Origin of the sequence: Thermotoga sp. RQ7 (genome assembly GCF_000832145.1) — a bacterium.
GTDB classification, from domain to species: domain Bacteria; phylum Thermotogota; class Thermotogae; order Thermotogales; family Thermotogaceae; genus Thermotoga; species Thermotoga neapolitana.
Map to the genome: position 1 here is coordinate 1,659,998 of NZ_CP007633.1, position 115,343 is coordinate 1,775,340.

A 115,343-nucleotide genomic window follows, 5' to 3' on the forward strand; every position below is an offset into this window, starting at 1 on the left:
TCCGCCGAACTGCATCGTCACATGATCCAGTATGAGAAGGGGTTTTCTCGAAAGATCCGTGACCGTCATTTCTTTTCACCACCTTTGCGACGAGCAAAGAGCCACCGATAGAGGTTGTTCCAGGTGAGTTCCTCTCTTCCCATGATGCCCCTCTGCCAGAAGATCATCACGAGTATGAATATGGCAGATATCACAAGTATCCTCATTCCCTTTATACCGGGAACGTGTATCCCGAAGAACGTGAAGGGCTCTTCCAGATCTCTGAGCCATTCGAAGAGGATCGCAAAGAGTGCCGCTCCTATGAGTGATCCCGAGATGCTGCCAAGACCTCCGAGCACGATCATGATGAGGACGTAGAAGGTGAGCATGGGTCCGAGTGTGGTGATCCTGGGATCTATCGTCGTGAGCCAGTGAGCGTAGAGAGAACCGGAAACTCCTGCAAAGAACGCCCCTATGACGAAAGAGAGAAGCTGGTGTTTGAAGACGTTTATTCCCATAGCTTCTGCCGCTATGCGATCTTCCCTGACAGCCTTCAGGGCTCTACCGTAACTGCTGTTCACGAGGCTTGCCGTGAACAAAACGGTGACAAAAAGCCATCCGTAGCACCACCAGATGTTTGAGTACTCAGGAATTCCCTTCAGCCCCAGCGGGCCGTTTGTGATGCTGATGGCGTTCAGTGCAACGATCCTGATCACTTCGGCAAAACCAAGCGATGCTATGGCAAGATAATCACCGGAGAGCCTCAAAACGGGCCATCCTATGAGAAAGGCAAAGAGCGCAGCCAGAGCTCCCCCTGCTAGAGTGGCAGTGAGAAAATCCGTGTGAACGTTTGCAAGCCACGGAACGATGGGTTCTATTATGAAAGACATCGCTTTCTGTTCGGGTGAAAGCGTAAGAAGCGAGGCAGTGTAGGCACCGATCAGGATGAAACCGGCATGACCAAGCGAGAAAATACCCGTGATACCGTTTATCAGGTTCAAACTCACCGCCATGATCCCGTATATGGCGATGAGTCGCACCACCCTCAGTTTGTAGCTGTCCATGTACCTGTTGGCAAGATAGAGAAGAAAGACCATGAAGAGGACAAAGATGACCGTGAGGATGAAGTTCGTACGTGTTGACTGTCTCTTCTCCATCTCCATCACACCTTTTCCACGATTTTTTTGCCAAGAAGGCCTGACGGTTTAACGAGCAAAATGACTATCAGTATGATGAAAGCAAAAGCATCCCTGTATCCCATAACGGATGGGAAATAGGCCGCAAGGAATATCTCTATGAGTCCAAGAAGAACACCCCCGAGCACGGCTCCGGGGATCGAGCCTATTCCTCCAAAGACCGCGGCAATGAACGCTTTGAGTCCCGGCATGAATCCCATGTAGGGGTGCACGTTCGGAAATCTCATCGCCCACATGATCCCGCTCGCAGCAGCCAGGGCAGAACCGAGGGCGAAGGTGAAACCAATGACGGCGTCCACGTTGACTCCCATCAGGGATGTCGTTGGTATGTCCATGGAAATTGCCCTCATCGCCATTCCGATCTTTGTCCTGTAGACTATGAAGAAGAGCACCACCAGGATGACAGCGGTGATGAATATGACGAGGAACGTGAGAAGGGGGATTCTGGCGCCGGCAACGATCAATACCTTGTTCAGGATCGTTCTGTCTTTGAAAACGTTCAGAAACGACTTGGGAATGGCACCGAAAATCACAACGGCAAGACTCTCAAGAAAGAAGGAAACTCCAATTGCCGTGATCAGTGCGGAAATCCTCGGAGCGTTCCTCAGAGGTTTGTAAGCCACCCTGTCTATGAGAAATCCAAGAAGTGCCGCACCGAGTATCGCAACAACGGCAGAAAGAAAGGGACTCAACGAGAGAAGGGTGGCAGCGTAAAATGCAAAGTACACTCCCATCATCATCACGTCACCATGGGCGAAGTTGATGAGTCTCAGAATACCGTAGACCATCGTGTAACCTATCGCTATGAGTGCGTAAAGCCCACCGAGCATGATCCCGTTGAAGAGGTTCTGCAGGAAAAATACCACCCTTTCACCTTCCTTTCTCAACTAAATAAAGCGAAGCCCCATATCGGGGCCCCGCCTGACTGGTCTTTTGAGTAGAACTATTGAATATCGGATGGATTTATAATGGCTTCGAAGTCGAAGGTTCCGTTCTTTACCACGTTCACGACCACGGATTTGATGGCATTCCCGTTCTCATCGATGTTGATGATACCCGTTGCTCCCTCGAAGTTTCTTGTCTTTCTGATCTCTTCGGCGATCTTTTCCGTGTCGAAGCTTCCTGCCCTTTCTATCGCATCGAGAAGGACCATGTACGCATCGTATCCGAGTGCGTTGAGTGCGGCCGGATCTTTTCCGTACTTTTCTCTGTAGGTTTCAACGAACTTCTGGGCAACGGGGTTGCTCGCTGCCTTTGGATGGTAATGGGTGGTGAAGAGAAGCCCTTCCACCGCTTCTCCACCGATTTCGATGAGCTCTGGTGCATCAGCCCCGTCACCGGCGAGGATGTAACCGGTGAAACCAAGTTGTCTTGCCTGTCTTGAGATGAGGGCGATCTCCGGATAGTACCCTGTTATGTAGATCGCATCAGGATTGAACGCCATTGCAACGGAAAGCTGTGCGGAGAAGTCCTGGTCTCCGCTCTTGAAGTACACCCTTTTTACCTGTCCGCCGAGTTCGGTGAACTTGTTTATGAAGAAGTTCGTAAGACCCACGCTGTAGTCCTGTTCAACGTCTGTGAACACGACCACCCTTTTAACACCGAGGTTTTTGTAGGCAAAGACCGCCATTGCCGCTCCCTGGAACGGATCGATGAAGCACACCCTGGAGACGAACTTTCTTCCCTGTGTCACGAGTGGATTCGTGGAAGCAGGCGATATCATCGGAACCTTGTTCTCTTCTACAAGTGGTGCAATGGCAAGAGAGTGTGCACTTGCAACTTCACCGATTATGGCAAGAACTTTTTCTTTGTCTATGGCCCTTGCCGCTGCGTTGGCTGCCTCCGTCTTTTCACTTCTTGTGTCAAGAAGAACGAGTTCCACTTCTTCCCCGAGAACGGTGGGTTTCTCTTCGTGGGCAATCTGGATTCCTTCCCACACCATCCTTCCGAACGCGGAGATCCCACCCGTCATCGGAAGAATCACGCCGATCTTGACCGCAGAAAAGAGACTCACAACCATCAGAGCAAGAAGAACAGTCAAAACGGCTTTCCTCATGATCTTTCCCTCCCCTTTTGAGAATGATTTTTATAAGTATTTTACAGGCTCTCCAGAGAGCCGTCAAGAAATCTTTTTGAATCTTAATTCAAACTTTTCTGTGGGTTAATTTTCTCGTCTTCGATTTTCCTGGGCAATTTTCGATGAATTCTGTTCGTTTTTCTGTTTTGAAGATTTATGCTTCTTTTTGCATATTTTTCTCATGGTTGCTTGTATGATAGCGTTTCAGTTCCTTTTCCGATTCCAGGAAGAGTTTTTTCAATTCGGAAAAGGGAGTTTTTTCTCTCATGCGTGAGTATCTTATTTTTGCAAACTTCTCTGTGAGTTCTCTGAAGTGGTGATACCTTTTTCCTTCTATCAGTTCATATGGGGTGAGGTGGTCCTTTCCAGGGAAAAACCTTTCTCTTAAATACAGATAAGCCTCTTCTACACTGTGGATTTCTTTCCGCTCGGTCTGCTTTTCATCCTCTGGGGATTTTTCCAACTTTTCTTCCACCATCTCTTCTGTTTCCAGTTCACTGTCTGTTGATCTTGTCGTTTTCAGAAAGATCTTGAGTGCGTTATAAAGGATCAGTATTGCCATGACGAAAGTGGCAATGGTCAGAACCCATCTCACACCGTTCCACGAGGGATTTCTTTCGATCTCTACGATGGTTACAGAGGCAGACGGAGAGGAGGAGAGCATCTGACCGATCGGGGTGAGTTCCGGAACACCGATTTCGAGGTTCACGTTCTGGACCACAAGATTCACAAACAGAAAGAAAGCGTACAGAGCTACCACGAGAACGGCAAGAAAAACAAGCACATAGTGGGTAATCTTCATGTTGATACGGACTTTTTTCAGAAAGGCCAGAAAAAGAAAGATCGCACTCGCCGCGACAACCCAGAAGATGATCCCCCACAGTATTCCCATGAGTGGGTTTTCTCCCTGAAAGAACTTTTCCATCATCACAACCACGTTTCTTGTCGACTGCTGTGAAGATTCTGCAATTTCATCTACTTGTTTTCCTCCAAACGAGAGTGAAGGAAGATCGAAGGGTGGAGCAAGCATCAGAAGGGGAGAGGCCAGAGCGTACAGGTATCTTCTCTCGTAGAGAAAGTAAAGGGATATCGCTCCAGAAACAAGCGCTGGAGAGAGCGAATTCTTCCCGAAAAATACCATCATTGTAAAGAAAACAAGAAGAGACGGAACCTTCGATCTTTCGTTTTCAAAGTCAGAGAAGATCAGAAAAAGACTGGTGACAAGGGAAGAAATCATGAAATCTTTGTTCTTCAGAACGAGCCAGAAAAGAAACCCGAAGGCCGGAAGGATTATCAGATAGGTTCTGGAAAATCTTTTAAGGGCGATCACCACGGTCACACCGGAGAGTGCCCCCAGAACGAACAGGTCGAAGTGTTTCATACCGGACAGAAAGAGCACGCTTGCGAACAGCACATCAGGGAACACTGTCCAGAGCCTCCTGGAAAGTCATGTTCTCCTTTATCCCTCTCACTATCACGTGGTTTTCCTCCAGTAACTTTGCTTTCTCCAGAAGATCCTGTAGATCTCTTCGCATGAGAAGGTAACTTCTAAAAGGCTTCGTGTTCGGATCTCGCAAACCGTAGGGGATGACAAAAACGATCAGTTTTGAAACTTTTGATCTCACCCTGAGAAGAAGTGGAAGTTCCTGCATGGTCAGATGCACACAAAAGAGCAACACCGTGTCCGATGGATCGAACCTGTGGACTTCCAGAATGTCCCTCGTGTCGAGAGAAGGTGTGTCCGTTCCTTTCACGGTGGCAAGCAGTTCAAAATCTGAAACCCAGTCTTTCTCGTTGTTTTTCCACACCCTCTCACCGATCACCACCAGTTCCACGGGCGTGTGGCTTTCTTTCAACTCTTTCACAACGCTTGCAACGAGTTTCACCGCTTCTTCCTCGTAGTGCTTTCTGAGTTCTTTCCAGACCTCTCCAAGTTCTGCATTTTTGGAAAGGTTCAGATCCAGAAAGATCTTCACTTTTCCAAGAGCGGTGTGATCGTGCTCTTTCACAAGGAGTTTTCCGTACCTTGCGGAGGCCTTCCAGTGTATCCTGTTCATCGGCTCGCCGTTGTAATCTCTGAGGCCCTTCAACATCGTGTTGTCTTCCAGAAGTTTCAGTGGGCTCTTTCTGCCAGGAAGCAGTTCTTTCAGGGATTCTTTGTAAAAGGTGATGGGCAGGTATTCTGGAAAGACTATCACTTCGTCCTCCACCTCGAAGACCTTTTGAACGGAGAACATTGCGAACGTGTCCTCGAAGGTGATGGAAAAGTCTTTCAGGATCTTCTTTCCGCGCGTGCCGTAGGAGAAGATGAACGTCAGTTCTTTCGATGAAAGAGGATCCAGGATTATCCTTTCAGAATCCTTTTTGAAGAACCTGACGGGGGAGAGACTGGGCTGGAGTTTGAGGAAAAGCTTCATGTTTCCTGTGTTAATGATCTTGAAGACCATCCTGGCTTTTTCATCCACGAAAAGTCTCGTCTTTGTGATGTACCTTTCCACCTTCAACTTTGGAATGTTTCTGAGCACAAGAAAAAGATCGATCCACCTTGTGACGGCAAAGAAAACAAGAAACAGCAGAAGGTTGTTCTGTGTGAGTATCCAGGCCATCACAGAAAAGATTGTGAGGATCACAAGACCTTTTTTTCTTACCCTCATTCAACCACCTTCACATGATCGAGTATTTCTTTCACTATGTCCTCCTTCTTTTCCCTCTTGAGTCTGGATTCGGCAGACTGGATCACCCTGTGCGGAATCACGTACAGGGCTGCTTTCTTCACATCGTCTGGAAGGACAAAATCTCTTCCTTCCATGAACGCAAGGGCCATGGAAAAGTGCATGAGGGCAACGCTTCCCCTTGGACTCATACCCAGAAGAAGGCTTGGGTGGTTTCTCGTTGCGTTCGCTATATCAACGATGTATCGTTTCACGTCATCGCTGACAAAGACATTTCTCACCGCTTTCTGAAGATCAGTGAGTTCTTCAGCGTTCAGAACCGGTCCCAGGTGTTCTACGGGATGGTCCTTTTCCTGAGAGGTGAGCATCTCCATCTCTGCTTTCTCATCTGGATATCCCATCTTCACACAGGTCATGAACCTGTCCAGTTGAGCCTCGGGAAGTGGAAAGGTTCCCTCGTACTCGATGGGATTCTGTGTGGCGATGACGAAGAACCTGTCGGAGAGTCTGTGGGTGATTCCATCCACGGTTACCTGTCCCTCTGCCATCGCTTCGAGAAGGGCAGACTGGGTTCTCGGAGTTGCCCTGTTTATCTCGTCTGCCAGAAGAACATCGGTGAATATGGGTCCTTTTTTGAAAACGAAGTCCTCTTTTTTCCTGTCGTATATGTACAGCCCGGTGAGATCCGTTGGTAAAAGGTCCGGTGTGAACTGAACCCGCTTGAAATCAACCCCCAGCGATATCGCAAGGGATCTTGCGAGCATGGTCTTTCCAACACCCGGCACGTCTTCCATGAGAACATGGCCCTTCGCAAGAAGTGTTGCGACAACCGCTTTTATCGCTTCCCTCTTTCCCTTTATAACTTTTTCGACGTTCAAAATCACTTTTTCGATCTTTTCTCTCACAGAACCACCACCCGATCGGTCGTTTTATAAAGTATATCAAATAACACATCGAAGAAACGCTCCGTTTGGTGTATAATTCACCAGAAAGGATAGGCAGCAGGGGGTGGCCGTGTGAATCTGGAAAACAAGGTTTCAAAGATCGGAAAAAACATGAAATCTTCGATCATAAGGGAGATCCTGAAGTTCGCTGCTGACAAAGACGCCATTTCCTTCGGTGGAGGAGTGCCGGACCCGGAAACCTTCCCGAGGAGGGAACTTGCCGAGATCGCAAAAGAGATCATAGAAAAAGAGTACCACTACACACTCCAGTACTCGACAACAGAAGGGGACCCTCTTTTGAAGAGACAGATTCTGAAACTTCTGGAGCGAATGTACGGTATCACCGGCCTCGACGAAGACAACCTGGTGTTCACCGTGGGATCCCAACAGGCACTGGACCTCATAGGAAAGATATTCCTCGATGACGAGAGTTACTGCGTTCTGGATGATCCGGCCTACCTTGGAGCCATAAACGCTTTCAAACAGTACCTTGCGAACTTCATCGTGGTTCCACTCGAAGACAATGGAATGGATCTGAACATCCTGGAGAGAAAACTCTCAGACATGGATAAAAAGGGAAAAATAAAACAGGTGAAGTTCATATACGTTGTGTCCAACTTCCACAACCCCGCAGGTGTCACTACCTCTCTGGAAAAGAGAAAAGCGCTCGTTGAAATTGCAGAAAAATACGATCTTTTCATCGTGGAAGACGATCCTTACGGTGCCCTGAGGTACGAGGGTGAAACGATAGATCCTGTGTTCAAGATAGGAGGACCTGAGAGGGTGGTGCTCCTCAACACCTTCAGCAAGGTTCTCGCACCGGGTCTCAGGATAGGAATGGTGGCAGGAAGCAAGGAGTTCATCAGGAAGATCGTTCAGGCAAAACAATCGGCGGATCTATGCAGTCCCGCGATCACACATCGCCTCGCTGCACGTTACCTGGAAAGGTACGATCTTCTCGAACAGTTGAAACCCACCGTTGAACTCTACAGAAAGAAGAGAAAGGTGATGCTCGATGCACTCGAAGAGTACTTTTCCGACATACCCGGTGCGAAGTGGGTGAAATCTGAAGGGGGACTCTTCATCTGGATCACACTTCCGGAGGGTTTCGACACATGGGAGATGTTCGAGTACGCGAAGAAGAAGAAAGTCTTCTACGTTCCTGGAAGAGTGTTCAAGGTTCACGACGAGCCCAGTTCCTCCATGAGACTCTCTTTCTGCCTGCCACCGGATGAGAAGATAGTGGAGGGGATCAAAAGACTCAGGGAGGTAGTGCTGGAGTACGGAAAAGAGAAGCATCTTCTGTGAGGGGATGAGAGTGTGTATCTGGAAAAGCTGGCAGAGAAAGCGCATGGAAGAGGAAAAAAACTCGCCGTTGCGGCTGCAAACGACGATCACGTGATAGAGGCCGTTTTCAGAGCGTGGAAAGAAGGTATATGCGAGCCCGTTCTGTTCGGTCCAGAGGATGAGATCATGAAGATCGTGAAAGAATACGTCCCGGAGTGGGAAAGTCCCCACATCGTTGACTGCGACATGGAAGAGTCGGGGAAACTCGCTGTGGAGTCGGTTTCGAAAGGTGAGTGCGACTTTTTGATGAAGGGAAAGATAAAAACGGGGGATCTCATGAGGATCTATCTGGACGAAAAGTACGGTCTCAGAACGGGAAAAACACTCTCCATGGTGAGCGTGATGGAAATACCTGGATTCGACAGGCCCCTGATCATCTCAGATCCCGGGATGGTGATAAACCCAACTCTGGAGCAGAAAGTGAACATGATCGAACACTGCGTCCGTGTGGCGGATGTTCTGGGAATAAAGATGCCGAAGGTTGCGATAGTGGGAGCCATAGAGATTGTGAATCCGAAGATGCCCGTTACAATAGAGGCCGCTGTTCTTTCCAAAATGAACCAGAGAGGTCAGATAAAAAACTGCATCGTCGATGGACCCTTTGCCCTGGACAACGTGGTATCTGAGGAGGCGGCAAGAAGGAAGGGAATAGAAAGCCCGGTGGCAGGAAAGGCAGATATTTTGATCCTTCCAGATATAGAAGCGGCGAACATACTCTACAAGGCACTGGTCTTTCTGGCAAAGGCAAGGGCGGCATCCACCATCCTTGGAGGAAAGGTACCGGTTGTTCTCACCTCGAGGGCAGATTCAGAAGAAACGAAGTATTATTCGATTGTCCTTTCTTCCCTGTTCGCTTAAAGGACACACCGCTTCAAAACGTCCAAAAGAACAAGATTCGACAGAAAACCGTACTTTTCGTAGTTCTTCTTGAAATCCTCTTCGGTATCTTTTCCGCAGAGATCGACGATGGTCTTTATGGCGAGAAACTTCTTTTCGTTTTCATAACAGACCTTTGCCACAGCGGCAGAATCCATGTCGACGCAGAGGGCTTTCGTTTTTTCTTTTATCTTCTCTGCCTTCTCCTTTGTCGTTACAAAAGAGTCTCCGCTCGCTATCAGCCCCGTTTTGATTTCTCTGCTTGAGTAAGCTATCACTTTGTCCTCTAGATCTTCGCTTCCCGGGATCACGATTCCTTCATCACCCAGGGCAGTTTCGAAGTCGTACTCCGTGTAGGAGTCCCCAACTATCACATCACCCACTTCGACATCTTCCAGACCACCGGCGTTTCCCGTCAGAAAAACGGCGTCTATGTTGAATCTGTCCAGAAAGGCCTGTGTGACGAGGGCTGCTTCCACCTTTCCGATGAAGCCGTAACTCACGACAACCTCGTTTCTTCCGATGATTCCGCGCTGGTAGTATCTTTTCAAAAGGCGTCCTTTCTCAAGCACCTCCATCTCTTCCAGCATGGGCTCCACTTCTATCTTGAACACTCCGAGTACCAGTATCACGTTTTCACCTCCACACAAAAAAGGGGGCGTACTGCCCCCTCATTCCCTCTGCCCAAGGTATCTGTCCAGTTGGAAGATCACGGATATCTGACCGTTTGCCTTTTCAAGAAGGTCCAGAATCTCCCTCACCTGTTCTTCCTCTTCCACCTGCTCGTCGACGAACCATTTGAGGAAACTCACGGTGGCGTGGTCTTTCTCCTTCGAGGCAAGTTCCAGTATTTCGTAGATCGACTGGGTAACGAATTCCTCGTGTTTCAGAGCAGCTTCGAACGCGTCTTTTACATCATTCCACTTCGAGGGGGGTTTTTCCACCGCTTCGAGTTCTACCCTTCCACCCCTGCTGTAGATGTATTCGTAGAATTTCATTGCATGCGTGAATTCTTCCTGTGCCTGCTTCTTCATCCAGTGTGAAAAACCCTTGAAACCCTCCGCATCGAAGTAGGTTGCCATCGAAAGGTAAAGATACGACGAGTAGATTTCTCTGTTCAGTTGATCGTTCAGTGCCTTTCTCACTTTTTCTGAGATAACCATCTTTTCACCTCCCTGTATACGATTCTATCACCTGCCACATTTTTGCCATATTTTTCTGATAGTAATTACATGTGGAGGTGGAACGATGAGAGATGGATTCACTATCACAGAGATGCTGATCACAATAGCTGTTGTCCTTGCAGCAGTTCTTTTGATTCTGGGTATTGCAACGAGAATGATGATTGTTTCCACTCAGTCTCTAACCACAATTGAACTGGCTGATGAACTCTTGAAAGCGGCTATGGAGTTGAGAAAAGAGATCATAAAGGCAGGGCCAAGGGCGGATCAAGTGTCTTTTGATCCAGACGATCCTGCAAGCATCTCCTTTCGGGTGGACGTACCTTTCGGCGGTGAAAATTTTGGTTCTCAGAGTTATCTATACACCATCGTATTCAGAAGACCCAATATCGAACTTCAAATCTATCGGATGGATTCCAACAATAAATGGATCTTCGAAAAAGAAAAGCTCCTCGTGTCGGACATTTCCACCTGCACCTTCTTTGTCAACCCCGGTACGATCTCTTTCACCATAGGAAAGAAAAAGAACAACATCGAGAGAACTTATTTCATGAGTATTGCTCTTCCAAACCTGGAGTGAGGTGGTTTTCATGAGGAGTGGTTCTCTTCTTGTAACAACCGTTGTGATTTTGCTGATCGTTTCTGTTCTGGGAACGTCTGTGTTCCTCGCGTTCAAACAGTACGCTGAAAACGTACAGATGACGTCTCATAGGCTCGAAGCCACTTACAGGGCCTCCAATATTTTGAATCTGGGAATTGCCTGTTTGAAAAAATACTTCGGATTTTTAGGCATAAGCATTAGCAACTGGTCTACAGGGAATGTAACGTGGTTTGAGGACTTCAAAAAAAGGGCTTTTGCCCAGTCGGATGGTGAGGCGTGGAGAGAAACGTTTTCGTTACTTGATACAGAAAAACACTTCGATCTTTCTTCAGATAGCGATTTTTCCATGGAAGCATCGAAACTCGGTTTTTCCAATTTCGATGCTGTTGTCTTTCCTTTCAAGGATAATCCCTTCTACGCTTTGCTCGTTGTGAGAGTGCAGTTGGGAAAGGCTGTGGTTTACAAATACGCTGTTCTCTCTTCGGACTTTTTGAACAAGTACGCGTATTTCACAGAAAAGGAAACAAAGCCAGGTGGTAAAAAGATATACTTCATCACTCAGGATACCATAGATGGTCCTTTCAGATCGAACGACGTGATACATGTGGAAGGAGAGCCGTTGTTCAAGGCGAGTGTGGAGTTTAAAGGCATCGAAGTGGAAGCGGGAAATGGTCCAAGATACGAAAATCCTCCTCCAAAATACCTGACAGAAGAGGACATAGAGAAGTACAACATGAGTAAGATAAAAGACTATTACGCAAGAGAGATCGAAAAAATCGTAAAACCCGCCAGCGAAGCGGTCAACTCGGTTGAGCCGGTGGGAATAGAGCTTCCTGCAGCCAAGATAGTTGATTATGATTACGATGAAAAAGATGGATGGTGGCGGTGGAAGCGACGCTGGTGGAAGTTTTATAAAAAACAGTTAGAACCGATTTATATAATCGAATTCAACACACCAAGAGGTAACAGTGAAAACGACTATTTGATAAAAGTGAAGTACAAAGAAATATACAGAGAGTATGTGAGTAACGATATGAACGACTGGTTTTTCGTTGGAGAAAGTGAAGGAAAGGAAATACCTCTTTTCCACCTCAAGCGGGAGCCAAACAGCGATCTGTATCACCTCGTCATTCAGGGGAACGAGGCAAAGAAACTTCTTGGTCTTGACAGAAACGAGTACGATATCTATTTCAACGGTGTGATCAAAACAGACAGCGATGTTTACCTGAGGAACATGAGTGAAGGAAGAGGAAAGCCCATGTTCGTTGACGGGAAATACACCATTGTTGCTAAAAACATCTACATAGAAGATCCCATCATTTACAACGATTACAGAGAGGTTCTGGAAACGATAGCTGATCTGGAGGGAATAAAAGGAAACTCTGATCAAAAAATCGCAGAAGTTGAGATAAGACCTCTCGGTGAAAACGGTGATGTCAAAACGGAAGAATACGCAGAGATGATCAAAAATCACGAATCCGACGACTTCCTCAACCTGGTTTCATTCAACGACGTGGTGGTGAAAGAAAAAAGGAAAAATATGAAGATCTTTGCCAGTATATACGCCTTCGATGGGAGTTTCTACGTGGAAGGTTATGACCGTGGAGAACCCAAAGGTGAACTCACCATCTTTGGCTCTCTCATGCAGTATGTCAGAGGACCGGTGGGAACCTTCTGGTGGTCATGGAGTGGAAAACCTGTTGTTGCAACAGGCTACCGAAAGAACTACATATACGACTGGAGAATATTGAAAGGTATCTCAGTGTTTGGAACACCCACTATAGAAGAAGAGTCAATGATTCTCAGTATAAGAGAGGTGTATTAACGTGAAAAAAGGAAGCCTAATGATAGAAACCCTGATCAGTCTGATTTTGATCCTTCTGGTCATAGCGATCTTCATGACCATGATTTTGGTGGTGATAAAAAATACAGCAAACACAGAAAGGTCTACAAAGGCGTTTCTCCTGGTGAACTTTGCGTACGATTATCTTTCCAAATTCAGGGTGGGGCATAAAATCCTCGAGAGTGAATACAATGTGGTTGAAAACATGAACAAGGGTTTCTGGAACGATAGATGGAGTGACGGAAATCCCCCATTTCCCTACATTGAAAACCTTCAGGAGGAGAACATTGCACTTCCAACATCGAACGGAACGATAACTTATAAGAAAATCACTCTAACAATAAGAACCGATGAGCAAGACACAATAACACGTGTGGTGATAATAGGTGACTAAAGACTCGCAACCGATGGTCGATATTAAAGAGTGAGAAAAGAAGTTCTGGAGGGATCCACAATGAGAATAGACCCCACGGACGGGAAAGGAAATACTTTGCTTCATGGAGAAATAACAAAAAAGGAACTCCACGTGAATGAGCAGTCACCTTCCGTTTCCGAGATGAAAAGACAACAGGAAGAAGATGTCCAGAAAGCCATAGAAGAATTCTCAAAAAAACTGGAAAAACTGAAAAAAATCTTCAGAGGAGAAGCAGAATTCAAATACGACGACGAACTAAACATGGTTATTGTGAAGATAAAGGACACAGAAACGGGTGAACTCATCAGGCAGATTCCTCCAGAGGTGATCGTGAAACTGGCAAAGAGTATAAACGAGTTACTCGGTATCCTGATGGACGAAAGGGTGTGATACGATGGACCTGAGTAAAATAGCCAGCACCATAAACATGAGATACTATTCTCAACTTGGAGGATTCCAGGTGGGGGGAGCTGTCAGTGGACTTGATACACAGTCGATCATAGATGCCATTCTCGAGGCAGAAAGCCAGCCGCTTCAGGATCTGACAGAAAAATACGAAAAGTACGAACTCATGCAGAAAGCCTACGAAGAGGTAAAAACAAAACTGAGAGAATTCAGAGATCTGGTCTATAGTTTCAAACTCCAGAGCACGATTGTTCAGAAGACAGCCCTCTCATCGAATGAAACGTTTCTCTCTGCTGAGGCTTCCTCTGTGGCCATCACAGGTGTGTATCACGTGAGGATCGTTCAGACCGCAACGTACACCACCCTGGTAGGAATGAATGAAGTGGTACCACCACCCGATTCCACAAAGACATTTGGAGAACTCGACTACATGTACTTTCCCCAGGAAGGGACGGTGAGACTCTACAACAACGAATCTGGAAACTACCAGGACGTTCAGATTCTGTCCAGTGACACCATAGACGATATCGTGAACAAACTGAACAGCGCTCTTTCGAGCCTTGGAATCACAGGAACGGTGAGTTACGATACCGCCACGGGAAAGATCAGTATCACATCGGACAAGAACTTTGCTCTGGTAGATATCTCCGGAAACTTCACGAAGGTGTTTCATCTCGATGAGGCCAGTTTGAGCTTCGATGGAACCAGTTACTCCCTCACCAGCACGGCTTCTGTGAGTAGTCTTTCCACCGCAAAGACCCTGGTACAGATCGCCACGTACACGTCCAGAACCATCGTCAGCGGAAAGGTGAAAATAAACGGTGTGGAGATAGATGTTGACCAGAACGACACACTGTCTTCGCTGATCGAAAAGATAAACGACAGCCAGGCAGGAGTTACCGCCAGTTACGACTATCACACGAACAAACTCGTGATCGTGTCGAAAAACTCTGGCCCAGGCTCCATCACCCTGGAAGACACCGATGGAACGGGGCTCTTTTCCCTCCTTGGAATAGAAAGCCACAGTTTATACGTTGGACAGAAAGCGCACCTTCAGATAAGCACGGACGGCACAAACTGGACGGACGTTTATTCGGACACCAACGATGTGGAGTACAACGGCGTGACCTTTCACGTTTCTGGGGTGACATCCGAGACGATCACCGTTGATGTGAAAACCGACACCGATGCCATAGTTGAAAAGATCAAGGAGTTTGTGGATAAATGGAACGAAATAATGGATTATCTGAACGAAAAACTCACAGAGGAACCGGTAACCGACAAGTCCGAAGAGGAGATGACCGAGGAAGAGAAGATGAAAGGCGTTTTGAAAGGAGACGATTTCCTGGAAGGGGTTTTCACTCGTTTGCGCGGCTTCATCACTTACAGGGTTGAGGGAGAAATAAACTACCTCTGGGAACTCGGCATCACCACGGGAGACATAGGTACAGGTTACGAGAACATGATGAAGGGCCACCTCGAGCTGGACGAAGAAAAATTGAGGCAGATCATAGAGGATGATCCAAACAAGGTGTGGGAATTTTTCGGCAGCGAAAACGGTTTTGCCACAAAACTCGACGACTATCTCTGGAACCTTGTGAAGTTCAACGGCGAAATAGACCAGGTGGCAGGAATCAGTGGGAGAATAGAAAGAGAACAGCGTTTCCTCGCAATGCAAATAGCAAGCTGGATTGAAAGACTTTCAAAAAGAGAACAGGAACTCTGGAGAAAGTTCTCCGCTATGGAGGAAGTGATCTCGCAACTTCAGACCCAGGGAAGCTGGATTTCCCAGGCCTTTCAGAGTAACAACAAGTGATTTCATCCACAGATACCAACAAAACAACGGAAGACAGCCGCTTGCGGCTGTCTTTTTTTGGTTCGTTGTTTTTTCTATCTTTTCATTTTATTTTCAGCCAATTTTCATAAAAATTAGTGGTATAATACTAAAAAGATTCAAATTGTTTTAAAATTCGTAGACTATGGGAGATGGGGATTATGAGTATTTTTGTGAAAACCTTTGGTGGAACGAAAATTATCAGAAAAGACGACGTTATAAGCAACAGAGACTGGCCTTCGCAGAAAGCATTCTCACTGTTTAGATATCTGATCTTCAGAAGAAACGAGGAGGTACCTGTTGAGGAGGTCTACGACCTGTTCTGGGAGGGAATGGAAGAAAGGTTCGCAAAGACCAACCTGAACACCACGCTCCATCTGATCAGAAAAACTGTTGGTATAACGAGTGAACATCTCTTCGTCAGGGGAAACATATGCTGTTTTGCTCCTGGCGACGATATCGTTGTGGACGCAGATATCTTCGAAGAATGCCACAGAAAATTGATGGGAGAAACGTCGGTTGATGAACGAGAAAAACTCCTGAAAAAGATGTTTGAGATCTACGCGGGACCTTTTCTGATTGAAGACGCCCTTGCAGAATGGGTTCAGGAAATCAGAGATACGTACGAATCATGGTATTCAGATGTTCTGAAGGAACTTTTCGAACTGTACCTGTCGAAAAAAGACTACGAATCTGCCCTCGAGATGGTGATATCCTACGTTCAGAGAGAACCTTACGACGAGGGAATGTACTACAGGGCAGTGGAAATTCTCCTGAAGAAAGGAGACATCACAAGGGCAAAACACATGTATGACAAACTATCGAAGCATCTTGAAGAGATAGGTATCAGACCTCGTTTGAAGTTCAGCGATCTTCTTTCAACCGGGGACACAAACTTTCTGATGAACGGAAACAAAGCGGTCGTTGTCGATGAAAAGTTGTTTGAGAAGATCCTTTTCCTTGAGTCCAGGAAAAGGAAAAAAACGTTTGTTCTTCTTGAAGTGATGTTCAAACGAAAAGATGTAAATTCTGAGACGGTCGCTCAAAAAATAGCGCCGCTGTTCCGGAGGGGAGATGTGATCACCTTCTCGAACAAATCGATTCGTATTCTCGTTCACTGCCCGGAACGGCGGCGCCCAACTGTAGAAAGTCGTGTAAAGAATGTATTGGGAGAAATGGGGATAGAGAAGGATCACTACACCGTTCTTTAAAACAAAAACTTTACCCCGATGAACACCCCGTACTTTGAAAAGTCGTAAACTACCCCCAGTACGACCATCATGTGCTCGTTGATGCTGTACCCAGCACTGAGAATCAAATCCTGTGACGTTTCCTTGAGTGTCCAGTGACTCCTGAAAGATAGGCTCACAGAAAATCTGCCGAGTCTCAGATCCCCCCTACCCCACCAGAGAATTCCAGAGAACTTTGCGAGATCGAAGAGAGCGTACACTCCCGCCGACAGGGTCAGTGGTTCTACTTCCGAGTAATCGGAAAAGCCCACGCCCCACCACCTGTAGCGCCAGAAGATGGTTCCGAACCTTAACTGCTCTCCGAAGATTCTCGTCTCCAGAATAACTCCCTCCGAAGCGGACACGTCAATGTGAACGATACTTCTGATCCAGAGACTGACTCTGATGTCTGGGACTGAAGAGAGGAAAATGAAGTTCTCTTCCTTCTCTTCTTTTTCTGGCAGAAATTCTTCCAGGCCAGAGACATCTCCTGCCACGAACACCTTCTCCTTCGGTGGTTCCTCAACAACGATGGCCCTGGCAAAGACGATCATTTTTTGCTCTTTACCATCGGTTTTGAATCTGCAGTAGAAAATCGGCTGGAACTTTTCCTGGGAAAGCCACAGGGTTGTTTGAAGTTGGGAACCGTCCAGCCTCACTCCTACGTCCGAGAGAACGTTTCCCTTCTCGTCCATCTGTTTCGGTGTCAGAGAAAATGAAATCTCCTGTGTGGTGGTGGTGAGACCCTGTGTTGTGAGGATCTCTTCCCTTCCCATCTTCATCGTTGCGCTCTTTCCGAAGGTAGTGATGATCCACGGTCTGGAAAGGATTCTGTAGGAATCGTAGATCACCGGAAGTTCCACTTTTATGGAGAGAGGAAAGAGCTTCAGTTCGATCGTGCTGTCAGAGTAGGAAACTTTTTTTTCACCAGAATCATCGATGGTGACGAGAAGTTCCTTCAACAGAACGTCCTGATTCTCTGCCTCCTTCACTTCTGCGGTGATGAACTGATAAACGACCATAGAATTTGCCATCAGCGTGGTGATAGAGAATATCAAAAAGATCAACAGCCACTTCATGGTCATTCACTTCCCTGGATTTCTGCCTTGATGAATATGTAAAGTTCTTTTTCTGCTTCTTTCTTTGTGGTTCCCCCAAAGAGATACCTTATGAGGGGTATCTTGTTCAGTATGGGTATGCCAGAACTGGTCTGGGAGTCATCTTCTACAGTGGCTCCGGAGATCACAACGGTCTGACCGTTCCTCAAAAAGAGTGTTGTAGAAAGCTCGTTCTGTTTCACAGCAAAGGTTCCAAGTTTTTCTCCCGCAAAGTGACTGACTCTGGGAGAGAGGGTGAGTTCCAGTTCTTCTTCATCCATCACGCGAGGCTGAATATCGATACTCACTCCAACGTCTATGGACTCGATCCTGCTCACCGCTCCTTCGGCCTGAAGAAGAACCACCTGCCTTTCTCCCAGAAACAAAGAGGCCTTTTCTCCACTTTTCACGATGATCCATGGATCGGCCGTGATTTTCGCCTTCTGTTCTTCTTCGAGAAGCTTCAGCTGAGCTAAGATCTGTCCAAAGGCATCTGTCTGGAGGTTCAACACCCCTGTCACCAGACCAAGGGTAGCCGACCAATTCTCGTTGAACTCCTGTCCGGAGCCAAAGGAGTAATCCAGACTGTTCAATCCCAGTTCATTCGAATAATCCTTTGAAACTTCTGTGACGATCACGCTGACCTTCACCTGAGGTATCGGGATGTCTATCTTTTCAAGATCTTTTTCGAACTCCTGGATGATCTCCTCAGGCGCGGTGATGGTTATCATGTTGTTCTTTTCGTTGAATTTCACGTAATTTCTGTACAGTGGTGGTAGCAACTCTTCCGCGTCGACAGTTGTTATGTACTTCAACTTGTATGTTTTTGTCTCCACCAGGTATCTGAAAGCGGGGTTCGCTGGATCGGGCGAACCCACAAAGTAAAATCCGTCCATTTTCCTGTAGACGTAACCTCCTGGCATGAGTATCATCTTCAGTGCCTGTTCCAGAGGAACTTCGTTCAGTTCCATCGTGATGAAACCTGTTACGGTGGTATCGGCTATGATCGGAACACCGGTCTGTGCGGAGATGTCTGCCAGGGCATCCAGAATGTAGGTGTCCTGGAATATGTTGCTCACAAGAGGTTCTTCCTGTGAGAAAATCAAAATCGTTATCAGTGTGAGAGAGATGAAAAACAGTCTTCTCATTCCCCATTCCTCCCTTCTATGTGAAAGGACTTTTTCAGAACAATCGGACTTCTTCCGTAGTCACACCTTGCAAGTAGTTCGTATTCACCTTCTTCCAGAACAACAGGTATGAAGATGCTGAAGATTCTCTTTGTTCCAGGCAAAACAGGGGCAGCGGAGCTGATTTCCTCTTGGATGAGAGACTCCACTTTCTCCGGTATTATGAGCCCTTCATTCGTTACCTGCTGAGGTGTGATCCTGTTCAAACCAAACGTCACCTTGGGTACGAGGTGATAATTTCCTGTGTTCTCAAAAACGATATCCGCGTAGATTCCATCTTCCTTTATCTCATATACGATATCTGCACTAGCCTTTCTAGTGATATCTTCGTCTCTTCCTGAGAACACGAGAAGGTTCACACCCGTTTCCGTCTGAAGAGAACCACCAGCTCTGAAGAGCACATCGGCGTAGTATCCTCCCGTGAAATCCTTCGGAATTCTCACTGCGATACGCACGTTCCTTGATTGTCCGGGCCTTAAAGTGAAAGAGGAAGGGGTGAGTTTTATCCAGTCAGGTGGTGTGCCTCTTTCTTCTTCTGGAAGGAGATCACCGTAGAGGTCGTAAGCCAGCGGCAGGATCTTTCCCTTCACCTGAAGTGTCTCTTCTCCGAGATTCGATACCTTCACTATCTCAGACCTGTAGGATCCTGGAACTGCCTTTATTTCGACGTTTGCAGGGTCCACTGTGATCATCACGGGACTCGTCTCTTTTTTTTCTTCTCCTGTTTCCACCTTTTCGGTTGTGATCGTGAACGGAGTCTCTGCCACGATGGGTCTTCTTCCACCGTAATCGACAACGGCCCTTGCGATGTACTCTCCCGGTGGAAAGAATCTTCTTGTGATCGTTCTCATGTTGACGGTGCTTTCTGGAAGGATCACTCCTCTTCCACCACCGAGAGGCATTTTTGCTATCGTTCTTCCTTCTTTTGTCTTTATCGTGAGAGTTCCCTTTGTGACTATGTGAACGTTACTCCTGTTCAACACGCCGAGTGTGAAGACAAGAGCCCCGTTTCCAATCTGCATCCTTATTGAAGGAATGTCATCTGATCTTTCCACTTTGAAATAGGCTGGAAACGCCTCCACCCTCTGTCTTGTTCCAGAGAGAACAACTTCCAAAAAGCTCGCCATCCTGTACCTGAACTCGACTTCACCGTAGGCTCCCTCTTCAGCGGGTCTCTGGGTCTCCGGTGTTTGAGGTCCCTGAATCTCGAATGTGATCGCCCCGTACAGTCCTCCAGAGACACCCCTTGGTACGTTCACCGTCACGATGACCGTCTTTGTTTCTTTCGGCTGTACGGTGATGGTGTCTGGTTCAACCCGAACCCATCTTGCGATCGAATACTTCGTGCTTCCCGGCTCTCTCAGATCGTACGCTCCATCCTCAGTTTCCGTTATGTCCATCACCATCGCTTTCAGTGTGATGGATTCGAACTCACTGTCGTTCTCCAGAAAGATCTCGTAACTGAAACTGGTTCCCGGACTCACGGTTTTGCTCACCACGATGGGATCCATTCGAACAGATATTCCCTGAGCGAAAAAAACCGCACTAACAAAAACAACTATCATCAAAACTATCCTTCTCATCCCCATCACTCTCCCAAACAAAATAAAAGGCGAGGGGAGGACCCTCGCCTTCTCTTTCTGAAGAGACTTATCTTTCGCTGTTCACGTAGTTTTCCAGATCTTCCACGTAGTTTCCTTCCTCGTCGATCCACGGTTTTTGGTTCTTAAGTGTGAGTGTGATCGTGCCTGTGTCTCTGTAGGTAGATGCACTGTTACATCTCACAACGTGTATTCTGTTCCAGAGTTTGTAGGTTGCACCGTTGTGGAGAATCTCGCTGTCGGGTACCAGCAGGGTCACGTTTTCGAGATCCGGAGCGGGTGTCCATATATCTTCTGATATAGGAAGCTGAGGACCGAACGCGTATTCTACCTCGATCGTGTCGTTAACACTCGTTCCCGTTGCGTACTTCAGGTGATCAAATCCACTGAAGGTGATCTCAAGATCGCTGTTGCTATGAAGTTCTGCTGTTATACAGTTGGCGACGTAGGTTCCGGGTTTTCTCACAAACCAGGTCCACTTCGTTCCCGTAAGGTGCCATTTCACCCACTGGGCGACCTGAACTTCCAGAGTCATGGGAATTTCCCACTGGTGTCTGTTACAGTTTCCGCTCATTCCTTCACTGATTAACGCTCTTGCGTTATTTGGATCACTATCTCCGTAAGCGTAAACCGGTATTTCTTGCTGGGCGAAAAACAGAGAACCCACTATCAAAGCCAACATTATCAACAGAAGTCTTCTCATACCAATCCCCTCCTCAATTGTTCGTGATGTAACACTTTTCGACTCATCTTTCGTCGGTCACGTAATTTGTCAGATCCTGTACGTAGTTTCCTTCTTCGTCGATCCAAGGTTTCTGGTTTTGAAGCGTGAGCAAGATGTATCCGGTGTCTCTGTAGGTGGATGCACTGTTACAATTCACTACCTTGATTCTGTTCCATAGATAGAAGGTCATCCCATCGTGGAGTTCCTGGCTGTCCACCAACGTATAGGAAAGATCGTTTACATCGGGTGCTCTCACCCAGCTGTTCTGATCTGGCATACCTTCTGTTGTCATCACTGTGTAATACGCTTCGATCTCTGGATTGACACTGCTTGTTCCTGTGTAGGTTGGGTCATCAAAACCACTGAATGTTACCAGAACATCTCCGTTGCTTGCGACAGTTCCCACTATGGAGTTCGCGTAGTAGTCTCCAGGTTTTCTCACAAACCAGGTCCACTTCGTTGCGTTCAGACTCCACTCGAGCCACTGGGCAACCTGTACTTCTGTTGTGAATTCAATCTGCCACTCAGGTTTGTTACAGGATCCATCGGCCGGGTACGCACTGAACGCTCTTGCCAGGTCGTTCGTTGCTGGAAGACTGATGTACTGACCATCCTCGTACTTCCAGACCTCAAGTGGTGTCTGTGCCAGGGCGAAAGAGAACAACGCTCCCATCAAAACTAACCAGAGTAACTTTCTCATACAAACCCCTCCCTCTACTCACCTTCTGGTGAGGTATCGACGTACAGTTTAGAGTTGTTGATGGTGAAGGTTATCACACCCTCGCTGATGTAGGTATCCGCTGTGGAATCTCTTGAAACGGTTATTTTCTGCCACAGGAAGAATCTGTTTTCTACAAAGTCAAGTTCGTCGAACCATTCCGAAGGAATCTGTTCCCCCGTTCCCAGTTTCAGTTCCAGAACTTTTGAGTTGCTTGCAGGATCCGGTAGAGAGACGAAGACATGCAAATCTCTGCTTGCACTCACTTCCAGCACTTTTGAGACGTACACACCGGGCTTTTTCACAAACCAGGTGACCTTCGTTCCACTGAGATGGATCTCAACACAGTTTGATCGCCTTCCACCCCACGCAGTCTCCTCCTCGGTACCATTTCCTACCACACCGTGAAGAAGAACGTAGTATCTGGTGCTTGCTTTTCCTGATCTGCTGATACTTTTCTGGAGAAGGAAAGAGAGAGGCACTCTGTAGGTGTAGTCTTTCACAGGGGGATCGAACTCTTCCTTGAACGGAAACTGACCTGGAGACTGATTTCCTTCCGGTTCATCTGTCTGGATGTTGAGATGTGTTTCTTTCAAAAACCATCCTTCGTCCAGTTCGACCTTAACGTAGAAGAAATCAGAATCGTTCCAGATGGTGACCGTTCCCACGTCTGTGCTCTGTCCCATCCAGAAACTGAAGATCTGCTCCCCATCTCCCAGTGTGTACTCCATGTAGTAATACCATTGCGCCCTTCCCCGGAAAGACTCCGTCGCCACAACACTTCCAGCCTGCTCCGGGGTGGATGGAAAAACGAGTATGTCCTCTCGAATCTCCTTTTCCCACCTCCCGGTTTCACTGTCGTATCTGTAGGTTGTGATGGAAAAAGACAGACTGAAAAGAACAACGATGAAAACCCCCAATCCCCACTTCTTCACGGATTTCGCCCCCCTACGATTCAAACTCTACCCACTGATCTCAAATTGCGAAGAAAGGAAAGGAAAACTTCAATGAGTCTTTAATGAAAAAACAATAAAGATTGGTACACTTTGTTCGGGGGTGATGAACATGGAAGTGAAGATAGAAAAACCCACACCGGAAAAACTCAAAGAACTCGGTGTGGAAAGGTGGCCTATCTGGGAAAAGGAAGTCAGTGAGTTCGACTGGTACTACGACACGAACGAGACCTGCTACATTCTGGAAGGGAAAGTGGAGGTAACAACGGAGGACGGAAAAAAGTACGTGATCGAAAAAGGAGATCTCGTCACATTCCCTAAGGGCTTGAGGTGCAGATGGAAGGTCCTGGAGCCTGTGAGGAAACACTACAACCTGTTTTGAACTTGAAATATCCCAAAAAGTGTCGTAGAATAGTGGTGCACCACGCTAGGCGGGGGGTTGGCGGTCCCCTGTACCCGAAATCCGCCATATGCGGGGCCGAACTCCCACCCGAGGCTCTTCGGGTCGGGAAACGGTGTGGTTCGGAAGCGATGAAGGTCGGGTCCTACGCAACGGAGCCCTGTGAACCTGGTCAGGCCCGGGAGGGAGCAGCCATAAGCAGGTGTCTCCGTGTGCCGTGGGGGTGCCCGACCGGAGCTCTCCGACCACGTACGCCCCGGTCCGGGGATGTCGACGGTGGGTGCGTGGTGCATCTTTTGTTTGGCTACACCATCGTCGAGGTTCTCAGTTTGCTTTTCTGTTTCTGCACGATCGCACTGATCGGCTTTCTCTCCCTCTCTCTTGCCCTGGAGACAAAAGCCCACCTTGTGAACGATCTGGACAGAACACTCGATGAACTCTACGCTGTGGATTTCATGAGGCACGAGTACGAGGTGAAAAAGGCAGAAACACCTTCTTCCTCCGTTACTCCATCCTGTCTGAGTTTCAATGCAGATTACAAGGGAAAAAGCGGCAGGATCTCTTATGTTGTAAAATTTGATGATGGGCTGTACAAAATCATTCGAAGGGGATTGAGCGGTGAGGGAAACAACTATCTACTCGAAACGAAGAAGAAGATAGTTTTCCTTCAGGATGGAAAGGTGTTCTCCGTGAGGATAGGAGGCACAACCTACGATCTTGGGGTTTCAGAGTAGTCCTCTGTGTTTTATGAAGTAGTACACCACTATCCAGCTTCCCAGCATCACCTTCAGATACACGATCACGTTGGCTAAAACGATGAGGTTCCTTCCAGGAAGAATCAGGAAAGCAAGGAAAAGAAAGAGAGCCATGATCATCTTCTCGAGAGAGTGTACACGCATCCTTTCGAACTTCCTCTCGAAATTTTCGAACTCCTCGACCATGGCTATCAATGCAAGAGCCGTTCCACCCGCAACTCCGGCCGAGAACCCCCCACCGGGACTCACATGACCCTCGATCGCAAGGTACAGAGATCCCACCAGAAGAAAGAACGCGATGAAACGTGTGAAGATCCTGATGGAAACGTCTGATATACTCTTTATCTCTTCAGGAGCGGGAAGGTACGACATGTGAAAGGAGACTCCCAGAACCGCAAGGGAAAAGATGAGCACCTCGAACACCGTATCGTACACCCTGTTCAGAAGGTATATCTGCGTTATGGGATTTTCCACCACAGTATCTCTGAGATCTATGGGAATCTTTTCGAAACTCCCACTTGCAACCAGCACAGCCCCAAAAATCACAAGCACCGCTATCCAGACCCATCTCATCTGCTCTCCTCCCCAAAATACTTCCTCTTGAGCCTTTCTACAAATTCCTTTTCTGTTTTCAAAAAGCGTCTGAACCGGCTCTTCAGTTCCTCGTCGGCAAAGAGTATATGGTAGCTTCCTTCCTTCTGAAAGATATGGTTCAGTTCTTCTCCTCGATAGGTCCTGTCCATGTACCTCAGAAGGTCGATCTTTTCGTCTTCGAGGTAAAAGATCTTCGTTTCCAGGTATCCCTTCCTGTCTTCTCTGAAAACACCACCGCACCCGATGTCTATCCTTCCATCATTCAGTGCCTTCATCAGCTCATCGAGAGAGTCGTATTCCACGAACTCCATCCCGTAATCGTACTTTTCGCAGAAGCTCTTCACGAGTTCGTATTCGAAGCCTGTGAAAGCTTCTCCGATCTTCTCAAAGAGCAGTCTCACGGGTGTGAATCCAACTTTTATTCTGTCTCTGGATTTGAGAGCTATGAGATAAACAAGGGTTGTGAGAAGGGCCCCTAGGAGTGCCTCGGCTATGGCGACGTCTGGTGCGGCAAGAACTGTGTAAAGTAGTGTCGCCAGAACGCTGATGGCGGTCCTTCCAATGACCGAAAACATTCTCACCGGTGTGAAGATCGTGTAGAAAGAGATTGTTATCATCGAAAGGAGAACGATGTACTCTATCAAGAGGATCCCTCCGTGTACATACGCGCTATCACGTGGGAGATGAACGGTCCCCACACGAGCAGAATCACCATCATGAGGACGGTCCTTGAGACATCCTCCCAGAAGTTGAAAACCACAAAGAGCGATCCCACCGTGTCGGATATACCTATGAAGTGTATCTTCAGGTAAAAATCCCTCTTTATGAGAGCAAAGAAAGTACCAAGGCACATCAGTGCCACACCGATGTAGATCATTCCTTTCTCCCCCTCAGAAAGTATGAGAAAAGAACCACACCACTTCCACCGGCAAGCAGGTAGAAGATGGCAACATCCCGCACCTGGGAAAGTCCCGGAACAAGGTACGACAGTGCGTATATCAGAACACCCGTTTTGGTGGAAAGTGAGGAGATCCCGAGTAGTTTCTCCCACCGGTTTCTTCCCAAAACAGCCAGGATAACACTCAAAACGAGAGGAACGGTGAGTATCCAGATCATCTTCTCCCCACCCGATGAACCACTATGTACCCTTCATCGGAAACGACAACCAGCGTTTTTGGAGTGAGAGTGATCGTGAGGGTCTTTTCCAGTTCTTCCCATTCATCCTCCACCGAAACCTCGTAGGCACTTCTCTCCCTGGACGACAGCATCACCACAATCGATTCGAGGATCGCCTTCGGCATGTGGTAGATGAGTTTGAGAACAAGAACCGGAAATCTCTCAAAATGCGTGGGTCTTGTGAACAGGTAGGCAGCGAGGCTCATGAGAGCCCCAAGGACAACGGTCAGAATGGTGACTTTTTGGGAAAGAATCACAAAGAAAACTGTCCCCGTCACCACTGCAGCGAAAACAGACACATCATCACCGTCCCAAGAAGGTAGATTCCAAGCATGGAATCGAAATCCTCCAGAGGGTACCTTTCGATCCTGCACCTTCTGAAAAGAAGATGAACCAGAAGGCCTGATCCTATCAAAAGAACACTCTCAAGCGATGATTTCCAGTTTGCAAAGAAAATTCCGATCACAACGGATGAAGCGGCAAGTATTACGCTGTAGGGTTTTATCCTTCCCTGACCTGAAAAAACAAACGGCTTCATCAAAAACCGCCAGAACGTGGCGGCAGTTCCAGCGAAGGCGATCTCCATCAGAAGTTTTTCCCAGCCGTGGATTTCCAGAAGCACCATGTTCTTCGAAAAACCCGAAAACCCGGGAAAGCCCATGATCGAAAGACTGGCCAGTGCAAGCGAAAGCCACGTCCAGAAATCGAGTCTTTCCCATTCTTCTGTGTTCCTGCCGGGAAGTTCGTCTTTCAGAAGAAAGAGCCACGACTTGGAAACACCGTGTGCCAGCGAGTACACAGGAGCGGTTATGGGAGACACGAGGACTATTCCGATCTGCGAGAGCGTGCTGTAGGCAAGCGTTCTTTTGTAATCCCTGGAAAGAAAAGCAAGGACGGCTCCGGAAAGAGCCGAGAATATTGCAAAGTACTCTATCAATTCCCAGTTCACAATTTCTTCCATCCTCAAAAGGCCGTAGACCGCACTCTTTACGACCACACCAGAGAGAATGGCAGAGATCACCGTTTCGGCTTCGGAGTGAAGTTGTGGAAGCCACATACTGAACAGAAAAACTCCCGCCCTCAGAAGAAGTCCGGACGTGATCAGGGAAGCGGCAAAGGGATTTTCGGATAATCCGGATATGGAGAGGGTGCCGTTTTCTGCGTACAGAATGGCAACACCTGTGAGGTACACGTTCATACCGATCGTTCCAAGGATCAGGTATTTGAAAGCGGACCAGTATTGAACCTTCTTTCTTCCCTCCACAACCAGCAGAAAGGTGAGAAGAGATACCGCCTCGATCGTCACGTAGAGGTTGAACAGATCGGCGCTCACGAAAGTGAGATTAAGAACCCCAAGAAGGACAAGGAGAAGATTCGAAAGATTCACACTCATCTTCCTGGTGAAGACGGCAAGAAAGACCAGGGCGGTGAGCAGAAGGAAGTAATGTGATATGTGATCTAGCAGAAGGTGTACACCGAACTCCCCTGTCAGTGTGAGATCGAATCTGTAATTGCCGAAAACAACACCGAGAATGAAAAGAAAGTTGATCCACACCATCCACACCGGAGCCTTTCTTTTTAAAGAAAGAAGAACAATACCGAGTGCCACAAGAAAGAAGTTGTAGAAAAGGAAAATCACTCTTTCTCTCCCCCTTGATCTCTGTCGAGTTTCTCGGAAGAAATAGAAGAATACTTTGAAGAAATAACGCTCGCTATGGTGACGAGAAGAGCGACGGTTGCAAAACCGATCACTATCGAGGTGATGATAAGGGCCTGCGGAACGGGGTCGGCCGCACCTGGGTGAAATGGTATTGGAACGTCCTCTCCCTGCTTTCTTGACACGATCACGAAGAAACTGACAACTCCAGTTCCCATGATATCGAGTGAGATGATCTTCTTGATGAGATCCCTGTTCACAAGAACCCCCAGAAGACCTGCCAGTACCACCATCAAAGAGAGCCGTTCAAGCATCTTTCTATCACCTCTTTTCCCACAAGGAAAAGAGCATCGGCGTAGGTCAGTTCGTCGAACAGAAATTCATCTCCCACCTTCACTTTTTCTGATTCAAACCACACGAGGTAATTTTTCGGAGCAACCACATTGGTCGGGTTCAATTTCCTCATCACCTTCTTCATGACTGCCCTTCTCACCCTGTCCCCAAGGGCAGGATCCAGGGGACCTGCCACCACGTATCTTCTGAGTTCAACCGGAACGTGGTATCCTATCCTAATCACCCGAACCCCCCAACCTTCCAGAATACACACGAGGTCAGAGCAAATATCTATCGCTTCCTCCAGGTCGAGCGGACTGTATTGAGAAGCCTCCATCATTCTGTGAAGCTCCGTCCCTTCAAAGACCAGAGTGGGATGTATCCTCACCAGGTCAGCACCACACTCTATCGTTCTCAGGGCAGAAAGTATCTCGCCTTCTCTGCTGCTTTTCGGCAGTCCCACCATCAGATGCACGCTCAATCTGAACCCCATTTTCTTAATGAGTTTACAGGCCTTTTCTGCCTCATCGGGGGTGTAACCCCTCTTTGAAGCCTCCAGCACCTCGTCCGAGAAGGACTGAACTCCCACTTCGATCGTTTCGACATCGTATTTTTTCAGAATCTCGAGTTTTTCCACCGTCACCTCGTCTGGACGGGTGGAGATCCTGATCGATTTCACCACGGAAAACCTTCTGACGAAACTCAGGTACTCCTCCATCTTCTGCTCGGAAAGGCCGGTGAACGTTCCACCGTAGAATCCCAGTTCGTATTCTTTGGATGTTTTCGAATACTCCTCTATGAGTTGTGCAATGTCATCAAGAGACGGGACCTTCACCTGTCCCGTCGCTTTCACCTGGTCGCAGAAGACGCATCTTTTCCTACAGCCTGCATAAGGAAGAAACACAGGGATGATCTTCATGTTTTTTCCGCCACCAGCTTTTCGTAGGCTTTCCTTGCTGCGTCTTTCTCGGCTTCCTTCTTCGTTCTTCCCCTGCCAACGGCAAGTGTCTCATCGTTCACACGGACTTCGACAACGAACAGTTTCTCACTGCCGTTTTTCTCCGTTCTCACCAGCACGTATTCCGGTGGTGTCTTGTGTTCCCTCTGCACGATCTCCTGAAGTGCGGTCTTGTAATCGAACAGTATTTCTCCCTTCATGATCTTTTCTATGTAGGACTCGAACTCATCCTCGAAGAGATCCTTGATCTTCTGGTAGCCCTGGTCCAGATAGAGTGCGGCAAGCAATGCCTCGAAGGCATCCGCAAGGATGGAATCTCGCTCTCTTCCTCCTGTCTTCTCCTCTCCTTTTCCAAGAAACAGGTACTTTCCCAGTTCCAGCCTTCTGGAAATCCTCGCGAGGACTTCCTCACTCGCAACGGCGGACTTCACACGGGCCAGATCGCCCACTTCCGCTTCGGGATATTTCCGGTACAGAATCTCACAGACAAAAAGTTCCAGAACAGCGTCACCGAGAAATTCCAGTTTTTCGTTTGACTCTACATCTTCCCTTCCGGCCTGTTTCTGCTCGTTCGCATAGGAACTGTGACAGAGTGCACGAAAGAGAAGTTCTTCATCGTTGAAAAGAACTCCCAGTCTTTTCTGAAGTTCTTCCACTGTTCTTCTCTCACTCTCAGTCAACGAGACTCACCTCTTCCAGAAGGTCTCCTTCCAGTGAACGAAGCTGGAATTTCTTCCTCTCCGTATCGATGATACCAAATGTTGGACCGTCTTCTGATTTGGGCAGTGCGGGTGATCCAGGGTTTATCAGGAGTATTCCCCCTCTTTTCTCGACCATGGGAACGTGTGTGTGTCCGAACAGGATCACTCCACAGTCATGGGATTTCGCAAGCAAGGTAGGATCTCCTTCATCGTACTCGAACTGGTCGCCGTGGACAAGAAGGATCTTCACATCATCGAGGTACTCTATCCCTATTCGTGGCATTTCTGGTATCCCCAGAAATCGTACATCCACGTCCGCATCACAGTTTCCACGGATGTACCTGATGCGGTATTTCTTCAAAAGAGAGGCAAGCTCCTTCGGATTGTAATCGTCCGGCAGAGGATTTCTTGGCCCGTGGTAGAGAACGTCTCCAAGGTGCCATATCTCATCGAAGGCACCGGCGATTTTCAGGATCTTTTCCACGGGAGAGAAGGCCCCGTGGGTGTCCGAAACAACGAGAATTTTCAACCTCAACCCCTCCTTATGACAAGCCTTCCGGAAAAAATCGATAGGGCAAGAAAGACAGCAGTCCAGACTCCGACGTAGAATATCGAGTGTATGTCCACAGCGCGCTCCAGCTGGTAGAGCCTGAGGGTATACATGGTTTTGAACACGGGAGTGGCCATGGCGATTCGTTTCAGATACTCTGGAAGGTTGCTGATGGGAATGGCAAAACCACTCGAAAAGAGAGAAATTCCTATCACGGAAACTCCCAGAATGTTCGCAAGACTCTTGTCAGAGGATACCGCAGAGACTATGAATCCAACTGAAGTATGAAGAAGAGAGTTGAGAGCAACCAGCAAGAAAACAAGAACAAAGCTCATACTGCTTTCGGTGAGAAGTCGTGTGAGAACGTACGCTGCCAGTGAGACGGACACGCCGAGGATCGTGTAAGCAACGATCTTTCCAAGGGCATACTCCCACCAGGAAAGGTTGTAAACGAGGAACATCTCATGGAGGTTCTTCTCCCTGTCCAGAAAGGTGGATACACACGCAAGAGAAACGGTTATCAGGATCCCGGTGAAGAATATGATGAACGGTGAGACAAGATCGGAGAATCTGAGGCTGGAATCCTTCAACGCCAGCCTGGGAACGGGATAATCCGAACTGGTGAAGATGTACCTCAAAACCTTTGGATCGAAGAAGGCACTTCCCTGAAAGTCCTCAAGGACAGAATCCAAGACGTTGTAGATGGCGGCGGCCAGATGAAGGTCCACTGGACTCGGTATGAAAACCATTCGGGTCGGCCGCTTGGCATAGAGTTCCGCCGCAAACCCTTTGGGTATGATGATAACGGCGTTGAGTTTACCTTCTTTCAGGAGATCTTCGTAATCCTCTCCGACTTTGACGATGTTTTCCTGTCTCAGAATGGTACCGATGAACCTCATGACGAGGGAAGACCAGATACTGTTGTCTTCGTTGTATATTCCGAGTTTCATAGATTGAAGGTTGTATCCCTGCATGAAGAAAAGGGAGATCAGCACCACCAGCACCGGTGTGATGATGATCGTTATGAGGGACATCTTCCTCTTGAAGATTCTCTTCAGTTCTACCAGCGCCAGTTTAACCGTCAAATTTCCACCTTCTTTCGATCTCTTCCACCACCATCCTGTGTATCTCCTCCACGGTTCTGTTTCCATCGAGTATCACGATCCTCTCCGGATGCTCTTCTGCTAGAAGAAGATAACCCTTTCTCACCCGTTCCAGGAACTCTCTTTTTTCAAAGCGGTTCAGTTCTCCCTTTCTCCTGAGGGCCGTTTCCACATCTATGTCGATGTAGAAGGTCACATCGGGTATCAGTCCATCCGTTGCGAAGGCGTTCAACTTTTCCACGACTTCCTTTCCAAGACCCCTTCCGAATCCCTGGTACGCGACGCTGGAATCCACATATCGGTCGAGCACAACGAAGTACCCTCTGAAAAGGTAGTGCTTGATGTCCTCCACAAGTAGATTCCTCGAAGCAAGAAACAGAAGAAGTTCAGCCTTTGGTGTCATCTCTTCCTTCATCAGGATCTCTCTGATCTTCTCTCCTATCTTCGTTCCCCCCGGTTCCCTCCTCAGGATCACCTTCTGTTTCCTCTCCTCCAGGTACCGTACCAGCAGATTCGCCTGTGTACTCTTCCCACATCCGTCTATCCCCTCGAAACTCACGAGCATTCCTTCCCCTCCTGGTCATCAGGATGAAAGCGACAAGATTGTTGGTCACGTGGTAAAAAACGGCCGGAAACAGCGAACCACTGATAGCGACACTGTGGGCAAACACGAGGGCTACGACAAATCTGTAGATGAGGTTCACCAGAAAGAACCTCTCAAATCCAACGATCACGTTGAAAAGATGAAGAGACGAGAAGATGAATGCGTTCACCCATATGTTGTATCCGTTCAGTTTCAGAAGAACTCCCCTGAAGAAGAGTTCCTCAGAAAACGGTGATATGAAAGCCACAGAGATCATCACAGTGAACCAGTTCATGAACGAAGGAAAACCCGCTCCACCGTTTTTCATGAAGAACACGTTCACGAGAAGAAGGAGGAGAAACCAGTGAAGATCGGCAAAACTCACTTTGAAAGACGGTGTATATCGAAACGCCACACACGTTACAACGGCACCGGCCAGCCCAAGTATCGATTGAAAGAAGATGGCCCTCTCAAAGCGCCTTATTCTGAAGAGATTTATTGAGAACATGAAAAGAAGATACAGTGCAAGTGCGATGATGGAGTACAGAAAGCTCATCTGCTCACCTCACAGTAAGGTCGCTATCATGATGGCCTTTATGGTGTGTTTTCTGTTCTCCGCTTCGTCCCAGACTCTGCTCTGCTTTCCTTCTATCACCTCGTAGGTTACTTCCTGCCCTTTTACGGCGGGCAGGCAGTGCATGAAGATCGTCTCCGGTTTCCCAGTCATCTCCATGACCCTTTCGTTCACCTGATACGGTTTCAGGAGAGCGATTTTTTCCTTTTCTCTGTCTTCTTCTCCCATGGATGCCCACACGTCCGTGTAGACCACGTCCGCGTCTTTCAGGGCTTCTTCCGGGTCCGGTGTGAACGATACGCTTCCTCCTGTTTCTTTTACTATCTCTTCACACTTTTTATATATCTCCGGCCTTGGTTTCAATTCCTCTGGTCCACAGGCCACAAAGTTCATCCCCATCTTCGAGCAGGCGATCATGAGCGATGTTGCCACGTTGTTTCTGGTGTCACCCATGAAGACAACCTTTATCCCCCTGAGTCTTCCGAAGTTCTCTTCTATCGTCATCAGATCGGCAAGCGCCTGGGTGGGATGGAACTCGTCCGTGAGTCCATTGTAAACGGGCACCCCGGAGTACTTCGCCAGCGTTTCCACCGTTTCCTGTCTGTAACCCCTGAACATGATGGCGTCCACCATCCTTCCGAGGACACGGGCGGTGTCTTCGAGGGATTCCTTCGCACCGAGGTGTATGTCGTTCGGTGACAGGAAAATGGGATGTCCCCCCTCCTCCGCGAAGGCAGTTTCGAAGGCAAGTCTTGTCCTCGTGGAGCGCTTTTCGAATATCATGGCGAGTGTCATACCCCTGAACCTTTCCGTTCTCAATCTGGATCTACTTTCCCTTTTCACCTGATATGCTATATCGAGCAGATATCTGATCTCTTCAGGAGAGAAGTCGAGAAGCGTCAGAAGTGACCTTCCTTTCAAATTGAAAGGCATCCTCTACACCTCCACGATGTCCTCTATTTTTTCGCCCGTGGATATGTACTTTATCGGTTTTCCTGTTTCCTTTTCTATGAAGTTCACGAAGCGATCGAACTCTTTGCTCTCAAGCGACTTCCATCCATCGAAGGCTTCATACACGGGCTCTTTTTTATCCAGGTCCCTGAGAGAAAGCAGTTCTCTGCCGTCTTTGTATCTCACACAGACCTTCACCTTCTCAAAACCGTTCAGTACGTCCGCTTTCGTCATAACGAGCGTGTCAACACCGGCCACCTCTATGGCGTAGTTGAGGAGCGGAAGATCGAGCCAACCACATCTTCTTGGACGGCCCGTGGTGGACCCGTATTCGTGTCCGGCCTTCCTCAGCGCTTCTCCTTCCTCTCCGAAGAGTTCCGTCGGAAATGGCCCTTCTCCCACCCTCGTCGTGTACGCCTTGAAGACACCGATCGTTTCGTCTATCTTCACCGGGAAACCCATACCAGCGCTCACACCCGACGAGGAACAGTTCATGCTCGTAACGTACGGATATGTTCCCACATCAAGATCGAGAAGGACACCCTGAGTGCCTTCAAAGAGAGCGCTTTTTTCTTCGAGGATTCTCTTCATCTGGATCGAAGAAACAACAAAACCCTTTATGACGTTGTAAAAGTTCAGAAGGTCGTCCAGTACCTCTTCAACATCGAAGGTGAGGTTGTAGAGGCTTTTCAGGGAAAGGTTTTTCTCAAGGAGCGATCTGGCCTTTTTTTCATCGTGGAGTTCGGCGATTCTCACGTTTGCTCTCATGACCCTGTCGGCACATGCAGGACCAATTCCTCTTTTTGTGGTACCTATCTTCAGAACCTCGTCCACCCTCTGGTCCACTTCTTTGTGCACAGGAAGAACCACGTGCGCGTTCTCGGAGATGAAAATATCCCCTGAGTATTCAGGAAACCTTTCCTTCAGCTCGATCAGTTCCTTCGTGAAGACCTGAGGGTCCAGGAGAACACCGTTTCCTATGGCCACTCCCACGTTCCTGGTGAAGTCTGCGGATGGAAGAAGGTGGTGGACCACTTTGAACGTTCCGTAATTCACCGTGTGACCGGCGTTTGCTCCACCTGAGTACCTTACCACGATGTCGTGATACCTGGAAAGGTACGTCACGACTTTTCCCTTTCCTTCGTCTCCCCACTGAAGTCCCACAACGACACGGTTCATTCACTTCACTCCTTTTCGAAACGTTCGAAGATCCTGTCCACGTACCTCAGATAATAGGATGTGTCGAAGAGTTCTCTCAGTTCCTCTTCGGCAACGAGTTTTTTTACCTCTTCGTCCTCGAGCAGGTGTTCGAGGAAGTGTTTTTCAGATTCCCATGTTTTCAGGGCGTTTCTCTGAACGATATCGTACGCTTCCTTTCTCGTCAGGCCTTTTTCTATGAGTTTCAGAAGAACCCGCTGGGAAAACACGAGCCCTTTCGTGAGATTCAGGTTCTTTTTCATTTTTTCCTCGTTCACTCTCATGTCCCTGATCACCTTCGTTGCAGTGACTATCATGTAGTAGAGAGTTTGGGTCGCGTCCGGGAAGATGTATCTCTCAACTGAAGAGTGGGAAATGTCCCTCTCGTGCCAGAGAGCAACGTTCTCCAGGGCAGGTTCCACGAAGGCCCGCATCATCCTGGAAAGTCCCGTCAATCGTTCGCAGGTGATGGGATTCTTCTTGTGGGGCATGGCACTTGACCCTCTCTGGCCTTCTTTGAAGGGTTCTTCGACCTCGAGTACTTCTGTTCTTTGAAGGTGTCTTATCTCAACGGCGATTCTTTCGATTCCGGCTGCTATGATTCCCAGCGTGGCAAGATAATGAGCGTGTCTGTCGCGCGGGACCACCTGGGTCGAAACGGGCTCTGCCTTGAGCCCGAGGTAGGAGAGAGCCCTCTCTTCAACTTCAGGGGGCACGTTCGCATAGTTTCCAACGGCTCCGCTTATTTTTCCATAGGATACTTCTTCGATCGCCCTTTCCAGTCGAAGAACGTTTCTTTTCATCTCTGAATACCAGCCGAGCACCTTCAGTCCGAAGGAAGTAGGTTCTGCGTGTACGCCGTGCGTTCTTCCAATCGTGGGGGTGTACCTGTATCTGTTTGCTGTATTCCAGAGCACGTCGCAGAGTTTTTTCAGAGCGTCAAGCAGAATCTTTCCGGCTTCGACGAGCGCCAGAGAGTTGGCGGTGTCAAGAACGTCCGAGGAGGTGAGACCGTAGTGGAAAAACCTGGAATCTTCCCCGATCATCGTTCCGATACCTTCCACAAAGGCCACAACGTCGTGGTTCGTCCTCTCCTCTATTTTCTTGAAGAGTTCCACATCTATTCTGGCCTTATTCCTTACCCTTTCCGTCACGCCTTTCGGAATCGTTCCCAGTTCCTCGTAGGCCTTCATCACCGCCAGTTCCACTTCCAGCCACCTTCTGTACTTCGCCTCCTCCGTCCACAGCTCCTTCATTGGAGACAGGGCGTACCTCTCTACCATCTCTCTCCCTCCTGAAGACATCTCTCAGAAATATGAATGCCACGGCAGGAAAAACAAGATAAGAGGCACCGGGATATTTTACGCTTGCCACCTTCCAGAGCGATAGTGAAACGAAAAACCAGAAGACCGCCATGAAAATCACATTTGCCACTCTCTTTCTCACAAAATCAGAGACGACGAGAAAGATGAAGGACACCACAAGGTACGTCTCTGCCAGATCGTAACTCACACCTCTTACATATTCGAACGCTTCGAGTATCAAAAGGAACACAAGACTTATGTAGAAGATGTTCCTGTTTTTTTCTCTTTTGTCCGAAAGAAAAAACAGGGAGATCACAGGAACAAGGATAGAAAGCAAGAGGCTCTCCTTCCATGAAAGAACAGAAAAGATCAGAGAGAGCGCAAGTCCAAGCATCATCGTTCCCCCTTCACCAGCGTCACGACCGTCTCCACATGGTAGGTCTGAGGAAACATGTCAAAGGGTTTTACCCGTACAACGGAGTAGCCTTCATTCTGGAGGAACTGAACATCCCTCACCAGTGTGGAGGGTTCACAGGAGACGTAGACAACTCTTTCAGGAGAAAGTCTCAGAATCTCTTTCATCACATCAAGCCCTGCTCCCGATCTGGGAGGATCCAGGATCACCTTATCTGCCCTACCCTGGTAAGATTTCAGGAAATCCAGAACGTCACTTTCTATGTACTCTATGTTCCTTCGACCGTTCACGTTTGCGTTGGCCTTTCCCGCCTTCACCGCCACTCTGCTTGACTCAACGGCGATGACCCTCGCCGAAGAGTAAGATGTCCTCATCGAGAACGTTCCAATTCCTGCGTAAAGATCTAGCACCACTTCGTTTCCCTGAAGATCAAGTTCCCTGTAGACGTGGTCTATCAGTTTAGAGGTGACCGAATAGTTGCTCTGAAAGAAGGCGGTAGGTGGGATCTGGAATTTTTCCCAGTCGAACTCTTCCACGATCACTCCTTCTCCGTAGAGGGTCCTGTAGGGCCCTCTCAAAACAACGGAATCCTTCGAATTCATCACATGTATGATTGAGTGTACTTTTGGAATATCCTTCAAAATGGCCTGAACCAGGCTTTTTCCCCATGGGAAGGACTCCGTTTTGGTCACGAAGATGACCATCAACTGGTCCGTGCTGAAAGCGTATCTGATGACAACATGTTTCAGCACGCCTTTTCTCGTCAGGCGATTGTAAACCGGTATGTTCAGAACCTGAACTGCCTTTCTGACGATCTCCAGTATTTCACCGGTCCCCTCCGGAGCAACCTCACAGGATCTGATATCTATCACAAAATCAGAACCTCGCCGTTTCAGACCGAGCCTTTTTCCCTGAAGATGGAACTCCATTTTCGTTCTGTAATGAAACACAAGATCACTCGGTTCCACGTCCTCCACTTCAACGTCCAGTTTCATTCTTTCGAAGAGATCTTCAACGATTTCTTTCTTGTAGAGGAGCTGTTTTTCGTATCTGATGTCCATCCAGTGACAGCCACCACAACGACCAAAGTACCTGCAGGGAGGTTTGACCCGATCCTCCGATTCTTTTATCAGAGACACTACCTTTCCGAACGCAAAGTCCTTCTTTTCTCGGAACGTTTTGATCAATGCCTCTTCTCCAGGATATGCGCCTTCCACAAGGACGATCTTTCCATTCTGGAGGCGGGCAAGTCCGTATCCTCCGTTGACCATTTTGTCTATTCTGACGTGCTCCAGCATCTGTCACATCCTTTCTGGTGCTGAGATTCCAAGGAGTTTCAGGCCCTTTTTCAGAACGATCTTGGTCGCAAGTGCGAGATTCAACCTGGCGTTCGAAAGCGCTTTGTTTTCAGGGTCAACGATCACGTGCTTTGTGTAGAACACGTGGAAAGATTCTGAAAGCATCTGAAGGTAGTTGGTGAGTCTGTTGGGAGCAAACATCTTTGCCACTTCTTTCAAGGCGCTGCTGAACATACCGAGGTTTCTCATCAGAGTCCTCTCTTCTTCGTTTCCAAGAAGGTCAAGATCCTTTCCCTGTTCGAACTCAACACCTTTTTTCTCTGCGTTCAGGAAAAGGTTCGATATTCTCGCGTGTGCGTACTGAACGTAGTAGACGGGATTGTCCATGGTCTTCGCTTTGGCAAGGTCGATGTCGAAAACCATGTGGTTGTTCGGGTCCACCATGGCGAAGAAGTAACGTGCTGCATCCTTTCCCACTTCGTCCAGAAGTTCGTCCAGGGTGATGAACTCTCCTGCTCTTGTGGACATGCGGACGGTTTCCCCACCACGCTTCAGTGTGACGAACTGATGGAGAATGACGTTGAAGAAATCATCCGGTATGTCGAGTGCTTTCATCGCTGCTTTCATTCGCGGGATGTGTCCATGATGGTCACTTCCCCAGATGTCGTAGACCCTCTTAAACCCCCTCCTGTACTTTTTGTAATGATAGGCGATGTCCGTCATGAAGTACGTGTAAGTTCCATCGCTTCTCACAAGCACCTTGTCATCTTCTTCTACAAACTTCGATACCCTGAGCCACAGAGCACCGTCTTTTTCGTAAACCAGATCTTTTTCCTTCAGTATCCTCAGAACCTCTTCAACGGTGCCATCCTCTATGAGACTCATCTCGGAGTAATAGACATCGAACGACGATCCCATCCTCTCCAGTGTGTTCTTCATGGAGGAAAGGATTCGATCGAGTGCGGCATTTTTGAAGAACTCTTCCACCTCTTCGTTCCACACATTTTTGTATCTGTCTCCTATTTCGCTTGCCAGTTCTTTTGCTATATCCACAAGATACTCACCGCGGTAACCACCCTCCGGTATTTCCATCTTCACTCCGAAAATTTCGTTGTACCTTACCCAGAGCGACTGTGCAAGGAGTTTTATCTGTTTTCCTGCATCGTTTATGTACATCTCTCTTGTGACGTCGTAGCCGAGTTCCTTGAAAACCTCCGAAAGCACATCTCCGATCACGATTTGCCTTCCGTGTCCCACCGTGAAGGGACCCGTGGGATTTGCGCTTCCATATTCGAACTGTATCTTCAATCCCTTTCCCACGTTCTCTCTTCCGTACTCTTCTCCCTGCTCGAGGATCGTTTTCACGACTTCATGGAGAATTTCGTTCGAGAGAAAGAAGTTTATGAAGCCAGGTCCCATAACCTCTATTCTGTCGAACACACTGTCCTCGATGAGCAACCCGGCGATCTCCTGTGCGATCTCCCGTGGATTCTTCTTCAGTTGCTTTGCGAGTTTCATGGCAACGTTGGTGGAAAGATCACCGAACTCCTTCCTTGGAGGCACCTCGATTTCGAAGTCCACGGTCGTACTGTATTGCTTGGAAACAACCCTTTCGACCCTTTCACTGACCATGTTCACCAGCACATTCTGCACCTCCGCGTCTGCAGTATCTCATCCTCTGAAAAGGATGTGTTTTACCGTATCTATCCTGTGCCTTCTTTCCTTCAGGAGTTCCAGTTCAAGATCGGCTGACATCTTCACACCACCGTCCTGTCTCAGAAAGCCCGTCAGATTCGGCGTGAGGGGAATGGGAGCACTGATGTAGCTTTTTCCTTTGTAGGATCTGCCTCGAAAGGTCCCCTTTGGAGAGAGCTTTATTCCAAAGACCTCGAGGCTCTGAGATCTGGCCCACAGACCTCTCTTCTCATTCCACCAGTCCTTTTCCTCCGTTTCCAGTTCAAAATGTATGAAGGTGAACACATCTTTCTCCACAAGAGGCCTCAAACTCTTTGAAGAAAGTGTTTCCTCTTTTTTTAGAATCGCCACTCGCCAGTCGTCCAGATCAACAACGAGATGACCAATGTCGGGTGCATGACGTTGCTGGATCTCTCCGTTCTTCACCACCAGAACATCCGGGACCGATCTGAAAGTTTCCACACCGGGCGAGATCACAGGAATGTCCAGATTCTTCGATATGTACCGGAGCAGATCCACATAGAACGGTTCCAGTTTTTCAAACTTTTCGATCTTGAAGGGCAATACCCCCATCAGTAGATTTCCGGTCAATCTTGGAAACACCAGCAGATCGGCGAAGGGAAGGTCCTCACGAACGACCTCCATGAGGTTGTCGATGAATTCGTCCGCAGATCTGAAGGTCTGACTCAGAGGAAAAAGCACGCACACAACCCTCTTTACACCTTTCCTCTTTCGGTGCACCCGTGAGATCTTTCTTTTTGGGATCAGTTTCTTCTTTGCCAGACTCCATAGCAATCCTTCAAACATTCTCGGATTCTCCCAAGGCTAATCACTTCCAAACTCAAGAAAAACAGGAGCTATCCCTTCCGCCACGACACCGGTTTTGTTTTTTGTTTTCTCCAGAGGAAAGTAGACGTTGTTGTAGACCCTTCCCTGGAAGTTCAAGAGCGAGATGGAAATGAGTTCCGTTTCCTGCGTGTGCGCCCAGAATTTTGCTTTTATAAAGTTGAAATCTGCGAAATTGTGAGCCTCACTGAAACCAATGACGAGTTTTGCACCGTTTTCTTTCGCTATATAGAACGCTTCCGGATAGAGGGCGAGTTCCCCGCCCACCACAAGTGTCCTCACACCGATGTCCACGATTCCAAATTCGTAACCTTTCTTCCACTCTCTCCCGTTTCTTCCCACGATGAAGAACTTCTCAGTGCCCACAACGGAAAACGTGGCGTTGTCCGGTATCACGTCCAGCCACGACACGAAAAGATCTACAGATTCGAATTCCTCCAGAGACACCGGTGAACCCACCAGGATTTTCAATTCGATCCACCCAATTTCAAGTATAGCATCATTCTTTTGAAGCCTTTTCGAAGATGTATTCGATGGCGAATTCTTTGTCTATCTCCACCTGATCTCCCGTTTCAAGGTTCCGGAGTACAACCACACCTTTCTCCAACTCTTCATCTCCAACTATGACCACGTACTTTGCGCCGAGTCGGTCTGCGTGCTTCAACTGTCCTGATAGGTTCCTGTTCATGATATCCACATCCACGTTCAACCCTTTCTTTCTCAACTCCATGGCGAGTTTCATACCTTCTTTGAAGGCATCCTCACCTATGGTTGCAACGTAGATATAGTGAACGTTTTTCCTGGGAACCTCTATTCCTTCCGCCTTCAGGGCGAGAACAATTCTCTCTATTCCTCCGGCAAAACCCAGCGCAGGAACGGTGCCACCGCCGAGATCGGAGAACAATCCATCGTACCTACCACCGCCAGCTATAGCGTTCTGTGCGCCGAGCCCCTCGTGTCTCACTTCAAAAACAGTTCTTGTGTAGTAGTCCAGCCCTCTCACGAGCGTGTGATCTTCCACGTACTTTATTTCGAATTCGTTCAGATAGTCTTTCAGTTTTTCGTAATGTTCCCTGCACGGTTCGCAGAGGTAGTCGGTACTCTTCGGTGCGTTCAGAGCAAGTTCATGATCTATTTTGCAATCGAGCAACCTCAAGATGTTTGTCTCGTAGCGCCTTTTGCAATCGTCGCAGAGATCGTTCAGATGCTTTCCGTAGTATTCTCTCAGGGCTTCACGGTAATTTTTCCTGCACTCCGGACACCCTATGGAGTTCAGATGAATGGTGTACTTTGTGAGACCGAGCCTCTTCAGAAAGTTGTCGACCGCCAGGATCGTTTCGAGGTCTGCTCCGGGAGACTCAGATCCGAAGATCTCAAACCCCACCTGGTGGAACTGCCTCAACCTGCCGGATTGAGGTTTCTCGTAACGAAACATCGGACCTATGTAGTAGTACCTCTGCTGGAAACCCCTGTTCACGAAAGAGTTCTCGAGAAAAGCCCTCACGATGGGAGCTGTTCCTTCCGGCCTCAGTGTGATGCTTCTGCCACCCTTGTCTTCAAAGGTGTACATTTCTTTTTGAACGATGTCCGACTCTTCTCCAACGCTTCTCACGAAGAGCTCCGTCTGCTCAAAAATAGGAGTTCTGATTTCCTCCATCCCGAAACTTTCACAGACTTCTCTGAAGGTCTCCTCCACGAACCTCCAGTACCATATCTCCTCCCCGAAGACATCGTTTGTTCCTTTTATTCTCCTGTATTTCAACTGTTCTCACCTCCACTCTCCTCAAAGAGGATCTTCACATCCCTTATGATCCTTGCTATCGCGTAGAAGACCACCAGAAATTCCAGCCTGCCAAGGAACATTCCCACGGTCATGGTCCAGAGTACGCCTCTGGGAAGATCAGGTCCTGTGAGTCCCACCGAAAGTCCTACTCCGTTCATGGCAGAAGAAAACTCGAACATGGAAACAAGAGGACTGTACCCATAACTCATGAGAATCAAGGCACCGATCAGGTAGGTCAGGGCGTAAATCCCGAAGAAAACGAACATGTCTTTGATGATACCGTTGTCGATCGTTCTTCGAGATTCCCCTTTCCAGACGATGATCTTTTCCACCCGTCTCCTTGGGCCGATGAAGCCCCGTATCGACTGGTATATCATCTTCAGCATCACGAACACCCTGAACTGTTTCAATCCACCCGCTGTCGAATCCATCATACCTCCGAGCATCATAATGACCGTGAGCAGAAAGACCCCAATGGGAAACAGACCCACCCACGGTGAAAGGTCGGCGTTCGAAAACCCGGTACCCGTTATGGCAGACACCACCTGAAACACAACGTATCTCAGTGCTTTTTCTTGAAACACCTTCTTTGCCTGGGGAAGCAGAAACAATGATGTGATGACAACGGTGGAACCCATAAGCCAGGGTTCACCGTTTTTCAAAAAGGCCTTGAGGTTTCCCTTCCAGAGGGTATAGTGTATTCCAAAGCCCGTTCCTCCGAGGATCATCAGAACGATCGTTATAACCTCTATCGGTACACTGTTGTAGTAGCCTATGCTGGTGTTTCTCACAGAAAATCCCCCCGTTGCGAGGGCGGTTAGTGAGTGATTGAAGGCGTCGAACCATGGCATGCCTGCGAGATGGAGTGCCAGCATACCGGCCGCAGCGTAAGTCACGTATATGACCATTATCACCTTGGTGGACTGTGTCACGTTGGGAAGAATGTTGTCAACTCTACCCTCTGAACCGTAGAGGGAAGCCCCCAGAGGACCTATGAGGGTGGCGAGCATGATGACCGCAAATCCTGCCCCTCCGATGAATTGCATGATGCTTCTCCAGGCAAGGAAAATGTGCGGAAGACTTTCAACATCAGGGAACATGGTGAGTCCGGTTGTCGTCCAGCCGCTCGTTGCCTCAAAAACCGCCTGATGAAAGTCCAGAAAACCCGCCACAACAAAGGGTATCGCTGAGAGAATCACCGCAACCACCCACGTCGTGACGACGATGACGGCCCCTTCCTGGTATCCCACCACGTGCGTTTCTTTCAGCCTGGAGACCTTTTTGAGAAGTATTCCCAGGATAAAAGAAACGACAGAAGGTACAAGAAACGAGGTTATGTAATACCATTCGTCTGGATAGAAGAACACGAAGATCACCGGTGAAAGCAAAATAATCGGAAACCACACAAGAAGCTGGCCCACGTACCAGAAAATCACCTTCAACCTGTGCTTCGTGCTCGTCAGGATGTCTTCCAATTTCGGTCACCTTCCAAGCAGAACTTCTTCCACTTTTTCTTTGGTTTCTCTGTTCGTTATCACGTACAGTTTATCACCGGGAAGGATCTCCGTATCTCCTCTGGGAACAACAAGAACTCCCCCTCGAACGATGGCCGCCACAATGCTGCCCCTGGGCAGATTCAGGTCTTTCAACTTCTTACCAGCGACCGGGTTTTCCTCATCCACGGTCACGTTCAGAAACTCAATTCCCTGCTCCAGTGGAACAATGCTGGAAAACTCTTCGGGAAAGATCAAGGCCTCCACCGTGTTCGTTATCAACGTGGTGAGGTTCAAAACGGTTGTAATGCCCATTCTTTTGAAAATCTCTATGTTTCCGGGATCGTTCACCAGACTCACCACACGCCTTACACCGAACTCTTTCATCGCCAGCTGGGCTATGAAGAGGTTCACCTCATCCCTGGGAGTGAGGATCACCACCACATCGTTTTTCGAAGGTTCTGCGTCTCTGAGCACCTCTTTTTGACTTCCATCTCCGTGTATCACCGTTGCCTTCAACTTCTTGGCGAACTCTTCGCAGAGTTCTCTGTCCTTGTTTATCAACACCACACCGTACCTTCGGGATGTCATGGAACGCGCCAGATAGTACGCTGTCGTTTCTCCTCCTATTATGATCACCTTCAATCCTGGTCACTCCCCACAACGTATCCTTTCACTTTCTCCATCATCAGAATGGCAGGGCATATCGTGTCTATTCCGTGCTCCTCGAAGATCCTTATCTTCTCGGGATCGTAAACTCTTGCGATCACCTTCTTAACTCCGAACATGTGACGGGCGTTCATGGCAATGAAAAAGTTCGTGCTGTCGTCGTTTGTGAAGGCAAAAACCATATCCGCTTTTTCCATACCGCTCTCTTTGAGGGTTTCGTACTCCGCAGCGTCCCCAACTACAGTGAATCCTGAAAATTCAGAATTGAGCCTGTGGAAGGCATATTCGTTCCTGTCCACGACCACCACACTGTGTCCCAGCGATGAAGCAAGATTTGCTATCGATGCACCGAGTCTTCCACATCCAAAGACTACAATGTATTTACTCTTTCCCCTGGTCATGCCTGACTCCTCCAATCAATATCTGTACCTGCGATATTTTCTCATCCTTAAAATATACCCCCACAGCATCCCGTAGACAAATCCTCCTATGTGTGCCCACCAGGCTACGCCGTAAGATCCGACAAGACTGTTCATCACCTGTATGAAGAACCAGATCATGAGGTAGTAGAAGGCTGGAATCTCAACCAGCGTCAGGAAGAAGAAAAAGGGAAAGAGTGTCACAATCCGTGAGTACGGAAAAAGAACGAAATACGCTCCCATGACTCCCGAAACAGCACCGGAAGCTCCGACCATGGGTGTTGTTGAATGAAGGGTGAACACAAACTGGGTGAGGGCTGCAAACACACCGGCAGACAGATAGAAGAACAGGTATCCTACATGTCCCATCTCATCTTCCGTGTTGTCACCGAAGATCCAGAGAAACCACATGTTTCCAAGGATGTGCCAGAACCCACCGTGAAGGAACATGTGGCTTATGAATGGAAAAAGTGAAAACCCCAGAGCCTCCCGCACCCGTTCCACAGTGTACCGGGCGGGAACGAGTCCGTATCTGTACATGAAAACGAGGAGTTCTCTGTCGTTCAAAATGAGTTCATAGATAAAAACGATGACGTTCACCACGATCAATGCGATCGTAATGTAAGGCCTTTTTCTGCTTGGAAGAACATCGTAGAGGGGAAACATTCTATCACCTCAAATAGTCAGATATGTTCGATCTTTCCACAACCTCAGGAACCAGTACCGATTCCTCCCCCGTCATGATCACGACCACACCGGGACCGTGCCCTGCCGAAACACACGCAGAATGTACCACGATACCTATTGAAATCATACCCTTTCTGTACTTTCCAACTCCGTAGGAGTTGTCGTGATCCATTATCGCCACGATATCACCGAGCCTGAGATCTTCCACTCCCACCTCACGGGGATCCAGAGCCATTATATCGTAATCTGTTGAGGCACTGCTTGATGCACCGATTCCGGAACCCATCAAATGGGCGGGAACTTTCGCCACAACTGGAACATGAAGCTTTCCATCCTTTTCAACGATTCCGATCTTCTCAAAGAGATCTGGATCGATGTTCATCACTTTCACATCGGGATGATCCAGAAGTTTCATTCCCTGCCCCCACGCCTTTATCAAAACTTTGTCTCCCACCATGAGTTTTTCCAGAACCTCGTCATCGAAATGAACGATCACGTGGTTCACGCCACCGTGTTTTCCTGTTACCACCCCCCTGCTTCCCTTCGCATCCCCGGACATCACGATCACCTCGTTCCCTATACAGGGCAGTGTCATGAAGGGTATTTCTTCTTCTTTCTTTCTTGCCATCACGGAAACTCCCGGTTCCACATGATCCCCTTCCCATCCATAGGCGCTGTCTCCCACTCTCACGTTGTAGGTGATCCCCCCAAGGACTGGTATGACCTTCACCTTCCCCTCAGTCGTCACACTGTACGGTGACCTCATCCTGGCAGGTGCGATCTCTCCTGCGACCGATATGAGAACCAGTCTGTCTTTGTTCGTCCTCACGAATTTCACCTCCAGAATGTGATATCATTGAATAGAAAAGGCGTGTTAGGAGGTGACATTTTGAAATTTTACATCACCACCCCGATATATTACGTGAACTCAGAACCACATATTGGAAGTGCCTATACCACTATTGTAGCGGATATCATTGCCCGCTACAAACGATTCATGGGATACGATGTGTTCTTCCTCACCGGAACGGATGAACACGGCCAGAAAGTTCTTCAGGCAGCCCAGCAGGCGGGCAAGGACCCGCAGAAGTTCTGTGACGAACTTGCAGAAAAGTTCAAACAACTCTGGAAAGAACTCAAGATCACCAACGATCACTTCATTCGCACCACCGACGAAACCCACATGAAGACCGTTCAGGAGTTCGTTGCGAAGATGAAAGAAAACGGCGATGTGTACAAGGGAGTGTACAAGGGATGGTACTGTGTCCCCTGTGAGACTTTCTGGAACGAGGATGAGGTCGTAAAAGAAGGGGATGAGAGGCTCTGCCCTGAGTGCAGAAGGCCAGTCAAATGGGTGGAAGAGGAGAACTATTTCTTCAGGCTTTCGAAGTACAGGGATGCCCTTTTGAAACACTACGAAGAGCATCCAGATTTTGTAGAGCCAGACTTCAGAAGGAACGAAATGCTCAAGATCCTGGAAGGAGGACTAAAGGATCTCAGTATCACCAGAACCTCCTTCAAATGGGGCGTTCCGATGAAGGACGATCCAGAACACGTGATTTACGTCTGGGTGGATGCACTCATAAACTACGTCTCTGCCATAGGATACGGCTGGAATGAGGAAATGTTCAACAGATGGTGGCCAGCAGATCTGCACCTGATAGGAAAGGAAATAAACCGGTTCCATTCCATCATCTGGCCCGCCATGCTCATGTCCGTTGGACTGCCTTTGCCTGAAAAGGTCTTTGCCCATGGCTGGCTCACCGTGAACGGCCAGAAGATCAGCAAATCCCTTGGAAACGCGATAGATCCGAGGTTTTTTGTGAAGCGGTACGGAAACGACGTGGTCAGGTACTACCTGATAAGAGACATCGTGTTCGGTAAGGACGGCGATTTCTCAGAAGAAAGACTGGTTCACAGGTTGAATTCAGATCTTGCAAACGACTACGGGAATCTCCTTCACAGGATCACGGCGATGATAAACAAGTACTTCAACGGCAAACTTCCCTCTCCAGCGAATGAGGAAGGACCCGATGGCTGGCTGAAGGAGAGGTTCTTCGAAACGAAGAACGCGTACTACGATCTCATGGATTCCTACAGGCTGACGGAAGCACTCGACAGGATATGGGAGTTCATAGCGGATGCGAACAAATACTTCAACGACACAAAACCGTGGGTACTGGCAAAGGAAGGAAAATCAGAAAGACTGGGAACGGTACTCTACAACTCGCTCGAGGCTGTTTTCAAGGTGGCTCTGATGACACTACCCGTGATGCCTGACACCTCGCAGGAGGTCTTCCGCAGGGTCTCCTTCGATGAGAATCCTCACAGGAACCATCTTGAAACCTGGGGAGTTCTGAGAGCGGGAAGAAGTGTACACCACGGAGAGCCACTCTTCAGGAAAATAGACACGAAAACGTTCAAAAAGGTGGTGGAGACGGTGTCGGTTGAACAGAACCTTATCACCATAGACGATTTTGCGAAGGTGGATCTTCGCACCGCCAGGGTTCTCGAAGCCGAAAAGGTACCAAATTCCAGAAAGCTCATCAAACTGATCGTTGACCTTGGAACGGAGAAAAGACAGATCGTTGCCGGGATAGCCGAATACTACAAGCCAGAAGACCTTGTAGGGAAAACCATCATCGTCGTTGCGAACCTGAAGCCCGCAAAACTCATGGGTATAGAGTCTCAGGGAATGCTTCTTGCCGCAAAAGCGGGTGACACGTTGAGACTCTTGACTGTTGACGGGGATATCGCACCGGGTGCCAGAGTATCATAACGGAGGGATGTGAATGCCGGAGATTCTGATAAACAGACCGATCGAGGACGAACTTGTTGACTCGTATCTTCTCTACTCCATGAGCGTCATAGTGGGAAGGGCCATTCCCGATGTGAGAGATGGCCTCAAACCGGTTCAGAGGCGCATTCTGTACGGAATGTACGAACTTGGCCTCACCCACAACTCGCCGACGAAAAAGAGTGCAAGAATCGTCGGTGAAGTGATGGGTAAGTACCATCCCCACGGAGATGCTCCAGTCTACGATGCCCTCGTGAGGATGGCCCAGCCCTTCACGATGAGATATCCCCTTATAGAGGGACAGGGAAACTTCGGTTCCATCGACAGGGACCCTCCTGCCGCCATGAGGTACACAGAAGCAAGACTCACCCGACTTGCGGAGGAAATGCTTGAAGACATAGACAAGAACACGGTGAACATGGTCGACAACTTCGACGGTACCTTGAAGGAACCAGAAGTACTTCCCTCGAAGGTTCCGAACCTCATAATAAACGGCGCCTCCGGTATAGCCGTTGGAATGGCCACCAGCATACCTCCACACAACCTGTCGGAAACCGTGGACGCTCTGGTGTACCTGATAGATCATCCGGAAGCCAGCGTTGAAGAACTCATGCAGTTCATCAAGGGGCCGGACTTTCCCACGGGTGGCATCGTGGTGAACGGTTCTGAACTCAAAAACGTGTACGAAGAAGGAAGAGGAAGGATAGTAGTAAGGGGAAAAGTACACGTTGAAGAGGGAAAAAGACTGAAGAGGATCGTGATCACCGAGATCCCCTACGGCGTCAGCAAGGCGGGTCTTATAGAGCAGATAGCAAAACTCGTGAAGGACGACGACTCCCTTCCTGTGAGAAACATAAGGGATGAATCCGACAAGCGTGGGTTGAGGGTTGTCATAGAGATACCGAAGGATACCAACGAGGACATCATAATAAACAACCTTTACAAGCGAACTGCCCTCCAGGATTACTTCAACGTACAGATGCTGGTCATAGACAAAAACAAAAGACCAAGGTTGATGAATTTGAAAGGGCTGCTCGAGGCCTTTCTGGAACATCGCTTCGAAGTCATCAGAAGGAGAGCCGAGTACGAGTACGAAAAATTCACAAAACGTGCCCACGTTGTGGAAGGCTTGCTGAAAGCGGCGAGGGCAATAGGAGTGGTCGTCGATATCGTCAGAAACAGCAAAGATGTCGAATCGGCCAGAAACTCTTTGATGGAAACCCTTGAGATAAGCGAGGAACAGGCAAAAGCGATTCTTGATATGAGGCTCTCAAGACTCACCTCCCTTGAAATAGAAAATCTACAAAACGAATACTCGGACCTGGTGAAAAAGATCTCAGAGGTGAAGGAGATCCTCGAAAAGGACGAAAAAGTAAGAGAGATAATGAAAAAAGAATTTCTCTATTTGAAAGAACGATACGGTGATCCAAGAAGGACGGAGATAACGGATGAAGAACTCAGGTACGACGTGGAAGAGCTCATAGTGGAAGAGGACGTGGTGATCACCCTGAGCCACAAGGGATATCTGAAGAGCACACCACTGAACAGCTACAGATCGCAGAGGCGGGGAGGAAAAGGAATCACCGTGTCAAAACTCTCAGAAGACGACGAAGTGGAGTTCGTGGTTGTGACGAAGAACACTTCTTCGACTCTCTTCATCACCAACTTCGGAAAGGCTTACGTTTTGAAAAACTATCAGATCGAGACCACAGGACGAAACACCCGTGGAAAACACATCTCCGCTTTCCTGAATCTTGAAGACACAGAAAGGATCGTAGCACTCGTTCCTCTGAACGGTAAAGGAAAGGATCTTGTGATCGTCACAAAATCGGGAAAGATCAAAAGAACGTCCCTTGAAGAGTTCGAAAATGCAACGAGCAACCGTGGAGTCAGAGCGATCAGGATAGAGCCGGGAGACGAAATCGTGAGTGCCAGGGTGAGCACCAGTGAGAAAGAAACTCTCGTTGTTGCAACAAAACTTGGTATGATCATAAGATTTCCTGTAAGCGATGTGAGGAGGATGGGAAGAAACGCCGCTGGAGTTCAGGCCATAAAACTTCAGCCGGGAGATGAGGTTGTGAGTATGGACGTTGTTCCATCGGAAGAAGGAGAAATCCTCACGGTGACCGAGAAGGGATTCGGCAAAAGAACTCCCGTTCAGCTCTACAGGGTTCAGAAAAGGGGTGGAACGGGTCTGAGGAACATCTCCGATGTGAACAAAACAGGACACGTGGTGGCTGTGAGATACGTGAAAGGAGACGAAGAAATAGTTGTGGTCACACGAAACGGTATGATGATAAGAATGCCCGTGTCGGAGATCGGAGTCATCGGTCGTGTGACAAAGGGTGTGAAACTCATCGAACTCGGAGACGACACCATATCCAAGGTGGCGGTGGTGAAAGATTGAGAAGGCCGATAGAACACACCGCAGACGTTGCCTATGAGATCTCAGGACGGTCTTATCTGGATCTTCTCGAAGAGGCAAAGAACATCCTCCTTGAGGAGGAAGGGATCGTTTTCAGCGAGGGTGAGGAAAAGAAGAAGATCTACCCGTGTGAAGAGACAGAGGACAACTTCTTCGACACGGTGAACGACTGGATACTCGAGATCTCAAAGGGATGGGCTCCACACACCATCGAAAACAAAGAAGGTAAATTAACGGTGACGTTCAGAAAGATAAAGAAGAAGGAAGGAACGGAGATAAAGGCTCTCACCTACCACCTTCTGAAGTTCGAACGGAAAGACGGTGAGCTGAGAACGAAGGTGGTGTTCGACACTTGAAGGACCTTACCGCAAAACAAAGGAGTGTTCTGATTTTCATAGAAGAGTTCATAGAGAAAAACGGATACCCTCCCTCGGTGAGGGAAATAGCACGACGTTTCAGAATCACACCCCGGGGAGCGCAACTTCACCTTGTGGCACTGGAAAAGAAAGGCTACATCGAAAGAAAAAATGGAAAACCCCGTGCAATGAGAGTGACAAAGAGCGTGAAAAACAGAGTACCGCTGATCGGAGAGATTCGGGCTGGAGAAAAGAAAGAAGCGATCGAGTATCTGGAAGATTACATAGAAGTGCCCGGCAGTTTTCTCTCGAGCGGCTACGAGCACTTTCTTTTGAGGGTAAAGGGCGAAAGCATGATAGAAGAACACATCTGTGACGGGGATCTTGTCCTCATCAGAAGACAGGACTGGGCTCAGAACGGAGACATCGTGGCGGCGATGGTTGAGGGAGAGGTCACCCTCAAAAAGTTCTTCCAGAGAGGCGAGATGGTCGAGTTGAGGCCGGCGAACAAAGAAATGTCACCGATGTTCTTCAGAGCAGACAGGGTGAAGATACTCGGAAAAGTGGTCGGGGTGTTCAGAAAAATATGAGGGGGGAAGGACATGTTTCCTTACAAGATAGTAGAAGACGTTGTTATACTCATGCCCAACAAGGAACTCAACATAGAGAATGCACACCTGTTCAAAAAGTGGGTGTTCGACGAGTTCTTGAACAAAGGATACAACAAAATCCTTCTTGTGCTTTCCGACGTGGAGAGTATCGACAGTTTCAGTCTGGGAGTCATTGTGAACATATTGAAGAGCGTAAGCAGTGTAGGAGGCTTTTTCGCGCTGGTGTCTCCGAATGAGAGGGTGGAAAGGGTGCTTTCCATAACAAACCTGGATCGAATCGTGAAGATCTACGATACGATATCGGAGGCGCTGGAGGAGGTGCAGGGAAGGTGAAGATCGCCATAGCATCAGACCACGCTGCGTTTGAGTTGAAAGAGAAGGTGAAAAACTACCTTCTGAACAAGGGTATCGAAGTCCTGGACCATGGTACACACTCCGAAGAGTCCGTTGATTACCCGGACTATGCAAAGAAGGTTGTACAATCCGTCCTGTCAAACGAGGTGGACTACGGGATACTGCTCTGTGGGACTGGACTCGGTATGTCGATTGCCGCAAACAGATACAGAGGCATAAGGGCTGCTCTCTGTCTCTTTCCGGACATGGCAAGGCTTGCAAGGTCACACAACAACGCGAACGTGCTCGTTCTTCCCGGAAGACTGATCGGTTCAGAACTCGCTTTCTGGATAGTGGATACCTTTCTTTCAACACCCTTCGATGGAGGAAGACACGAAAGGAGAATAAGAAAGATTGATGAGGTTTAAAGAACTGGTGTTCCTTTTGAAAATAGACGAGGAGGAACTTCTGGAAAAACTTTACGAGGAAGGCTTTTTCAACTTCGCGATAGAGGAAAACAAAGAAGGAGACAGGTTGCTCAGAGTGTATCTTCGGGAAGGGGAAACTCTTCCTTCTTTTTTGAGCAACTGGAAGATCCTGGATGAGAGGTTAACGACTCCGAAGGACTGGATGGTTGAACTGGAACCGTTCGAGATCGTAGAGGACGTGGTGGTCGATCCCACAGAGAAAGTGACAAGAACGGACAAGATCGTGGTGAAACTTTCCCCGGGAGTCGCTTTCGGAACGGGACTTCATCCCACCACTCAGATGAGCGTGCTCTTTTTGAAAAAATACCTGAAAAAAGGCGACAGAGTGGTTGACGTGGGGTGTGGAACCGGAATCCTCGCCATAGTGGCAAAAAAGCTCGGAGCCTCGTACGTGCTGGCGGTGGATGTGGATGAGCAGGCGGTTGAGGTTGCAAAAGAGAACGTTCAAAAGAACAGCGTGGATGTCACTGTGAAGCGATCCGATCTTCTTTCGGAAGTTGAGGGTGTCTTCGATCTTGTTGTTTCCAACATCCTTGCGGAGATCCACCTGAGGCTTCTCGAAGACGTAAGCAGAGTTACACACGAAAAGTCCATCTTGATCCTCTCCGGCATTGTGGATACAAAAGAAGATATGGTCAGAGAAAAGGCCAGCAAGAAGGGATGGAATCTTTTGGAAAGGAAGCAGGAAAGAGAATGGGTGACCCTCGTGATGAGAAGATCGTAGAATGGCAACTTGGTAGAAAGATCACGAACATGAGACGTGTTGTCTTCCGGTGTCCTCACGGATACCCTGTCGTCATAGAGAGCTTTCCCATCAAAGACGGAAAGCCTTTTCCTACACTTTACTGGCTCACCTGCCCTCATCTGAGAAAGGAAGTCTCAAAACTCGAATCACAGGGATATGTAAAAGAGTTCGAGGAAAAACTGGAAAGAGAAGGCAAGCTTCGAGAAAAGATGAAGAAAGCTCACGTTGAGATCATAAAAAAAAGGGCAGAACTCTTGCCAGAAGATCACCCCTTCCGGGAGATTCTTTCAAAGGTTGGAACCGGTGGCATCAAAGATTTCACCAAACTGAAATGTCTCCACCTTCATCTTGCAGACTATCTGGCCGGAGTGAAAAACCCCGTAGGGGAGATGGTGTGGGATCTTGTGGAGAGAAAGTTCTGCGAAGAGAAGCTTTGCAGAGCGGGGGAGGCGAGAGAATGAGAATCATAGAGACTATCGAAGAGATGAAGAAATTCTCCGAAGAAATGAGGGAAAAGAAGAAAACAATCGGTTTCGTTCCCACAATGGGATATCTTCACGAAGGTCATCTTTCACTCGTGAGAAGAGCAAGGGCAGAGAACGACGTGGTCGTGGTGAGCATCTTCGTGAATCCCACTCAGTTTGGCCCAAACGAAGATTACGAGAGATACCCGAGGGACTTCGAGAGAGACAGGAAACTTCTTGAGAAAGAGAACGTGGACTGCGTTTTCCATCCATCCGTGGAGGAGATGTATCCACCCGACTTCTCCACGTTCGTTGAGGAGACAAAGCTTTCAAAACCGCTGTGTGGTAGATCCAGGCCCGGACACTTTCGAGGGGTGTGTACCGTGGTCACAAAGCTCTTCAACATCGTGAAACCACACAGGGCGTACTTCGGTCAAAAAGATGCACAGCAGTTCAGGGTACTCAGGAGAATGGTGAGAGATCTGAACATGGACGTTGAGATGATCGAGTGTCCCATAGTGAGAGAACCAGACGGTCTTGCGATGAGTTCAAGAAACGTCTATCTCACACCTGAAGAGAGAAAACAGGCTCTTGCCCTGTACCAGTCGTTGAAAATCGCTGAAAACCTCTTTTTGAACGGTGAGAGGGATGCTGTGAAGATAAAGGAAGCGATGATCAATCATCTGTCCAGATTCGACAGAGTGAAGATAGACTACGTGGAGATCGTCGATGAGGAAACGCTGGAGCCCGTTGAAAAGATCGATCGAAAGGTGATCGTCGCGGTCGCCGCCTGGGTGGGAAAGGCAAGACTGATAGACAACACGATACTGGGGTGATCCACAGTGAAGCGCTTTCTTGTAATATCTGACTCGCACGTTCCTGTACGAATGCCAGATCTTCCCGATGAAATCATAAACGCCCTGAAAGAATACGACGGGGTTATAGGACTTGGAGACTACGTGGACCTTGACACGGTGATCCTTCTGGAGAAATCTTCCAGAGAATTCTACGGAGTCCACGGAAACATGGACTATCCGGATGTGAAGGAGCATCTTCCGTTCTCCAAAGTGCTTCTTCTGGAAGGTGTGAACATCGGAATTTGTCATGGCTGGGGTGCTCCCTGGGATCTGAAAGACCGCCTTCTCAGGGTGTTCAACGAAAAACCAGATGTGATACTGTTTGGACACACACATGAACCCGAAGACACCACGAAAGCGGGTGTGAGGTTTTTGAACCCTGGAAGCCTCGCAGAAGGATCCTACGCTGTTTTGACTCTCGATGGAGGTGAAGTGAGATTCGAGTTGAAGAAACTGTGAGGGAGATCGTTGAAGACATAAGAGAGACAGTGAAAGATGGAAAACTCTACGTTGCCTTCTCTGGAGGGAAGGATAGCTCTCTTGTTGCGATCCTTGCGAAGATGGCCCTCGGAGAAGAGAGGGTGGAACTCGTCACCGTCGACTGGGGACCTTACACCTACGAAAAATCAAGAAAGATCGTTCGAAGTTTTGCGGAAAAGTATGGGCTGAAGCACACCTTCATCCCGTCCAACGGACTTCAGGAGAAGGTCTGGAGATACGGTCCTTCGTGTAACGCCTGTACGAGGGATGTGAAAACGCGTCTTGTGAAAGAGTACGCCGGTGGTTGCCTTGTTGCGAGCGGTGCCAACGCCTCAGATAGTTGGGGGAAAACGGGGCTGAAGGTCTTCGATGGAGTCTACTCACCCCTTTACAGGGTGGGAAAGGCCGAGATAAACGCGATGATAGATCATCTCGGAATAGAAGTGAGAAAGATAGGAGAGTCTGCAGGAAGAGAAGGCTGCAAACTGAAGCATCTTTTGAAGATGCTCATAAACCCGAACTACCATGGAAGAGCGGTTTCGGTGGCAAACGAGATCCTTCTGAACGTTCTGGAAAAACACGGTTTCGCTCCAGAACTTGCGAACGTGAAGATCATAGGACCCCTCTCCAGAAACATCGCACTGGTGAACGTCAAACCCTTTCCACCAGAAGAAATCGTTGAAGAGATCGTTGAAAAACTTTCAGAGGAGAAGACGATAGACGAGGTGGTGGTCGTTGACGGGCCAATGAGACTCTTTGTTCTTGCAAATCCTGCGATCTACAGAAACGAAGAGTCAAGAAAGTGGATAAAGGAGGGAAGGCTCCAGCCAGAGTTTGCCTTCCCCATAGAGGTGGAATGGAAAGAGTCCAGAAACAACAGGCTGAGAACCTTTCAGGTGATCGACTTCAGGAAGGAGTGAAAGAATGGCATTCAGATGCCCCCTTCTTCTCTTTCTGAGAAGGATCTTCAGGTTTAAAAGAAGACCGAAGTTCAGGGTGAAAAAGAACTGAGCACAGCGGCATTTTCCAGACCAAAGGGCAGAAGAATGTATCTGTCCGTGTGATGCTCAAAGTCTATGAAACTCCACGGTCTTCTGAACGTTTCTTCGAGCACATCGGCCTTGTGGTTTGCCTCTATCAAGTTGAAGAGTGTGTTGGTGAGAACAAGTTTCAGTTCGTTCTTTCCGTCGTGAAGGTTGTCTGTGATCTCCACCATGAACGGTTCCCAGAAGAGACTTCCCACGAATTTTTCGTTCAAAAACACCTCCACCGACGCGGCCCTCACGCTGTTCAGTTTGAGAAAGTACCTTCTTTTCGGGTCTTTTTTCATCTCGAAGGTCTTCCTCAGAGTGAAAGAGCCCACATAAAACGGGTATCCACTCCGTGTGATATCCTTGTGGTCTGGTGTTTTTGGAGCATCGATCACGTACTTTGTTTCGTCCACGTTCACAAGGGAGAATTTCCCAACAAGATAGATCGTTTCCACTTCCGTGGGTCTGTGATTTTCGGGATCTTTCACCCTCTCGTGGCAGCCTGGTCCTGTGATGTTGTTACTCTTTTTTCCTTCCAGAACGACGATGTTTTTCCCCACCTGAACAAGTTCTGTAATGTCCATCTTTCCGAAGTTCACATCCAGGAAACACTCCTCCTCGGTGAAAGTGCAACCCTTCTTTTTGAACACCGCTTCGTGGCCGTTCACCGTGATTCTGTCAAGATTCTCCGCACACTCAACAACGAGAAAGAGCTTTTCTGGTTTTTCCCTGATCTCGAACGAATACACCACTCCGAACGGTGTTCCTTCTGGCAGTCTGTAGAACTCGTACCAGATCTTCGAAACGTACTCATCCCTGAAGACCTTCCCGTCTGCTTCGAACATGTCTACCCTGTCCACAGGCAGCACGTTGAAACCGTTCATCTCTGTTTCGAACTCAGAAAACGCCATTTCAAGTTCGAATTCTCTTTTCAAAGTCACCCCCGTTGAAATCACGCTTCTTCTCTGTGACGGAATCTCTTCGTCCGTTACCCAGATCAAAAGGCTCGATGCCGGGTGCATGGTGAACTCTCTTTCGCTGAACTCCACCACAGCAAAGTCAAAGATGTCGATCGCGTAAATGTGTCTTTTTTCCTCCTTCAGATTCAACTGGCAGTGCACTTCCCGGTTGATGTCCGTGTTCGCAAGAAAGATGATGTATGAGCCGTTCTCAAGCAACCTCTTCTGTGCAATCACAGATTTTGCGTTCTTTCCGGTCTTTTTGTCTATGACCTCGACGGCAGCCACATCCCTGAGTGAATCGATAAGACCCTGAAGATCTTCAAAAACACGTGCTCTTTTGAGGAACTCCGGCTTTTCTTTTCTTCCTTCCACCCTTTCCGGGAAGAAGTTTCCATCTTTCAGGACAAGGATCTTACCACCGTTTTTTGAAAACTCGTTCAAAAGATCCACCGTTGAGCGTCTCAAGTTCAGCAGGGGAGGTACCAGAACGATATCGTACTCACAGTTTCCCACCACAAGTTTTTCTCCGCTCACCCTTCCGTGTTTCGAAAGGATCGTCTCATCGCCAAAGTGGAAATCTATTTTGTTTGAGACGAGTTCTTTCACGGTCCTGTCGAAGGATTCGTTGAGTTTGTCGATCTCGTCGTCGAACTTCGAATAAACACACCAGGCAGAGGTGATCGGATGGATCATCAGCACCTTCACTTCTCTCTTTCCCTGTGTCATCAGGTAGTTCAATCTGGCGAGGTAGTCAGAGAAGCGCTTTTCGTTCTTCCACCAGGGCTGTTGATAGAACAGGTTCGGTGGGTAGTCTCTTTTTCTTTCTCCCCTCATCGAGTAGAGGCTGAGGTGTGGATTTATGTAGGTGATCCCAAGGACAGCCTGCCAGTCTGCAATCCACTTTCTGTGGAGGAAACTCACGTGCTGACCCGTGGTTCCGAACGTTTCACAGAGCACCCATTTCTTTCCCAACTGTTCCGCCACCGATGAGACCTGCTTTATCGTGATCACCTGTTCAAGATGACGTGCGAGTTTGTCAACTCCCGGTATCTGCATGTATTCGTAGTGTGGCATCGCAGCCCCTATCCATTCGACCTGGCCCCTGAGCGTGTCTTCGGCCATGTAGTGGCCCGTCATGGAGATACCGTTTTCCTCGCACCACTTCGCATATGGTATCGTGAAATTTTCGATGAAGAGTTCAGTTGCAACATCGAAGAAGTCGTACCGCACCTTCATGTAGTCCTTCGTGTTGAAAAATAGCTCTTCAAAGTGTTCCCTGATGTCGTATCCCTTTCTTTTCAAGAACTCCTCCGGGAATCGATCCGTCCAGGGAAGGGTAGGAATTTCCGGGTAATGAACTCTCAGATAGGTGGGTTCGTCAGTGAAGATCCCAGGGATCGAAGAGCCAAAGAACTCACCACACACCTTTCTGTACTTCTCGTGGGTCGATCTGATGAAGGCTTCAGTGACCTTCTTCGAGAGAAGATCCACGTAGCAGGTCCCGTTGAACCAGGGATCTCCCAGTTTCATCGTGCGCTTCACAACGAAAAGTTCTTCATTTCCTCTTTCTATCCTTTTCAAGATCTCGTCGCCTGGTTCGATCTGCTCTTTCTTCAAAAGTACAAGAAACCTGTGGCGGTATTCATCACTTTCGAGAGGAACGATTCCACCGGCAAATCCAGAAGGCCACTTGTCCTCGTCGTAAAGCCAGGCCAGCATTCCAAGTTTTCTAGCATGCTCAGCACACCTTTTCACAAGGGCCATCCATTCATCGGAGAGGTATTCCGTCACAAGCCCCACCCTCGAGTGCATGAAGAAACCGCCGTATCCCTTTTCGCACATCTCGTCTATCTGCCTCAGGAGTTCTTCTTCGCACAGTTTGTCGTTCCAGCTCCAGAAAGGTGCGGGCCTGTACCACACTCCAGGGTTTTCCAGATCCTTCAGGTTCACACTCTCATCCCCTTGTACCTTCTCCATTCTTCGTACTTTTCGCTCCACAACTCCGGATTCTTCGGCTCGAACATTTTCAACTCAAAGGACTTTCTCACAACTTCTCTTGCCTCGTCGAGATCTTTTATCTCACCCATGGCGATGAACTGAACGAGGGCGTTTCCGATGGGCGTTGCATCCACAGGGCCTGCCACCACGATCTTTCCCGTTGCATCGGCAATGAAACTCATCAGAAGATCGTTCTTCACGGCTCCACCCACTATGTGGATCTTTTCGTACCTTCTACCGGTGAGTTCTTCGATCTGTTCCACGATCCATTTGCTGTTGAACGCAAGGGACTCGAAGATGAGGCGGGAAATTTCTCCGATTCCCCCCAGTGTTCTCTGTCCTGTCTTTTCAAGATAAGATCTGATTCTCTCCAGCATGTTCCCGGGGTGAAGAAACTCTTCTCTGTCCGGGTCGAGAAACGCCTGGAAAGAAGGTGCGTTCTCTGCCATCTCCACGATCTCTGAGTAGTTCTTTTTCCACATCCTGTTGCACTCTTCAAGAAGCCACATACCGGTTGCGTTCTTGAGAAACCTGATCTTTCCGTATCCACCTTCGTTTGTGAAGTTTCTTTCCATCGCCTCTTCCGTCAGAAGAGGTTCCTCCAGTTCCGTTCCCACAAGAAACCATGTTCCAGAACTGATGTAGATCCCTTCCTCTTCGAACGGCACGGCCACAACGGCGGATGCGGTATCGTGGCAGGTGGTGGCGATCACGTTCATTTCCCTTTTTACCCTGCATTTTCCCAGGACGGTACCCGGTGAGACCACCTCCGGGAAGATTTCAGTGGGAATGGAAAGTTTTTCGAGAAGATCGAACGCCCATCTTTTCTCCGGCACACTGTAGCACTGGGAAGTGCTTGCGATCGTGTACTCACTCACCACCTCACCGGAAAGCCAGAAGTTGAACACGTCTGGTATCATCAGGATCTTCTTTGCCACTTTCAGGAAAGGATCTTTCGAAAGAACCATCGAGTAGAGCTGATAGAGGGTGTTTATCTCCATGAACTGTATCCCCGTTCGCTCGAATATGTACTTCTTTGGGATGATATCGAAGACTTTTTCCATAACTCCCTCTGTTCTTATGTCTCTGTAATGGTACGGAAGGGAGATGAGCCTTCCCCTCTCGTCAAACAGCGCAAAGTCCACACCCCACGTGTCCACTCCCACCGACTGCGTGTCGGAGGTCTCAAGAACACTCTCTATTTCCTCATAGAATTTCGGAAGATTCCACAAAAAGTGATCTCTGTCTCTTCCCGGAAGGAAAATCCCCTCCGTTCGAAACCTCTTCAGCTCCCTCACCGTCAACTTTTCCCTCAGTTCCACCTCGTAGATCTTCCCGTTCGTTGCACCAAGATCCACGGCGAGCACCTTCACAACCATCCCTCCGGAACACCCGTTGGATCCCTTCCAAGGCTGAGCACCCTCAGAAGGATCTCTGCTGCTTTCTCCAGAATCTCAACCCTGTCGTAGGCTTCTGCTACGTCCTTTCCAAACGCTACAACTCCATGTTTGTCCCACAGGACGGCATCCTTTCCCCGAGCTTTTTCGACGGTTTTCAAACCGAGTTCCACGCTCCCTGGTTTTTCAAACTCGACAACGGAAATCCCCTGGGGAAAGAAGATGAGAACCTCAGGGTGAATCTTCATCATCTTTGGAAGAAGGTCCTGAAAGTCCTTCAAGTTCATCAGAGTGAGGAGGTTTAGCGGGTGTGTGTGAACGATCGCTCTTTTCTCTGAGTTCATCTCCTTGAACCGTGCGTGGATCATGAGATGTGTTGGAAATTCACTGGTGGGTTTTCCTTCACCGTGCAGGATTTCATAGTACCTTCCAGGAAGGATGTGAAGAAGACAGATCTTACTTTCATCTTCGAAGATCTCCCTCATTCTCGACCCTGTAGCCGTGATCAGAAGGTACATCTCAGGACCATTGTACTCGAAACCGTACGCCTCCATGGATTTCACTTCGTAACTGGTTGGTACTTCATCGATCCTGACAGAGATGTTTCCCGCGTTCGCCTCAGAAAGACCCTTTACAGCGAGCCAGTAAGCAACCTTTTGAATTTCCTTCACGATCTCCTTCATCTTCTCTCTCTCCTTCTTTTCTCCATGTAATTTCCTTCCCTGAACACCTTTATCGGATCTTCTGGAAGGTTCTTTCGTCTTCTGTACTCCCTAAGAAGTGGCCTCACATCCGTTCGGAAGGCATCCATCAGAGTCTCCTCGGCCTCCACCACATCGCACTTTTTTTGAGCTTCTCTCAATCGATTTTCGTCCACAAGAAGTGCCTTCGCAAAGAGTTCCTGGGCCATCACGACGGATTGTACCATCGCGAGGATCTTCGGCTTTGTGATGTGTGCCTGATCGAACATGAAAACCACTTTCTTTGAAAAGTCAGAAAGCTCAGGATCTCTCCAGGCAAAGACGATCTCCTTGAAGATCAAAAACACCTCATATGGGTTTATGGAAGCGATCGTGAGATCGTCGTCTGCGTACTTTCTGTTGTTCAGGTGAAATCCTCCAAGTTTTCTCTCCGAAAGCAGTGTGGCCACGATGTACTCTATGTTCGTTCCCTGAGCGTGATGTCCCAGATCGACCAGCACGAGTGCTCGCTCTCCCAGCTTTTCAGCGAGAAGATAACTCGTTCCCCAGTCCGGTATGTCCGTGTGGTAGAAGGCAGGCTCGAAGAACTTGTACTCTATGAAGAGGTACATATCCTCCGGCATGTTGTCGTAAATGTACTTCAGGGACTCTTCGAGCCTTTTCTTTCTGGAACGGAAATCGTCCTGACCTGGATAATCCGTTCCGTCTGCAAGCCACAGACTGATCACTTTTGAGCCCGTTTTCACCGCTATGTCCACACATTCCATCACGTGTGCGATCGCTTTCTTTCTGATCTTCTCGCTGGGATTGGTGAGACTTCCGTACTTGTAATCTGGATCCTGGAAGAGATTCGGGTTGATGGCCCCTATCCTCAAACCTTTTTCCTTTGCAAACTCTTTCAGTTCTTCCCAGTTTTCCACCCTGTCCCATGGAATGTGGAGGGCAACGGAAGGACAACACCCTGTGAGTTCATGAACGAGCGCAGCATCCTCTATTCGCTCGAAGACGTTGCAGGCCGCTCCTTCTTCGTGAAAGACGGCAAACCTCGTTCCTGCATCACTGAACGCCCAGGAAGGAAGTTCGAATTTCAACTCGTCCAGTTCTCTGAAGATCTCTTCCATGTTCATCCCTCCTCCCAGTAACCGATTGTTGTCATCAGGGTGTGATGTTCCTTTCCAACATCAAGTCGTGAAAGCTGCTTGACGTCCTCCCAATCCCCTAAAAGAATCAGGAGGTTTTTACCCACTCGAAGGTGGGCTTCCACGGTGACCACATGACCACCGGGCAACGAAGGTGTGAGTTGTACATCACACCCACGGGGGACGCCAACGCCCCTACTACCAGGCTCTCGCCTGTATACTTCCTTTTGATGTTCAATGCCCCCACCGCATCCCTGTGCCATTCAAAACCACAACCCAAGCACCTGAAGTTCCTCGTCGATGTTTTGTGTCTTTTGCCACAGACAGGACACGTCTGTGATGTGTAGGACTCGTCAACAAAGACCACTTCGATACCGAGTGCTTCTGCCTTGGTCTTGATGAGATCAGAAATCTTTCTGAACAGCCATTGATGGATCTTTTGATTCACTTTGGTACTGTAATCAACCCTGTCTCGTATACCTCGAAGGTCTCCTATTGCGATGGTGCCTACTCCAAGTGACAGGCACCATCCAACAAAGTGTGTTGTGTACTTGTGGAGGATGTCTTTGATCTGGTTTTGAATCTTTCCAAGAAGCCTTCTTTTTGCCCTCACAAGTTTTCTGTAGCGTCTTGAACCAACCTTTTTCCTGGACAGTTTCTTTTGAAACTCGGAAAGTTTTTTGTTTCGATAGCGAAGTTTTGAGTTCATCACCCCTCCGTTGTAGAGAACTGCTTTGTCTTCTGTTGAGGCAGTTATCGGATGAACAACTCCAAGATCGACACCGACTACTTTGTACTTGGGTTGTACTTCAAACGCAACGGTCACGTGGAAGAAGTATTTGTCTTGTCTTTTGTCGTAGACAAGTTCAACCCGTCTTATGTCCACCTCTTTCGGAAGGGTTGTTGGTATGTAGAGAGGATCGTTTCCATTTCCCATCGAAAGTCTCAACGCGCCGTCTTCAAGGAGTTTTACTGCCTGGTTTTTCCAGACAACGTTTGTGTACTTTGGTGTTCTAAAGGGTGGTCTGAGGTCTTGGTTTGTTTTACTTGCCTTGAAGTAACTCTTGAGGGCTTCAAAGTATCTTTCTACCAGGGCTTGTTTGGTTTGAGAGTGAAGGGGAATGTTTTGTGCCCATTGAGAGATGTATTTTTTTACTGTACCCTCTGAGAGCCAAACGTTTTTCTTTCTGTGGATTTTTCTGACAAGAGAGACTGTTTTGCTGTAGACTCGTCCAGCAAGTTTTGATAGCTTTTTGCATTTTGTGTAGTACTCAGATGATGCCGGGAATTTGTATGTTTTCATGTGTTTTGCCATGTTCTGCACCTCTCTTCTTGCCATTCATCACGATCCTATAAATGGGATGTGTTTTCTGGCAAGTTTTCTGTAACCACCGGGAAAGAACCATCTTTTTGCACCGTTCATTCTTCATCACCTCGTGGATATGAATTCAAACATAAATTTATCATAAATTAATCACAAAAGTCAACGATATTTGTGATAAAATCTCTCGAAGGGAAAGGAGGGTGATGATATGAAGGAGGAAAGATTGAAGGAGATTCTCGATATCGTTGACAAAAATGGTTTTGTCAGCATGAAGGATCTTCAGGAGAAACTCGGTGTTTCGATGATCACCGTGAGAAGAGATGTGGCAGAACTGGTGAAGAGGAATCTGGTGAGAAAAGTACACGGCGGTATAAGAAAGGTGAACTACTTCGAGAAGGAAACAGATTTCATGAGAAGGCTTTCGATAAACAGGGAGGCAAAAGAGAGGATCGCCCAGCTTGCGCTGGACTTTGTGGAGGACAACGACATCATCTTTCTGGACGCAAGCACCACTGCACATATCTTTGCAAGACATCTGGCTTCGTCTCAAAAATCCGTTCACGCCATCACGAACAATCTGCTCACCGCCATGGAACTTTCGAAAAACCCCGGTATAAGTGTTGTTCTGCTCACGGGAAAAGTGAACCCGGAGAACCTGGCGGTGGAAGGCTCCCTGACGATAGAGTGTGGAAAGAAGTTCTCTGTGAAAAAAGCGTTTGTTTCATGCAGAGGCGTGACCGCAGAAGAGGGAACCTACGAAATAAACACGATGGAGATGGGAATAAAGGGAATCTTCGTTGAGAAAGCAGAAGAGATTTTTGTTCTTGCCGACTTCAGCAAGATAGGAAAAAGATCACTGGCACATCTGATACCCACAGAAAGGATTGACTATCTGATCACAGAAAGAAAACCTCCTGAGAATCAGTATGAAATATTCAGGGAAAAAGGTGTGAAAATTGTCCATTGAAAGGAGGAATCCACATGCCCAACATCGTATTTGTAGGTGCAGGGAGTGTGAGGTACACGATAAAACTAGTAGGTGATCTGGCAAAGACAAAAGAGCTTTATGGGTCAAGACTGGTTTTGATGGACATCGACGAAGAGAGGCTGAAGGCAACCTTCACACTTGTGAAGAAGTACCTGAAGGAGTTGAAGGCAGAATACGAGGTGGAAGAGACGACAAGCCTTGAGAAGGCACTTGAAGGGGCAGAGTTTGTCATCAACACAGCACTCTACAGGGCACCTGGACATGAAGACGGGTACGTGCACTACGAGATCATGAGGGAAGTAGGGGAAAGACATGGTTACTACAGGGGGATAGACAGCCAGGAGCTGAACATGGTATCGGACTACTACACTTTGAGCAACTACAACCATCTGAAGATGAGCCTTGATATAGCAAAAGCTGTGGAGGAAATATCTCCGGATGCATGGATACTGCAGACGGCAAATCCCGTCTTTGAGATCACCCAACTTGTGAAGAGGCTGACGAAGGCGAAGATAGTGGGGTTCTGCCATGGATACGCACACGTGTTTCACCTTGCGAAGGTGCTTGGGGTAGAACCAGAAGAGCTCGACTGGCAGGTAGCAGGGGTGAACCATGCGATATGGCTGAACAGGTTCAGGTGGAAGGGAGAGAACTTATATCCCAGGCTGGATGAGTGGATAGAGAAGAACGCGTCGAACTGGGAGCCAAAGAGTCCATGGGACGTGGACTTTTCACCTGCTGCGATAGACATGTACAGGTTTTACGGGATGTATCCGATAGGAGACACGGTGAGGAGTGGGACGTGGAAGTACCACTACGATCTTGAGACGAAGAAGAAGTGGTTCGGAAAGTATGGGGGAATAGACAACGAGGTAGAAAGGCCGAAGTTCTACGAGAGTTTGAGAAAGCAAAGAAAGAGGCTGATGGAACTTGCGAAAGAAGTGGAGAAAGATCCGACGATAGAGCTCACGAAGGTATGGCCCGAGGTGTTTACAACAGGAAGTGAAAGTGTAGAGCAGCACATACCTTTCATCAACGCACTTGTGAACGGGAAGAAAGCAAGGCTGGTTTTGAACGTGGAGAACAGAGGGACGATAAAGGGGATACCGGACGATGTGGTTGTGGAGGTACCGGTGATAGTGGACAAGGAAGGGATACATCCGGAGAAGATAGAGCCTGATCTTACGGAGAGGATCAAGAAGTTCTATCTTCTTCCTAGGATTTTGAGGATGGAATGGGCACTTGAGGCGTTCATCAGTGGTGACAGGAGGGTTCTTGAGGAGATTCTCGTCAGAGATCCCAGAACAAAATCCTACGAACAGGTCGTCGCTGTCATCGATGATATCCTCAACCTGCCTTTTAACGAGGAAATGAAAAAGCATTATTCAGGATGAGTTTTTCCTCTCGAAAAACCCCAGCGCCCCTTTCAGCGGGGCGCTTTTTTGTTGTAAGAGGTTGTAAAAAGGAAAAAACGTGAGATAATCGAAGATAACCTCGAATAATTGATCTTAATCGATAGACATCAGAATTATTTGGTGTCAAAATCGTTTGACTTAATTGCACACTTATTGATACTATATTGATAGACTTTGGATAATTTTAGTTTGCTTTTTGTGATCTTTAGCGATATCAATTTCAAAACTGGGAGGTGGTGGTACGATGTTTAGGAAGGTCCTGTGGGGTTTTATCATGGTGATCTTTGTAGTTCAGATTCTTGCCATTGGACTCAACGAGATCGTTCCTGGAGAGTATTACAATCTCACTGATTACGAACGTCTGACGGGGAAGAAGATCACGAAATTCAACGAAGCTCCCATGTTGAAAGAGATGGTTGAGAAGGGATTGTTACCTTCTGTTGAAGAGAGATTACCGAAAAATCCTGTTGTAGTAGTCCCATACGAAAGTGTGGGAAAATATGGTGGTATTTGGAACAGAGCATGGTATGGACTTTCAGACGAGTGGAACGCGGGTCGTATTTGTTATGAATTTATGGTAATCTCAGACAAAGCAGGTAAGGAATTATTGCCTGATATTCTTGAAAGTTTGCAAGTTTCAGAAGATGGTAGAGAATACGTTATGAAAATTAGAGAAGGTTTGAAATGGTCTGATGGAGAGCCAGTAACTACAGAGGACGTGAAATTCTGGTACTACGATGTTCTTCTAAACAAAGAATTAACACCATCTGTACCTGCTGTTTTTCAACCAGGTGGAGAGATTTTCAATCTGGAAATTGTCGACGATTATACTTTCAAGGTAATTTTCAAAGAACCATATCCATTATTCTCTCTCGCACTAGCAGGAGATGGTGGAAGAGCCGGGCTTGAGTTTGTTGTTCCATCACACTACATAAAAAAATTCCATCCGAAATACATTGGTTTGGAAAAAGCCAACGAAATAGCAAAGAATAACGGATATGATATTTGGTACCGATTCGTAAAGGATAAGTGCCTCCAATCTAATTCCTGGCTTGTCAATCCCGATTTACCAGTTCTCTTCCCCTGGAAATTATCCAAGGATTCTTCAGAGAGAGCTCTCATACTCGAGAGAAATCCATTCTACTTTAAAATTGATCCCGAAGGAAATCAACTCCCTTACATTGATAGGATAGTATTTCATTATGTTGAAAATCAGCAGATGTTACTGATGAAAGCGATATCGGGAGAAATCGATATGCAAGGTAGGCATTTGACGGTTGCAGACTATTCAATTCTTGCTTCTAATAGAGAAAAGGGAGGTTACAGAATAATTCTTGCCAGACAAGCGGTAGGAAGCGTTGACACTCTCATGATAAATCAAAATTATACAGATGATCCTGTGATCGGTGAAATTCTAAGAGATGCTAGGTTCAGGCAGGCTCTGTCTCTAGCAGTAAATAGAGAAGAAATTTGGCAGTTGGTTTACCAGGGACTTGGAGAACCACGTCAGGCATCATTCGTAAAAGGTGTCAAATACTATGACCCTGAATGGGAAAAAGCTTTCGCGGAATATAATCCTGACAGAGCAAACAAACTCCTTGATGAAATGGGACTTAAATGGGATCCTTCGCACTCCTACAGACTGAGACCCGATGGTAAAAAACTTGAAATTGTTATCGAATATACAACTCCTACTCAAACAAGAGAAAAAACTATGGAGATGCTAAAGTCATATCTCGAAAAAGTTGGCATAAGTGTTGTCTTAAAACCCATTGACAGATCATTATATGTCACAAGATTGGAGGCTGGACAATTACAAATAGGCGTATGGGAATTTGACAGAAACGTGGATCCTGTTGGAGATCCTGCTCACATCCTTGGAAGTCAATGGGCACCTCTTACATGGCAATGGTACAATACTGGCAAAAAAACAGGTATGCCGCCTGAAGAGGGAACAGATTTGTGGAAACTTTTCGAAATATGGGATCAACTTGTCAAAGAAGTTGACTCAGAAAAGCGTGATGAGTTAATGAAAGAGGTAATAAATCTCCACAAGAAAAACATCTGGATGGTTGGTTTTGTAGGAGCTCTTCCACAGCCAATTGTTGTGAAGAACAGCATGAAAAATGTTCCACAAGGCTTGCTTTGGGATTTCCCGCTTATAAGAAGTCCTAAGAATCTCAGACCGGAGCAGTTCTATTTCGAGGAATAGAAGGGGGAGGGGTTCCTCCCCTTTTGTCAAACCCATCATTTTTGTAGATCTCAGCGAGTGAGGTGGCAATTATGATAATGTATATTCTAAGAAGGTTAATAAATGCCTTCATAACATTGTTGATCATCTCCATTATTTCCTTTGCTATAATTCAACTCCCTCCTGGAGATTTTCTGACATCCTATATTGCACAATTAAGAGTTTCTGGTGAGGACATTGATTTGGCTACTGTAGAAGCGTTGAGAAAACAGTATGGATTGGATAAACCTATTTATGTTCAATATTTAAAATGGATCTGGGGAATCCTGCATGGAGATTTTGGATACTCATTTTCGTGGAAAAAGCCTGTGAATGAATTACTCTGGAATAGATTAGGGATAACGGTTTTAGTAGCTGCATTATCACTTGCGTTTAGTTGGTGTTTCGGATTTATTATTGGCATGTACTCGGCGGTCCATCCTTATTCCATTGGGGATTATTTTGCAACTGTTCTTGGATACATTGGTCTAGCAGTTCCTAACTTCCTTTTAGCTCTCATTTTGTTGTGGGGAATTTACGTTCTGACAGGAGAAAATCTGAGTGGTCTGTATTCCATAAAGTATCTCAGCATTCCTATGAATTTCGAAAAATTTCTGGATATCTTAAAACACCTTTGGATACCTGTATTGGTTTTGGGAACTTCTGGCATGGCAGGGCTCATCAGGACACTGAGGGCAAACCTTCTCGATGAACTTCACAAGCCCTATGTGGAGGCAGCACTCTCCAAGGGGCTTCCTGAGAACAAAGTGTTCTGGAAGTATCCTTTGAGGATAGCGATGATACCGTTCATCAGCACAGTGGGATGGTCATTACCTTGGATCTTCTCAGGTGCTACGATAACCGCGATTGTTTTGAATCTACCCTCGGTGGGGCCATTGCTTCTTAATGCATTGAAAAATCAAGACATGTATCTTGCGGGGAGTTTGGTGATGTTTTTGAGCTTTTTCACGGTGATAGGGACACTGATCTCAGACATACTTCTTGCGTGGGTGGATCCGAGGATCAGGTTCGAGTAGGAGGGGAAGCATGAAGAAGAAAGAGAGGATGGAAGAAAAGTTCTATTACGCATCACAATGGCAGCTCATCTGGTGGAGGTTCAAAAAGCACAAACTTGCGGTGATAGGAGGAGTGGTGCTTTTAATAATCTACGTTCTTGCGATATTCTGCGAGTTTTTTGCACCGTACGATCCGAACAAGTACAACTACAGGTTTCCCTACGCACCGCCGCAGAGGATACACTTTTTCCACGAGGGAAAGTTCATAGGGCCTTTTGTGTACGGCTACACTTCCACGGTGGACCTTGAGACCCTGAGGAGGATCTACAAGGAAGATAAGAGCAAGATCTTCAGGATAAAGTTTTTTGTTCGGGGAGACGAGTACAAACTTTGGGGCATATGGAAGACGAACGTACACTTCATCGGAGTGGAAGAAGGCTACATGTTCCTTCTTGGAACAGACAGACTGGGAAGGGACATGCTCTCAAGGATCATCTACGGTGCTCGCATCTCGACATCGATTGGTCTTATAGGGGTCTTTTTGAGCTTTGTTCTTGGTATCACCATAGGGGGCATCTCAGGATACTTTGGAGGTACAGTGGACAACTTCATCCAGAGAACGATAGAGATCATAAGGAGCATTCCCACGATTCCATTGTGGTTAGCTCTAAGTGCTGCTCTTCCACAAAACTGGCCTCCACTCAGAGTTTACTTTGTCATATTGATTATTCTTTCGTTGACGGGGTGGACAGATTTGGCAAGGGTTGTGAGAAGCAGATTTTTGTCTTTGAGGGAAGAAGACTTCGTGATGGCAGCAAGGTTCATGGGGGCTTCGGAAGCAAGGATCATCTTTCGTCACATGCTTCCTTCCTTTATGAGCCATCTGATAGCGAGCATCACACTTTCCATTCCCGGGATGATACTTGGTGAGACAAGTCTCAGTTTTCTTGGACTTGGTCTGAGGCCGCCTGTGATCAGCTGGGGAGTGCTGCTTCAGGAGGCACAGAATCTGACGGTTGTTGCCCTGTATCCATGGCTTTTGATACCCGTTGTGTTTGTGATCACAACCGTTCTGTGCTTCAACTTCGTTGGGGACGGGCTCAGGGATGCAGCAGATCCGTATGCGAACATGTAGGAGGGAAGAGGATGGCACTTCTTGAGGTGAAGAACCTGAAGACCTACTTTTTTACAGACGAAGGCGTTGTGAAGGCGGTCGATGGGGTGAGTTTTGAGATAGAGGAAGGAAAGACACTGGGTGTTGTCGGTGAGAGTGGCTGTGGAAAGAGTGTGACGGCAAGGTCGATCATAAAGCTTCTTGGCACAACAGGAAGGATAGTCTCCGGAGAGATCCTCTACAACATGGACGGGAAGGTGGTGGATCTTGCGAAGTTCTCAAAGGAGGAGATCAGAAAGGTCAGGGGAAGACACATAGCGATGATCTTTCAGGAGCCGATGGCTGCCTTCTCTCCTGTCTACACGGTGGGAGACCAGATCATAGAAGGTATGGTCTATCACTTCAAGATATCAAGGGAAGAGGCAAGAGAGCGTGCGATAGAACTCTTAAGAAGAGTTGGTATTCCAAAGCCGGAGAAGATGATAGACGCCTATCCGTTCGAGTACTCGGGTGGTATGAGGCAGCGTGCGATGATTGCGATGGCCCTTTCGTGTAATCCGCGTCTTTTGATCGCAGACGAGCCGACCACGGCCCTCGATGTGACGATACAGGCTCAGGTTCTTGATCTTTTGAGGGAGCTTCAAAAAGATTACAACATGTCGATCATGATGATCACACACAACATGGGAGTCGTTGCGGAGATGTCTGATCATGTTGTGGTGATGTACCTTGGAAGGGTGGTGGAGAGTGCACCCGTTGAGGAGCTCTTTTACAATCCAAAGCATCCATACACGTCGCTTCTTTTGAGGTCCATTCCTGTTGTGGGAAAGAGGGTGGAAAGGCTCGAGGTGATAGAAGGGGATGTGCCAGATCCAAGGAACATGCCAAAAGGTTGCAGGTTCCATCCAAGGTGTCCCTACAGGATGAAGGGTCTTTGTGATGAGAAAGAGCCAGTTGAGGTTGAGGTAGGACCAGAACATAAAGTCAGTTGTTTTCTCTATGGAGGGACAGAAGATGGCGCTTCTTGAGGTGGAGAACTTGAAGAAGTACTTTCCCATTGTAAAGCGTGGCTTTAGAAGGAAGGTTGTTGGATATTTGAAGGCGGTGGATGGTATTTCTTTCCACATAGAAGAGGGGGAAACCCTCGGGCTTGTTGGAGAGAGTGGTTGTGGTAAGACCACAACGGCAAAGATCATCATGAGAGGGATCGAGCCAACAGAGGGAAAGATTATTTTGAGTATGAACGGAGAAAAGGTCGATATCACAAAGCTTTCTGAGAGAGAACTCAGGGAAAAGGGTGTAAGAAGGTTCGTTCAGATGATCTTCCAGGATCCTTATTCTTCTTTGAATCCAAGAATGACCGTGAGGGATATCATAGCAGAACCCCTTGTTGTAAACAAACTGGTGAAGTCGAAGGAGGAGATAGACCAGATCGTATCAGATCTTTTGAGGGCTGTCGGCCTGAGGCCAGAGTACATGCAAAGGTATCCCCACGCTTTCTCGGGTGGGCAGAGACAGAGAATCGCCATCGCACGTGCGATCGCTTTGAAGCCAAAGCTTGTTCTGTGTGATGAACCAACTTCCGCTCTGGATGTGTCCGTTCAGGCACAGATCATAAATCTTCTCAAGGACCTTCAGAAAGAGTACAATCTCACCTATCTGTTCATCTCACACGATCTTGGTGTGGTGGAACACATCACAAACAGGGTGGCTGTGATGTACGTGGGAAGGATCGTGGAGCTTGCAGAGACTGAAGATCTCTTTTCTTCTCCAAAGCACCCCTACACGGAGGCTCTCCTTTCTGCCGTTCCAAAGCCAGATCCAAAAAGAAAGAGAAAGAAGGTGCATCTCACAGGTGAGGTCCCAGATCCATCGAATCCACCCTCTGGTTGTTACTTCCATCCAAGGTGTCCTTATGCAAAGGCCATCTGTAAGGAAGTGTACCCAGAGCTCAGAAACGTCGGCTCTGACCAAAATCCTCACTTCGTGGCGTGTCATTTTGCTGATTCGTTGAAATTGGAAGGGGTGTGAGATTTTTTAGATTGATAAAACCAGGTTGGAAGATTCTTGACAAAACAAGTATATTTTCAAAACCTTTCTATTGCCTGGCAACATGTGATTCTATCTCTAAAATTATAGTGTTGTTATTGTAAATCCTTCGGAAGAATCTTTGATATATGAGTTTGTGGTAAATGATGAAAAAGCATCAAGAAAAAAGGTTCACGTTTGGAAATCGACGGAGGAAGAAAAATTTATGTATTCTGGAAGTATTACACCTGAGAAAGGAACTTTCATTGTGGAAATAGAACCGTTTTCCATCTATTCTATAACAACCACTACAGGTCAAAGAAAAGGAAATTTTGAACCTCCTCCTTCTTGTCATCTGGGACTACCTTATTACGAAACTTTCGACGAGTATGCGAATGGATCTCAGCCTAGATATTTTTGTGATCAAGGAGGAGCATTTGAAATATGTGAAAATGGATTTAGAGGAAAAGGATTGAGTCAGGTAATAACACGAGACATACGACCCATTGATTGGGTATATAGAAAAACACCAGATCCTTACACTATTTTCGGCGATATTGATTGGTCAAATTACAGTGTGAGTTGTTGGGTAAATCTGGAGGGGCAAAATGTGGCAACTGCTTATGCAATGGTCGGTGGAAGAGTTATTGATTCTCCATGTAATGAGAATCCTCCTGTTGGTTATTATTTGAAGATCCATGGCAATGGTTTTTGGGAACTCAAAAGATACACGACTACCTTAATTAAAGGAACAATTGAAAACTTTGATGCTACAAAATGGCATCACGTTAAGATAAGCTTCAAAGATTCAAAGATAGAAGTGTTTCTAGACAATGCAAAGTTGTGCGATTATTTCGATGAGATAGGAGGTATTTCAAGTGGGTTAGTTGTTCTGGGTAGTGGATATCACAAAGTTAGATTTGATGAGATATCAGTAGAGCCGCTGGAAGACTTTACCCCAGCGTATGCTCGAAAAATCGACGATAGAGATCCATCCATTAGATATATCGGCAAATGGAATCATATCTTTGCCTCTTACTCTGATTATAGACGTACTCTCAGCGAAACTCCCGGAAATGGATTTTCTTACTTTGAATACACCTTTGAAGGCGCGGGAATCAACATTATTGGAAATATTGTAAATAACCGGATAAAAGCAGACATTTTTCTCGATGGTGTGAAAGTGAGAAGTATAAACGTGGATGATATTGAAAATGGACCAAAAAAAAATTGTTCTGTAGAATCACCAATTTGTCATCTGGAAAACATACAATCAAATTTGTTCTGTATACTCCTTTGAAAATAGATTACATCGAAGTTCTGGAGAACCGATGATTCGTAAAATTCGGAGGTGATTAATATTATGGTAAGACCCCAGCAAAATTTCAAAAGAACGATTATGAGTCTGAGTGAAATTTGGTCCCTTGAAGTGAACGGAGAGGAAAGGCCGATAGCCGTTCCTGGAAGCTGGAACGAGCAGTATCAGGATCTGTGCTACGAAGAAGGGCCTTTCACTTACAGAACTATCCTTTACATTCCGGAAGAACTCTCCAAAAAACACGTCAGGCTCTACTTCTCCGCCGTGAACACAGATTGTGAAGTCTATCTGAACGAAGAGAAAGTGGGGGAAAACCACATCGGCTATCTTCCCTTCGAGATAGACGTGACAGGGAAGATGAAGCCAGGAAAGAACGAACTCAAAGTGGTTGTGAAGAACGAGTTGAAGGTGGGAGGCTTTCCTTCAAAGGTACCGGACAGTGGCACACACACGGTGGGATTTTTCGGAAGTTTTCCACCTGCAAATTTCGACTTCTTTCCATACGGAGGAATCATAAGACCGGTTCTTGTAGAGTTCACAGATCACTCAAGGATCCTGGATATCTGGGTGGACACAAGCAAGTCTGAACCAGAAAAGAAACTCGGAAGAGTGAGGGTGAAGGTGGAAGTCTCAGAAGAGGCGATGGGGGAAGAGATGACGATCAAACTCGGAGAGGTGAAAAAGAAACTCAAAGTGACAGACAGGTTCATCGAAGAAGAATTCATAATCGAGGATGCAAGATTCTGGTGTCCAGAAGATCCTCATCTTTACCCTCTCAGAATAGAGCTCGAAAAGGACGAGTACATTCTGGACGTTGGAATTCGAACGATCAGCTGGGACGAGAAAAGACTTTACCTGAACGGAAAACCGATCTTTTTGAAGGGTTTTGGAAAGCACGAGGAATTTCCCGTTCTGGGGCAGGGAACGTTCTATCCCATGATGGTGAAAGATTTCAACCTTTTAAAGTGGATCAACGCAAACTCCTTCAGAACATCTCACTATCCTTACAGTGAAGAGTGGCTGGACCTTGCGGATCGACTGGGAATTCTCGTGATAGATGAAGCACCCCATGTTGGTATCACAAGGTATCACTACAATCCGGAGACGCAGAAAATTGCAGAAGACAACGTGAAAAGGATGATAGACAGAGACAAAAACCATCCCAGTGTGATCATGTGGAGTGTGGCGAACGAGCCTGAATCCAACCATCCCGATGCAGAAGGTTTCTTCAAAGCTCTCTATGAGACGGCAAAGAAGATGGACAACACTCGTCCTGTTGTCATGGTGAGCATGATGGACACGCCGGACGAGAGGACAAGGGATGTGGCTTTGAAGTATTTCGACATCGTCTGTGTGAACAGGTACTACGGATGGTACATCTATCAGGGGAGGATAGACGAGGGACTGAAAGCGCTGGAAGAGGACATGGAAGAACTCTACAGAAGGCACAAAAAACCCATCTTCGTCACGGAGTTTGGAGCGGATGCGATAGCAGGTTTCCACTACGATCCACCCCAGATGTTCTCCGAAGAATACCAGGCAGAACTCGTTGAGAAAACGATAAATCTTCTCATGAAAAAAGATTACATCGTGGGGACGCATGTGTGGGCCTTTGCGGACTTTAAGACACCTCAGAACGTGAGGAGACCCATCCTGAACCACAAAGGTGTCTTCACAAGAGACAGACAGCCAAAACTGGTTGCCCATGTGTTGAGGAGGTTGTGGAGCGAAAGATAATGACGAACGTTCGCCGTTACTGGATCTTTCTTCTTCGAAAGATATGTGAAAAGCCTCTTGAACTCTGTGCATCCGATCGCTTGAAAGAGTTGATGCCCATAGAGGGAAAAAGGAGCAAGGAGAGGGAGAAATTTGCACCTCTTGAATTACTTGGTAGAATCCTCTGTGGGCTCTCTCCTTTTCTCGAGTTGAACAAAAAGGCTGTGAACACCGATCTTGAAGAGAAAAGAATAGCTTCCTGGTTATCAGAGCTGGCGATAAAATCTCTTCGTGTGGCAACCGATCTCGGTTGTAGAAGTTACATGAACTTTAGAGAGGGAAAACAACCTCTGGTCGATTCAGCCTTTCTGGTAGAGGGCATACTGAGGGCACCGAAAGCGTTGTGGGAAGATCTCGACCCTTCCACAAAGGAAAGATTGATAAAAGAATTGAAGGAAACAAGAAGGATAGAACCTTACTACTCGAACTGGCTTTTATTTTCCGCTATTATAGAAACTTTTTTCTTCTTTGTGGGTGAGGAATGGGATAGCACAAAGATCGATCTGATACTGAAGATCGTAGAAGGATGGTACAAGGGGGACGGGGTTTATGGAGACGGTCCTCACTTTAGGTGGGACTATTACAACAGTTTTGTGATACAGCCAATGCTCATAGACGTGCTGAGAATCCTTTCTGAAAGAAAATCAGAGTGGAAAGAACTGTACACGAAAGTTCTCAAACGTGCTCAAAGATACGCCCTTGTTCTTGAGCGAATGATCTCTCCTGAAGGAACGTTCCCGATCATCGGTAGATCGATAACCTATAGAACAGGTGTTTTCCATCTCTTGAGTCAGCTTTCTCTTCTTCACCTGCTTCCACCAGAGCTTAATCCTGCTCAGGTCAGATGTGCCCTCACCACCGTTCTCAGAAGAATCTTTGAACATCCCGCTACGTTCGACGAGAACGGCTGGTTGAAAATAGGTCTGGTGGGTTCTCAACCATCTCTTGGTGAAGAGTACATCACCACAGGAAGTCTCTATCTTTGTACAACCGTTTTCCTTCCTCTGGGACTTCCACCCTCTGATCCTTTTTGGAAAGATCCCTGTGAAAGCTGGACAAACAAAAAGGTATGGGAAGGAGAGGACATTCATCCAGACAAAGCTCTGGAAGATTAACACACATTAAAACCCTCTGAATAAATCCATTAATTTTCCAGTGATACCATGTCTAAAGTCCAAATGTTCCAGGGAGGAAGCGGGGTTGGATCCGAAAATAAAGAAAGCGCTGAACATATCCATTGTGGAAGGAGCACTCGCTGTTCTCATCAACCAGTTCTTCGGAGGACCTTACCTGACTGGATACTTCCTCTGGATGGGTGCTTCCAGTTTCTTCATAGGGCTCTTCGGATCTATTCCCTTTCTGGCAAATGCCCTTCAGATCGTCACAGTTTACTTCTCAAACAGGTTGAAAACCAGAAAACAACTGATAGTTCCTTTGATGTGGACTGCCAGGACTTCGATCACATTGTTTGCTCTGTTTCCTCTTATCAAACACGGACTGTTTCTGGCGTACATTCTGTACTTCTACATTCAGATCGCTGGAGCCCTTTCCGTTCCCCTGTGGCAGAGCTGGATGTCAGACCTTGTACCCAGAAACATGATAGGAAGCTATTTTGGTTTCAGGAATCTGATTCACGGACTGGTTCAGATACCTGCCATGTTCGCTGCGGGAGCGATTCTGGACTCTCTGGGAGAGAACTGGAAGGGTTTCAGTGCGCTGTTTTTCATAGCGGGATCTCTGGGATTTCTGAACGGATACTTCCTGAAAATCCAGTACGAACCCCCATACAGACCAAGAGAAGCTTCTCTTGGGTTAACTAAGGTGATTGGAATCCTGCTGAAAGAAGAGCATTACAGGAATCTTCTCCTGGGTTTTGCTCTCTGGAATTTTGCTGTCGGTGTTGGAACTGTCTACATAAACGTCATGCTCCTGAAAGAAGTCCAGTTCAGTTATCTCCAGATAAGTGTTCTGAACGCGGTGGGAATGTTCATAGGAACACTCTTTCAGCCGTTCTGGGGAAAACTGGGTGACAAATACGGTTTCCAGTACTTTTTAAAACTCTGTCTGTGGGTTCACGCAGCTGTCATCCTGCTCTGGGCACTTACTCCCAGATCCTTTCTATACGTTTTCTTCCTTCAGGTTATCATAGGTATTTTCGTGACTGCGGGGACAAGTCAGCTCATCTTCTATACCCTCATGTACAGCGTTCCTTCCTCGCTCAGTGCAGAGGCGTTTTCCGTGTTCAACAGCCTGTCCAATCTCATGCTGTTTGCGGGCTCTCTGACTTCAGGCATCCTCGTTTCCATCCTTGAAAACTTTACTCTCCCCTTTGAAATATCCGCTATAAGGCTCACAATGATCATTTCCTTTTTCCTGAGGGCTTTTGCAGCGTACAGGATTTCCAGAATGGACCTTGGAACCCCGCAGAAAGTCACCCTGGTACAGCTGGTCAGGGAGTCCTTCTTCACGGGTGTTGTTCCCTGGTTGAGGGAGAGATTGAACACCTTGAACATTTTCAAAAGGAAGCGTTGAGACATGGTAAAATACGATTGAGATCACACAACAAAGGGGGTTAGTCACATGGAAGTACTTAAGGTATCGTCGAAGTCGGATCCCAACAAGGTCGCTGGTGCCATCGCCGGTGTTGTGAGGGAACACGGAAGGGCAGAGATCCAAGCCATTGGAGCGGGTGCAGTGAACCAGGCAGTGAAGGCCATCGCCATCGCTCGGGGGTACCTCGCACCGAGTGGTATCGACCTCGTGTTCGTTCCCGCCTTCACAGATGTAGAAATCGAAAACGAAAAGAGAACCGCCATCAAGTTCATAGTCTTTCCAAAAAGCTGAAGGGGAGCAAGAGCTCCCCTTTGTTTTTCATTCCTCGAGAATTTTCTCTGCTTCTTCTCTGTAGGATTCCATAACGTATGGAATACCAGAAATTTCTGCTGCTTCCTTTGTAAGTGCGATGAGGTCTTTTCTGGAGAGGACAGACAGGCTGAACTTTCTTGCACCTGCCATGAGTTGTTGCAGACCCGTTTTGAACTTCTGAACAAACGTGTAGACGCCTATGGCACCGAGTGGAAGTTTCTTTACCTCCTCTGACCCGAATCTGTTCCTCAACTCTTCGTAAGTGATGAAGATCTCTTCCACCGTTTTTCCATACTTTGAAACCGTCTTGGGAAGTTCTCCCTTTTTGAGCCATTCTCCTATGTTCTTTCCCACCATCGCTGGTATCATCAAAGCTCTTCCCATACAAACTGCTTTCACGTAAGGAGATCCCATCATCAGTGCCTTGAGAACGGCATCTTCCGTCGAAAAACCACCGGCTATGGCAATATCGGGAACTCGAATTCCTCTCTTGCTGAGTTTTTCGGCGAACTGATAAGTCAGAGATTCAAGATAGAACGTTGGAATGCCCCACTCGTTCATCATCGGCCAGGGGCTCATACCCGTTCCACCCGGCGCACCGTCCACGGTGATCAGATCCACCTTTGCTTCGGCTCCGTATCTGAGGGCCATCGCAAGGTCCACAGCGGAGTACGCACCCGTCTTCAATGTGATCCTCTTGAAACCAAGACTTCTCAATCTCTCTACTTCCTTCAGGAAAGATTCTTTTGAAACAAAGCCAAGTCTTGAATGTCTTTCGAATTCCCTGATCTCGCCCTCTTTGAAAGCCTGCTGAACCTCAGGAAGTTCGGGATCTGGCAGGACAATGTAACCCCTTCTCTTCAACTCAAGAGCGTCCTCAAGGGACCGCACCTTTATCTCACCGCCGATGCTCTTGGCACCCTGTCCCCACTTGAGTTCTATCGTTTCAATACCGTGTTTGTTTATCACGTACTCGGCCACACCTAATCTGGTGTCCTCGACGTTCATCTGAATCAGTATTTCTCCATACTCTCCATCGTGATATCTTTTGTATATCTCTATCCTTCTGTCCAGTTCCGGAGATTTCTTCACCTTTCTGTTGCTGTCCAGTTCCAGATCCGGATCAACTCCAGCCACGTTCTCTCCGCAGACAACCGTTATCCCACTGATGGCAGCTCCCACAGCTATATGTTCCCAGTTTTTCCTGGCGATCTCTGTTGATCCGAGTGCGCCGGTGAAGATGGGTACTTTCATCTTCACTTTGATGTCCCAGCCGTACTCGGTGGTTGTATCAACGTTTGTGAACACCGCCGTATCCGGTCCCGGTTCCACACCCTCAGGAAGACCCTCTGCGCCGTGGGCGTATCCAAGTATGTTCAGGTGAGAGTAATCGACAGGATAATCTTTAACCGCCCCGGCCGTGATCTCACCGAACGGTCCCGGATAAAGCACTTCCCTTCCTCTGAACGACGCAAGCCAGATCTCACAGCCTCCTGTACAGCCATCGATACATCTGGAACATATTCCGGACACAGGAACAACATCTCTTGAACGGTTGAAAGTTCCGGTTGCCTCGTTTGCATTTGGCCTTCTCAGGTTTCCCACAACAATCCCCCCTGCATCAGGTATTTTTATGCTTATGCATGGAATATTCATAGGTTATTATATCAAAAACCAATCTGGATAGAAGAAACAAAACATGGTGTAATATTTATCTTGAGGTGGTACGAAGTGATAAGAAAGAACATCGCCGTTCTGGTGTCTGCAATAGTTTTTATCTTTGTGTTTGGGACCGTGGCGTTCCATCTAACAGAAGGATGGGATCTTTTTGACTCGTTTTTCTTCACCCTGATCACCATCTCTACGGTGGGATATTCTCTTCCAGAGAGCATCTCTCCTGTAGGAAAGGTGATTGCTTCTGTTCTCATAGGAGCTGGCGTGACGATCGTACTGTACGGATTCACCTCGATCACGTCTTTGATAATCGAAGGTCATATTGGAGAATACTTCAAAAGCAGGAGGATAAAGAAGATGATAGACAGATTGACCGATCATTTCATAGTGGTGGGGGCAGGAAGAACAGGAAGACACACAACCCTTGAGATAATGAAAGCCAGAAGACCTTTTGTCGTGATAGACGTTTCTGAAGAAGCGATCAAAAGGCTGGAAGATTTTCTTGGAAAAGAATTCCCCTACGTTGTGGGAGATGCCGTGGAAGAAGAGGTACTCATGAGGGCGGGGGTGGAAAGGGCAAAGTCCCTCATCGTCACCCTTCCAGACGACGCAAAGAACACTTTTGTTGTTCTCACCGCAAAATCCCTGAATCCCAACCTCGAGATTGTCTCGAGAGTTTCCGATATGAAAGCCCTCAGCAAGCTCGTCTACGCCGGAGCAGACAAGGTAATAGCCACCTCGGAACTTGCAGGAGTGAGGCTTGCTCAGATGGCACTCAACCCCACCACCATAAGTTTCCTGGATATTCTCTCGTTCGGTGAAGAGTCTTTCAGGATAGAAGAAGTGATGATTCCTCCTGAAAGTCCTATAGCGGGCAAGACACTCGGAGAGATAAACCTCTCAAAAAGAGCCGGTACCATCGTCATAGCGATAAGACGTGGTGGAGAGGTGATCTTCAACCCAACGGGAGAGACGAGGATACTTCCCGAAGATAGACTGATGGTGGTTGGAAAGAGCGATCACTTTGAAAAACTCCACAGGCTCATCGAGGAGGGATAGCATGGTGATCGTGTACTCCACCTTTCCAAGCGAGGAAAAAGCCCTGGAGATTGGAAAAAAACTCCTTGAAAAGAAACTGATCGCCTGTTTCAACGCGTTTGAGATAAGATCCGGATACTGGTGGAAAGATGAAATCGTTGAAGACAGAGAATGGGCTGCTTTCTTCAAGACCACCGAAGAGAACGAAAAAAAGGTTTACGAAGAACTGAAAAAACTTCACCCTTACGAAGTCCCGGCGATATTCACACTGAAGGTAGAAAACGTTCTTCCGGAGTATTTGAAATGGCTCACGGAATCTGTTCGATGATCCTCAGGACTTCTTCCACCGTCCAGGCCTGGTGGACCTCCACGATTTTTCTGTTGTCCAGGTATTTTCCCTCTATCAACACCTGAGCGATCCTGTCCGTCCATCCACCAGTTCCCCTCATCAGGATCACAGGCTTTCCAAGAGCATAGGCACCCAGTATCTCTATCGCCGTTCCTATTTCCCCACCGATCGAAACGACAACGTCCACGTTCCTCAGAAGAACGAAAGATCTCATCTGAAAATCAAGCCCCGTCTTCACAGCAACGGACAGATGAGGATTTCCTGTTTCTTCATCGGGGAGTATTCCCACCACCGTTCCGCCCGACTCTCTGGCACCCTGAGACACCAGTTCCATCACACCGTCTCTTCCACCGTTGAAGATCACAAAACCCTTTTCAGCGAGTTTCATTCCAAGGTCAAGGCAAAGTTTCCTGAGATCTGACACGGGAGGCCTGTCGATCGGTCCGGAGTATCCCACTACACCGACTCGTTTCACGATCCGAGGTACACCTCCTTCACGGTTTCGTCTTCCAGAACCTCCTCCGGTCTTCCCTCGGCAAGTATCTTTCCTTTGTAGATGACGTATATTCTGTCTGCGATCTCTGCAAGTTCGTCCACGTTGTGATCGGTGACAACCACTCCAAAATTCCTTTGTTTCAGTTCAAGGACCATCTTCTGTATTTCCTTGACGGTCTTTGGATCTATCCCACTGAAGGGCTCGTCCAGAAGCACAAAAGATGGGTTCAGACACATCATTCTTGCAAGTTCCAGTTTTCTTTTCTCACCACCGGAAAGAAAACTCGCCAGCTGGTTTTCGAGGGGTTTCAGGTGAAATTCGTGGAGGAGCTGTTCGATCTTCTCTTCCCTCTTTTCTCTGTCTTTTTCGAAAAACCGAAGTACAAGTTCTAAGTTTTCTCTGACAGTGAGTCCACCAAAAACGGACGTTTCCTGCTGAAGGTAGGTGATTCCAAGTCTTGCTCTCTTGTAGACAGGAAATCTCGTTATGTCAGTGTTCTCAAAAAAGATCTTTCCGGACGACGGAACCACCACACCGAGTATCATGTTGAAGATGGTGGTCTTCCCGGCACCGTTCGGTCCGAGAAGACCAGTAACCTCACCCTGATTGAACTCAAGATTCACCCGATCAACCACGACTCTTTTTCCAAACCTCTTTGTGAGATCCACACACCTCAAAATCATTGCTGGTTTATGTAGGCAATCACCTGTTCTGTGATGTCAAAGGCAGGATTTCCGTAAACGACAATCTCATTTGTGAGAACAAGATCGTACCCCATGACGCTCGCGTACTCCTGGATCTTCTTAACAACTTCGTTTATGATCTCCTGAAACTTTGGCTGGTACTCCGAGTTGAGAAGATTTTCGTACTCGGTCTTCTTTGTGAGGATCTCTTTTTGTTTTGCCTGGATTTCTTCCTGGGGTCTTCCTTCTTCCTGCATCTTCTTCAGTTCGTCTTCCATCTCCTTAAGTTTACTCTGGTAAAAAGAGGAATCGCGTTTGAACTTTTCGTTCAGATCCTTCCACTTTTGGTAGTTCCCGATCGCCTTTTTGACATCCACGTATGCCACTCTGAGAGAAGATCCCGTGGAACTCTGAGAAACAAGGAGTGTTGCAAGAAGAATTCCCACCAGGACAAGAGGCAAGAACAGCTTTTTCATACCTTTTCCTCCTTTCAAAATGTGATTTTTCCTCTGATTCTCTCCAGCGTTTTCTCACCGATTCCGGGAACGTTCAGAAGATCCTCGGGAGAAGAGAACGGGCCGTGTTCTTCACGATATTCGATTATGGCCCTCGCCTTCGCTTCTCCGATGTAGGGCAGTGTCTCCAGTTCCTCCAGAGACGCTGTGTTGACGTTCAATTTTGTGACTTCACTTCTGAAAGGTTGTTCAACTCCCTCGACGGTCACGTACTTTGAGATCTTCTCCAGCGTCTTTTCACCAATGCCGGAAACGTTCGTTAATTCCTCAACCGTTGAAAACTTTCCGCGTATCCTTCTGTACTCAACTATTCTCTGGGCTTTCACGGGGCCTATCCCTGGAATGCTCATAAGATCCTCAACGGACGCACTGTTCAAATCAATGGGAAAGGATGTGACCTTTTGAGGCGGAACATCTTTCTCTTCCTGGTTTCTACCTCGTTCCACGACTATTCCCAGAAGGATGAAGAACACGAGTGCCAGAAGTAGTGCTATCCTCTGGTGTTCTCGCTTGATCTTCAAGGAGAGATCAACCCCCCGGCGTATCCAGGGCTGTTTGTTCCGATCCTTTTCATGATGTCGTCCCAGTTGAGTTTTTCAAAGTACTCCAACGCAAGATTGCGGGTGGGAAACGCCCCCACCACCACGGAGTAGTACTTCTTATCCAGTTTCTGGAAGGCGTAAACGTAGGAAGGATAACCTGCCACTCTCAAATCGTAAGCGAGTTCTTTTGAAATACTCTCAGACAGCGTTGTTATCACAAAGACTCCATAAAGGGACCTCTGGGCAACCTGCGAGAAATCCTCGAACTCACCGAGGAGCACCACCGAATAGGTGTCCGTTGAAACAGGAGAAATGAGATACGGAAGACCCGACCTCCTGATGATCCTCAGAGCATCTTCCTTCTTCACAACGAAGGAAGAAACCACCTGATCTTCAGAGACGAAATCCGCCATCTCGTCTCTCAACTTCTCGTAGTCGAACTCCTCGAATCCCACGAGGAGGGGAGTCGGTGGAGGTGTTACCGAAATGGATGCCTCTATTTCTTCAGGTATCTTCAACTCCACGGGCTTTATCTCCACGATCTCTACTTTCACGTTCCTGAGCTGGAATTTCAAATAAATATTCCAGGACAGCAGAGCTATAGCCACACCGAAAATAACTACGATCAGCCAGAACAAAAACCTTGACTGGCCATCGGAGAGAGTGATTCTGGCCATCTCTCACGCCCCCAGATACCTGATGAGAAGATCGACCGTTGCCTCAACGTCATCTGGTGCGATCATCTCACTGGGTGAGTGAACGTATCGTGTGGGAATAGACACCGTGGCCGAAGGAATTCCTTCTTTAGTCCGCTGGTACCCCATGGCGTTCGTACCGCCGAACGTCAGAACCTCCATCTGATACTTTATATCGAATTTTTCCGCGATTTCTATCAAATTTTCGAGGATGCGTTTGCTGCTGATCGATGCCCTGTCTTTCACTTTCAGAGCGGGTCCACCGGAGAGCCTCATTGCGTGTCTCTTGATGGCCTTCGGAGTGTCTGCCGAATCAGTCACATCGATCGCGATGGCCTCGTCCGCTGGTACGCCGTACCCCGCTACCGAGGCACCGACCAGTCCCACTTCTTCCTGAACACTGAAAACACCGTAGAGCGTAACAGCGGGTTTGATTCTTTTGAAAACTTCCACGATCACGGCACATCCTATCCTGTCATCCATCGCCTTCGAGACGTATTTCCCGGAAACCTCAACGAATCCACTGTCGTAGACACCGAAGCTTCCAATCGGACACATCTTCTGCGCTTCTTCCCTGGAATTTGCACCGATATCGACGAACAGCCTGTCGAATGAGAGCTTTCTCACATTCTCCTGCCTTTCTTCTGTTGTTTCACCTTCCATACCAACAACGCCTATTGTACCGTTTTCAAAGCGGATCCTCTTTCCAAGAAGCATGTAGGGAGAAAGACCTCCCACGGGTTCTATCATCAGAAAACCTTTTTCATCTATGTTCGTGACTGCCACACCTATTTCGTCGATGTGCGCGTCAAGGATCACCTTTTTCTCTCCAGATCCCTTCCAGACGATGAGATTTCCAAGTCCATCCTCCCTGTAACCATCTATGTGCCCTTCGAGTTCTTCCAGAAGAATCTTTTTCACCTCTTCTTCCCGACCGCTGGGTCCAAAAGCTTCCGTTAACCTCTTGATCAAATCCTTCATCGAATCACCTCCACGATCTTTCCTTCTTCGACGAGAACTTTCACGAGTTTCATGGTGTTTCTGTAATCGTTCAGGTCCAGAACAGACTGTGGACTGTGAATGTACCTTGCCGGAACAGAGACAACACCGGCTGGAACTCCATAGGCGGTTCTTGCGTAGCGAGCGGCATCCGTTCCACCAGCGCTTCTTCTCTTCATTTGAAATGGAATCCCCATTGTCTTCGCTGTGTCCACAATGGTCTGGAAGATCTTTCCCGGTATCACATAGCCTCTGTGGTAGAAGGTGATCGCAGGACCGTCACCCAGGTGAGTTGCCCACCTCTGTTTTTCCAGTTCCGGGTTGTCCCCAGCCGTTGTCGTCTCCACGACCAGGGCACAATCTGGCTTTATCTGTTCCACCACCACGGCGCTTCCACGAAGTCCTGTCTCTTCCTGGACCGTGAAGGCAAAGTAGGTGTCGCAGGCAGGTTCTACTCCTTCTTCGAGAATGTCCATGAGAAGAGAACAACCCGCTCTGTCATCGAAGGCCTTTCCCGTTGCCCTTCCGTTTCCCTCCACATAATCACTCACGAAAGCAACGTAATCTCCCACAGAGATATGCTTTTCTGCCTCTTCTTTCGAAGAGAATCCAAAATCAATCCTCAGGTTTTCAAATTTCGGGGGTGTCTTTGCTTCCTCGTTTTGAAGGTGCACGGGTCTGTAACCGATGACCCCCTTTAGATCCTTCACCTGAACGACCTTTCCTGGAAGAATTCGAGGATCCACCCCACCAACGGGTAGAAACGCTACCTTTCCATCTTTCTCTATCTTGCTCACGATCAGTCCCACTTCGTCCATGTGGGCGGAAACAAGAAGTCTTCTGGAGGAATTCTTTCCCTTTTTGAAGGCGATGAGATTTCCCATTCTATCGACGAAGAGGTCGTCCACGAAGTTTTCTATCTTTGACCTTATGAACTCTCTGACTCTTTCTTCGTCTCCGGAGACTCCCGCCATTGTGGAAAGTTCTCTGAGGTACATCACCTACACCTCCAGTTCGACTGCGATGATGGAGAGCAGCCTTGCCAGTTCTTCGACATCTCCTGGATCGACCATCTCCACCGGTGTGTGCATGTATTTCAGAGGAATCGAGATTAGAGCGGTCCTTACACCTGCTCGCACAAGTTGAACAAAGTCCGTTTCCGTCCCGGACCTTCCTCCCACCGCCTCTTTCTGAAGGGAAACGTTGTGTTTCTGAGCGATGAGAGAGATCTTTTGAACGAGCGATCTGTCAACGACAGGTCCCAGCCCAAGGACGGGTCCCTTTCCCAGTTCTATGTGATCATGAGAGGGCGGTTCTGAAGCGAACGTGACGTCCATCACAACGGCAACATCCGGGTTTATTCTGTAAGCCTCCGTAAGCGCTCCAAGACACCCCGTTTCTTCCTGAACGGAGAAAACAAAGTAAACATCCCACGGATGGGAATACCTTCTGAGAAACTCCAGTGTTTTTATCAGAGAGGCACAGCTTGCCCTGTTGTCAAGGGCCTTTCCAACCACTTTTCCAGCGGCTTCGAAGGATTTTTGGTCTATCACCGCTACATCGCCGATTCGAACGGTACGATCGGAAAGGGAAAGATCGAGGAAAAGCTCATCGAAGGATGGAACCTTCTCTCTGGAGTCCGGTGACTGAAGGTGTGGTGCAAGCATTCCGATCACACCGAAAGCAACGCCTTCTCTGGTATGAACACGCACCCTCGAGGCACAGACGACCTTTGGATCTACCCCACCAACTGGCTCAAGACGTGCGAACTCCCCCTCCACCTTCGAGACAACAAAACCTATCTCGTCGACGTGTGCAAAAAAGGCAAGTTTTCCCTTTCCTTCTCCCCTTTTGTATCCAACCAGACTCCCATGTCCTGTAATTTTCGTCTCATCCACGAAGGGTTTTATGAGTGACTCGATGTAGGAAACAACACTGTCTTCGTAACCTGAGGGACCATCGAGATCCGAGAGTTTCATCAAAAGTTCTTTCGTTGTCAACTCATTCACTCCTTTCAAAATCCACTCTATCGAACGGTTCTATCACGATACGGTTTCCTTTCACATGGGCAATGGATGGAACATTTTCTTCACCTTTTGAGTGGGTGATGAAACCCGCTATCTGGATGAGAGAGGTTTGAAGATCGAGGGCGGCGACAACCGCCTGTTCTCCTTCGTTCAGGCCGGCCCGTATATTGCCCTGAGCCTTTCCGAAAACCACCACAGAACCACCGGCGAGAATCTCTGCTCCTTTGTTGACGTTTCCAAAAACGATCACATCACCTGAGTGAACAACAGTTTGGCCTGATCTTATGTTTCTCTTTATCACCTTCCCCGTACTCTCCACGGTGGTCCTGGACTCCACTCTCACGTCGTTTTCTTTTCCTTCAATGGTGCTTCCGACCAGTATCTGAGAGACCTCAAGGCCGAGTTCTCTGAGACGAGAAACGATTTTCGGTATGTCCTGGGAATGCTTGGTGTGGTTTTCGATCATGAGGGATATTCTGTCTCCCTTCGCAAAGAACCCCCCCATCTGGGTGACACGCGAGGTGATTTCGTTCAGCACCTCTTCGAGGTTCTGGTAATCTCTTATCAGGAGGATGAGCCCTTCCTTCGTCATCTTAAAATCTATCATGCTCTCACCTCTCTTTAGATTCTATCACGTTTAAAATATTGATCGGAGGTGTTGAAACGTGAAACTGGTCACGTTCCCGGCTTCTTACAGTCCCATCGTGGAAGAAAGCAAAACCGTGCGGGTTTACGTCTTCGAGCCAGAAAGGATAGATCACAACCTGATCTTCGTTCACGGCATCGGAAACGGAAACATTCCGTATCTTCTCTGGTTCGGAGAAAGGTTCAAGGAACACAATATAAAGACCTGGTTCCTTGTTCTTCCCTATCACGAAAAGAGAGCACCTGAAGGTTGGACCGGTGGTGAACCCTTCTATCATCCATCACCGGCCTACTGTGTTGAAAGATTCGATGAGGCAGTCCAGGATGTGATCGATCTGGTGGATCTGATAAGGAAAGAAAACGACAGACCCATATCAACGATGGGATTCAGTTTCGGAGGTATGATAACAACCATCGCCCTTGCACGGGAAAAACGCATAGAAAAAGGAATCATCTGCTGTTCCGGTGGAGACTGGCGCTGGATAAACTGGTACTCTCCGTACACGAAGAAACTGAGAGACCTCTACAGAGAGAAGGGAAACGAATTCGGTTGCAGATCAGAGAAAGACTGCATCAAAAACAGAGGAAACACCCTGGAAGTGATAAAAAGCTTTGAATCCATCGAAGACATCAGAAAGAAGCCTCCTGTTTTCTGTTACTTCTACGATCCTGCTTCTTTTGCTCCCTTTGTTGAGCAAAAGGTCCTCTTCTTCTGGGCGTTGTTTGATCGTGTGATACCGTATCGATCTTATGCGACTCTTCACAGTCTTCTGAAAAACAAAAAGACCGTCTTTTTGCCGGCAGGCCACAAGAGTTCTTACTTCTTCAGGCGATACATCGCAAGGAAAGTGGTTCGCTTTTTAAAAGATGATGAATGAGTAGAGTGTCGCAACGATGAAAGGTATGAACATGTAACTCCACGCTGTTTTTAAAAACTCTTTGAAACTCACAGTGTGGTGCGTGTACCTTTCCAGAAGAGAAAGTCCGACTATGTTCTGGACGGCCCCAAGGGGGGTCAGGTTCGTTCCAAGGTTTGCCGAAGCAGCGTACACCCACCACAGCGATGTGGGAAATCCCTGTGAGATGAGGATTTTCAACGTGGGGGCAAGGATCAGAGTGGCGGGAACCGCACTTAAGAAGGCGTTGGCAAAAATGGAAAACCAGACGACAACAAGAACGAAGAGGTATTCGTTGAAGGAAAAGATCTTGAAGAAATTTGCCAGTGCTTCCATGGCTCCTATCTTCTCCAGAGAGTAGGAGATGATGAAAAGTCCCACGTAGAAAAATAGTGAATCCCAGTCCACACCTTCAGACACCTTCTCGAAGTTCTTTCCAAGTAGGAGAAGAAGAACACAGGCGGCGATGAGGGCGATCAGAGAGAGTTCTACCTCCACAACAGAGTGAAGACCGAACATGACAAGCGTTGAAAAAAAGACGATCAGGGATTTTTTAAGAACCGCAGGATCTGTTATCGACCTTTTTGGATCGACGTTCATGAGGTTTTTCAACTTCTCTTTTGCCTTTTCATCGATGTGTATGTACCTTTTGAACAGGAAGAAAACGATCACAAAAACAAGGACAGCAACGGGTCCCATGTTCTTTAGAAAATCGTTGAAACTCAGGCCACTGATCGATCCAAGGACGATGTTCAGTGGGCTACCGATGAGCGTGGACATCCCACCGATGTTGTCAACGAATATCGCAAAGAGGAAGAACGGAACAGGGTTCACTTCCATCGTGTCGAGGATCAAGAAAAGAACAGGTGAAAGAAGGATGATGGTGATCAGATTGTCGAGGAAGGCGGATGTCAGGGCGGTGAGTATCATGAGAAAGCCAAACAGAAGCCAGAACCTTCCCCTCGAGATCCTGATGGCGGAGATGGCCAGATACTCGAAAAATCCCGTTCCTTTCAGGATGTGAACGATGATCATCATGCCAAGAAGGAGTCCCAGTGTGTTGAAATCGACGACTTCACCTATGTTTCGAAGGTCCAAGCCTTCAACGATGCGTATGGCCATGAGGACGAGCGCTATAAGAAGGGTCACAACGGATCTGGCAACTTTTCCGAATATGATGAAATAATAGGCAAGAATCGCAAACGTTAGCACAAGCAGTGCTTCGTTCATCTTCTTCGCCTCCTTGACATGGGATTATTCTAGCACCGGTTTTTTTAAAAGAATTATTCAAAACGGTGAATTTCCTAACAAAAATGGTAGAATAAGACTCAAAGGAGCGATGAAGCATGAGGATTCAAAGGAGAATCATAAAAATGTTTGCTTCTATACACCATCATCACCGCTTCGGCCCGGCGGTTTCTCCACCGGGAGTTTGGCGGTGAGAAATCGTACGGGCCACGTCGAAAAGACGTGGCCCTTTTGTTTATTCGAGGAGGTGGACTTCTTGGATTTCGAAAAGGTGATTTCCTTCTACAGAAAAGCCTCAAAGGTTGGTTACGCACCTTTTTTCTCTCCTGCCTTTGAGAAAATGGAAAGTGTGTCCGGTGAAAGTGACTTTTTCCTTGACAGAAAAGGGAATCTCTATCGTGTGCGGAGTGATTTCACAAAATCTGTGCTAAATCATAGAAAAAAACAGGCTTTCACTTCCAAAATGAAAGTGTGGTACGCGGACTTCGTCTACAGATATTTCGGAGAAGAGATGGTGGCGGAGTATCAACTCGGCCTTGAAAACATTCCAAGAGAATCCCTCAACGATACGTTCGAGGTGCTCGAGATCATAACAGAAAGTGTGCTTGAGATGTTCACCGGGCCACTGATAGTGGAAATAGGTCACACGAAGGTCTATGAAGATTTGCTGAGGACCGTCCCAAAGGATATTCACGAGAAGGTGCTCAATCTGATCGACACAAAGAACCTCGCGGAGATAGAGTTCCTTTCTCGAATGAAAGGTATCGATCTTTCTCGAATAGAAAAGATCATAGAGGACAGCATATACAGACGATCTCCCGAAAACCTTGAGGGGATGAATCTTCCCTCTTCTGTGAAAGAAGACCTCCTTTCCGTTTCTTCCTTCCTTCAGCGAAGATTTCCGAGTGTCCTTGTTGAAGTGGATCTCACTCTGGCAAGGACCATAGAGGAGTACAGCGGTGTGATCTTCACCATCTATGACACATCGGCCTCCAAACTCGTGGCAGCCGGCGGTGAGTATTCGATAAACGGAGAAAAGGGTGTGGGAGGATCCATCTTTCTGGAGGGGAAAACATGTTGAAACTCGCGATTCCAAAAGGAAGACTCGAAGAAAAGGTAATGGAGTTGCTCAAAAAAGCAGGATACACTTTCCAAAAAGAGTCCTCCATCCTTCGTGAAGGAGAGGACGTAACCTGCTTCATGGTGAGACCGTTTGACGTTCCGACGTATCTCACCTACGGAGTAGCGGATATAGGTTTTTGTGGCACGGACGTGCTCCTTGAGAAGGAAACAAGCCTCATACAGCCGTTCTTCATCCCAACGAACGTGAGCAGGATGGTGCTGGCAGGGCCGAAAGGAAAGAAGATTCCAGAGGGCGAAAAGAGAATAGCCACCAAGTTTCCAAACATCACAAGAAGGTACTGTGAATCCAGGGGCTGGCACTGCAAGATCATACCGCTGAAAGGATCCGTGGAACTTGCACCAATAGCCGGGCTTTCCGATCTCATCGTCGATATCACAGAAACGGGAAGAACCCTCCGGGAGAACGATCTTGAAGTCCTCGATGAAATATTCATCATAAGAACCCACGTTGTGGTGAATCCCGTGAGTTACAGAACGAAAAGAGAAGAAGTGATCTCCTTTCTGGAAAAACTCCAGGAGGTGATGAAAAATGATAATCATGAGAAATCCCACCGATGAGGACATTCTGAAACTCCTTGAGAGAAGAATGAAGGCCGCCTCAGAAGTGGAAGAGATCGTCAAGGAGATCATAAAAAGGGTGAAAAACGAAGGGGACAGAGCCCTCGAAGAGTATCTGAAGCGTTTTGAAAAATACCCTCTTAGCGTGAGAGAACTTCTTGTCTCAGAAGAAGAAATGGCAGAAGTGAGTGTAGAGAAAGATTTCATCGAAACCGTGAAAATCGTGATAGAGGATCTGAAAGAGTTCCATCAAAGGCAGAAAGAGACTTCCTTTTTCTTCACAACCGATGGTGGAAGTTTTCTTGGCGAGATGGTGGTTCCTCTTGAGAGCGTTGGGATATACGTTCCCGGAGGAAAAGTCCCGTACTTTTCCACCCTTCTCATGTGCGCCGTTCCTGCCATTGTGGCAGGTGTTGAAAGAATCGTCGTCACCACTCCACCCGATGAGAAGGGAAAAGTGTCCCCTTACATCCTGAAGGTGTGTGAAATTCTGGGTCTGAAAGAGATCTACAAGATGGGAGGAGCACATGCGATTGCTGCCCTCTCTTACGGAACAGAGACGGTGAAACCCGTTGACAAGATCGTGGGACCGGGTGGGGTTTTTGTTACACTCGCGAAGAAACTCGTTTATGGAGACGTGGGGATCGATTCCATAGCGGGTCCAAGTGAGATCACGATAATCACAGACGGAAGCGTTCCTTTAGACTTTGTGGCAGCGGATTTTCTGTCCCAGGCTGAACACGATGAAAACGCCATGAGCGTGGTCATAACGACCTCGAAAGAAGTTTTCGAGAAACTTCCAGGGGTCATAGAAGAGCATCTTCAATCCCTTCCTGAAGAGAGAAGGAAAACCGCCGAGATATCCACGAGCAACTTCGGAATCATCGTATTCACCGACGATCTGAAAAGGGCCTTTGAGATCTCCAACCTCATCGCCCCAGAACATCTGGAAATACTCGTGGAAAAACCCTTCGAAGTTCTGAGTTATGTGAAGAACGCAGGTTCCGTGTTCCTTGGAAGGTACACCTGCGAATCCGTGGGAGACTACGGTGCGGGGCCAAACCATGTGCTTCCCACGTTCAGGTCCGCAAGGTTTTCTTCTGGACTCAGGGTTTCTGATTTCACAAAGAAGATCTTCGTCACCCACTTTTCCGAGGAAGATTTCAAGAAGAAAAGTGTGCTCTACTCCAGAATGGCACGATGGGAAGGCTTTGAGGCACACGCGAGGGCTGTGGACGTGAGGAGGGAATCGCTGTGAATCCCGTTGATCTGATCATAAAAAGGGCTTACCCGTACGAGACAGAGAAGAGAGACAGGATCTACCTCGCCCTGAACGAAAATCCGTTTCCCTTTCCGAAAGAACTCACAGAGGAGGTCTTCAGAAAACTCGAAGGCGACAAGATGAGAATATATTACGATTCTCCGGACGAAGAACTCATCGAAAAGATTCTTGAATATCTCGATGCCGATTTTTTGAGAGAGAATAACGTGTCGATCGGAAACGGTGCCGACGAGATCATATACGTGATGATGCTCATGTTCGAACGAGCGGTTTTCTTCCCCCCCACCTACAGCTGTTACAGAATTTTCGCGAAGGCGGTTGGTGCAAAGTACCTCGAAATTCCTCTCACGAAGTATCTGAAAATACCAGAAGTCGATGTTGGAGAGGGAGACGTTGTCTTCATCCCAAATCCCAACAACCCGACGGGTCATGTCTTCGAAAGGGAGGAGATCGAAAAGATCCTGAAAAAAGGAGCGTTCGTTGCTCTGGATGAAGCCTACTACGAATTCCATGGAGAAAGCTACATCGACCTTTTGAAAGAGTACGAAAATCTTGCCATCATCAGGACATTTTCCAAGGCGTTTTCTCTCGCTGCTCAGAGGATCGGATACGTCATCTCCTCTGAAAAGTTCATCGACGCGTACAACAGAGTGAGACTGCCGTTCAACGTGAGTTACGTCTCCCAGACCTTTGCGAAGGTGGCGCTGGAACACATCGATATCTTCAAAGAGCGGATAGAATACATCGTCTCGGAGAGGGAGAGAATGAAAAAAGCACTGAAGGAGCTGAACTATTCCATTTCCGACTCGCGCGGGAACTTCGTTTTCATATTCATGGACAGAAAAGAGCAGAACAAACTGATAGAACAGCTCCGGCAGAAGAACATAGCAGTTCGAAGTTTCAGAGAAGGTGTTAGAATCACTATCGGAAAAAGAGAAGAGAACGAAACTATTCTGAAAGAACTGGAGGTGTTCAGATGACGGTGGAAAGGATAGAAAACGGTGTCATTGTTCAAAGAAACACGAAGGAGATAGAGATCTCCATAACACTGGACACGGTTCACGGAAAACTCGAAGGAAGCACCGGTGTGAACTTCTTCGATCATCTTTTGAACACTTTCTGTCACTATTCGGGACTGGGTCTCAGGGTGAGCACCTGTGAGAGCAAAGACGGTATCCTTCACCATCTGATAGAGGACTTTGGAATCTCCCTGGGACAGGCGTTCAGGGAGCTCTTCGACTACACGAAGGTGAAAAGGTTCGGCGAGGCCTCCGTTCCTATGAACGAGGCGCTCATAGGATGTTACGTGGATCTCTCTGGAAGGCCCTTCTTCCAGAAGAATTTTGAATTCTCCGTGGAGAAGATAGAGGACATGCCCGTTGAAGGTTTCGAGGAGTTCATGAACGGCTTTGTCAACCATGCAAGGATCACAGTTCACTTCTTCAAGTTCTTTGGAAAGAACGACCATCACATCTCCGAATCTGCCATGAAGTCCTTTGGGCTTGCAATCGCCCGTGCACTGGAAAGATCGGACACCAGAACCACCAAGGGTGTGATAGATTGAGGATCGGAATAATTGCCGTTGGCCCCGGCAACATCATGAACCTCTACCGAGGAGTGAAAAGAGCGGCCGAGGGCCTTGAAAACGTCTCCATAGATCTGGTAGAAAATCCTCAGAAAGATCTGTACGACCTTCTCTTCATTCCCGGTGTTGGGCACTTTGGAGAAGGAATGAGAAGGTTGAAAGAAAACGGCCTGATCGACTTCATAGAAGAACACGTGGAAGACGGAAAGTACGTTGTCGGTGTCTGTCTTGGTATGCAACTTTTGTTCGAAGAAAGCGAAGAGGCACCGGGTGTGAGAGGGCTTTCCCTGATAGATGGAAACGTTGTGAAACTGAAAAGCAAAAGACTTCCCCACATGGGATGGAACGAGGTGATCTTCAAGGACACCTTTCCGAGCGGATACTATTACTTCGTTCACACTTACAGGGTCGTGTGTGAAAAGGACTACGTTCTGGGAACGACAGAGTACGACGGGGAGATCTTTCCTTCATCCGTCAGAAAAGGAAAAATACTCGGTTTCCAGTTCCATCCGGAGAAGAGTTCGAAGATAGGAAAGAAACTCCTCAGGAAGGTGATCGAATGCTCGTCATCCCGGCCATAGACCTGTACAGAAAAAAGGTCGTGAGGATGGTCAAGGGTAAAAAGGAAAACACGATATTCTACGAGAAGGATCCCATTGAACTTGTGGAAAAACTCGTCGAGGAGGGATTTTCTCTCATCCACGTGGTGGATCTTTCAAGAGCCATAGAGGAAAGCGATGAAAACCTGCCGGTTCTGGAAAAACTCTCATCCTATGCCGATCACATTCAAATCGGCGGTGGAATAAGGATACTGGAGTACGCAAAAAAACTCCTCGGAATGGGATTCAGAAGACAGATCGTGAGTTCAAAGGTGCTGGAAGATCCCTCTTTCCTGAAGAAGTTAAAAGAAATCGGAGTGAATCCAGTCTTCAGTCTCGACACAAGAGAAGGGAAGGTGGCGTTCAAGGGCTGGCTGGATGAAAAAGACATCGATCCTGTTTTTCTTGTGAACAGATTGAAAGAGTTCGGCCTTGAAGAGATCGTCCACACGGAGATAGAAAAGGATGGCACCCTGAAAGAGCACGATTTCTCTCTGACGGAAAGGATCGCCCTGGAAACGGGTGTGAAAGTGATAGCAGCGGGTGGTATCTCCTCAGAACGTTCCCTAGAGGAGGCTCTTGAGGTCCACAGAAGAACGAACGGTCTTTTGAAGGGTGTGATCGTGGGAAGAGCGTTTCTGGAAGGCACCCTCACAGTCGAGGTGATGAAAAGGTATGCTTGCCAAGAGAATAATAGCGTGTCTTGATGTGAAAGACGGTCGCGTGGTGAAGGGTACGAACTTTGAAAACCTCAGAGACAGTGGAGATCCCGTTGAACTGGGAAAGCTTTACTCCGAGATAGGAATAGACGAACTCGTCTTTCTGGACATCACCGCGTCTGTGGAAAAGAGAAAAACGATGCTCGAACTGGTGGAGAAGGTGGCAGAACAGATCGACATTCCCTTCACTGTGGGTGGAGGAATACACGATTTCGAAACGGCATCGGAACTCATCCTCAGAGGTGCGGACAAAGTGAGCATCAACACCGCTGCGGTGGAAAAACCGGATCTCATCACCAGGATCGCCGAAACCTTCGGAAGCCAGGCGGTCGTTGTGGCGATAGATGCAAAGAGGATGGACGGTGATTTCATCGTCTTCACCTACTCGGGAAAGAAAAACACCGGTATTCTCCTCTCGGACTGGGTCCGTGAGGTGGAAAGAAGGGGAGCCGGAGAGATACTTCTCACCAGCATCGACAGAGACGGTACGAAAATGGGATACGACACGGAGATGATCGAATTCGTAAGACCGCTGACGAACCTTCCCATCATCGCTTCGGGTGGTGCGGGAAAGATGGAGCATTTTCTTGAGGCGTTCCGGGCCGGTGCGGATGCTGCACTTGCGGCGTCTGTGTTTCATTTCAGAGAGATCGATGTGATGGAACTCAAAAGATTTCTCAGAGAAAACGGTGTGAACGTGAGATTGGAGGGAATGTGATGGAACTCTATCCCGTGGTGGTTCAGGAGAGAACAACCGGCGAGGTGCTGATGCTCGCTTACGCGAACAGAGAGGCACTGGAGCTCACGAAGAAAACGGGATACGCTCACTTCTTCTCCAGAGAAAGACAAAAGATCTGGAAAAAGGGAGAGACCTCTGGAAACACCATGAGGGTTGTGGAAATAAGGAGAGACTGCGATGATGATGCGTACCTTTATATCGTGGACTTTCCGGAGGAGAAGGTGGCGTGCCACACAGGAAACAGGTCCTGCTTCTTCAAGGTGGAACACAGATTCGAAGAGACAGGCTCTCCCACCTTCTGGCTTGAGCTGTACAGACTGGTGAGAGAAAGAAAAGAAGAGATGCCAGAGGGATCCTACACCGTAAAACTCTTTAAAGAAGGAAAGGGAAAGATCGCAAAGAAGTTCGGAGAAGAAGCAGTCGAGGTGATAACTGGCTACCTTCAAAACGACAGGGAAAACCTCGTCTGGGAGATAGCCGACATGGTGTATCACCTCACGGTCCTCATGGTCGAGGCGGGGATCACCGTTCAGGATGTGATGAAGGAACTGGAAAAGAGAAGAAAGTGATCAGCCAAACTCTTCCGGAGGATCGGAAAGTCCAAATTCGTGCAAAATCGCCTTCACGATACGATCTGATGCTTTTCCGTCTCCAAAAGGGTTCACCGCCCGTGCCATCTTCTGGTAGAGTCCTTCATCGGTGAGGAGTCGTTCTGCGATCTCGAATATCCTTTCTTCTTCCACACCACCGAGGACGGCAACACCCGCCTCTATAGCCTCGGGCCTTTCTGTCTCCCTTCGAAGTACGATGACCGGCTTTCCAAGGGCCGGCGCTTCCTCCTGTATCCCACCAGAATCTGTCATGATGAGATAGCATCTTGCCATCAGATTGTGCATGTCTATCACGTTCACCGGGTCGATCAAAAGCACCCTTTCCGTGTCTCCGAGGATTGGAAACACGATTTCCCTGACGGCGGGGTTCATGTGAACCGGATAGATCACCTTCACATCGTCGAACCTCTCAACGATTCTCTTCACCGCCCTGCATATGTTCTTCAGGGGTTCTCCTATGTTTTCTCTTCTGTGTGAGGTGAGAAGGATGTATCTTGCAGAAGAGAAATCCTCATTTCTGAGAACGGGATTTTCAAAGACGTAATTGTCCCTCACGGTGTACCTGAGGGCGTCGATCACCGTGTTTCCCGTCACGTAGATCTTTCCCATAACGTTTTCCTTCAAAAGATTCTCTCTGTTCCTCTTCGTGGGAGCAAAATGCAGAGTTGCAAGAACGCCAGTGAGCCTTCTGTTGATCTCTTCAGGAAAAGGTGAGTACCTGTCGTTCGTTCTCAGCCCCGCTTCGACATGGCCAACGGGTATTCTGTGATAGAAGGCTGCAAGCGCCCCGACGAACGTGGTCGTTGTGTCTCCCTGAACCAGAACAACGTCGGGCTTCACCTCTTTGATCAGGTTGTAGAGGCCAGAAAGGGCGTTCACCGTTATATCGGAGAGGGTCTGCCTTTCTTTCATGATGTTCAGGTCGTAGTCTGGTTCTATGTTGAAGACCTCGAGCACCTGATCGAGCATCTCCCTGTGCTGGGCCGTCACACAGACAACACTCTCCACGTTTGACTCTTTCTCGAGTTTTTTCACCAGTGGAGCCATCTTTATTGCCTCGGGCCTTGTGCCGAAAATGCTGAGAACTCTGATCACGTTCTACACCTCCTGTTAAAATTGTACACGAGGAGGTGAAACGGTGAAAGCACTGATCCTGGCTGGAGGATCTGGAGAAAGATTCTGGCCTTTTTCCACTCCGGAAACTCCAAAACAGTTCCTCAAACTTTTCGGTGACAAAAGTCTCATAAGGTGGACATTCGAGCGCGTTTTGAAAAGGCTCGACCCGAAAGACGTGATCGTTGTAACCCACAGAGACTACGTCGAAAGAACAAAAGAAGAACTTCCAGAACTTCCACCGGAGAACATCATCGCAGAACCATTGAAGAAGAACACCGCTCCCGCGTGCTTTGTCGGAACAAAACTTGCCGAAGATGATGAGCCCGTTCTGGTCCTGCCGGCAGATCACAGAATTCCCGATGTGGAGAAATTCTGGGAAACTGTGGAGAAGGCACTCAAAGCTGTGAAAAAGTATGGAGGTCTTTTCACGTTCGGTATCGTTCCGACAAGACCGGAGACTGGTTATGGATACATAGAAGTTGGGAAAGAACTGGAAGACGGTGTGCACGAGGTTGTCCAGTTCAGAGAAAAACCCGATCTTGAGACTGCAAAGAGATTCCTGGAGAGTGGAAGGTTCCTCTGGAATAGTGGGATGTTTCTCTGGAAGGCAAAAGAATTCATCGAGGAGGTAAAGGTTTGTGAACCTGCCATATACGAACACCTGAAGGATGTGGATCCGAGGGATTTCGAAGCGATGAAGAAAGCCTACGAGAAGGTCCCGTCGATCAGTGTGGACTACGCGGTCATGGAAAGGTCAAAGAAGGTTCGCGTTGTGAAAGCAGATTTTGAGTGGTCCGACGTTGGGAACTGGTCCTCGGTGAGAGAGATAGAGGGTTACACAGAGGAATCGGAGAATGTGGTACTCGTGGACAGCGAACGTGTCTTCGTGAAACCCCATGACAAACCAATAGCCATCGTGGGTCTTTCGGATGTGATCGTGATCGACACTCCCAACGGGATATTGATCTGCAAAGAAGAACACGCACAGAAAGTGAGGGAAGTGGTCAGGAAACTCTTTCGTACCTCCTGAGAAAGAGAAAGACGAGAAGAGAAACGACCATAGGAACCAGTCCAAAGATTCTGTACGCGCCGATCATACCAAGGCTTTCTGCGAGTATTCCACCGGTGGACGATCCAACGAACGGCCCTATTCCCATGGCGATCCAGAAGTATTTTTGTGCTCTGATCCTTGCGGGACCGAACGTGCGAATGAGTGACATCATGGAGTAATAGATCACGATGTAGGTCCAGCCCTGAAGCAACTGCACCATCAGGAGAGAAGACGGAGAATTCGCCATGGTAACGAGAAGATTCCTGAGACCAACAACGAACACCCCTGACGAGAGCAAGAAACCCACACCGAGTTTTCCCACGATCTCATCGGCCCATAGAAGAAACGGTGTCTCCGTGATGGCCATCAAAGAAAGTGCTAGACTCGCAAGAGAGACATCGTATCCCCTCTCTTCTATCAGAACGGGCAGAAAAACGAAGTTGAAGTTGTTTGCAGCTATACCAAAGATCACCACCGGAAGAAGAAGCCAGAAGAAGATCGGCAAGGGCTTTTTGCTCCTGCTCTTTTCTTCGTCTCCCAGTTCAACCTCGTCCACTTTCTTCAAAACAAAAAAGGTGAGTATCATGAGAGATGCAAAGACAACGAATATCACAACGTATCCTATTCTGATCAACGCACTCATCAACAGTGCCGTGAAAGAAAAACCGAACGTTCCAAAGAGTCTGATCCTGCCGTAGTTCATCCTCGACTGGTGCGTGATGTCTACGATCACAGACTCTGCAAGAGGCGCCGTTGCTGAAAAGAAAAAGGCAAAGATCGCCATGAAGAGAAGCTTCACATAGAACTCTTCGAAGAGAAAAAGGCCCCACAGAAGAAATCCAGCGGACAGGATTACTCTTTTCAACCAGTTCACTCTTCCAATAGCGGAGGCGATCTCGAAATTCAGGTGATTTGCATAAAGAGAGGAGATGGGCATGATTGCCATCAAAAGGCCGATCTGAGACTTTGCAAGTCCCTCGCTTGCGAGGAATTGGCTCAAAAGTGAATAAACCGCCATCGATCCGTACACGAGAAATTCTATCGATACGAGTCTGTATCGCACAGAATCCCTCCTCGCACAGGAAAGATTGTAGCACGATGATTCGCATTCAGAACTTTTCAGTTCTGTGAGAAACAGTTGAAAGTACCTCCAGTCTGTAGTAAAATAAATTTGGACCAAATAGGTAGAAAATGGAGGTGAAAAGGTGCAGCACCTGAAAATTAAAATCTACACGACGCCGACCTGTCCATACTGTAGAAAGGCAAAAGAGTACTTCAGATCCCTGGGATTGAAATTCAAAGAGGTGGATGTTACGAAGAATCCAAGAGAAGCAGAACTCATGGTGAAAAAGACGGGACAGATGGGAGTTCCCGTGATCGAAATCGGAAACAAGATAGTCATCGGATTCGACAAGGCAAAGATCGACAGACTCCTTGGAATATCTTAAGCGGGGACAGCCCCGCTTTACTCTTTCAACATGCCCCTCTTTACGATCTTCAGCATCACTTTCACTTCCTCAACAAGGTTTCTGGTATCTTTCTTCAACTGATCTGGCCTTCCCTGATAGGTTCTGAGATAAATCTCTTCAAACCCCTTGAAAAACCACATCAGAAATTTCAGCGCCACTTCTTCAGTTACACCTTCTGCTAGTTTCAGGTCCTCCAGTTTCTCTCTCACAAAACCGAAGAACTTTCCCTGTGCTTTTTCAAGATCGGAGAGGATCTTTCTTCTCAGATTCTCGTTTACACCAACAAGCGTCACCAGAAAGTCCGTCTCCTCGGGATGGTTTGCAGAATACTCCAGTTTTTTCTCCATCCACTTTTCCATGAAGTCGAAGATATCTCTGTTTTTGTTTTCCCTCAAGAAATTCTCAAACTCTCCCTGAAGTTTCTCAACGACGTACCTGTAAGCCTGATGGTAGAGATTTTCTTTACTTTTGAAGTGATGAAAGATCAAACCCTTGGCCACCCCCGCTCTTTCTGCGATCTCATCGGTTGTGGCCCTTTCATATCCTCTTTTTCCGAACACCTCTATCGCTGCTTTCAATATCGCTTCTTTCTTCGACAACACGATCCCTCCATCAGACGAGGATGTCCTTTCGTGAGAAAAAAGCAACTGTGATGATCAAAAGTGATACATTCACCAGCGCAAAGAAGAGCCCGGAGTATTCAGGAAATCCATATCTTATGATCTTTGAAGGGTCTGCGTAAGAGAAGGGGGTGAAGTACTTCAAAAATTCAGCAGAATCTGTGAGTTTTGAGATCATATTCAGCACGTACAGAACGAAGGTTGTGCCAAGACCGAGTGAAAGGGCGTTGTCTGATCTCAGGGCACCCACAAGAAAAGAGATGTTCATGAGGGTAATGTGAAGTATCGTCTGACTGAGAGCGAAAACGGTGAATCTACCTATCTCCACGGGAGATGAACTGTAGGCGTTTGCAAAGAAAAACAGACTCGTGAACAAAAGCACGTCAAAAATGAGGATGTGTATCAGTGACGAGGCAAATTTCGACAGGACCACTTCGTACCTTGTGATGGGTTTTGAGAGGAGAAACTCCATGGTCTTTTCGTTTTCTTCCCTTGAGATGCTTCTCACTCCGGTCAGGGACGCAAAAACTCCTCCCACAAGTGTCACATAGATACTCGACACCATCGCAAGATAGTTCATGATGTTGGAAAAGTCCATATCCTCCAGCCCAAAGAGTTTCACAAAGGCTTTCGGCATGACTCTTATCCATCTGGTTATGAGCTCTGTTTCTTTTGCCATGCTTGGATAGAACGCAGCGTACATGAACTGAAGAAGTATCAAGACAATCGTCCACGCGAGTGTACTTTTTATGTATCTCTTCAAATCCCATCTGAGAACGTTCATTTCTCTCCCTCCCTGTAGTAGGACATGAAGATCTCCTCAAGAGAAGGTTCCTCCACCCAGAAATCAGATGGTTTCAATCTCTGAAGAATTTCTATGAGTTTCTCTGTTGTTCCAGAGAAAAGAAACTCCGCAACGCTGTTTTCGATCTTCAGGTGAACCACTTCAGGGAGTTTCTCCAGCATCTCAAAGTTTCCCTCTCTGATCCTTACTACCTTGTACTTTTCTTTCTTAAGGTTCTCCACACTTTCTATCTTGACGATCCTTCCGTTCTTTATCATCGCAACCCGATCGCAGAGTCTCTCGACCTCGCTGAGTATGTGGGAAGAGAAGAAGATCGTGGTGCCTCTTTCTTTCTCCTCCTTCAAGATCTCGAAGAATGTGCTCTGAACGATGGGATCAAGGCCGTTCGTTGGCTCATCCAGGATGAGAAGTTTTGGCCTGTGCATCAGAGCCTGAACGATCGCTACCTTCTTTCTGTTTCCCATGGAAAGTTCTCTGATACGTTTTCCCGTGTCCAGCGAAAAGATGTTGCATAGTTTTTTCACGTAGCTCTCATCAACGCTTTCGTAAAAACTCGATGAGTACCTGAGAAACTCCTCCACCGTCACCTCGGGATAGAAACTCACCTCTCCTGGAATGTAACCAACACCCTTTCTGATCTCTTTTCCTTCTTTCACAACATCCCTGCCGAATATGCTGGCACGACCGGACGTCGGAAAGATTAGACCAAGAAGCAGTCTTATTGTGGTGGTCTTCCCGGCACCGTTTGGCCCGATGAAACCGAATATCTCTCCCTCTTCAACCGAAAAGGTCACACCTTCTACACCTCGGGACTTTCCGTAGTACTTGGTGAGATCTCTCACCTCAACTACCGACACCTTAACACCTCCCTGATTGACTGGTCAGTCAAATTATAACAAAATAAAATCAAGTAAGGTAAATCTCCTGAATTGAAAGCATTCATAATCGAAGAAACTCTAAAATTTTACTCTCGATCTTTTCCCTTTTCAGTTTTGCTATCCTCTCGAGTGAAAGCTCATCCTCAAGCCAGCGAATGAATTTGTACTCGAGATAGTAACCCAGGAACTGTTTCTCAAAAAGCTCATACCACGAACCAAAGAATGGATTCAGGGGTTCTTTTTCTCCTATTCTTCTCAAAAATTCCTGTTTGAGTAAAGCCTCGTTTTCTTCACACCAATCGAACCATTCATCTTCCTCAAAATGCCATGGTCTTCCAACTATCAAATCTTCGATCCTTTGGGCGAATCTTTCTGTATAGAGCCAGAACTTCTCGTCGTTTTCGAGCTCTTCCATGTTTTCTCTTCTCAAAGACCAATGAACCAGATGGCCAAATTCATGAGCAATTAATCCCTCGAGTTTATCGATCCATTCGAGATTAACAATTGCTTTCAGTCCAAAAAGAATGGAAGGCTTTCTCATAAAATCTGTTACCCAGCCAGCACCATTTTCTAGTCCAACGTAAATGACTATGTTGTAATCGTCAATTTCAAAATAATCTTTGATCCTTCGTTCAATACTGGGAATAATGTCCAGTAAATTTCTGTGAGCTAGTTCAAGATACTTCGTGTTTATATTTGCAAAGAACACCTGTGAATCTTTCCCAGTTCATTCCGTACCTTCTGCAGTCCCACTTTATTTTTTTCAAAAAGCTCCGGATACTGGCTAATATATTCCAGCCAGCTATTTTCACTTTCATCCTTTCTCATTCAACAAGCTGTTGAACGATAACAAGACCCATCTGGACAGTCTTTATCTCTGCAGCGAGGCCGTTCTCGTAGCATGATGCCCTGTAGCATTCCTGACCGTTGAAGTAGATGACAGAATCCACACCGTAGCTGCCGGGTTCATTCTGCCAGACAAAGCCGATGTCGGGTATTTCCAGAACCACATCCCTCTTCAAAAGATCGGGGTGTATGTAGAACGGCCCTATCGAAGGAAATCCTATCAATTCTGCTTTCTGTGGAAACGCAGTTCCCATGCTGTACGTGGCGCTGTATCTTGCGATATTTCCCTGGACCCCTAAAAATTCACTGCTCACACTACCCTGAAGAGCCATGAAACCAAACGCTGCAGAGTAAATATTGTAGGTGTGATTCTCCTGGGCCACAGGTGGAAAATCCTCATCAGGCCAGTCGATGTAGAAGTGTGTCAAATATTCTCCTCGAACGACACCTGATCCCTGATTCTGTCTTTCAAGAAATTGATATCTCTTAACAAGACCATCCTCTGAAATCCACACGGCCGTCGATGAGAAGTTGTCTGCGATTTCTATCCAGATAGAGTTGTCTATATCACGTCCACCCTGTACAACCGTTCCTTCATATACATCTGCGTTGTCGAGTGCGTCCTGAATCTCCTGAGGATGGACGAACACCGGAACGGGATTCAGCTCCGAAGTAAACATGATAGAGTAATCAGTTGGATGAATGAGTAATGTGATGCCTATTCCATAAGATACGTTGTTTTGAACATCCGTTACTATCAAAATTCTGTAGCCAGTTGCGTAGAGAGCACTTTCTCCGGACTGAGTACCTCCCTCGTGCTGGTAGACAACCACAAGACCCGGCCTAACCCATTCAGGAATGGGATATTTTGAAGAAAAGAGAAAGTCTGGCACCTGGGCGAAACACGAGACAAGGACAAGAACCACTAACAACATCACAAATTTTTTCATACTATCCCCCCTCCCCGGCGGACATTGTACGCTCGGGTGATCAACCTCACAACAACCAGCGTCAGAAGGGCAATCACCACTCCAAACAGGGCACCGTTCATGTCTATGAACACATCGTACAGTGAAGATCCTCTGTTGTGAAAAATCTGGTTGTACTCATCGAGAACGGCTATCAATGTAGGTAGAGACGTTCCCATCAAAATAGAAAACACATACTTTCTAAGATAAGTATAACTGAATACGAAAGAAAGAATACCCATTATAAAGTAAAGTCCAAAATGGGCTGATTTTCTGACAAGATCTTCCCCCGTTGGCTTCTTGTCAGGGAACCACCATTTTTCGAGTAGGGATCTCAAATTTTTGTACCATCTCGTCTGGGTGAAGTCGAGAACGTTATCTACCTTTTTGAGGAATTTATAGACGTTTCCGGACTGCCTTCCAGAAACATCGGGAGGCTGCGATGAAAAGTAAAAAACAAGACCGATCCACATCAGTATTAGGGTTAGAACCAGAAAAGACCTTTTCATCCTACCACCTCAACAGGAATTCTACCATCGTTTCATATTCCTAATAACTAAATGTTAAAATATTGTTGTATTCAAAAACTCAACAGGGGGTGCTCCTATGAATTTTCCACGATGTAAAACTGTGAAGAAGTCGCTTCCGATCTTTCTTGAGGGAGGAAACGAAGGTGTTTTATTCATCCATGGATACACCGGCTCTCCACACGATTTCGAGTACATGGCAAAGGAGGTAAACAGAGCCGGCTTTACTGTTTCTGTTCCGAGACTTCCAGGACACGGAACCTGCGGTGAGGATTTCCTGACGACAACCGCTCGAGACTGGCTGAGACGCGCCTTCGATGCATATTACGATTTAAAAGCCATATGCGATAGAGTCTATGTGGTGGGACTTTCCATGGGTGGTGTGATTGCTTTGATACTCGCATCTCAGATGAATCCTCTCAAACTGGTTACACTGGCTGCAGCAACTCATGTGTTCGACAAAAGAATAGTTCTCACACCGATTCTGAAGTTGTTTACGAAGAAGATGCCTCGTGAAAACATAGAAAAGTACGAAGACCCGGACATCGAATACCTGAGAAAAGAGTACTGGTCTTACAACTGGCCAAAACAGGCAGCTGAACTTTACAAACTCATGAAACTGGCAAGAAAAAGTGTTTCAAAGATCACATCAGACACTCTCGTCGTCGCAGCAAGAAACGACAACATGGTTCCCATGAAGGCAGCCGAGTTCATATACAACAACATCAGATCAGAAAAGAGGAAGCTTCTTGTTTTTGAAAAATCCGGTCACGTTCTGAGCAACGATGTGGAAAAGGAAGATGTCACCAGAGCAGTTATCGAGTGGCTGAAGGGGGAATGAAAATGGCAGTTATATTCATTCTGATTCTCATGGTTCTACTGAACGCGGATCAGATGGTGATGTCTCCAAACATAGGAGCGATAGAACAGGAATTCAACATCACGGATGCTCAGATAGGTCTCGTTGCTTCGTCTTTCACGGTGATAGGAGCCCTTGTGAGTCTCGTATGGGGGTACCTCGCCGACAGATACAGCAGAAAAAACCTGCTCATCTACTCCATTCTTGTCGGTGAGATTCCCTGTCTCATGAGCGCATTTTCTCATTCTTACGGTGAACTCTTTTTCTGGAGAGCACTCACCGGAATAGGTGTGGGAGCGTCCTTCCCCATCGTTTATTCGATGATAGGAGACATGTTCGACGAAGTGAAGAGAGGAAAAGTCGTGGCTCTCATATCTTCTGCGATCTCCATAGGAAGTGTTCTTGGAATGATCGTTGGAGGCTTTTTGGGACCGAAATACGGCTGGAGAGTTCCCTTCATCGTGGTTTCTGTTCCCAACATCGTCTTTGCGATCTTATCCGTTTTCGTTCTGAAAGAGCCAAGAAGAGGTGCTTTTGAAAAAGGAATTGGAGAGCTCGTTCAATCTGGGTATGAGTACCCGAAAGCACCAAAACTCTCTGATTACGCAAAACTCGTGAAGGTGAAAACGAATCTTCTTCTGTTCTTTCAGGGCATAGCAGGGACGATTCCCTGGGGTGCCATTCCTTATTTTCTCGTGGAATTCTTCAGAAGAGAAAGAGGTCTTTCGGTGGAGACGGCCACCCTCGTTTTCCTCGTGTTCGGTCTTGGAAATATCGTGGGGATCATCCTTGGAGGGCTGTGGGGAGCGAGCATCTACGTGAAATCCAGACCATTCCTACCGCTGTTTTGCTCGATCACAACCGCTCTTGGAACTTTCTTCACTGTTATGACCCTGGACTACACAGGAAGTCTTCTCGTGCTCATGTTACTTGGTTTCGTTGCTTCTTTCACCGCGAGCCTCACGGGCCCGAACGTGAAGTTCATGCTCTTGAACGTCAACGAACCCCAGGAGAGGGGAAGAATATTCTCCATATTCAACCTCACTGATTCGCTCGGAACGGGATTTGGAAAATTCGCGGGAGGAGTGATGTCCGTTGCACTTGGATCTCTTGGGGCTGCCTTGAAGGTCTCCGCGTACTTCTGGCTTATCTGTGCGGTGCTGCTTTTCGTTCTGGTTTTTTACTTTGCAAAAGACGTGGAAAGGCTTCAGAAGACCATGATAGAACTTGCCAAGAATTCCCAGACAAGATGAATCTCTGCTTTTCTTTGACAAACAGCAGTTAAAAATGATATACTGAGTTATCTCAATCAAAGGGAGATGTTTATAAGGTGTTTAGATTCGTTATCCTTCCATTGCTTCTTGTGGCCTCCCTTTCCGTTGCTCAAATTCCCACTTACCAGGAGGTCAGAAACGATTTTGGAATGGCAAAGGATTTTGCGAGTCTTCTCAAAATACCCGCTGAGGAGTACAGCTTCTTTGTTTCAGGAGCCTCCAATTTTCTCGATGTTCTCGATGTCAGTGAAGGAATCTCTTACTTGAAAGAAGGAAATTACGACAAGGCTTTCGAAAATTTCTCAAAAGTAGGCGTCTCCCAGATTGTGAACCTGATTCCTTACGTCAACACAATGCTCACCGTTCTAAGCTTCTCCCAGCCTTTCTGGGACAAAGTGGAAAAGTACGTTTTCGATCAGAGAATACAAGAGTCTTCGCAGAAATTTGTGAATTTGAAGATGAAAGAACTGGAAAAAATCCTCGAGGAAGATCCGCTCGCTTTCAAGGGAGAGGATTTCAAAAGATGGTTGGAGACAGATGATTCCATCGAAGTCAGAGATTTCCTTGAAGACATATTCGTAAACGAGGGAATGAAGCACGGACTCTACAACGTGGGAAACAAGGTTTTGAACGAACTCGACTTCGCATCCAAACCCTGGTATGAGAAACTGAAAAAGCTGTATTTGAACTTCTCCTACAAAGCGTACACAGTAGACGAAGTCAAGCACTTCTGGATCACACAGTGGAGGAGGGAACTTTTCAAACGTGGAGCGGAATACGTTCTCAAGAGAAAAAAAGAAGCGCTGAACTACTTTCTCTCAGAAAGCACCGTGAACATCACTCTAAAAATCAACAGCCCTGAAATGTTCGTTCTCACAGTTCCCGAACTCAACCTGAGTGCACAGGTACGGAAAGAACACAAGATCTCTTCTTCACTGAAAGATATGAAATCAAGACAGATCACCATCGTTTTGAAAGATCTCAAAGGCAACACTGTTTACACAAAGGTACTCGATGAGAAAGATCTCTTCTCAAGATACGATCCGTGGCTTTCAGACAAGAAGAGCACCTATTACGTTAAAACCGTCAACATAACTCCCACTTACAAGAGGGAAATTGTGAAAAATCTTCGCGTTCAACTTCCTGAGGAGGTCAAATCTGCCACGGTCACGATCAAGACTCAAAAAACAGATCTTCACGTTGAGAACTCTCCTTCTTTCTCTCTGTCAGACCTGGTTTTAACCCTGGACGAAGAAATAAGGGTGGAAGCCGAGATAGTCGATTCTGCCACAAAAACACATCTGATGGTTTACGAAACGTTTGTTCCATCGTCCGGCGAAATCGTGTTGGATGAACCGAAGATGTCCAAAATACAATTCGAAAGTGAAGAAGAGTACAGTGCGTACCTCAAAGAATTAAAGAAAGAATTCCTCGAGAATGTGGATGATCCAAACGCCGTGAAGGTATTTCGGAAAAAACTGGAGGAAGCCTTCTACGCTTTTCACGCTAACCCACTCGCTCGGTCTTCTTTTGAAGTCATCTCGTATTCGCGAAAATTCATAGGTGATGAATACAGACTCACGGACGAGGAATTTCTCTTCGAAAGTCTCGACGACGAATTCTCCTCCCTGAACCGGAAGTTTCAGGAAATCGATTCGGAATGGGGGAAAATCAGCTACAACGCTCGAAATCTCGAGCACATCTCTTCCAGAACACTCGATAAGGGAGCGGTCATACCGGCCTACTACAGGTACGTCGTACAGGCAAAAGAAGACCTCCAGAAAGAAATAGAAGAAATGAAAAGCAATCTTGAAGGAATTCTGAACAGATTCTCGGAAATTTTAGAGCAAGCAGAAGAACTCAGAAAGAATGTTGACCAAAAGATCGCACTCGATATTCTTTTCGAGACTCATCTGATCATGAAAACTTCACAATTGATAGGGAAAATTCAGGAGAAAATCGATGAAGCGATGAGCAGACTGAACGATCTGGAGAGTATGGAAATCAAAACCGAAGAATATCTCGATACCTTTTTGGCTCTGGTGAACAATACCTACAAAAAGGCGGAGATTTACAATACACTTGTCGATCAATGGAATCTTCTGATGAAACAGGGCGATGAGATAAAAAGGAGTATTGAAGAATTCAAACCCGAGTACGTTCATCATCTGACAGAGCTGATGAAATACGAAGGTATCAACCTCTTTTATCTGAGAGAAAACGAGCATCTTGGAGCGATCGGAATCGACGAGATAGCAGCCAGAACTCTCCAGGAGTTTCTGAAAGAAGAAGAGCTCGCAGAGCGATCTGAAGCGTTCAACCAAGCCGTGAGAAAGACTCGAGAACAAATACAACAGTATCACGTTTTTCACTATTACATCTCTTTGACAGACAACGACCTGAAAGTTGACAAGAACTACAGATTGGTCGGTAATTATTATCGCTATTCGATCGACTTCTTCGACAAAAATTTTCCGTACAAGAGCATAGGGATTTCACGTGAACTGGAAAACGTTCCTGAACTTTTGGAAAAGTTCTTTCGGCTCAGGGAGAAACTAGAAGGAGAAGATCCGGAAGGAGACAGATTGAGAAAAACACTCGAAAGACTCTACAGCCTGTCTTCGTTTGACACCGTAGAGGAATTCAACGCAATTATAGACGAATGGACAGATCTATACGAAGCCTACAAACAGGAAGATCCCTTCAAAACCAGCGTACTGTCTTACTCATACATAAACAAAGACGGTCGAACAGTTCAAAAAACATATCCAACCTATGACTTTCTGAGATGGCTTTCACAGAGAAACAGAAAAAATCAGGAGTACATCCTCAACAACTATCTCAGAAGAATCACTGACGATCCAACAAGGGAAGGTTACGAGATTCGAGATCCCAGTGCTATTCTCGAGAATCACCTGGTCGAAGCCACAATAAAAGCCCTCACGAACTACAAATCCGGAATAATGTCGGAAATAGATTCCCTCAAAAAAATGAGCAGGATGAAAAGAAAGAGGAAAGAGGAAGAGATACAGAAGAAAATCATGACAGATCCGTTCGCTGCCGTGGGAGCAAAAGTGCCAGAAGAAATCAAAGACTGGCTCTTGAGACGTTTGGACGTCACACACCCGGATCTCTACGAAGAGTGGAACAGAACCACCTCTGAACTTCAAGCGTATCTCGAGGAGGTGACAAAGCAGTGAAGAGGGGTATTTTGATCCTGTTTGTTCTTTTCTCGGCTGTGCTCTTCACTCAGAGCATCGACAAAGTTAGATTCGATTCCGGGAAATTTTTGGTTTTTGTGGGATCTGTGTCGAAAGAATCCGTTTCGTTCGAAGGAGTGGATCTGTGTTACATCGGGAACAACTACAACTACGTTGAAGATGCCATCATTGATGGAGAGAACATTCTCGAGATATACGCTTACAGGCGGGCAAGCGGAGATGGTTTCATCGTGAGGTACAGAAAAATCGACTCCAATGTCTGGGATTACAGAGAACCAACCTACAACAACATCTGGAACATTCCTTATGAAGATGTATCGCTCTACCATGGAGAACTGTACAGTCTCAACAACGACTTTCTGTTTCTCGGAAGTGTCGGGCTCGATGGAGAGAATTTTCTATATCTGATGAGAATCGACAAGGAAGGAAACATTCTCGATGAGAAAGAACTGGATTTCGAGAATTTTCTGATCAACGAAGCGAGCGAATCAGGAGTAGAATTTCTTGCCTACAAGAGCATCGGTTCTGGACATTCCTCTGCTTACCTCTGTCAGGTGTTCTCTTATTCAGGTTCTCTCTCTGAGAAAGGAAAACAGTTCAAGCTGGATTATCTTCCGGACTTTTTCGCAAACGGAAAGTACTACAGAGCTGAAGGATGGATGAACAGAGAGATGACCGTTTACGAGTTCGGAAAAAAGAAGAGGAAAAGAACGGTGAAGATTCCTTTCTCCATACCAAGCGGTGGCGGTGGATATCCGGTTCTCGGTCACACGGATGATTCTTTTTTCACTCTGGGCTTAGATTACTCAACGTCCCACACCGTCGTTATCGAAATCGGTTTGGATGGAAAATTGAAAAAGACCTTCGACCTCACAAAGGCCATCATGGAAAAGTACGGCCTTGAGAGCCTTGACTATTTCGAGATTGGAGAAAAGAGGATATTTCCTGTTCCCTGGAGCATAAATCTGATACATGAAAACAACAGGTTGCACATCTTTTACCTTCTTGGCTTCACCGCGTACAATTATTATCGCGGAATAATGGTCCAGAGAATCTCTGTGGAATGGTAGTTAGCTTTTCGAATTTCTTATAGTAAAATTTCAACTGTGATGCCATCACAGACAAAAACGCTGGAGGTATAACATGGATCTAAGAGTTCTTCTTTCAGGTCTTGCTTATTCCACGATATTCGGACTTTCTTTTCTTTTCACGAAGAACGCTCTCGATTATGTAACTCCCCTGACTTTTCTTTCATTGAGATTCATCGTGGCTTTTCTCTCTTACCTTCTCCTCTTGATAACTGGTGCTGTGAAGCTTGGAAAGAAACCCTACTGGAAGCTCTGGAAACTCGTCCTGTTCCAGCCTGTGCTTTACTTTCTTTTCGAAACGTACGGTCTTCAAAGAGTGAACTCCTCAGAAGCCGGTATGATAATCGCCCTGATCCCAGTTGTTGTCAACCTCCTTGCTCCTTTCATTCTCAAAGAAAAGGGAGATCTTCTTCACTACCTTCTTGTGGGAATGGGTTTTCTTGGAGTTTCATTTATAGTTGGTTTCAACATCACACCGGGAAACATCGCCGGGAAAGTCTTCATGCTCCTCGCCGTTCTCTCTGGAGCGATGTACAGTGTGTTCTCGAGAAAGTTTTCAAAGGAGTTCACGCCAACTGAAATCACCTTCTTCATGATGATGACCGGAGCAGTTTTCTTCACCCTTTTGAGTCTTTCAACGGGCGATTTCAGACCGGTGTTCAACGTTCATGTGGTAATCGGTGCCCTGTATCTCGGTGTTCTCTCTTCCACCGTCGCGTTTTTCCTCCTCAACTACGCCATAAGGAAAATGTCTCCCATCTTCACCACCCTCTTCTCCAACTTCACAACGGTGGTTTCTGTGATAGCGGGGGTTGTTTTCAGAAACGAAACGGTTGGCACTCAACAGATTGCAGGGATGGGATTGATAATATCTTCTCTGATAATCATGAGTCTCAGAAGGAGTTATAAAAGGCTATCAAGAGCGCAGAAACTTTAACGATCTAAAACTTTCAAACACCACCAGGAAGGCAAAGAAGTGGTAAAGAACGATGAATGTGCTCACAATGAACAGATGCGTTCCTGTAAGTTCAGTGTTTCCATGTGCAAGTCCACTTACGTTGGCATAGACTTGTGAAACGATCAGATTGAGAAGCGCCAGCGAAAGGGCCACTGCCAACCTTCTGAAATCTTTTTTCATCAGTGCAAGGACAACTACAACACCCAAACCTCCCACCAGTGTGAAAACGAAGAGCTCCGCCGGCATGAGAAAATCGTAGAGAAATTTTCCCCTCATCACAAGAACCAACAACGAGAGAAAGACAGGAATCGCAAGTGGAAGTACTGTCAGTGTCGAAAAGACAGTGCCGATAATTTTTGCAATTTTATCTCTATACATCTCACATCACCTCCGGCTATATACTAAACCCTTTTGGTCACAGAATTCAAGAAATTTTTCATGAAATTTTTATTTTTGTTTCCAAAAATGATATAATAGGTAACGATATGGTTTATATCGCATACTTCTGTTCGAGGGGGGAAATGTATGCCGGAGAAAAGCCTCTACGAAATGGCAGTCGAACAATTCAACCGTGCCGCATCACTCATGGATCTGGAATCAGACCTTGCAGAGGTTCTCAGAAGACCAAAACGTGTTTTGATCGTTGAATTCCCAGTGAGAATGGATGACGGCCACGTCGAAGTCTTCACCGGATACCGTGTGCAGCACAACGTTGCGAGAGGTCCAGCCAAAGGTGGTATCAGGTACCACCCCGATGTCACACTCGATGAGGTGAAAGCCCTCGCATTCTGGATGACATGGAAGACTGCTGTGATGAATCTGCCTTTCGGTGGAGGGAAGGGAGGAGTCAGGGTAGATCCAAAGAAACTCTCAAGAAACGAGCTTGAAAGACTCTCAAGAAGGTTCTTCTCAGAGATTCAGGTGATAATAGGCCCGTACAACGACATACCTGCACCAGATGTGAACACGAACGCAGACGTGATGGCGTGGTACATGGATACATACAGTATGAACGTGGGTCACACCGTTTTGGGAATTGTAACAGGAAAACCCGTGGAACTGGGAGGATCAAAGGGTCGTGAAGAAGCCACGGGTCGTGGTGTTAAGGTGTGTGCAGGGCTTGCAATGGATGTTCTGGGAATAGATCCAAAGAAAGCAACAGTTGCCGTTCAGGGATTTGGAAACGTGGGTCAGTTCGCCGCTCTTTTGATTTCTCAAGAACTCGGATCGAAAGTCGTTGCGGTGAGCGACAGCAGAGGCGGTATCTACAATCCCGAGGGGTTCGACGTGGAGGAGCTGATCAGATACAAAAAAGAACACGGAACGGTCGTCACATATCCGAAGGGTGAGAGAATAACCAACGAAGAACTTCTGGAACTGGATGTTGACGTTCTCGTCCCTGCAGCTTTGGAAGGTGCCATCCACGCTGGAAATGCGGAAAGAATAAAGGCAAAAGCCGTGGTGGAAGGAGCAAACGGTCCCACAACACCTGAAGCCGACGAAATCCTGAGCAGAAGAGGAATCCTTGTGGTACCAGACATACTCGCCAACGCCGGTGGAGTTACGGTTTCTTACTTCGAATGGGTTCAGGACCTTCAAAGCTTCTTCTGGGATTTGGATCAGGTGAGAAACGCCCTTGAAAAGATGATGAAAGGAGCATTCAACGACGTTATGAAAGTAAAGGAGAAATACAATGTCGATATGAGAACAGCTGCCTACATTCTTGCGATCGATCGAGTTGCGTACGCCACGAAAAAGAGAGGTATCTATCCCTGAAAAAAGCCCCACCTTCCCGGTGGGGCTTTGTATTCATCGAACTTCAACCCACGGATACTCTTTTCTTGCCAGTTCATCCACAGCCTGAAGTAGTGCCACTCCCGCTTCTGTCAACGCGTTTTCTGTGATGAATTTAGATATTCTGGCGAGGTTGACTGTATCATCGAAGGTCTCCGGATCAACACCGAGTTCTTTTTCTACGACTTTCCAGCTCTCCGGGTTTATCCTGATCCTTTTCTCCTTCATCTGAAGTCCGCCGTGCGTTCTTATAGCCTGAAGAAGTCTGATCACAAGGGGTGTCACCGGTGCTTCCACATCATCAGAAACAGCAGAGAGAGCTCTCTTCATGAGCTGACCCGCTTCTGTGAGCCTGACAACGTCTGTGGGCAAAATCTCCACCAGATTCTTCGCTTCGAGACTGTCGAGCGCAATTCTTTCCTCCTCTGAAAGATTCATATCTTCGATGAAAACACCCGCTTTGTACGGAACCTTTCTGAGAACCTTCATTTCTGTGTTCGTTATGAGCGGTCTTCTCTCGGCTTCGACAGAAAGCCTCGCGTAGAGGCGACCAGAAGAAGTGGGAGCAGCATCGCTGACAAGACCTTCTTTTCTTGCCTGTTCATACCATTCCACGTTTGGAGCTGCGAATTCTTTCTTCGTCATAGTGATTGATTTCACACCGACAGCCGTGACACTCCTGAGGTTCTTTCTCTGATCTTCAAGCACTTCTTCACCATAGCTGGTCAACTCGTAAACGAGCGTCCTCCTTGCTCCGTGTCTGTGTTCCCTCGATTTCAAAAGGCCAAAACCTTCAAGGTTGTAGAGTGCAAGCTTCACGGTGAGATCCTTTCTCTTCCACTCCCAGTCCACTGCCTTCTCTATCTGCTTTGGTTCTGGGAAGACATCATCTTCCTTTTCATGCCTCTTCCAGAGCTTGACGATCACTTCCAGGAGCCTCGCTTCGTC

120 protein-coding genes, 1 other RNA gene and 1 pseudogene (2 of these 122 running past the window's edge) are annotated in these 115,343 nt (G+C 47.3%); 54 read left to right on the plus strand and 68 right to left on the minus strand.

Annotated elements, in window-relative coordinates; all coding sequences use genetic code 11:
• The 7 genes from TRQ7_RS08495 to TRQ7_RS08525 form a co-directional block, all read right to left on the minus strand.
• Positions 1-69: the 5' end (the start) of an ABC transporter ATP-binding protein gene (locus TRQ7_RS08495; RefSeq protein ID WP_041844438.1), read on the minus strand. The gene continues 786 nt to the left of window position 1, outside the view; the window shows 69 of its 855 coding nt (coding positions 1-69); it begins with the start codon at positions 67-69; its stop codon lies beyond the left edge, outside the window.
• Entirely contained in the window at positions 66-1,142 is a 1,077-nt protein-coding gene (locus tag TRQ7_RS08500; protein WP_041844439.1) for a branched-chain amino acid ABC transporter permease, read from the minus strand. Before TRQ7_RS08500 ends, TRQ7_RS08495 begins: the two co-directional genes overlap by 4 nt.
• Complete coding sequence (locus tag TRQ7_RS08505) at positions 1,142-2,041, minus strand: branched-chain amino acid ABC transporter permease (protein ID WP_041437860.1); 900 nt, start codon at positions 2,039-2,041, stop codon at positions 1,142-1,144. The genes TRQ7_RS08500 and TRQ7_RS08505 overlap by 1 nt, the downstream gene beginning before the upstream one ends.
• A 77-nt stretch (positions 2,042-2,118) precedes the next feature.
• The gene (locus TRQ7_RS08510) at positions 2,119-3,231 is read right to left on the minus strand and encodes an ABC transporter substrate-binding protein (RefSeq protein WP_041844440.1); all 1,113 of its coding nucleotides are present in this window, start codon (positions 3,229-3,231) and stop codon (positions 2,119-2,121) included.
• Positions 3,232-3,406: 175 nt separating this feature from the next.
• Complete coding sequence (locus tag TRQ7_RS08515; protein ID WP_041844441.1) at positions 3,407-4,678, minus strand: hypothetical protein; 1,272 nt, start codon at positions 4,676-4,678, stop codon at positions 3,407-3,409.
• Entirely contained in the window at positions 4,668-5,906 is a 1,239-nt protein-coding gene (locus TRQ7_RS08520; protein WP_041844442.1) for a DUF58 domain-containing protein, read from the minus strand. Before TRQ7_RS08520 ends, TRQ7_RS08515 begins: the two co-directional genes overlap by 11 nt.
• Positions 5,903-6,829 (minus strand): MoxR family ATPase, encoded by a 927-nt coding sequence (locus tag TRQ7_RS08525; RefSeq protein ID WP_201771670.1) that lies wholly within the window; start codon positions 6,827-6,829, stop codon positions 5,903-5,905. The genes TRQ7_RS08520 and TRQ7_RS08525 overlap by 4 nt, the downstream gene beginning before the upstream one ends.
• A gap of 111 nt (positions 6,830-6,940) precedes the next feature.
• Between TRQ7_RS08525 and TRQ7_RS08530 the strand changes: the two genes are divergently transcribed.
• Positions 6,941-8,176 carry a PLP-dependent aminotransferase family protein gene (locus TRQ7_RS08530; protein ID WP_041844443.1) on the plus strand — a complete coding sequence of 412 codons (1,236 nt, stop codon included), beginning with the start codon at positions 6,941-6,943 and terminating at the stop codon, positions 8,174-8,176.
• 12 nt (positions 8,177-8,188) lie between these two features.
• A complete protein-coding gene (locus TRQ7_RS08535) occupies positions 8,189-9,073 on the plus strand; it encodes a phosphate acetyltransferase (RefSeq protein ID WP_041844444.1) in 885 nt (294 codons plus the stop codon).
• On the opposite strand, the gene mtnN is transcribed toward TRQ7_RS08535, so the two are convergent.
• Both mtnN and TRQ7_RS08545 read right to left on the minus strand, forming a co-directional pair.
• Complete coding sequence (gene mtnN, locus TRQ7_RS08540) at positions 9,070-9,723, minus strand: 5'-methylthioadenosine/S-adenosylhomocysteine nucleosidase (protein ID WP_041844445.1); 654 nt, start codon at positions 9,721-9,723, stop codon at positions 9,070-9,072. The two genes, TRQ7_RS08535 and mtnN, sit on opposite strands and share 4 nt — an antisense overlap.
• A gap of 39 nt (positions 9,724-9,762) precedes the next feature.
• Positions 9,763-10,254 carry a ferritin gene (locus TRQ7_RS08545; protein ID WP_041844446.1) on the minus strand — a complete coding sequence of 164 codons (492 nt, stop codon included), beginning with the start codon at positions 10,252-10,254 and terminating at the stop codon, positions 9,763-9,765.
• An 85-nt stretch (positions 10,255-10,339) separates the two neighbouring features.
• On the opposite strand from TRQ7_RS08545, the gene TRQ7_RS08550 reads away from it, so the two are divergent.
• The 6 genes from TRQ7_RS08550 to TRQ7_RS08575 all read left to right on the plus strand — a co-directional run bounded on the left by TRQ7_RS08550 (position 10,340) and on the right by TRQ7_RS08575 (position 16,581).
• Positions 10,340-10,852, plus strand: a complete 513-nt coding sequence (locus TRQ7_RS08550; protein ID WP_052472231.1) for a hypothetical protein — start codon at positions 10,340-10,342, stop codon at positions 10,850-10,852.
• A gap of 10 nt (positions 10,853-10,862) precedes the next feature.
• Entirely contained in the window at positions 10,863-12,698 is a 1,836-nt protein-coding gene (locus TRQ7_RS08555; RefSeq protein ID WP_041844448.1) for a hypothetical protein, read from the plus strand.
• Position 12,699: 1 nt separating this feature from the next.
• Positions 12,700-13,110: a hypothetical protein gene (locus TRQ7_RS08560; protein ID WP_029682891.1), complete on the plus strand. Its 411-nt coding sequence runs from the start codon at positions 12,700-12,702 to the stop codon at positions 13,108-13,110.
• A 60-nt stretch (positions 13,111-13,170) separates the two neighbouring features.
• The gene (locus tag TRQ7_RS08565; RefSeq protein WP_041844449.1) at positions 13,171-13,521 is read left to right on the plus strand and encodes a flagellar protein FlaG; all 351 of its coding nucleotides are present in this window, start codon (positions 13,171-13,173) and stop codon (positions 13,519-13,521) included.
• A 4-nt stretch (positions 13,522-13,525) separates the two neighbouring features.
• Positions 13,526-15,352 carry a flagellar filament capping protein FliD gene (gene fliD, locus TRQ7_RS08570; RefSeq protein WP_041844450.1) on the plus strand — a complete coding sequence of 609 codons (1,827 nt, stop codon included), beginning with the start codon at positions 13,526-13,528 and terminating at the stop codon, positions 15,350-15,352.
• 179 nt (positions 15,353-15,531) lie between these two features.
• Positions 15,532-16,581: a BTAD domain-containing putative transcriptional regulator gene (locus TRQ7_RS08575; RefSeq protein ID WP_041844451.1), complete on the plus strand. Its 1,050-nt coding sequence runs from the start codon at positions 15,532-15,534 to the stop codon at positions 16,579-16,581.
• Here TRQ7_RS08575 and TRQ7_RS08580 read toward each other — a convergent pair.
• From TRQ7_RS08580 to TRQ7_RS08605, 6 genes are all read right to left on the minus strand, one after another.
• Positions 16,578-17,678, minus strand: coding sequence for a hypothetical protein (locus TRQ7_RS08580; RefSeq protein ID WP_144399133.1), 1,101 nt, complete (start codon positions 17,676-17,678; stop codon positions 16,578-16,580). The genes TRQ7_RS08575 and TRQ7_RS08580 overlap by 4 nt on opposite strands.
• 2 nt (positions 17,679-17,680) lie before the next feature.
• Positions 17,681-18,844, minus strand: a complete 1,164-nt coding sequence (locus TRQ7_RS08585) for a secretin N-terminal domain-containing protein (protein ID WP_041844453.1) — start codon at positions 18,842-18,844, stop codon at positions 17,681-17,683.
• Positions 18,841-20,472: a hypothetical protein gene (locus TRQ7_RS08590; RefSeq protein WP_041844454.1), complete on the minus strand. Its 1,632-nt coding sequence runs from the start codon at positions 20,470-20,472 to the stop codon at positions 18,841-18,843. Before TRQ7_RS08590 ends, TRQ7_RS08585 begins: the two co-directional genes overlap by 4 nt.
• 61 nt (positions 20,473-20,533) lie before the next feature.
• Positions 20,534-21,187: a hypothetical protein gene (locus tag TRQ7_RS08595; protein WP_041844455.1), complete on the minus strand. Its 654-nt coding sequence runs from the start codon at positions 21,185-21,187 to the stop codon at positions 20,534-20,536.
• 43 nt (positions 21,188-21,230) lie between these two features.
• A complete protein-coding gene (locus TRQ7_RS08600; protein WP_041844456.1) occupies positions 21,231-21,908 on the minus strand; it encodes a hypothetical protein in 678 nt (225 codons plus the stop codon).
• 14 nt (positions 21,909-21,922) lie between these two features.
• Positions 21,923-22,861, minus strand: coding sequence for a hypothetical protein (locus tag TRQ7_RS08605; protein WP_041844457.1), 939 nt, complete (start codon positions 22,859-22,861; stop codon positions 21,923-21,925).
• Between the two features lie 130 nt (positions 22,862-22,991).
• Between TRQ7_RS08605 and TRQ7_RS08610 the strand changes: the two genes are divergently transcribed.
• The 3 genes from TRQ7_RS08610 to TRQ7_RS08615 all read left to right on the plus strand — a co-directional run bounded on the left by TRQ7_RS08610 (position 22,992) and on the right by TRQ7_RS08615 (position 24,013).
• Positions 22,992-23,261, plus strand: a complete 270-nt coding sequence (locus tag TRQ7_RS08610; protein WP_038067843.1) for a cupin domain-containing protein — start codon at positions 22,992-22,994, stop codon at positions 23,259-23,261.
• Between the two features lie 40 nt (positions 23,262-23,301).
• Positions 23,302-23,567: signal recognition particle sRNA large type (ffs, locus tag TRQ7_RS09565), an RNA gene on the plus strand.
• Positions 23,567-24,013 (plus strand): hypothetical protein, encoded by a 447-nt coding sequence (locus tag TRQ7_RS08615; protein ID WP_052472232.1) that lies wholly within the window; start codon positions 23,567-23,569, stop codon positions 24,011-24,013. Before ffs ends, TRQ7_RS08615 begins: the two co-directional genes overlap by 1 nt.
• Here the strand turns inward: TRQ7_RS08615 and TRQ7_RS08620 are convergent.
• From TRQ7_RS08620 to TRQ7_RS08740, 27 genes and pseudogenes are all read right to left on the minus strand, one after another.
• Positions 24,005-24,607 (minus strand): Na(+)/H(+) antiporter subunit B, encoded by a 603-nt coding sequence (locus TRQ7_RS08620; protein ID WP_015919922.1) that lies wholly within the window; start codon positions 24,605-24,607, stop codon positions 24,005-24,007. The genes TRQ7_RS08615 and TRQ7_RS08620 overlap by 9 nt on opposite strands.
• On the minus strand, positions 24,604-25,272 hold the full coding sequence (locus TRQ7_RS08625; protein ID WP_041844458.1) for a Na(+)/H(+) antiporter subunit B: 669 nt from the start codon (positions 25,270-25,272) through the stop codon (positions 24,604-24,606). The genes TRQ7_RS08620 and TRQ7_RS08625 overlap by 4 nt, the downstream gene beginning before the upstream one ends.
• The gene (locus TRQ7_RS08630) at positions 25,269-25,505 is read right to left on the minus strand and encodes a monovalent cation/H(+) antiporter subunit G (RefSeq protein ID WP_015919924.1); all 237 of its coding nucleotides are present in this window, start codon (positions 25,503-25,505) and stop codon (positions 25,269-25,271) included. The genes TRQ7_RS08625 and TRQ7_RS08630 overlap by 4 nt, the downstream gene beginning before the upstream one ends.
• A complete protein-coding gene (locus tag TRQ7_RS08635; RefSeq protein ID WP_015919925.1) occupies positions 25,502-25,744 on the minus strand; it encodes a hypothetical protein in 243 nt (80 codons plus the stop codon). Before TRQ7_RS08635 ends, TRQ7_RS08630 begins: the two co-directional genes overlap by 4 nt.
• Positions 25,741-26,103, minus strand: coding sequence for a Na+/H+ antiporter subunit E (locus tag TRQ7_RS08640; protein WP_041844459.1), 363 nt, complete (start codon positions 26,101-26,103; stop codon positions 25,741-25,743). The genes TRQ7_RS08635 and TRQ7_RS08640 overlap by 4 nt, the downstream gene beginning before the upstream one ends.
• On the minus strand, positions 26,079-27,443 hold the full coding sequence (locus tag TRQ7_RS08645) for a cation:proton antiporter (protein WP_041844460.1): 1,365 nt from the start codon (positions 27,441-27,443) through the stop codon (positions 26,079-26,081). Before TRQ7_RS08645 ends, TRQ7_RS08640 begins: the two co-directional genes overlap by 25 nt.
• Complete coding sequence (locus TRQ7_RS08650; protein WP_041844461.1) at positions 27,440-27,775, minus strand: cation:proton antiporter subunit C; 336 nt, start codon at positions 27,773-27,775, stop codon at positions 27,440-27,442. Before TRQ7_RS08650 ends, TRQ7_RS08645 begins: the two co-directional genes overlap by 4 nt.
• Positions 27,754-28,713, minus strand: coding sequence for a radical SAM protein (locus TRQ7_RS08655; RefSeq protein WP_041844462.1), 960 nt, complete (start codon positions 28,711-28,713; stop codon positions 27,754-27,756). The genes TRQ7_RS08650 and TRQ7_RS08655 overlap by 22 nt, the downstream gene beginning before the upstream one ends.
• On the minus strand, positions 28,710-29,432 hold the full coding sequence (gene rnc, locus TRQ7_RS08660) for a ribonuclease III (protein ID WP_041844463.1): 723 nt from the start codon (positions 29,430-29,432) through the stop codon (positions 28,710-28,712). The genes TRQ7_RS08655 and rnc overlap by 4 nt, the downstream gene beginning before the upstream one ends.
• Positions 29,425-29,982 carry a phosphodiesterase gene (gene yfcE / locus TRQ7_RS08665; protein ID WP_038067848.1) on the minus strand — a complete coding sequence of 186 codons (558 nt, stop codon included), beginning with the start codon at positions 29,980-29,982 and terminating at the stop codon, positions 29,425-29,427. The genes rnc and yfcE overlap by 8 nt, the downstream gene beginning before the upstream one ends.
• Positions 29,983-29,984: 2 nt before the next feature.
• The gene (locus TRQ7_RS08670; protein WP_041844464.1) at positions 29,985-31,088 is read right to left on the minus strand and encodes an ABC transporter permease; all 1,104 of its coding nucleotides are present in this window, start codon (positions 31,086-31,088) and stop codon (positions 29,985-29,987) included.
• Positions 31,078-31,671: a dTMP kinase gene (tmk, locus tag TRQ7_RS08675; protein ID WP_038067850.1), complete on the minus strand. Its 594-nt coding sequence runs from the start codon at positions 31,669-31,671 to the stop codon at positions 31,078-31,080. The genes TRQ7_RS08670 and tmk overlap by 11 nt, the downstream gene beginning before the upstream one ends.
• A gap of 43 nt (positions 31,672-31,714) precedes the next feature.
• Positions 31,715-32,245, minus strand: a pseudogene (locus TRQ7_RS09920) (CPBP family glutamic-type intramembrane protease); the annotation flags it as partial.
• A gap of 9 nt (positions 32,246-32,254) precedes the next feature.
• Positions 32,255-33,196 carry an ornithine carbamoyltransferase gene (gene argF, locus TRQ7_RS08680; RefSeq protein WP_015919935.1) on the minus strand — a complete coding sequence of 314 codons (942 nt, stop codon included), beginning with the start codon at positions 33,194-33,196 and terminating at the stop codon, positions 32,255-32,257.
• Between the two features lie 3 nt (positions 33,197-33,199).
• Positions 33,200-34,393 carry an adenylosuccinate synthase gene (locus TRQ7_RS08685; protein WP_015919936.1) on the minus strand — a complete coding sequence of 398 codons (1,194 nt, stop codon included), beginning with the start codon at positions 34,391-34,393 and terminating at the stop codon, positions 33,200-33,202.
• Positions 34,394-34,398: 5 nt separating this feature from the next.
• A complete protein-coding gene (purB, locus tag TRQ7_RS08690) occupies positions 34,399-35,658 on the minus strand; it encodes an adenylosuccinate lyase (RefSeq protein WP_231556099.1) in 1,260 nt (419 codons plus the stop codon).
• Positions 35,543-36,112, minus strand: a complete 570-nt coding sequence (locus TRQ7_RS09815) for a hypothetical protein (RefSeq protein WP_236681701.1) — start codon at positions 36,110-36,112, stop codon at positions 35,543-35,545. The genes purB and TRQ7_RS09815 overlap by 116 nt, the downstream gene beginning before the upstream one ends.
• Positions 36,109-37,428, minus strand: coding sequence for a 23S rRNA (uracil(1939)-C(5))-methyltransferase RlmD (gene rlmD / locus TRQ7_RS08695; protein WP_015919939.1), 1,320 nt, complete (start codon positions 37,426-37,428; stop codon positions 36,109-36,111). Before rlmD ends, TRQ7_RS09815 begins: the two co-directional genes overlap by 4 nt.
• Before the next feature lie 3 nt (positions 37,429-37,431).
• Entirely contained in the window at positions 37,432-39,072 is a 1,641-nt protein-coding gene (gene argS, locus TRQ7_RS08700; protein ID WP_038067855.1) for an arginine--tRNA ligase, read from the minus strand.
• 27 nt (positions 39,073-39,099) lie between these two features.
• Positions 39,100-39,930, minus strand: coding sequence for a hypothetical protein (locus tag TRQ7_RS08705; RefSeq protein ID WP_015919941.1), 831 nt, complete (start codon positions 39,928-39,930; stop codon positions 39,100-39,102).
• 18 nt (positions 39,931-39,948) lie between these two features.
• A complete protein-coding gene (locus tag TRQ7_RS08710) occupies positions 39,949-40,440 on the minus strand; it encodes a hypothetical protein (RefSeq protein ID WP_015919942.1) in 492 nt (163 codons plus the stop codon).
• A gap of 28 nt (positions 40,441-40,468) precedes the next feature.
• Positions 40,469-41,731 carry a histidine--tRNA ligase gene (gene hisS / locus TRQ7_RS08715; protein ID WP_038067857.1) on the minus strand — a complete coding sequence of 421 codons (1,263 nt, stop codon included), beginning with the start codon at positions 41,729-41,731 and terminating at the stop codon, positions 40,469-40,471.
• The gene (locus tag TRQ7_RS08720) at positions 41,728-43,227 is read right to left on the minus strand and encodes a TrkH family potassium uptake protein (protein ID WP_201771671.1); all 1,500 of its coding nucleotides are present in this window, start codon (positions 43,225-43,227) and stop codon (positions 41,728-41,730) included. Before TRQ7_RS08720 ends, hisS begins: the two co-directional genes overlap by 4 nt.
• Positions 43,228-43,233: 6 nt before the next feature.
• Positions 43,234-43,884, minus strand: coding sequence for a TrkA family potassium uptake protein (locus TRQ7_RS08725; RefSeq protein ID WP_231556100.1), 651 nt, complete (start codon positions 43,882-43,884; stop codon positions 43,234-43,236).
• A gap of 2 nt (positions 43,885-43,886) precedes the next feature.
• Positions 43,887-44,315: a TrkA family potassium uptake protein gene (locus TRQ7_RS08730; protein WP_038067859.1), complete on the minus strand. Its 429-nt coding sequence runs from the start codon at positions 44,313-44,315 to the stop codon at positions 43,887-43,889.
• A gap of 15 nt (positions 44,316-44,330) precedes the next feature.
• The gene (locus tag TRQ7_RS08735) at positions 44,331-44,999 is read right to left on the minus strand and encodes a rhomboid family intramembrane serine protease (protein ID WP_041844465.1); all 669 of its coding nucleotides are present in this window, start codon (positions 44,997-44,999) and stop codon (positions 44,331-44,333) included.
• A 4-nt stretch (positions 45,000-45,003) separates the two neighbouring features.
• Positions 45,004-45,849: a DUF4438 domain-containing protein gene (locus TRQ7_RS08740; protein WP_038067861.1), complete on the minus strand. Its 846-nt coding sequence runs from the start codon at positions 45,847-45,849 to the stop codon at positions 45,004-45,006.
• A gap of 60 nt (positions 45,850-45,909) precedes the next feature.
• On the opposite strand from TRQ7_RS08740, the gene metG reads away from it, so the two are divergent.
• From metG to TRQ7_RS08795, 11 genes are read left to right on the plus strand one after another with little or no spacing between them, the layout of a single operon-like run.
• A complete protein-coding gene (gene metG, locus TRQ7_RS08745) occupies positions 45,910-47,799 on the plus strand; it encodes a methionine--tRNA ligase (protein ID WP_038067864.1) in 1,890 nt (629 codons plus the stop codon).
• A gap of 13 nt (positions 47,800-47,812) precedes the next feature.
• Complete coding sequence (gene gyrA / locus TRQ7_RS08750) at positions 47,813-50,224, plus strand: DNA gyrase subunit A (protein ID WP_015919950.1); 2,412 nt, start codon at positions 47,813-47,815, stop codon at positions 50,222-50,224.
• Positions 50,221-50,598, plus strand: coding sequence for an archease (locus TRQ7_RS08755; RefSeq protein ID WP_015919951.1), 378 nt, complete (start codon positions 50,221-50,223; stop codon positions 50,596-50,598). Before gyrA ends, TRQ7_RS08755 begins: the two co-directional genes overlap by 4 nt.
• Entirely contained in the window at positions 50,595-51,188 is a 594-nt protein-coding gene (gene lexA / locus TRQ7_RS08760) for a transcriptional repressor LexA (protein WP_038067866.1), read from the plus strand. Before TRQ7_RS08755 ends, lexA begins: the two co-directional genes overlap by 4 nt.
• Positions 51,189-51,200: 12 nt before the next feature.
• On the plus strand, positions 51,201-51,542 hold the full coding sequence (locus TRQ7_RS08765; protein WP_041844466.1) for an anti-sigma factor antagonist: 342 nt from the start codon (positions 51,201-51,203) through the stop codon (positions 51,540-51,542).
• Positions 51,539-51,970 (plus strand): ribose 5-phosphate isomerase B, encoded by a 432-nt coding sequence (rpiB, locus tag TRQ7_RS08770; protein WP_015919954.1) that lies wholly within the window; start codon positions 51,539-51,541, stop codon positions 51,968-51,970. The genes TRQ7_RS08765 and rpiB overlap by 4 nt, the downstream gene beginning before the upstream one ends.
• Positions 51,960-52,754: a 50S ribosomal protein L11 methyltransferase gene (locus TRQ7_RS08775; protein WP_041844467.1), complete on the plus strand. Its 795-nt coding sequence runs from the start codon at positions 51,960-51,962 to the stop codon at positions 52,752-52,754. The genes rpiB and TRQ7_RS08775 overlap by 11 nt, the downstream gene beginning before the upstream one ends.
• The gene (locus tag TRQ7_RS08780; protein ID WP_041844572.1) at positions 52,724-53,236 is read left to right on the plus strand and encodes a DUF501 domain-containing protein; all 513 of its coding nucleotides are present in this window, start codon (positions 52,724-52,726) and stop codon (positions 53,234-53,236) included. The genes TRQ7_RS08775 and TRQ7_RS08780 overlap by 31 nt, the downstream gene beginning before the upstream one ends.
• Positions 53,233-54,075 carry a pantoate--beta-alanine ligase gene (gene panC / locus TRQ7_RS08785; RefSeq protein ID WP_041844468.1) on the plus strand — a complete coding sequence of 281 codons (843 nt, stop codon included), beginning with the start codon at positions 53,233-53,235 and terminating at the stop codon, positions 54,073-54,075. Before TRQ7_RS08780 ends, panC begins: the two co-directional genes overlap by 4 nt.
• A 6-nt stretch (positions 54,076-54,081) precedes the next feature.
• Positions 54,082-54,555 (plus strand): metallophosphoesterase, encoded by a 474-nt coding sequence (locus tag TRQ7_RS08790; RefSeq protein WP_015919958.1) that lies wholly within the window; start codon positions 54,082-54,084, stop codon positions 54,553-54,555.
• Positions 54,552-55,496, plus strand: coding sequence for an asparagine synthase-related protein (locus TRQ7_RS08795; protein ID WP_015919959.1), 945 nt, complete (start codon positions 54,552-54,554; stop codon positions 55,494-55,496). The genes TRQ7_RS08790 and TRQ7_RS08795 overlap by 4 nt, the downstream gene beginning before the upstream one ends.
• Before the next feature lie 71 nt (positions 55,497-55,567).
• Here TRQ7_RS08795 and TRQ7_RS08800 read toward each other — a convergent pair whose 3' ends face one another.
• From TRQ7_RS08800 to TRQ7_RS08820, 5 genes are all read right to left on the minus strand, one after another.
• Positions 55,568-58,519, minus strand: a complete 2,952-nt coding sequence (locus TRQ7_RS08800; RefSeq protein WP_041844469.1) for an alpha-L-rhamnosidase — start codon at positions 58,517-58,519, stop codon at positions 55,568-55,570.
• Entirely contained in the window at positions 58,516-59,946 is a 1,431-nt protein-coding gene (locus TRQ7_RS08805) for a rhamnulokinase family protein (RefSeq protein WP_015919961.1), read from the minus strand. The genes TRQ7_RS08800 and TRQ7_RS08805 overlap by 4 nt, the downstream gene beginning before the upstream one ends.
• Complete coding sequence (rhaD, locus tag TRQ7_RS08810; protein ID WP_041844470.1) at positions 59,937-60,647, minus strand: rhamnulose-1-phosphate aldolase; 711 nt, start codon at positions 60,645-60,647, stop codon at positions 59,937-59,939. Before rhaD ends, TRQ7_RS08805 begins: the two co-directional genes overlap by 10 nt.
• Positions 60,644-61,786, minus strand: a complete 1,143-nt coding sequence (rhaI, locus tag TRQ7_RS08815; RefSeq protein WP_041844471.1) for an L-rhamnose isomerase — start codon at positions 61,784-61,786, stop codon at positions 60,644-60,646. Before rhaI ends, rhaD begins: the two co-directional genes overlap by 4 nt.
• Positions 61,787-61,892: 106 nt before the next feature.
• Complete coding sequence (locus TRQ7_RS08820) at positions 61,893-63,143, minus strand: RNA-guided endonuclease TnpB family protein (RefSeq protein WP_052472233.1); 1,251 nt, start codon at positions 63,141-63,143, stop codon at positions 61,893-61,895.
• Between the two features lie 193 nt (positions 63,144-63,336).
• Here TRQ7_RS08820 and TRQ7_RS08825 point away from each other — a divergent pair, with 193 nt between their 5' ends.
• From TRQ7_RS08825 to TRQ7_RS08880, 12 genes are all read left to right on the plus strand, one after another.
• Positions 63,337-64,095: a DeoR/GlpR family DNA-binding transcription regulator gene (locus tag TRQ7_RS08825; protein WP_041844473.1), complete on the plus strand. Its 759-nt coding sequence runs from the start codon at positions 63,337-63,339 to the stop codon at positions 64,093-64,095.
• Between the two features lie 14 nt (positions 64,096-64,109).
• Positions 64,110-65,510 carry an alpha-glucosidase AglA gene (gene aglA / locus TRQ7_RS08830; protein ID WP_041844474.1) on the plus strand — a complete coding sequence of 467 codons (1,401 nt, stop codon included), beginning with the start codon at positions 64,110-64,112 and terminating at the stop codon, positions 65,508-65,510.
• A 265-nt stretch (positions 65,511-65,775) separates the two neighbouring features.
• Complete coding sequence (locus TRQ7_RS08835) at positions 65,776-67,743, plus strand: ABC transporter substrate-binding protein (protein WP_041844475.1); 1,968 nt, start codon at positions 65,776-65,778, stop codon at positions 67,741-67,743.
• 71 nt (positions 67,744-67,814) lie between these two features.
• Positions 67,815-68,798 (plus strand): ABC transporter permease, encoded by a 984-nt coding sequence (locus TRQ7_RS08840; protein WP_041844476.1) that lies wholly within the window; start codon positions 67,815-67,817, stop codon positions 68,796-68,798.
• Between the two features lie 10 nt (positions 68,799-68,808).
• Positions 68,809-69,912, plus strand: a complete 1,104-nt coding sequence (locus TRQ7_RS08845; protein WP_041844477.1) for an ABC transporter permease — start codon at positions 68,809-68,811, stop codon at positions 69,910-69,912.
• A gap of 11 nt (positions 69,913-69,923) precedes the next feature.
• A complete protein-coding gene (locus TRQ7_RS08850; protein WP_041844478.1) occupies positions 69,924-70,919 on the plus strand; it encodes an ABC transporter ATP-binding protein in 996 nt (331 codons plus the stop codon).
• The gene (locus tag TRQ7_RS08855; protein WP_041844479.1) at positions 70,906-71,922 is read left to right on the plus strand and encodes a dipeptide ABC transporter ATP-binding protein; all 1,017 of its coding nucleotides are present in this window, start codon (positions 70,906-70,908) and stop codon (positions 71,920-71,922) included. The genes TRQ7_RS08850 and TRQ7_RS08855 overlap by 14 nt, the downstream gene beginning before the upstream one ends.
• A 154-nt stretch (positions 71,923-72,076) precedes the next feature.
• The gene (locus tag TRQ7_RS08860) at positions 72,077-73,219 is read left to right on the plus strand and encodes a hypothetical protein (protein WP_168098982.1); all 1,143 of its coding nucleotides are present in this window, start codon (positions 72,077-72,079) and stop codon (positions 73,217-73,219) included.
• A 63-nt stretch (positions 73,220-73,282) separates the two neighbouring features.
• Positions 73,283-74,974: a glycoside hydrolase family 2 TIM barrel-domain containing protein gene (locus TRQ7_RS08865; protein ID WP_041844481.1), complete on the plus strand. Its 1,692-nt coding sequence runs from the start codon at positions 73,283-73,285 to the stop codon at positions 74,972-74,974.
• Positions 74,959-76,128, plus strand: coding sequence for a DUF2264 domain-containing protein (locus TRQ7_RS08870; protein ID WP_015919971.1), 1,170 nt, complete (start codon positions 74,959-74,961; stop codon positions 76,126-76,128). The genes TRQ7_RS08865 and TRQ7_RS08870 overlap by 16 nt, the downstream gene beginning before the upstream one ends.
• A gap of 85 nt (positions 76,129-76,213) precedes the next feature.
• Positions 76,214-77,545, plus strand: a complete 1,332-nt coding sequence (locus TRQ7_RS08875) for an MFS transporter (protein WP_038067870.1) — start codon at positions 76,214-76,216, stop codon at positions 77,543-77,545.
• A 48-nt stretch (positions 77,546-77,593) separates the two neighbouring features.
• Positions 77,594-77,857: a stage V sporulation protein S gene (locus TRQ7_RS08880; RefSeq protein WP_015919973.1), complete on the plus strand. Its 264-nt coding sequence runs from the start codon at positions 77,594-77,596 to the stop codon at positions 77,855-77,857.
• A 27-nt stretch (positions 77,858-77,884) separates the two neighbouring features.
• Here TRQ7_RS08880 and TRQ7_RS08885 read toward each other — a convergent pair whose 3' ends face one another.
• Positions 77,885-79,534: a glutamate synthase-related protein gene (locus TRQ7_RS08885; RefSeq protein ID WP_015919974.1), complete on the minus strand. Its 1,650-nt coding sequence runs from the start codon at positions 79,532-79,534 to the stop codon at positions 77,885-77,887.
• A gap of 78 nt (positions 79,535-79,612) precedes the next feature.
• On the opposite strand from TRQ7_RS08885, the gene TRQ7_RS08890 reads away from it, so the two are divergent.
• The gene (locus tag TRQ7_RS08890) at positions 79,613-80,611 is read left to right on the plus strand and encodes a potassium channel protein (RefSeq protein ID WP_041844573.1); all 999 of its coding nucleotides are present in this window, start codon (positions 79,613-79,615) and stop codon (positions 80,609-80,611) included.
• A 1-nt stretch (position 80,612) separates the two neighbouring features.
• Positions 80,613-80,918: a divalent-cation tolerance protein CutA gene (gene cutA, locus TRQ7_RS08895; protein WP_041844482.1), complete on the plus strand. Its 306-nt coding sequence runs from the start codon at positions 80,613-80,615 to the stop codon at positions 80,916-80,918.
• On the opposite strand, the gene TRQ7_RS08900 is transcribed toward cutA, so the two are convergent.
• The 9 genes from TRQ7_RS08900 to minC are packed head-to-tail and all read right to left on the minus strand — an operon-like array spanning position 80,899 to position 87,503.
• Positions 80,899-81,414, minus strand: a complete 516-nt coding sequence (locus tag TRQ7_RS08900; RefSeq protein WP_015919977.1) for a TIGR00725 family protein — start codon at positions 81,412-81,414, stop codon at positions 80,899-80,901. The two genes, cutA and TRQ7_RS08900, sit on opposite strands and share 20 nt — an antisense overlap.
• Complete coding sequence (gene lptB / locus TRQ7_RS08905; RefSeq protein WP_041844483.1) at positions 81,411-82,118, minus strand: LPS export ABC transporter ATP-binding protein; 708 nt, start codon at positions 82,116-82,118, stop codon at positions 81,411-81,413. The genes TRQ7_RS08900 and lptB overlap by 4 nt, the downstream gene beginning before the upstream one ends.
• A complete protein-coding gene (locus tag TRQ7_RS08910; RefSeq protein ID WP_041844484.1) occupies positions 82,115-82,594 on the minus strand; it encodes an OmpH family outer membrane protein in 480 nt (159 codons plus the stop codon). Before TRQ7_RS08910 ends, lptB begins: the two co-directional genes overlap by 4 nt.
• Positions 82,595-82,608: 14 nt before the next feature.
• On the minus strand, positions 82,609-83,154 hold the full coding sequence (locus tag TRQ7_RS08915) for a ComEA family DNA-binding protein (protein ID WP_015919980.1): 546 nt from the start codon (positions 83,152-83,154) through the stop codon (positions 82,609-82,611).
• Positions 83,151-83,852, minus strand: coding sequence for a hypothetical protein (locus tag TRQ7_RS08920; protein WP_041844485.1), 702 nt, complete (start codon positions 83,850-83,852; stop codon positions 83,151-83,153). The genes TRQ7_RS08915 and TRQ7_RS08920 overlap by 4 nt, the downstream gene beginning before the upstream one ends.
• Positions 83,853-83,855: 3 nt before the next feature.
• Positions 83,856-84,851, minus strand: a complete 996-nt coding sequence (locus TRQ7_RS08925; RefSeq protein ID WP_041844486.1) for a M42 family metallopeptidase — start codon at positions 84,849-84,851, stop codon at positions 83,856-83,858.
• A complete protein-coding gene (locus TRQ7_RS08930; RefSeq protein ID WP_038067879.1) occupies positions 84,848-85,867 on the minus strand; it encodes a M42 family metallopeptidase in 1,020 nt (339 codons plus the stop codon). Before TRQ7_RS08930 ends, TRQ7_RS08925 begins: the two co-directional genes overlap by 4 nt.
• A gap of 3 nt (positions 85,868-85,870) precedes the next feature.
• Positions 85,871-86,869 carry a M42 family metallopeptidase gene (locus TRQ7_RS08935; protein ID WP_038067881.1) on the minus strand — a complete coding sequence of 333 codons (999 nt, stop codon included), beginning with the start codon at positions 86,867-86,869 and terminating at the stop codon, positions 85,871-85,873.
• 1 nt (position 86,870) lies between these two features.
• Positions 86,871-87,503 carry a septum site-determining protein MinC gene (gene minC / locus TRQ7_RS08940; protein WP_015919985.1) on the minus strand — a complete coding sequence of 211 codons (633 nt, stop codon included), beginning with the start codon at positions 87,501-87,503 and terminating at the stop codon, positions 86,871-86,873.
• A gap of 58 nt (positions 87,504-87,561) precedes the next feature.
• Here minC and TRQ7_RS08945 point away from each other — a divergent pair, with 58 nt between their 5' ends.
• A complete protein-coding gene (locus tag TRQ7_RS08945) occupies positions 87,562-88,419 on the plus strand; it encodes an alpha/beta fold hydrolase (protein ID WP_015919986.1) in 858 nt (285 codons plus the stop codon).
• Here TRQ7_RS08945 and TRQ7_RS08950 read toward each other — a convergent pair.
• Entirely contained in the window at positions 88,402-89,667 is a 1,266-nt protein-coding gene (locus TRQ7_RS08950) for an ArsB/NhaD family transporter (protein WP_041844487.1), read from the minus strand. The genes TRQ7_RS08945 and TRQ7_RS08950 overlap by 18 nt on opposite strands.
• Positions 89,668-89,932: 265 nt before the next feature.
• Here TRQ7_RS08950 and TRQ7_RS08955 point away from each other — a divergent pair, with 265 nt between their 5' ends.
• From TRQ7_RS08955 to hisIE, 9 genes are read left to right on the plus strand one after another with little or no spacing between them, the layout of a single operon-like run.
• Entirely contained in the window at positions 89,933-90,766 is an 834-nt protein-coding gene (locus tag TRQ7_RS08955; protein ID WP_144399136.1) for an ATP phosphoribosyltransferase regulatory subunit, read from the plus strand.
• Complete coding sequence (gene hisG / locus TRQ7_RS08960; protein ID WP_015919989.1) at positions 90,760-91,386, plus strand: ATP phosphoribosyltransferase; 627 nt, start codon at positions 90,760-90,762, stop codon at positions 91,384-91,386. The genes TRQ7_RS08955 and hisG overlap by 7 nt, the downstream gene beginning before the upstream one ends.
• Positions 91,358-92,644 carry a histidinol dehydrogenase gene (gene hisD / locus TRQ7_RS08965; protein ID WP_041844488.1) on the plus strand — a complete coding sequence of 429 codons (1,287 nt, stop codon included), beginning with the start codon at positions 91,358-91,360 and terminating at the stop codon, positions 92,642-92,644. Before hisG ends, hisD begins: the two co-directional genes overlap by 29 nt.
• Positions 92,641-93,648 (plus strand): histidinol-phosphate transaminase, encoded by a 1,008-nt coding sequence (gene hisC / locus TRQ7_RS08970; protein WP_015919991.1) that lies wholly within the window; start codon positions 92,641-92,643, stop codon positions 93,646-93,648. Before hisD ends, hisC begins: the two co-directional genes overlap by 4 nt.
• The gene (locus TRQ7_RS08975) at positions 93,645-94,232 is read left to right on the plus strand and encodes an imidazoleglycerol-phosphate dehydratase (RefSeq protein WP_015919992.1); all 588 of its coding nucleotides are present in this window, start codon (positions 93,645-93,647) and stop codon (positions 94,230-94,232) included. Before hisC ends, TRQ7_RS08975 begins: the two co-directional genes overlap by 4 nt.
• Positions 94,229-94,834 carry an imidazole glycerol phosphate synthase subunit HisH gene (hisH, locus tag TRQ7_RS08980; protein ID WP_015919993.1) on the plus strand — a complete coding sequence of 202 codons (606 nt, stop codon included), beginning with the start codon at positions 94,229-94,231 and terminating at the stop codon, positions 94,832-94,834. The genes TRQ7_RS08975 and hisH overlap by 4 nt, the downstream gene beginning before the upstream one ends.
• On the plus strand, positions 94,813-95,559 hold the full coding sequence (gene hisA, locus TRQ7_RS08985; RefSeq protein WP_015919994.1) for a 1-(5-phosphoribosyl)-5-((5-phosphoribosylamino)methylideneamino)imidazole-4-carboxamide isomerase: 747 nt from the start codon (positions 94,813-94,815) through the stop codon (positions 95,557-95,559). The genes hisH and hisA overlap by 22 nt, the downstream gene beginning before the upstream one ends.
• Entirely contained in the window at positions 95,528-96,289 is a 762-nt protein-coding gene (gene hisF, locus TRQ7_RS08990; RefSeq protein WP_038067887.1) for an imidazole glycerol phosphate synthase subunit HisF, read from the plus strand. Before hisA ends, hisF begins: the two co-directional genes overlap by 32 nt.
• Entirely contained in the window at positions 96,289-96,879 is a 591-nt protein-coding gene (gene hisIE, locus TRQ7_RS08995; RefSeq protein WP_041844489.1) for a bifunctional phosphoribosyl-AMP cyclohydrolase/phosphoribosyl-ATP diphosphatase HisIE, read from the plus strand. The genes hisF and hisIE overlap by 1 nt, the downstream gene beginning before the upstream one ends.
• Here hisIE and wecB read toward each other — a convergent pair whose 3' ends face one another.
• A complete protein-coding gene (gene wecB, locus TRQ7_RS09000) occupies positions 96,880-98,016 on the minus strand; it encodes a UDP-N-acetylglucosamine 2-epimerase (non-hydrolyzing) (protein WP_041844490.1) in 1,137 nt (378 codons plus the stop codon). It lies immediately after the preceding gene.
• A gap of 43 nt (positions 98,017-98,059) precedes the next feature.
• Here wecB and TRQ7_RS09005 point away from each other — a divergent pair, with 43 nt between their 5' ends.
• Positions 98,060-99,067 (plus strand): mannose-1-phosphate guanylyltransferase, encoded by a 1,008-nt coding sequence (locus TRQ7_RS09005; RefSeq protein WP_041844491.1) that lies wholly within the window; start codon positions 98,060-98,062, stop codon positions 99,065-99,067.
• Here TRQ7_RS09005 and TRQ7_RS09010 read toward each other — a convergent pair.
• Entirely contained in the window at positions 99,042-100,151 is a 1,110-nt protein-coding gene (locus TRQ7_RS09010) for an MFS transporter (RefSeq protein WP_038067893.1), read from the minus strand. The genes TRQ7_RS09005 and TRQ7_RS09010 overlap by 26 nt on opposite strands.
• A gap of 142 nt (positions 100,152-100,293) precedes the next feature.
• Between TRQ7_RS09010 and TRQ7_RS09015 the strand changes: the two genes are divergently transcribed.
• Positions 100,294-100,536, plus strand: coding sequence for a glutaredoxin family protein (locus tag TRQ7_RS09015; protein ID WP_004080491.1), 243 nt, complete (start codon positions 100,294-100,296; stop codon positions 100,534-100,536).
• Positions 100,537-100,553: 17 nt separating this feature from the next.
• Here TRQ7_RS09015 and TRQ7_RS09020 read toward each other — a convergent pair whose 3' ends face one another.
• From TRQ7_RS09020 to TRQ7_RS09050, 6 genes are all read right to left on the minus strand, one after another.
• Positions 100,554-101,159 (minus strand): TetR/AcrR family transcriptional regulator, encoded by a 606-nt coding sequence (locus TRQ7_RS09020; RefSeq protein WP_144399138.1) that lies wholly within the window; start codon positions 101,157-101,159, stop codon positions 100,554-100,556.
• A gap of 10 nt (positions 101,160-101,169) precedes the next feature.
• Positions 101,170-101,961: an ABC transporter permease subunit gene (locus TRQ7_RS09025; protein ID WP_015920001.1), complete on the minus strand. Its 792-nt coding sequence runs from the start codon at positions 101,959-101,961 to the stop codon at positions 101,170-101,172.
• A complete protein-coding gene (locus tag TRQ7_RS09030) occupies positions 101,958-102,839 on the minus strand; it encodes an ABC transporter ATP-binding protein (protein WP_041844492.1) in 882 nt (293 codons plus the stop codon). The genes TRQ7_RS09025 and TRQ7_RS09030 overlap by 4 nt, the downstream gene beginning before the upstream one ends.
• An 82-nt stretch (positions 102,840-102,921) precedes the next feature.
• Complete coding sequence (locus TRQ7_RS09820) at positions 102,922-103,569, minus strand: hypothetical protein (protein WP_012311336.1); 648 nt, start codon at positions 103,567-103,569, stop codon at positions 102,922-102,924.
• A 115-nt stretch (positions 103,570-103,684) separates the two neighbouring features.
• Positions 103,685-104,656: a hypothetical protein gene (locus TRQ7_RS09760; RefSeq protein WP_012311337.1), complete on the minus strand. Its 972-nt coding sequence runs from the start codon at positions 104,654-104,656 to the stop codon at positions 103,685-103,687.
• Positions 104,653-105,183 carry a VanZ family protein gene (locus tag TRQ7_RS09050; protein WP_012311338.1) on the minus strand — a complete coding sequence of 177 codons (531 nt, stop codon included), beginning with the start codon at positions 105,181-105,183 and terminating at the stop codon, positions 104,653-104,655. The genes TRQ7_RS09760 and TRQ7_RS09050 overlap by 4 nt, the downstream gene beginning before the upstream one ends.
• 97 nt (positions 105,184-105,280) lie before the next feature.
• On the opposite strand from TRQ7_RS09050, the gene TRQ7_RS09055 reads away from it, so the two are divergent.
• The 5 genes from TRQ7_RS09055 to TRQ7_RS09075 all read left to right on the plus strand — a co-directional run bounded on the left by TRQ7_RS09055 (position 105,281) and on the right by TRQ7_RS09075 (position 112,580).
• On the plus strand, positions 105,281-106,042 hold the full coding sequence (locus tag TRQ7_RS09055) for a carboxylesterase (RefSeq protein WP_038034140.1): 762 nt from the start codon (positions 105,281-105,283) through the stop codon (positions 106,040-106,042).
• 2 nt (positions 106,043-106,044) lie between these two features.
• A complete protein-coding gene (locus TRQ7_RS09060) occupies positions 106,045-107,313 on the plus strand; it encodes an MFS transporter (RefSeq protein WP_041844493.1) in 1,269 nt (422 codons plus the stop codon).
• A 77-nt stretch (positions 107,314-107,390) separates the two neighbouring features.
• On the plus strand, positions 107,391-110,534 hold the full coding sequence (locus TRQ7_RS09730) for a hypothetical protein (protein WP_041844494.1): 3,144 nt from the start codon (positions 107,391-107,393) through the stop codon (positions 110,532-110,534).
• Positions 110,531-111,625, plus strand: a complete 1,095-nt coding sequence (locus TRQ7_RS09070; RefSeq protein WP_012311342.1) for a hypothetical protein — start codon at positions 110,531-110,533, stop codon at positions 111,623-111,625. The genes TRQ7_RS09730 and TRQ7_RS09070 overlap by 4 nt, the downstream gene beginning before the upstream one ends.
• 73 nt (positions 111,626-111,698) lie before the next feature.
• The gene (locus TRQ7_RS09075; RefSeq protein WP_012311343.1) at positions 111,699-112,580 is read left to right on the plus strand and encodes a DMT family transporter; all 882 of its coding nucleotides are present in this window, start codon (positions 111,699-111,701) and stop codon (positions 112,578-112,580) included.
• Here TRQ7_RS09075 and TRQ7_RS09080 read toward each other — a convergent pair.
• Positions 112,560-112,979 carry a hypothetical protein gene (locus tag TRQ7_RS09080; protein ID WP_012311344.1) on the minus strand — a complete coding sequence of 140 codons (420 nt, stop codon included), beginning with the start codon at positions 112,977-112,979 and terminating at the stop codon, positions 112,560-112,562. The two genes, TRQ7_RS09075 and TRQ7_RS09080, sit on opposite strands and share 21 nt — an antisense overlap.
• A 147-nt stretch (positions 112,980-113,126) precedes the next feature.
• On the opposite strand from TRQ7_RS09080, the gene gdhA reads away from it, so the two are divergent.
• A complete protein-coding gene (gdhA, locus tag TRQ7_RS09085) occupies positions 113,127-114,377 on the plus strand; it encodes a glutamate dehydrogenase (protein WP_012311345.1) in 1,251 nt (416 codons plus the stop codon).
• A 33-nt stretch (positions 114,378-114,410) separates the two neighbouring features.
• On the opposite strand, the gene TRQ7_RS09090 is transcribed toward gdhA, so the two are convergent.
• Positions 114,411-115,343 carry the 3' portion of a DUF505 domain-containing protein gene (locus TRQ7_RS09090; protein WP_041844495.1) on the minus strand. 843 nt of this gene lie beyond the right edge of the window, so the window shows 933 of its 1,776 coding nt (coding positions 844-1,776); its start codon lies beyond the right edge, outside the window — the gene reads right to left on this strand; its stop codon occupies positions 114,411-114,413.

Excerpts from the sequence above, each read along its gene's own strand:
- TRQ7_RS08500 (WP_041844439.1), bottom strand. The coding sequence starts at position 1,142 with ATGGAGATGGAGAAGAGACAGTCAACACGTACGAACTTCATCCTCACG.
- TRQ7_RS08845 (WP_041844477.1), top strand. The coding sequence starts at position 68,809 with ATGAAGAAGAAAGAGAGGATGGAAGAAAAGTTCTATTACGCATCACAA.
- TRQ7_RS08580 (WP_144399133.1), bottom strand. The coding sequence starts at position 17,678 with ATGAAGTGGCTGTTGATCTTTTTGATATTCTCTATCACCACGCTGATG.
- TRQ7_RS08880 (WP_015919973.1), top strand. The coding sequence starts at position 77,594 with ATGGAAGTACTTAAGGTATCGTCGAAGTCGGATCCCAACAAGGTCGCT.
- TRQ7_RS09080 (WP_012311344.1), bottom strand. The coding sequence starts at position 112,979 with ATGTATAGAGATAAAATTGCAAAAATTATCGGCACTGTCTTTTCGACA.
- TRQ7_RS08975 (WP_015919992.1), top strand. The coding sequence starts at position 93,645 with ATGACGGTGGAAAGGATAGAAAACGGTGTCATTGTTCAAAGAAACACG.
- fliD (WP_041844450.1), top strand. The coding sequence starts at position 13,526 with ATGGACCTGAGTAAAATAGCCAGCACCATAAACATGAGATACTATTCT.
- TRQ7_RS08550 (WP_052472231.1), top strand. The coding sequence starts at position 10,340 with ATGAGAGATGGATTCACTATCACAGAGATGCTGATCACAATAGCTGTT.
- TRQ7_RS08775 (WP_041844467.1), top strand. The coding sequence starts at position 51,960 with ATGAGGTTTAAAGAACTGGTGTTCCTTTTGAAAATAGACGAGGAGGAA.
- rlmD (WP_015919939.1), bottom strand. The coding sequence starts at position 37,428 with ATGCTGGAGCACGTCAGAATAGACAAAATGGTCAACGGAGGATACGGA.
- TRQ7_RS08780 (WP_041844572.1), top strand. The coding sequence starts at position 52,724 with ATGGGTGACCCTCGTGATGAGAAGATCGTAGAATGGCAACTTGGTAGA.
- hisF (WP_038067887.1), top strand. The coding sequence starts at position 95,528 with ATGCTTGCCAAGAGAATAATAGCGTGTCTTGATGTGAAAGACGGTCGC.
- TRQ7_RS08885 (WP_015919974.1), bottom strand. The coding sequence starts at position 79,534 with ATGAATATTCCATGCATAAGCATAAAAATACCTGATGCAGGGGGGATT.
- lptB (WP_041844483.1), bottom strand. The coding sequence starts at position 82,118 with ATGATTTTGAGGTGTGTGGATCTCACAAAGAGGTTTGGAAAAAGAGTC.
- TRQ7_RS08685 (WP_015919936.1), bottom strand. The coding sequence starts at position 34,393 with ATGAACCGTGTCGTTGTGGGACTTCAGTGGGGAGACGAAGGAAAGGGA.
- TRQ7_RS08735 (WP_041844465.1), bottom strand. The coding sequence starts at position 44,999 with ATGTTTCCCCTCTACGATGTTCTTCCAAGCAGAAAAAGGCCTTACATT.
- TRQ7_RS08950 (WP_041844487.1), bottom strand. The coding sequence starts at position 89,667 with ATGAACGAAGCACTGCTTGTGCTAACGTTTGCGATTCTTGCCTATTAT.
- TRQ7_RS08610 (WP_038067843.1), top strand. The coding sequence starts at position 22,992 with ATGGAAGTGAAGATAGAAAAACCCACACCGGAAAAACTCAAAGAACTC.
- TRQ7_RS09055 (WP_038034140.1), top strand. The coding sequence starts at position 105,281 with ATGAATTTTCCACGATGTAAAACTGTGAAGAAGTCGCTTCCGATCTTT.
- minC (WP_015919985.1), bottom strand. The coding sequence starts at position 87,503 with ATGATAGATTTTAAGATGACGAAGGAAGGGCTCATCCTCCTGATAAGA.
- TRQ7_RS09815 (WP_236681701.1), bottom strand. The coding sequence starts at position 36,112 with ATGATGCTTGGACTTGCGCTCTCTCTGATCTTTTCTGTTCTTTCATGG.
- TRQ7_RS09760 (WP_012311337.1), bottom strand. The coding sequence starts at position 104,656 with ATGAAAAAATTTGTGATGTTGTTAGTGGTTCTTGTCCTTGTCTCGTGT.
- argF (WP_015919935.1), bottom strand. The coding sequence starts at position 33,196 with ATGCCTTTCAATTTGAAAGGAAGGTCACTTCTGACGCTTCTCGACTTC.
- TRQ7_RS08590 (WP_041844454.1), bottom strand. The coding sequence starts at position 20,472 with ATGGGGATGAGAAGGATAGTTTTGATGATAGTTGTTTTTGTTAGTGCG.
- TRQ7_RS08600 (WP_041844456.1), bottom strand. The coding sequence starts at position 21,908 with ATGAGAAAGTTACTCTGGTTAGTTTTGATGGGAGCGTTGTTCTCTTTC.
- hisIE (WP_041844489.1), top strand. The coding sequence starts at position 96,289 with ATGGAACTCTATCCCGTGGTGGTTCAGGAGAGAACAACCGGCGAGGTG.
- TRQ7_RS08730 (WP_038067859.1), bottom strand. The coding sequence starts at position 44,315 with ATGACCAGGGGAAAGAGTAAATACATTGTAGTCTTTGGATGTGGAAGA.
- TRQ7_RS08630 (WP_015919924.1), bottom strand. The coding sequence starts at position 25,505 with ATGATCTACATCGGTGTGGCACTGATGTGCCTTGGTACTTTCTTTGCT.
- TRQ7_RS08765 (WP_041844466.1), top strand. The coding sequence starts at position 51,201 with ATGTTTCCTTACAAGATAGTAGAAGACGTTGTTATACTCATGCCCAAC.
- TRQ7_RS08705 (WP_015919941.1), bottom strand. The coding sequence starts at position 39,930 with ATGTTTGAAGGATTGCTATGGAGTCTGGCAAAGAAGAAACTGATCCCA.
- TRQ7_RS08855 (WP_041844479.1), top strand. The coding sequence starts at position 70,906 with ATGGCGCTTCTTGAGGTGGAGAACTTGAAGAAGTACTTTCCCATTGTA.
- TRQ7_RS08585 (WP_041844453.1), bottom strand. The coding sequence starts at position 18,844 with ATGAGAAGACTGTTTTTCATCTCTCTCACACTGATAACGATTTTGATT.
- cutA (WP_041844482.1), top strand. The coding sequence starts at position 80,613 with ATGGTGATCGTGTACTCCACCTTTCCAAGCGAGGAAAAAGCCCTGGAG.
- TRQ7_RS08635 (WP_015919925.1), bottom strand. The coding sequence starts at position 25,744 with ATGATCTGGATACTCACCGTTCCTCTCGTTTTGAGTGTTATCCTGGCT.
- TRQ7_RS08820 (WP_052472233.1), bottom strand. The coding sequence starts at position 63,143 with ATGGCAAGAAGAGAGGTGCAGAACATGGCAAAACACATGAAAACATAC.
- TRQ7_RS08865 (WP_041844481.1), top strand. The coding sequence starts at position 73,283 with ATGGTAAGACCCCAGCAAAATTTCAAAAGAACGATTATGAGTCTGAGT.
- TRQ7_RS08595 (WP_041844455.1), bottom strand. The coding sequence starts at position 21,187 with ATGAGAAGACTTCTGTTGATAATGTTGGCTTTGATAGTGGGTTCTCTG.
- TRQ7_RS08575 (WP_041844451.1), top strand. The coding sequence starts at position 15,532 with ATGAGTATTTTTGTGAAAACCTTTGGTGGAACGAAAATTATCAGAAAA.
- TRQ7_RS08555 (WP_041844448.1), top strand. The coding sequence starts at position 10,863 with ATGAGGAGTGGTTCTCTTCTTGTAACAACCGTTGTGATTTTGCTGATC.
- TRQ7_RS08620 (WP_015919922.1), bottom strand. The coding sequence starts at position 24,607 with ATGAGATGGGTCTGGATAGCGGTGCTTGTGATTTTTGGGGCTGTGCTG.
- TRQ7_RS08835 (WP_041844475.1), top strand. The coding sequence starts at position 65,776 with ATGTTTAGGAAGGTCCTGTGGGGTTTTATCATGGTGATCTTTGTAGTT.
- TRQ7_RS08655 (WP_041844462.1), bottom strand. The coding sequence starts at position 28,713 with ATGAAGATCATCCCTGTGTTTCTTCCTTATGCAGGCTGTAGGAAAAGA.
- TRQ7_RS09025 (WP_015920001.1), bottom strand. The coding sequence starts at position 101,961 with ATGAACGTTCTCAGATGGGATTTGAAGAGATACATAAAAAGTACACTC.
- TRQ7_RS08925 (WP_041844486.1), bottom strand. The coding sequence starts at position 84,851 with ATGAAGGATTTGATCAAGAGGTTAACGGAAGCTTTTGGACCCAGCGGT.
- TRQ7_RS09060 (WP_041844493.1), top strand. The coding sequence starts at position 106,045 with ATGGCAGTTATATTCATTCTGATTCTCATGGTTCTACTGAACGCGGAT.
- TRQ7_RS08850 (WP_041844478.1), top strand. The coding sequence starts at position 69,924 with ATGGCACTTCTTGAGGTGAAGAACCTGAAGACCTACTTTTTTACAGAC.
- TRQ7_RS08565 (WP_041844449.1), top strand. The coding sequence starts at position 13,171 with ATGAGAATAGACCCCACGGACGGGAAAGGAAATACTTTGCTTCATGGA.
- hisG (WP_015919989.1), top strand. The coding sequence starts at position 90,760 with ATGTTGAAACTCGCGATTCCAAAAGGAAGACTCGAAGAAAAGGTAATG.
- aglA (WP_041844474.1), top strand. The coding sequence starts at position 64,110 with ATGCCCAACATCGTATTTGTAGGTGCAGGGAGTGTGAGGTACACGATA.
- gyrA (WP_015919950.1), top strand. The coding sequence starts at position 47,813 with ATGCCGGAGATTCTGATAAACAGACCGATCGAGGACGAACTTGTTGAC.
- panC (WP_041844468.1), top strand. The coding sequence starts at position 53,233 with ATGAGAATCATAGAGACTATCGAAGAGATGAAGAAATTCTCCGAAGAA.
- gdhA (WP_012311345.1), top strand. The coding sequence starts at position 113,127 with ATGCCGGAGAAAAGCCTCTACGAAATGGCAGTCGAACAATTCAACCGT.
- TRQ7_RS08510 (WP_041844440.1), bottom strand. The coding sequence starts at position 3,231 with ATGAGGAAAGCCGTTTTGACTGTTCTTCTTGCTCTGATGGTTGTGAGT.
- TRQ7_RS08930 (WP_038067879.1), bottom strand. The coding sequence starts at position 85,867 with ATGTACCTCAGAGAACTTTCCACAATGGCGGGAGTCTCCGGAGACGAA.
- TRQ7_RS08650 (WP_041844461.1), bottom strand. The coding sequence starts at position 27,775 with ATGCTTGAACGGCTCTCTTTGATGGTGGTACTGGCAGGTCTTCTGGGG.
- rhaI (WP_041844471.1), bottom strand. The coding sequence starts at position 61,786 with ATGGAAGAGATCTTCAGAGAACTGGACGAGTTGAAATTCGAACTTCCT.
- rhaD (WP_041844470.1), bottom strand. The coding sequence starts at position 60,647 with ATGAAGGAGATCGTGAAGGAAATTCAAAAGGTTGCTTACTGGCTCGCT.
- tmk (WP_038067850.1), bottom strand. The coding sequence starts at position 31,671 with ATGCTCGTGAGTTTCGAGGGGATAGACGGATGTGGGAAGAGTACACAG.
- TRQ7_RS08920 (WP_041844485.1), bottom strand. The coding sequence starts at position 83,852 with ATGGCCAGAATCACTCTCTCCGATGGCCAGTCAAGGTTTTTGTTCTGG.
- TRQ7_RS08545 (WP_041844446.1), bottom strand. The coding sequence starts at position 10,254 with ATGGTTATCTCAGAAAAAGTGAGAAAGGCACTGAACGATCAACTGAAC.
- TRQ7_RS08805 (WP_015919961.1), bottom strand. The coding sequence starts at position 59,946 with ATGGTTGTGAAGGTGCTCGCCGTGGATCTTGGTGCAACGAACGGGAAG.
- hisD (WP_041844488.1), top strand. The coding sequence starts at position 91,358 with ATGATAATCATGAGAAATCCCACCGATGAGGACATTCTGAAACTCCTT.
- TRQ7_RS08840 (WP_041844476.1), top strand. The coding sequence starts at position 67,815 with ATGATAATGTATATTCTAAGAAGGTTAATAAATGCCTTCATAACATTG.
- TRQ7_RS08910 (WP_041844484.1), bottom strand. The coding sequence starts at position 82,594 with ATGAAAAAGCTGTTCTTGCCTCTTGTCCTGGTGGGAATTCTTCTTGCA.
- TRQ7_RS08520 (WP_041844442.1), bottom strand. The coding sequence starts at position 5,906 with ATGAGGGTAAGAAAAAAAGGTCTTGTGATCCTCACAATCTTTTCTGTG.
- TRQ7_RS08825 (WP_041844473.1), top strand. The coding sequence starts at position 63,337 with ATGAAGGAGGAAAGATTGAAGGAGATTCTCGATATCGTTGACAAAAAT.
- TRQ7_RS09075 (WP_012311343.1), top strand. The coding sequence starts at position 111,699 with ATGGATCTAAGAGTTCTTCTTTCAGGTCTTGCTTATTCCACGATATTC.
- TRQ7_RS09050 (WP_012311338.1), bottom strand. The coding sequence starts at position 105,183 with ATGAAAAGGTCTTTTCTGGTTCTAACCCTAATACTGATGTGGATCGGT.
- hisA (WP_015919994.1), top strand. The coding sequence starts at position 94,813 with ATGCTCGTCATCCCGGCCATAGACCTGTACAGAAAAAAGGTCGTGAGG.